The 115,343-nt window shown below is 25.2% G+C and carries 122 protein-coding genes, 2 pseudogenes and 2 CRISPR repeat arrays (2 of these 126 cut by a window edge); of the genes and pseudogenes, 68 read left to right on the forward strand and 56 right to left on the reverse strand.

The features are described 5' to 3' along the window. The 5 genes from DEFDS_RS11310 to DEFDS_RS11330 all read left to right on the forward strand — a co-directional run. On the forward strand, window positions 1-784 hold the 3' end of the coding sequence (locus DEFDS_RS11310; RefSeq protein ID WP_013008912.1) for a hypothetical protein. It extends 1,574 nt beyond the left edge of the window; the window shows 784 of its 2,358 coding nt (coding positions 1,575-2,358); its start codon lies beyond the left edge, outside the window; it ends in the stop codon at window positions 782-784. Window positions 785-804: 20 nt separating this feature from the next. Continuing rightward, window positions 805-3,291 (forward strand): hypothetical protein, encoded by a 2,487-nt coding sequence (locus tag DEFDS_RS11315; RefSeq protein WP_013008913.1) that lies wholly within the window; start codon window positions 805-807, stop codon window positions 3,289-3,291. A gap of 136 nt (window positions 3,292-3,427) precedes the next feature. Further along, on the forward strand, window positions 3,428-3,877 hold the full coding sequence (locus tag DEFDS_RS12770; protein WP_050742541.1) for a DUF4402 domain-containing protein: 450 nt from the start codon (window positions 3,428-3,430) through the stop codon (window positions 3,875-3,877). Between the two features lie 116 nt (window positions 3,878-3,993). Further along, window positions 3,994-4,362 (forward strand): hypothetical protein, encoded by a 369-nt coding sequence (locus DEFDS_RS11325; protein ID WP_013008914.1) that lies wholly within the window; start codon window positions 3,994-3,996, stop codon window positions 4,360-4,362. A 38-nt stretch (window positions 4,363-4,400) separates the two neighbouring features. Beyond that, entirely contained in the window at window positions 4,401-4,754 is a 354-nt protein-coding gene (locus DEFDS_RS11330; RefSeq protein WP_013008915.1) for a hypothetical protein, read from the forward strand. On the opposite strand, the gene tnpA (DEFDS_RS11335) is transcribed toward DEFDS_RS11330, so the two are convergent. Next, a complete protein-coding gene (tnpA, locus tag DEFDS_RS11335; protein ID WP_013008875.1) occupies window positions 4,751-5,176 on the reverse strand; it encodes an IS200/IS605 family transposase in 426 nt (141 codons plus the stop codon). The genes DEFDS_RS11330 and tnpA (DEFDS_RS11335) overlap by 4 nt on opposite strands. Before the next feature lie 22 nt (window positions 5,177-5,198). Here tnpA (DEFDS_RS11335) and DEFDS_RS11340 point away from each other — a divergent pair, with 22 nt between their 5' ends. The 5 genes from DEFDS_RS11340 to DEFDS_RS11360 all read left to right on the forward strand — a co-directional run bounded on the left by DEFDS_RS11340 (window position 5,199) and on the right by DEFDS_RS11360 (window position 11,607). Further along, the gene (locus DEFDS_RS11340; protein ID WP_013008876.1) at window positions 5,199-6,530 is read left to right on the forward strand and encodes an RNA-guided endonuclease InsQ/TnpB family protein; all 1,332 of its coding nucleotides are present in this window, start codon (window positions 5,199-5,201) and stop codon (window positions 6,528-6,530) included. Between the two features lie 40 nt (window positions 6,531-6,570). Further along, window positions 6,571-7,101, forward strand: coding sequence for a hypothetical protein (locus DEFDS_RS11345; protein ID WP_013008916.1), 531 nt, complete (start codon window positions 6,571-6,573; stop codon window positions 7,099-7,101). 17 nt (window positions 7,102-7,118) lie between these two features. Then, window positions 7,119-9,980, forward strand: a complete 2,862-nt coding sequence (locus DEFDS_RS11350; protein WP_013008917.1) for a hypothetical protein — start codon at window positions 7,119-7,121, stop codon at window positions 9,978-9,980. Window positions 9,981-10,132: 152 nt separating this feature from the next. Continuing rightward, complete coding sequence (locus DEFDS_RS11355) at window positions 10,133-10,582, forward strand: hypothetical protein (protein ID WP_013008918.1); 450 nt, start codon at window positions 10,133-10,135, stop codon at window positions 10,580-10,582. Continuing rightward, on the forward strand, window positions 10,576-11,607 hold the full coding sequence (locus DEFDS_RS11360) for a type IV pilus twitching motility protein PilT (RefSeq protein ID WP_013008919.1): 1,032 nt from the start codon (window positions 10,576-10,578) through the stop codon (window positions 11,605-11,607). The genes DEFDS_RS11355 and DEFDS_RS11360 overlap by 7 nt, the downstream gene beginning before the upstream one ends. On the opposite strand, the gene DEFDS_RS11365 is transcribed toward DEFDS_RS11360, so the two are convergent. Continuing rightward, window positions 11,604-12,173: a hypothetical protein gene (locus DEFDS_RS11365; RefSeq protein ID WP_013008920.1), complete on the reverse strand. Its 570-nt coding sequence runs from the start codon at window positions 12,171-12,173 to the stop codon at window positions 11,604-11,606. The genes DEFDS_RS11360 and DEFDS_RS11365 overlap by 4 nt on opposite strands. A 263-nt stretch (window positions 12,174-12,436) precedes the next feature. After that, window positions 12,437-12,901 (reverse strand): dUTP diphosphatase, encoded by a 465-nt coding sequence (gene dut / locus DEFDS_RS11370; protein ID WP_231841052.1) that lies wholly within the window; start codon window positions 12,899-12,901, stop codon window positions 12,437-12,439. A gap of 484 nt (window positions 12,902-13,385) precedes the next feature. Between dut and DEFDS_RS11375 the strand changes: the two genes are divergently transcribed. The 4 genes and pseudogenes from DEFDS_RS11375 to DEFDS_RS13420 all read left to right on the forward strand — a co-directional run. Next, complete coding sequence (locus DEFDS_RS11375; protein WP_013008922.1) at window positions 13,386-14,258, forward strand: DsbA family protein; 873 nt, start codon at window positions 13,386-13,388, stop codon at window positions 14,256-14,258. Window positions 14,259-14,429: 171 nt separating this feature from the next. Further along, complete coding sequence (locus DEFDS_RS12775; RefSeq protein WP_013008923.1) at window positions 14,430-15,929, forward strand: PhoH family protein; 1,500 nt, start codon at window positions 14,430-14,432, stop codon at window positions 15,927-15,929. 370 nt (window positions 15,930-16,299) lie between these two features. Further along, window positions 16,300-17,001 (forward strand): annotated as a pseudogene (locus tag DEFDS_RS13415) (methyl-accepting chemotaxis protein); the annotation flags it as partial. A gap of 195 nt (window positions 17,002-17,196) precedes the next feature. Further along, a pseudogene (locus tag DEFDS_RS13420) lies at window positions 17,197-17,580 on the forward strand (bacteriohemerythrin); the annotation flags it as partial. Between the two features lie 6 nt (window positions 17,581-17,586). On the opposite strand, the gene DEFDS_RS11390 reads toward DEFDS_RS13420, so the two are convergent. After that, window positions 17,587-17,925 carry a hypothetical protein gene (locus tag DEFDS_RS11390; RefSeq protein WP_013008925.1) on the reverse strand — a complete coding sequence of 113 codons (339 nt, stop codon included), beginning with the start codon at window positions 17,923-17,925 and terminating at the stop codon, window positions 17,587-17,589. Window positions 17,926-17,981: 56 nt separating this feature from the next. Then, window positions 17,982-18,212, reverse strand: a complete 231-nt coding sequence (locus tag DEFDS_RS11395) for a hypothetical protein (RefSeq protein ID WP_013008926.1) — start codon at window positions 18,210-18,212, stop codon at window positions 17,982-17,984. Window positions 18,213-18,490: 278 nt separating this feature from the next. Between DEFDS_RS11395 and DEFDS_RS11400 the strand changes: the two genes are divergently transcribed. Together DEFDS_RS11400 and DEFDS_RS11405 are read left to right on the forward strand one after the other, a co-directional pair. Further along, the gene (locus DEFDS_RS11400) at window positions 18,491-19,456 is read left to right on the forward strand and encodes a tyrosine-type recombinase/integrase (RefSeq protein ID WP_013008927.1); all 966 of its coding nucleotides are present in this window, start codon (window positions 18,491-18,493) and stop codon (window positions 19,454-19,456) included. A gap of 21 nt (window positions 19,457-19,477) precedes the next feature. Continuing rightward, window positions 19,478-20,149, forward strand: coding sequence for a hypothetical protein (locus DEFDS_RS11405; RefSeq protein ID WP_013008928.1), 672 nt, complete (start codon window positions 19,478-19,480; stop codon window positions 20,147-20,149). A 125-nt stretch (window positions 20,150-20,274) separates the two neighbouring features. Next, a CRISPR array of direct repeats spans window positions 20,275-20,704; the repeat unit is 30 nt; unit sequence GTTTCAACTCCTGATAGGTACAATATAAAC. A gap of 232 nt (window positions 20,705-20,936) precedes the next feature. Here DEFDS_RS11405 and DEFDS_RS11410 read toward each other — a convergent pair. From DEFDS_RS11410 to cas6, 5 genes are read right to left on the reverse strand one after another with little or no spacing between them, the layout of a single operon-like run. Then, window positions 20,937-23,342: a CRISPR-associated helicase/endonuclease Cas3 gene (locus DEFDS_RS11410; RefSeq protein ID WP_013008929.1), complete on the reverse strand. Its 2,406-nt coding sequence runs from the start codon at window positions 23,340-23,342 to the stop codon at window positions 20,937-20,939. Between the two features lie 21 nt (window positions 23,343-23,363). Beyond that, a complete protein-coding gene (gene cas5b, locus DEFDS_RS11415; protein WP_013008930.1) occupies window positions 23,364-24,059 on the reverse strand; it encodes a type I-B CRISPR-associated protein Cas5b in 696 nt (231 codons plus the stop codon). A gap of 12 nt (window positions 24,060-24,071) precedes the next feature. Beyond that, entirely contained in the window at window positions 24,072-24,980 is a 909-nt protein-coding gene (gene cas7b, locus DEFDS_RS11420) for a type I-B CRISPR-associated protein Cas7/Csh2 (protein WP_013008931.1), read from the reverse strand. A gap of 31 nt (window positions 24,981-25,011) precedes the next feature. Continuing rightward, entirely contained in the window at window positions 25,012-26,898 is a 1,887-nt protein-coding gene (locus DEFDS_RS11425) for a TIGR02556 family CRISPR-associated protein (protein WP_013008932.1), read from the reverse strand. Between the two features lie 39 nt (window positions 26,899-26,937). Beyond that, window positions 26,938-27,708, reverse strand: a complete 771-nt coding sequence (cas6, locus tag DEFDS_RS11430; protein ID WP_013008933.1) for a CRISPR-associated endoribonuclease Cas6 — start codon at window positions 27,706-27,708, stop codon at window positions 26,938-26,940. Between the two features lie 246 nt (window positions 27,709-27,954). Next, a CRISPR array of direct repeats spans window positions 27,955-28,716; the repeat unit is 30 nt; unit sequence GTTTCAACTCCTGATAGGTACAATATAAAC. Between the two features lie 459 nt (window positions 28,717-29,175). On the opposite strand from cas6, the gene DEFDS_RS12780 reads away from it, so the two are divergent. The 6 genes from DEFDS_RS12780 to DEFDS_RS11460 all read left to right on the forward strand — a co-directional run bounded on the left by DEFDS_RS12780 (window position 29,176) and on the right by DEFDS_RS11460 (window position 32,516). Then, complete coding sequence (locus tag DEFDS_RS12780; RefSeq protein WP_153801540.1) at window positions 29,176-30,075, forward strand: nucleotidyl transferase AbiEii/AbiGii toxin family protein; 900 nt, start codon at window positions 29,176-29,178, stop codon at window positions 30,073-30,075. 1 nt (window position 30,076) lies between these two features. Further along, window positions 30,077-30,415 (forward strand): hypothetical protein, encoded by a 339-nt coding sequence (locus tag DEFDS_RS11440; RefSeq protein WP_013008935.1) that lies wholly within the window; start codon window positions 30,077-30,079, stop codon window positions 30,413-30,415. Window positions 30,416-30,524: 109 nt separating this feature from the next. Then, entirely contained in the window at window positions 30,525-30,869 is a 345-nt protein-coding gene (locus DEFDS_RS11445; RefSeq protein ID WP_013008936.1) for a hypothetical protein, read from the forward strand. Window positions 30,870-30,906: 37 nt separating this feature from the next. Then, window positions 30,907-31,227, forward strand: coding sequence for a hypothetical protein (locus DEFDS_RS11450; protein ID WP_013008937.1), 321 nt, complete (start codon window positions 30,907-30,909; stop codon window positions 31,225-31,227). A 58-nt stretch (window positions 31,228-31,285) separates the two neighbouring features. Further along, window positions 31,286-31,762, forward strand: a complete 477-nt coding sequence (locus DEFDS_RS11455; RefSeq protein ID WP_013008938.1) for a hypothetical protein — start codon at window positions 31,286-31,288, stop codon at window positions 31,760-31,762. 145 nt (window positions 31,763-31,907) lie between these two features. Then, complete coding sequence (locus DEFDS_RS11460; RefSeq protein WP_013008939.1) at window positions 31,908-32,516, forward strand: hypothetical protein; 609 nt, start codon at window positions 31,908-31,910, stop codon at window positions 32,514-32,516. Window positions 32,517-32,687: 171 nt separating this feature from the next. Here DEFDS_RS11460 and DEFDS_RS11465 read toward each other — a convergent pair whose 3' ends face one another. Further along, window positions 32,688-33,740, reverse strand: a complete 1,053-nt coding sequence (locus DEFDS_RS11465) for a hypothetical protein (RefSeq protein WP_013008940.1) — start codon at window positions 33,738-33,740, stop codon at window positions 32,688-32,690. Window positions 33,741-33,777: 37 nt separating this feature from the next. Continuing rightward, on the reverse strand, window positions 33,778-34,374 hold the full coding sequence (locus DEFDS_RS11470) for a hypothetical protein (RefSeq protein ID WP_013008941.1): 597 nt from the start codon (window positions 34,372-34,374) through the stop codon (window positions 33,778-33,780). Window positions 34,375-34,542: 168 nt separating this feature from the next. Between DEFDS_RS11470 and DEFDS_RS11475 the strand changes: the two genes are divergently transcribed. Beyond that, window positions 34,543-36,450: a hypothetical protein gene (locus DEFDS_RS11475; RefSeq protein WP_013008942.1), complete on the forward strand. Its 1,908-nt coding sequence runs from the start codon at window positions 34,543-34,545 to the stop codon at window positions 36,448-36,450. 168 nt (window positions 36,451-36,618) lie between these two features. Further along, complete coding sequence (locus DEFDS_RS11480; RefSeq protein WP_013008943.1) at window positions 36,619-37,422, forward strand: hypothetical protein; 804 nt, start codon at window positions 36,619-36,621, stop codon at window positions 37,420-37,422. Here DEFDS_RS11480 and tnpA (DEFDS_RS11485) read toward each other — a convergent pair. Beyond that, complete coding sequence (gene tnpA / locus DEFDS_RS11485; RefSeq protein ID WP_013008875.1) at window positions 37,419-37,844, reverse strand: IS200/IS605 family transposase; 426 nt, start codon at window positions 37,842-37,844, stop codon at window positions 37,419-37,421. The two genes, DEFDS_RS11480 and tnpA (DEFDS_RS11485), sit on opposite strands and share 4 nt — an antisense overlap. Before the next feature lie 22 nt (window positions 37,845-37,866). Between tnpA (DEFDS_RS11485) and DEFDS_RS11490 the strand changes: the two genes are divergently transcribed. Further along, the gene (locus DEFDS_RS11490; RefSeq protein WP_013008876.1) at window positions 37,867-39,198 is read left to right on the forward strand and encodes an RNA-guided endonuclease InsQ/TnpB family protein; all 1,332 of its coding nucleotides are present in this window, start codon (window positions 37,867-37,869) and stop codon (window positions 39,196-39,198) included. A gap of 218 nt (window positions 39,199-39,416) precedes the next feature. Continuing rightward, window positions 39,417-44,759: a hypothetical protein gene (locus tag DEFDS_RS11495; protein WP_041224019.1), complete on the forward strand. Its 5,343-nt coding sequence runs from the start codon at window positions 39,417-39,419 to the stop codon at window positions 44,757-44,759. On the opposite strand, the gene tnpA (DEFDS_RS11500) is transcribed toward DEFDS_RS11495, so the two are convergent. Further along, window positions 44,756-45,181 (reverse strand): IS200/IS605 family transposase, encoded by a 426-nt coding sequence (gene tnpA, locus DEFDS_RS11500; protein ID WP_013008875.1) that lies wholly within the window; start codon window positions 45,179-45,181, stop codon window positions 44,756-44,758. The genes DEFDS_RS11495 and tnpA (DEFDS_RS11500) overlap by 4 nt on opposite strands. A 22-nt stretch (window positions 45,182-45,203) precedes the next feature. Between tnpA (DEFDS_RS11500) and DEFDS_RS11505 the strand changes: the two genes are divergently transcribed. Together DEFDS_RS11505 and DEFDS_RS11510 are read left to right on the forward strand one after the other, a co-directional pair. Next, window positions 45,204-46,535 (forward strand): RNA-guided endonuclease InsQ/TnpB family protein, encoded by a 1,332-nt coding sequence (locus DEFDS_RS11505; RefSeq protein WP_013008876.1) that lies wholly within the window; start codon window positions 45,204-45,206, stop codon window positions 46,533-46,535. Between the two features lie 577 nt (window positions 46,536-47,112). Next, entirely contained in the window at window positions 47,113-48,702 is a 1,590-nt protein-coding gene (locus DEFDS_RS11510) for a hypothetical protein (RefSeq protein WP_041224020.1), read from the forward strand. Window positions 48,703-48,793: 91 nt separating this feature from the next. Here DEFDS_RS11510 and DEFDS_RS13355 read toward each other — a convergent pair whose 3' ends face one another. The 3 genes from DEFDS_RS13355 to DEFDS_RS11520 all read right to left on the reverse strand — a co-directional run bounded on the left by DEFDS_RS13355 (window position 48,794) and on the right by DEFDS_RS11520 (window position 51,883). After that, window positions 48,794-48,928, reverse strand: a complete 135-nt coding sequence (locus tag DEFDS_RS13355) for a hypothetical protein (protein ID WP_269446365.1) — start codon at window positions 48,926-48,928, stop codon at window positions 48,794-48,796. A 142-nt stretch (window positions 48,929-49,070) separates the two neighbouring features. Then, a complete protein-coding gene (locus tag DEFDS_RS11515; protein WP_161595895.1) occupies window positions 49,071-50,357 on the reverse strand; it encodes a hypothetical protein in 1,287 nt (428 codons plus the stop codon). A gap of 32 nt (window positions 50,358-50,389) precedes the next feature. After that, window positions 50,390-51,883 (reverse strand): hypothetical protein, encoded by a 1,494-nt coding sequence (locus DEFDS_RS11520; protein ID WP_013008945.1) that lies wholly within the window; start codon window positions 51,881-51,883, stop codon window positions 50,390-50,392. A 244-nt stretch (window positions 51,884-52,127) separates the two neighbouring features. On the opposite strand from DEFDS_RS11520, the gene DEFDS_RS11525 reads away from it, so the two are divergent. Continuing rightward, a complete protein-coding gene (locus DEFDS_RS11525; protein WP_013008946.1) occupies window positions 52,128-52,661 on the forward strand; it encodes a hypothetical protein in 534 nt (177 codons plus the stop codon). Between the two features lie 7 nt (window positions 52,662-52,668). Here DEFDS_RS11525 and DEFDS_RS11530 read toward each other — a convergent pair whose 3' ends face one another. The 3 genes from DEFDS_RS11530 to DEFDS_RS11540 all read right to left on the reverse strand — a co-directional run bounded on the left by DEFDS_RS11530 (window position 52,669) and on the right by DEFDS_RS11540 (window position 54,813). Then, window positions 52,669-53,280, reverse strand: coding sequence for a hypothetical protein (locus DEFDS_RS11530; RefSeq protein WP_013008947.1), 612 nt, complete (start codon window positions 53,278-53,280; stop codon window positions 52,669-52,671). Between the two features lie 308 nt (window positions 53,281-53,588). Further along, on the reverse strand, window positions 53,589-54,344 hold the full coding sequence (locus DEFDS_RS11535; protein ID WP_013008948.1) for a hypothetical protein: 756 nt from the start codon (window positions 54,342-54,344) through the stop codon (window positions 53,589-53,591). Window positions 54,345-54,468: 124 nt separating this feature from the next. Further along, window positions 54,469-54,813, reverse strand: a complete 345-nt coding sequence (locus DEFDS_RS11540) for a hypothetical protein (protein WP_153801541.1) — start codon at window positions 54,811-54,813, stop codon at window positions 54,469-54,471. A 352-nt stretch (window positions 54,814-55,165) separates the two neighbouring features. Between DEFDS_RS11540 and DEFDS_RS11545 the strand changes: the two genes are divergently transcribed. Genes DEFDS_RS11545 through DEFDS_RS11555 form a run of 4 tightly spaced genes read left to right on the forward strand, consistent with a single transcriptional unit; the run spans window position 55,166 to window position 57,113 of the window. After that, window positions 55,166-55,921 carry a hypothetical protein gene (locus tag DEFDS_RS11545; protein ID WP_013008949.1) on the forward strand — a complete coding sequence of 252 codons (756 nt, stop codon included), beginning with the start codon at window positions 55,166-55,168 and terminating at the stop codon, window positions 55,919-55,921. Window positions 55,922-55,945: 24 nt separating this feature from the next. Beyond that, window positions 55,946-56,647 carry a metallophosphoesterase family protein gene (locus tag DEFDS_RS11550; RefSeq protein WP_013008950.1) on the forward strand — a complete coding sequence of 234 codons (702 nt, stop codon included), beginning with the start codon at window positions 55,946-55,948 and terminating at the stop codon, window positions 56,645-56,647. Between the two features lie 51 nt (window positions 56,648-56,698). Continuing rightward, entirely contained in the window at window positions 56,699-56,857 is a 159-nt protein-coding gene (locus DEFDS_RS13015; protein ID WP_161595896.1) for a hypothetical protein, read from the forward strand. Then, complete coding sequence (locus DEFDS_RS11555; RefSeq protein ID WP_013008951.1) at window positions 56,844-57,113, forward strand: hypothetical protein; 270 nt, start codon at window positions 56,844-56,846, stop codon at window positions 57,111-57,113. The genes DEFDS_RS13015 and DEFDS_RS11555 overlap by 14 nt, the downstream gene beginning before the upstream one ends. Here DEFDS_RS11555 and tnpA (DEFDS_RS11560) read toward each other — a convergent pair. Further along, complete coding sequence (gene tnpA, locus DEFDS_RS11560) at window positions 57,110-57,535, reverse strand: IS200/IS605 family transposase (protein ID WP_013008875.1); 426 nt, start codon at window positions 57,533-57,535, stop codon at window positions 57,110-57,112. The genes DEFDS_RS11555 and tnpA (DEFDS_RS11560) overlap by 4 nt on opposite strands. A gap of 22 nt (window positions 57,536-57,557) precedes the next feature. On the opposite strand from tnpA (DEFDS_RS11560), the gene DEFDS_RS11565 reads away from it, so the two are divergent. The 4 genes from DEFDS_RS11565 to DEFDS_RS11580 all read left to right on the forward strand — a co-directional run bounded on the left by DEFDS_RS11565 (window position 57,558) and on the right by DEFDS_RS11580 (window position 60,710). Further along, window positions 57,558-58,889 carry an RNA-guided endonuclease InsQ/TnpB family protein gene (locus DEFDS_RS11565; RefSeq protein WP_013008876.1) on the forward strand — a complete coding sequence of 444 codons (1,332 nt, stop codon included), beginning with the start codon at window positions 57,558-57,560 and terminating at the stop codon, window positions 58,887-58,889. Window positions 58,890-58,926: 37 nt separating this feature from the next. Next, window positions 58,927-59,490, forward strand: coding sequence for a hypothetical protein (locus tag DEFDS_RS11570; protein ID WP_013008952.1), 564 nt, complete (start codon window positions 58,927-58,929; stop codon window positions 59,488-59,490). 144 nt (window positions 59,491-59,634) lie between these two features. Then, a complete protein-coding gene (locus tag DEFDS_RS11575) occupies window positions 59,635-59,910 on the forward strand; it encodes a hypothetical protein (RefSeq protein ID WP_013008953.1) in 276 nt (91 codons plus the stop codon). Window positions 59,911-59,942: 32 nt separating this feature from the next. Next, window positions 59,943-60,710, forward strand: coding sequence for a sigma-70 family RNA polymerase sigma factor (locus tag DEFDS_RS11580; protein ID WP_013008954.1), 768 nt, complete (start codon window positions 59,943-59,945; stop codon window positions 60,708-60,710). A 176-nt stretch (window positions 60,711-60,886) separates the two neighbouring features. Here the strand turns inward: DEFDS_RS11580 and tnpA (DEFDS_RS11585) are convergent, their stop codons facing one another. Beyond that, on the reverse strand, window positions 60,887-61,312 hold the full coding sequence (tnpA, locus tag DEFDS_RS11585) for an IS200/IS605 family transposase (RefSeq protein ID WP_013008875.1): 426 nt from the start codon (window positions 61,310-61,312) through the stop codon (window positions 60,887-60,889). A gap of 22 nt (window positions 61,313-61,334) precedes the next feature. On the opposite strand from tnpA (DEFDS_RS11585), the gene DEFDS_RS11590 reads away from it, so the two are divergent. The 7 genes from DEFDS_RS11590 to DEFDS_RS13020 all read left to right on the forward strand — a co-directional run bounded on the left by DEFDS_RS11590 (window position 61,335) and on the right by DEFDS_RS13020 (window position 68,346). Further along, window positions 61,335-62,666, forward strand: coding sequence for an RNA-guided endonuclease InsQ/TnpB family protein (locus tag DEFDS_RS11590; RefSeq protein WP_013008876.1), 1,332 nt, complete (start codon window positions 61,335-61,337; stop codon window positions 62,664-62,666). A 133-nt stretch (window positions 62,667-62,799) separates the two neighbouring features. After that, window positions 62,800-63,339: a thermonuclease family protein gene (locus DEFDS_RS11595; protein ID WP_013008955.1), complete on the forward strand. Its 540-nt coding sequence runs from the start codon at window positions 62,800-62,802 to the stop codon at window positions 63,337-63,339. A gap of 128 nt (window positions 63,340-63,467) precedes the next feature. Continuing rightward, on the forward strand, window positions 63,468-66,011 hold the full coding sequence (locus DEFDS_RS11600) for an ATP-binding protein (protein ID WP_013008956.1): 2,544 nt from the start codon (window positions 63,468-63,470) through the stop codon (window positions 66,009-66,011). 27 nt (window positions 66,012-66,038) lie between these two features. Continuing rightward, window positions 66,039-66,335: a hypothetical protein gene (locus DEFDS_RS11605; RefSeq protein ID WP_013008957.1), complete on the forward strand. Its 297-nt coding sequence runs from the start codon at window positions 66,039-66,041 to the stop codon at window positions 66,333-66,335. A 24-nt stretch (window positions 66,336-66,359) separates the two neighbouring features. Then, window positions 66,360-67,436 carry a hypothetical protein gene (locus DEFDS_RS11610; RefSeq protein ID WP_013008958.1) on the forward strand — a complete coding sequence of 359 codons (1,077 nt, stop codon included), beginning with the start codon at window positions 66,360-66,362 and terminating at the stop codon, window positions 67,434-67,436. Between the two features lie 42 nt (window positions 67,437-67,478). Next, window positions 67,479-68,123: a hypothetical protein gene (locus tag DEFDS_RS11615; RefSeq protein WP_041224022.1), complete on the forward strand. Its 645-nt coding sequence runs from the start codon at window positions 67,479-67,481 to the stop codon at window positions 68,121-68,123. 49 nt (window positions 68,124-68,172) lie between these two features. Then, a complete protein-coding gene (locus DEFDS_RS13020; RefSeq protein WP_153801543.1) occupies window positions 68,173-68,346 on the forward strand; it encodes a hypothetical protein in 174 nt (57 codons plus the stop codon). On the opposite strand, the gene tnpA (DEFDS_RS11620) is transcribed toward DEFDS_RS13020, so the two are convergent. Next, window positions 68,339-68,764 carry an IS200/IS605 family transposase gene (gene tnpA / locus DEFDS_RS11620; protein ID WP_013008875.1) on the reverse strand — a complete coding sequence of 142 codons (426 nt, stop codon included), beginning with the start codon at window positions 68,762-68,764 and terminating at the stop codon, window positions 68,339-68,341. The two genes, DEFDS_RS13020 and tnpA (DEFDS_RS11620), sit on opposite strands and share 8 nt — an antisense overlap. A gap of 22 nt (window positions 68,765-68,786) precedes the next feature. On the opposite strand from tnpA (DEFDS_RS11620), the gene DEFDS_RS11625 reads away from it, so the two are divergent. After that, entirely contained in the window at window positions 68,787-70,118 is a 1,332-nt protein-coding gene (locus DEFDS_RS11625; RefSeq protein ID WP_013008876.1) for an RNA-guided endonuclease InsQ/TnpB family protein, read from the forward strand. Between the two features lie 107 nt (window positions 70,119-70,225). Then, window positions 70,226-71,959, forward strand: a complete 1,734-nt coding sequence (locus tag DEFDS_RS11630; RefSeq protein ID WP_041224023.1) for a hypothetical protein — start codon at window positions 70,226-70,228, stop codon at window positions 71,957-71,959. Between the two features lie 7 nt (window positions 71,960-71,966). Here DEFDS_RS11630 and DEFDS_RS11635 read toward each other — a convergent pair whose 3' ends face one another. The 7 genes from DEFDS_RS11635 to DEFDS_RS11665 form a co-directional block, all read right to left on the reverse strand. Next, window positions 71,967-72,812, reverse strand: a complete 846-nt coding sequence (locus DEFDS_RS11635) for a pneumococcal-type histidine triad protein (RefSeq protein WP_013008959.1) — start codon at window positions 72,810-72,812, stop codon at window positions 71,967-71,969. 24 nt (window positions 72,813-72,836) lie between these two features. Continuing rightward, window positions 72,837-73,091 (reverse strand): hypothetical protein, encoded by a 255-nt coding sequence (locus DEFDS_RS11640; protein ID WP_041224024.1) that lies wholly within the window; start codon window positions 73,089-73,091, stop codon window positions 72,837-72,839. An 8-nt stretch (window positions 73,092-73,099) separates the two neighbouring features. Then, window positions 73,100-73,849, reverse strand: coding sequence for a hypothetical protein (locus tag DEFDS_RS11645; RefSeq protein ID WP_013008960.1), 750 nt, complete (start codon window positions 73,847-73,849; stop codon window positions 73,100-73,102). A gap of 19 nt (window positions 73,850-73,868) precedes the next feature. Then, window positions 73,869-74,762, reverse strand: a complete 894-nt coding sequence (locus DEFDS_RS11650; RefSeq protein ID WP_013008961.1) for a hypothetical protein — start codon at window positions 74,760-74,762, stop codon at window positions 73,869-73,871. A gap of 166 nt (window positions 74,763-74,928) precedes the next feature. Next, complete coding sequence (locus DEFDS_RS13275; RefSeq protein WP_013008962.1) at window positions 74,929-76,443, reverse strand: hypothetical protein; 1,515 nt, start codon at window positions 76,441-76,443, stop codon at window positions 74,929-74,931. A gap of 124 nt (window positions 76,444-76,567) precedes the next feature. Beyond that, window positions 76,568-77,464, reverse strand: coding sequence for a hypothetical protein (locus DEFDS_RS11660; RefSeq protein WP_013008963.1), 897 nt, complete (start codon window positions 77,462-77,464; stop codon window positions 76,568-76,570). Window positions 77,465-77,532: 68 nt separating this feature from the next. After that, on the reverse strand, window positions 77,533-78,105 hold the full coding sequence (locus DEFDS_RS11665) for a hypothetical protein (protein ID WP_013008964.1): 573 nt from the start codon (window positions 78,103-78,105) through the stop codon (window positions 77,533-77,535). A 378-nt stretch (window positions 78,106-78,483) separates the two neighbouring features. Between DEFDS_RS11665 and DEFDS_RS11670 the strand changes: the two genes are divergently transcribed. After that, complete coding sequence (locus tag DEFDS_RS11670; protein WP_013008965.1) at window positions 78,484-78,804, forward strand: hypothetical protein; 321 nt, start codon at window positions 78,484-78,486, stop codon at window positions 78,802-78,804. 124 nt (window positions 78,805-78,928) lie between these two features. Here DEFDS_RS11670 and DEFDS_RS11675 read toward each other — a convergent pair whose 3' ends face one another. Further along, window positions 78,929-79,270: a hypothetical protein gene (locus DEFDS_RS11675; protein ID WP_013008966.1), complete on the reverse strand. Its 342-nt coding sequence runs from the start codon at window positions 79,268-79,270 to the stop codon at window positions 78,929-78,931. Between the two features lie 464 nt (window positions 79,271-79,734). Here DEFDS_RS11675 and DEFDS_RS11680 point away from each other — a divergent pair, with 464 nt between their 5' ends. From DEFDS_RS11680 to DEFDS_RS11695, 4 genes are all read left to right on the forward strand, one after another. Then, window positions 79,735-80,010, forward strand: coding sequence for a hypothetical protein (locus DEFDS_RS11680; RefSeq protein WP_013008967.1), 276 nt, complete (start codon window positions 79,735-79,737; stop codon window positions 80,008-80,010). Between the two features lie 31 nt (window positions 80,011-80,041). Then, on the forward strand, window positions 80,042-81,589 hold the full coding sequence (locus DEFDS_RS11685; protein ID WP_013008968.1) for a radical SAM protein: 1,548 nt from the start codon (window positions 80,042-80,044) through the stop codon (window positions 81,587-81,589). Between the two features lie 249 nt (window positions 81,590-81,838). Next, window positions 81,839-82,153, forward strand: coding sequence for a hypothetical protein (locus DEFDS_RS11690; protein ID WP_041224025.1), 315 nt, complete (start codon window positions 81,839-81,841; stop codon window positions 82,151-82,153). Window positions 82,154-82,171: 18 nt separating this feature from the next. Continuing rightward, a complete protein-coding gene (locus DEFDS_RS11695) occupies window positions 82,172-82,462 on the forward strand; it encodes a hypothetical protein (RefSeq protein WP_013008969.1) in 291 nt (96 codons plus the stop codon). A 162-nt stretch (window positions 82,463-82,624) separates the two neighbouring features. Here the strand turns inward: DEFDS_RS11695 and DEFDS_RS13425 are convergent, their stop codons facing one another. Together DEFDS_RS13425 and DEFDS_RS11700 are read right to left on the reverse strand one after the other, a co-directional pair. After that, window positions 82,625-83,269, reverse strand: coding sequence for a YpsA SLOG family protein (locus DEFDS_RS13425; protein WP_084742575.1), 645 nt, complete (start codon window positions 83,267-83,269; stop codon window positions 82,625-82,627). 15 nt (window positions 83,270-83,284) lie between these two features. Beyond that, complete coding sequence (locus DEFDS_RS11700) at window positions 83,285-83,533, reverse strand: hypothetical protein (protein ID WP_041224026.1); 249 nt, start codon at window positions 83,531-83,533, stop codon at window positions 83,285-83,287. 28 nt (window positions 83,534-83,561) lie between these two features. Between DEFDS_RS11700 and DEFDS_RS11705 the strand changes: the two genes are divergently transcribed. After that, window positions 83,562-84,773 (forward strand): IS256 family transposase, encoded by a 1,212-nt coding sequence (locus DEFDS_RS11705; protein WP_013007001.1) that lies wholly within the window; start codon window positions 83,562-83,564, stop codon window positions 84,771-84,773. Here the strand turns inward: DEFDS_RS11705 and DEFDS_RS11710 are convergent. Together DEFDS_RS11710 and DEFDS_RS11715 are read right to left on the reverse strand one after the other, a co-directional pair. Then, window positions 84,741-85,094 (reverse strand): hypothetical protein, encoded by a 354-nt coding sequence (locus DEFDS_RS11710; RefSeq protein ID WP_041224027.1) that lies wholly within the window; start codon window positions 85,092-85,094, stop codon window positions 84,741-84,743. The genes DEFDS_RS11705 and DEFDS_RS11710 overlap by 33 nt on opposite strands. 10 nt (window positions 85,095-85,104) lie before the next feature. Continuing rightward, a complete protein-coding gene (locus DEFDS_RS11715) occupies window positions 85,105-85,512 on the reverse strand; it encodes a hypothetical protein (RefSeq protein ID WP_013008970.1) in 408 nt (135 codons plus the stop codon). 222 nt (window positions 85,513-85,734) lie between these two features. Here DEFDS_RS11715 and DEFDS_RS11720 point away from each other — a divergent pair, with 222 nt between their 5' ends. The 4 genes from DEFDS_RS11720 (at window position 85,735) to DEFDS_RS11735 (ending at window position 87,999) form a co-directional block, all read left to right on the forward strand. Continuing rightward, entirely contained in the window at window positions 85,735-86,394 is a 660-nt protein-coding gene (locus tag DEFDS_RS11720) for a hypothetical protein (protein ID WP_013008971.1), read from the forward strand. A gap of 68 nt (window positions 86,395-86,462) precedes the next feature. Beyond that, window positions 86,463-87,140 (forward strand): hypothetical protein, encoded by a 678-nt coding sequence (locus tag DEFDS_RS11725; RefSeq protein WP_013008972.1) that lies wholly within the window; start codon window positions 86,463-86,465, stop codon window positions 87,138-87,140. A 38-nt stretch (window positions 87,141-87,178) separates the two neighbouring features. After that, the gene (locus tag DEFDS_RS11730; RefSeq protein ID WP_013008973.1) at window positions 87,179-87,550 is read left to right on the forward strand and encodes a type II toxin-antitoxin system HicB family antitoxin; all 372 of its coding nucleotides are present in this window, start codon (window positions 87,179-87,181) and stop codon (window positions 87,548-87,550) included. A gap of 56 nt (window positions 87,551-87,606) precedes the next feature. Further along, window positions 87,607-87,999 (forward strand): hypothetical protein, encoded by a 393-nt coding sequence (locus DEFDS_RS11735; protein ID WP_013008974.1) that lies wholly within the window; start codon window positions 87,607-87,609, stop codon window positions 87,997-87,999. On the opposite strand, the gene tnpA (DEFDS_RS11740) is transcribed toward DEFDS_RS11735, so the two are convergent. Beyond that, complete coding sequence (gene tnpA, locus DEFDS_RS11740; protein ID WP_013008875.1) at window positions 87,996-88,421, reverse strand: IS200/IS605 family transposase; 426 nt, start codon at window positions 88,419-88,421, stop codon at window positions 87,996-87,998. The genes DEFDS_RS11735 and tnpA (DEFDS_RS11740) overlap by 4 nt on opposite strands. Before the next feature lie 22 nt (window positions 88,422-88,443). Here tnpA (DEFDS_RS11740) and DEFDS_RS11745 point away from each other — a divergent pair, with 22 nt between their 5' ends. The 10 genes from DEFDS_RS11745 (at window position 88,444) to DEFDS_RS11790 (ending at window position 96,461) form a co-directional block, all read left to right on the forward strand. Further along, window positions 88,444-89,775, forward strand: coding sequence for an RNA-guided endonuclease InsQ/TnpB family protein (locus DEFDS_RS11745; protein ID WP_013008876.1), 1,332 nt, complete (start codon window positions 88,444-88,446; stop codon window positions 89,773-89,775). 160 nt (window positions 89,776-89,935) lie between these two features. Next, entirely contained in the window at window positions 89,936-91,384 is a 1,449-nt protein-coding gene (locus tag DEFDS_RS12785) for an RtcB family protein (protein WP_013008975.1), read from the forward strand. 76 nt (window positions 91,385-91,460) lie between these two features. Further along, complete coding sequence (locus DEFDS_RS11755; RefSeq protein ID WP_041224028.1) at window positions 91,461-91,652, forward strand: hypothetical protein; 192 nt, start codon at window positions 91,461-91,463, stop codon at window positions 91,650-91,652. Between the two features lie 155 nt (window positions 91,653-91,807). Then, on the forward strand, window positions 91,808-92,053 hold the full coding sequence (locus tag DEFDS_RS11760; protein ID WP_041224029.1) for a hypothetical protein: 246 nt from the start codon (window positions 91,808-91,810) through the stop codon (window positions 92,051-92,053). 9 nt (window positions 92,054-92,062) lie between these two features. Next, window positions 92,063-92,740, forward strand: a complete 678-nt coding sequence (locus DEFDS_RS11765) for a hypothetical protein (protein WP_013008976.1) — start codon at window positions 92,063-92,065, stop codon at window positions 92,738-92,740. Window positions 92,741-92,910: 170 nt separating this feature from the next. After that, window positions 92,911-93,936 carry a hypothetical protein gene (locus DEFDS_RS11770; RefSeq protein ID WP_013008977.1) on the forward strand — a complete coding sequence of 342 codons (1,026 nt, stop codon included), beginning with the start codon at window positions 92,911-92,913 and terminating at the stop codon, window positions 93,934-93,936. A gap of 20 nt (window positions 93,937-93,956) precedes the next feature. After that, entirely contained in the window at window positions 93,957-94,973 is a 1,017-nt protein-coding gene (locus DEFDS_RS12790) for a DNA polymerase beta superfamily protein (RefSeq protein WP_013008978.1), read from the forward strand. A 37-nt stretch (window positions 94,974-95,010) separates the two neighbouring features. After that, the gene (locus tag DEFDS_RS11780) at window positions 95,011-95,364 is read left to right on the forward strand and encodes a hypothetical protein (protein WP_013008979.1); all 354 of its coding nucleotides are present in this window, start codon (window positions 95,011-95,013) and stop codon (window positions 95,362-95,364) included. 10 nt (window positions 95,365-95,374) lie between these two features. Further along, a complete protein-coding gene (locus tag DEFDS_RS11785) occupies window positions 95,375-95,959 on the forward strand; it encodes a hypothetical protein (protein WP_013008980.1) in 585 nt (194 codons plus the stop codon). 163 nt (window positions 95,960-96,122) lie between these two features. Then, window positions 96,123-96,461 carry a hypothetical protein gene (locus tag DEFDS_RS11790; RefSeq protein ID WP_041224031.1) on the forward strand — a complete coding sequence of 113 codons (339 nt, stop codon included), beginning with the start codon at window positions 96,123-96,125 and terminating at the stop codon, window positions 96,459-96,461. A 127-nt stretch (window positions 96,462-96,588) separates the two neighbouring features. Here the strand turns inward: DEFDS_RS11790 and DEFDS_RS11795 are convergent, their stop codons facing one another. From DEFDS_RS11795 to tnpA (DEFDS_RS11840), 10 genes are all read right to left on the reverse strand, one after another. Further along, window positions 96,589-96,831, reverse strand: a complete 243-nt coding sequence (locus DEFDS_RS11795; RefSeq protein ID WP_013008981.1) for a helix-turn-helix domain-containing protein — start codon at window positions 96,829-96,831, stop codon at window positions 96,589-96,591. A 10-nt stretch (window positions 96,832-96,841) separates the two neighbouring features. Next, entirely contained in the window at window positions 96,842-98,119 is a 1,278-nt protein-coding gene (locus DEFDS_RS11800; RefSeq protein WP_013008982.1) for a type II toxin-antitoxin system HipA family toxin, read from the reverse strand. 344 nt (window positions 98,120-98,463) lie between these two features. Next, window positions 98,464-98,931 carry a hypothetical protein gene (locus DEFDS_RS11805; RefSeq protein ID WP_013008983.1) on the reverse strand — a complete coding sequence of 156 codons (468 nt, stop codon included), beginning with the start codon at window positions 98,929-98,931 and terminating at the stop codon, window positions 98,464-98,466. 39 nt (window positions 98,932-98,970) lie between these two features. Continuing rightward, window positions 98,971-99,282: a hypothetical protein gene (locus tag DEFDS_RS11810; RefSeq protein ID WP_153801544.1), complete on the reverse strand. Its 312-nt coding sequence runs from the start codon at window positions 99,280-99,282 to the stop codon at window positions 98,971-98,973. Between the two features lie 63 nt (window positions 99,283-99,345). Continuing rightward, window positions 99,346-100,281, reverse strand: coding sequence for an ankyrin repeat domain-containing protein (locus DEFDS_RS11815; RefSeq protein WP_013008985.1), 936 nt, complete (start codon window positions 100,279-100,281; stop codon window positions 99,346-99,348). 62 nt (window positions 100,282-100,343) lie between these two features. After that, window positions 100,344-101,156: a hypothetical protein gene (locus DEFDS_RS11820; protein WP_013008986.1), complete on the reverse strand. Its 813-nt coding sequence runs from the start codon at window positions 101,154-101,156 to the stop codon at window positions 100,344-100,346. Between the two features lie 19 nt (window positions 101,157-101,175). Beyond that, window positions 101,176-101,991 carry a hypothetical protein gene (locus tag DEFDS_RS11825; protein WP_013008987.1) on the reverse strand — a complete coding sequence of 272 codons (816 nt, stop codon included), beginning with the start codon at window positions 101,989-101,991 and terminating at the stop codon, window positions 101,176-101,178. A gap of 282 nt (window positions 101,992-102,273) precedes the next feature. Beyond that, complete coding sequence (locus DEFDS_RS11830; RefSeq protein ID WP_013008988.1) at window positions 102,274-103,668, reverse strand: DNA double-strand break repair nuclease NurA; 1,395 nt, start codon at window positions 103,666-103,668, stop codon at window positions 102,274-102,276. A 61-nt stretch (window positions 103,669-103,729) separates the two neighbouring features. Further along, complete coding sequence (locus DEFDS_RS11835; protein ID WP_050742542.1) at window positions 103,730-104,353, reverse strand: ATP-binding protein; 624 nt, start codon at window positions 104,351-104,353, stop codon at window positions 103,730-103,732. A 6-nt stretch (window positions 104,354-104,359) separates the two neighbouring features. Continuing rightward, window positions 104,360-104,785, reverse strand: coding sequence for an IS200/IS605 family transposase (gene tnpA, locus DEFDS_RS11840; protein ID WP_013008875.1), 426 nt, complete (start codon window positions 104,783-104,785; stop codon window positions 104,360-104,362). 22 nt (window positions 104,786-104,807) lie between these two features. Between tnpA (DEFDS_RS11840) and DEFDS_RS11845 the strand changes: the two genes are divergently transcribed. Then, window positions 104,808-106,139 (forward strand): RNA-guided endonuclease InsQ/TnpB family protein, encoded by a 1,332-nt coding sequence (locus DEFDS_RS11845; RefSeq protein ID WP_013008876.1) that lies wholly within the window; start codon window positions 104,808-104,810, stop codon window positions 106,137-106,139. Here DEFDS_RS11845 and DEFDS_RS11850 read toward each other — a convergent pair. The 6 genes from DEFDS_RS11850 to tnpA (DEFDS_RS11875) all read right to left on the reverse strand — a co-directional run bounded on the left by DEFDS_RS11850 (window position 106,116) and on the right by tnpA (DEFDS_RS11875) (window position 111,430). Further along, entirely contained in the window at window positions 106,116-107,528 is a 1,413-nt protein-coding gene (locus tag DEFDS_RS11850) for a helicase HerA domain-containing protein (RefSeq protein WP_050742543.1), read from the reverse strand. The two genes, DEFDS_RS11845 and DEFDS_RS11850, sit on opposite strands and share 24 nt — an antisense overlap. A 4-nt stretch (window positions 107,529-107,532) precedes the next feature. After that, the gene (locus DEFDS_RS11855) at window positions 107,533-108,747 is read right to left on the reverse strand and encodes a DNA methyltransferase (RefSeq protein ID WP_013008989.1); all 1,215 of its coding nucleotides are present in this window, start codon (window positions 108,745-108,747) and stop codon (window positions 107,533-107,535) included. A gap of 137 nt (window positions 108,748-108,884) precedes the next feature. After that, on the reverse strand, window positions 108,885-109,685 hold the full coding sequence (locus DEFDS_RS11860; RefSeq protein WP_013008990.1) for a hypothetical protein: 801 nt from the start codon (window positions 109,683-109,685) through the stop codon (window positions 108,885-108,887). A 180-nt stretch (window positions 109,686-109,865) separates the two neighbouring features. Then, window positions 109,866-110,180, reverse strand: a complete 315-nt coding sequence (locus tag DEFDS_RS11865) for a hypothetical protein (RefSeq protein WP_041224032.1) — start codon at window positions 110,178-110,180, stop codon at window positions 109,866-109,868. Window positions 110,181-110,212: 32 nt separating this feature from the next. Next, window positions 110,213-110,677: a chemotaxis protein CheX gene (locus tag DEFDS_RS11870; RefSeq protein ID WP_013008991.1), complete on the reverse strand. Its 465-nt coding sequence runs from the start codon at window positions 110,675-110,677 to the stop codon at window positions 110,213-110,215. A gap of 327 nt (window positions 110,678-111,004) precedes the next feature. Continuing rightward, complete coding sequence (tnpA, locus tag DEFDS_RS11875) at window positions 111,005-111,430, reverse strand: IS200/IS605 family transposase (protein ID WP_013008875.1); 426 nt, start codon at window positions 111,428-111,430, stop codon at window positions 111,005-111,007. Window positions 111,431-111,452: 22 nt separating this feature from the next. Between tnpA (DEFDS_RS11875) and DEFDS_RS11880 the strand changes: the two genes are divergently transcribed. Then, window positions 111,453-112,784, forward strand: a complete 1,332-nt coding sequence (locus DEFDS_RS11880; RefSeq protein WP_013008876.1) for an RNA-guided endonuclease InsQ/TnpB family protein — start codon at window positions 111,453-111,455, stop codon at window positions 112,782-112,784. Here DEFDS_RS11880 and DEFDS_RS13075 read toward each other — a convergent pair. The 4 genes from DEFDS_RS13075 to DEFDS_RS11900 form a co-directional block, all read right to left on the reverse strand. After that, window positions 112,761-113,444, reverse strand: a complete 684-nt coding sequence (locus DEFDS_RS13075) for a hypothetical protein (protein ID WP_013008992.1) — start codon at window positions 113,442-113,444, stop codon at window positions 112,761-112,763. The two genes, DEFDS_RS11880 and DEFDS_RS13075, sit on opposite strands and share 24 nt — an antisense overlap. A gap of 173 nt (window positions 113,445-113,617) precedes the next feature. Then, entirely contained in the window at window positions 113,618-114,340 is a 723-nt protein-coding gene (locus tag DEFDS_RS11890; RefSeq protein ID WP_013008993.1) for a hypothetical protein, read from the reverse strand. Between the two features lie 222 nt (window positions 114,341-114,562). Further along, a complete protein-coding gene (locus tag DEFDS_RS13280; RefSeq protein ID WP_013008994.1) occupies window positions 114,563-114,877 on the reverse strand; it encodes a hypothetical protein in 315 nt (104 codons plus the stop codon). Window positions 114,878-114,885: 8 nt separating this feature from the next. Beyond that, window positions 114,886-115,343 carry the 3' portion of a hypothetical protein gene (locus DEFDS_RS11900; protein WP_013008995.1) on the reverse strand. It continues 316 nt past the right edge of the window, so only the last 458 of its 774 coding nucleotides appear in the window; the start codon falls outside the window, past its right edge — the gene reads right to left on this strand; the stop codon is at window positions 114,886-114,888.

The following is a 115,343-nucleotide window of genomic DNA, read 5'->3' on the forward strand; positions in this document are numbered from 1 at the left end:
ATATTATCATGATAATGCTTTAACTCTCAAATCTGAAGAGTATTTTGATGATATTATTAATTCCGGAAGTATTTTTAAAGTAATGAAATTATTAGATAGTGACGGATTATCATTAAAAGGTACAGCAGCACTTATATTTAGGGCTTTAGCATGGTTTTTATCATGGGCTATTTTGATATTTTCATACTTAGGTTTACTTTATTTTTTAGTTATTAGAGCAATAAATTTTTTGGTGTATGTAGTATTGTGGTTTATGTACTTTTTTAAAGCTTTTATATTATCAGATATTAGAATTTTAAAATCACTAATTATAGATTGGATTACTTTTAGAGCTTATGATGTTGCATTAGTAGTAGGTATAGCATTTTCTTATGCTTTTCAGATTTTGTTGTATACTTTAATAAGTTATGGTCAATATTTATTAACAAGTAATAGTGCACGTAGTGTAATGGTAAATTTAGTTTTAGCTTTATGTGTATTCTTGAATCTTCAGATAATGAGATTTGTATATCAAAATATTGGACGTATAGTTGCTCAGTCTGACAATGTATTTGCTGATAGTTTAAAGAGGGTAATTGATACTGGTGTTGCAGGTGTAGGTGCTGTTACCAGCGTATTAGGTGGTGTAATTGGATTAAGTCAGACACTTGGTGGTTTATTTGGTAGAGAAAGTGTAGTAGGGAAAACAGTAAGTAAAACATCTGAAGTATCTCAACAGAACATAGCTAGTAATCCTAATGTAAAAGAACAAGTTAACACGAAAGATAAACTTAAACGAGATTAATAAAATTAGAGGTATTAAAAATGTTATCATTTGAGTTTACTATTCCAATACATATTTATGACAACTGGTTTGGATTTTTATATACATTTAGTTTAGCTCTTTGTGAGACTATTTATAAATATTTAACTGGTGGTTATAGTGCAATTACTATAGCTACAATATCATTTTTTTTAGCGTTTTTAAATCCTTATCTTAGGTATATTACAAACTTTAGTGTTGTTTTTGGTAAAGATGCTGTTGGTATAAAAGAGTATGTAGATACAGTAATTAAACGTGATTTTTACATGAAAATATTTATTTCAGGTATTTTACTTGCATTATTATTAGCACCTGTAAAAATACAATTAGTTACAAATAATTCATTATTAGTGCCGAAAGAAGTATTTCAAAAATATATTCAAAGTTTGGATATTAACGAATTTGATAAATATATAGATACAAGCGATAATGAGTTTCAGTTACCTGTAATAATAGGTCTAGCTGTTTCAATTGTAGACACTGCCTTTAAAGCAGTAACTGGAACGCTTACAAGTTTAACAGGAACAACTGATTTTACTAATTTAAATGTTGATATTATACAGAAATTTATGGATAGCTGGGATTTGAAAGATGCTGAGGATTCTATCCCTAACAAGATGGTATCGCATTTGTACACATTAAAAGTGGATCCACCGAAATCTTATGTAGTTGATGTTAAGGCAAATGAAGATGTAAACAATTTAGATTACAGTTTAGCACTTTATTCAATTGTATTAAAATCATTGTATGGAATGGAGTATAAAGGTTCTATTGATTATTTATCATCTACAGATAATAAATTATATTTAGAATTTATTAATAACTTAATGAGAATTTTTAGTGGTAAAGAAAAGAAGTTTAATTCGTATTTAAATTCAGGTGATCCAAATATAGATATTAAAATTAAATATAATACTGCTAATAATATGTTTAATGAGGGTTATCAAACAGTTAGTTCGCTTGAAAATTTCTTATTAACACACCCAGAAGTAACAAAAGCTTTAACGCTTATGTTAAGTTGGTATAAAGTTAAATACAGTACTCTAGGTATATCATATAATTGGGCTTTAGCGAGTCAAAAAAAGATATATGATTTTAATAATTTAAAAGCAGTGATTAAGACTTTTGATAAAGATCTGGATAATAAAAAATTGCACCGAATTGTAGAGTTTATTTTTACCAGCAGTTCATCACCATATCAAAAATTACAAGATTTATTAGAAGACGGTGATAAAATACCAGTAAATACATTTACCGATAGTGCAACTGCATATGAATATTACAATACATTGGAAAAAGTATTAAAATATCAAAGAGATGAATTACAAGATGTTTTAGTTATAATGGATAATTACAGACGTTTATATCTTGGTATTATGTATGCATTAGATAATAATATTGATATGTTGGATAATTTAATTAATACTACTAAAGATAGTACAGTAAAAGAAGTTTTAAAATATATTAAAACTAATAAAAATTTAGCAAAACTGGTACGATCTGAAGAAAGTAATTACATTAAGCGTGTAGCATTATTTTATACAAATTTGTATACTAAAGTAAATGGTTTTTTAAATTCTATTAATTTTAATTTAAGTAATATAGAATCAGTAAAATCATTGTACGAAAAAATTTTAGCTGAAGCTAATGCAGAAGGAGTAGATGTTAAAACAGTATTAAAAGACAGAAAAGAAGATTTTGTATTGTTTAGATTATTAAATATACCAGTTAATACTGTTAACGAAGAAGTCAAAGAACCTGGTATTAAAGATAAATTTCTTAGTAAGGCTGGTTTAATAACAAAAGAAGGGTTTATATATGCTTTAGTTGTTTTATTTTTCTATATTTTTTGTATTTTTACTATATTTCTTTTTATAATGTATTTAATTCAAAGATTTATAGCTTTTGTATTATATTTTATATTATCACCACTTTATTTTATTAAAGCTATAGTGACACAAACTTTTAATCAAACTTTAACTGCTTATTTTGCAAGCTGGATAAATTTTCGAGCTTTTGATTTTGGTTTATTAATTGGCTTCATATTCTTAAAATTAGTAATAAAAATAGTTAATACATTTTCATTATATTTGGTTTATATATATCAGTCTAATTTGTTAGGAATAAAATTAGCATTTATGTCTATACTTGTATTAAGTATGTTTATATGTATTCAGGTTATGAAATTTATTTATTTGAAGATAACAAGGATAGTTAATAACAAATTTGATGTAGTAGCTGAGAGTCTCGCTAAAGTGAGTGACATGGCACTTGGACAAGCAATGGCATTAGCTAGTGCAGGTGTTGGTTTAGCTAAAACTGCATCCAGTCTTGGTTTTAAAGGTTTAGGTGGTTTAATTAATACAGTAGCTCCTGGAGTTGGTTCTATAGTATCAAAAGCTGGTTCTGCTGCTTCAGGTGCAGCTGGTGAAGTAGGTAAACAGGCAGTAGATGCTGCACAGAAATTAAATAATGAAAATAATAATTAATATTAGTATATAATTTTATATAAATTTTATATAAAATTTATAAATTAATATTTTTTTTTAAAAAAAATAAAAAAATTTGTTATATAATAATTACAGACACACATTAATATATAATAATAATATGGAGGTATGACCAATGAAGAAATTTGCAAAAGTACTTACTTTAGCTATGGTAATGTCTGTTTTAGCAACTGCGGCATTTGCTGCATCAGCTACTGGTACTGCAACACTTGATGTTATTCAAGCTCTTACTATTACCAAAAATCAAGATTTGAATCTTGGGCAAGTAGTTCAAGGTGATGCTACTGGTGCAACTGTAGCCACAACTGACGCTAATGCTGCTAGTTTTACTGTAACTGGACAAGCTAATGCTGCACTATCTGTAACAGTAGATTCTTCAGTTACTCTTGATGATGGTTCAGGTAATACTATTAATGTTTCTTTAACAAATGATGCTACATCACCAGCACTTGATGCAACTGGTTCATACACTTTTCATGTAGGTGGTTCTACTGGTCCAATTGCTTCTTCACAACCAGTTGGAACATATACTGGTACATTTAATGTTACTGTAGATTATCAATAATATAATAATTATAAACTATTATAATCTTTATTAGCCCTGCAAAATGCAGGGTTATTTTTTTAATATTTTTTGGTATATATTTTTAAAAATTGAGAATAATTTGTTATATATAAAATATGATTAAAAAAATATTAAAACAATTATTATTAATATTATTAGTAGTTGTTATACAGCGTAGTTTATATTATAGAGTTCTTGTAGGAACAAGTTTTGATATTAGTCCTGCAAGTGCTGATTCTTTTCTTATTCATGTATATGATGGTACTCCAAATGGAACAGTTTATATTGATATACCTAAATTTGTAAGATTTTATTCAAATGGAAAACCTATAGTTTTTTGTAATACAATATCATCTGTAGATACAAGTACTAACTTAGATTCTAAAGGGGAGTTGTTTTTTACGGTTGGATTATCATGTAAATTTGTAGATAAAACTTTTTCTGGTATTTTAAGTAGTAACTTAACTGTAGATGTAACTGAATAAATATACACAAATATAAAAAACAAAGGAGGTATTTTAAAATGTTTAAACATGTAAAATTTAACACAATTAAAATTAGTAGAAAAAATATTTTAAGTTTTTTATTAATGTTTTTATTTTTTGTTTTCTTAGATAATAGTTTTGCTTTTGCATTTGTACGTGTTTATCCTCAATTGATTACTTTTGATTTAGACAAAAAGCAGACTACTTTTGCTGTAACATTAGAAAATGCAGGAAGTACAAATGAAACATATAAACTGTATATTGGTTTTTCTTATATAAATGATGAAGGTAAAGTTGTAGAAATAAAAGAAATAAGTAAAGTAGATAAATATGATCTGTCACTTAAGAAATCTCTTTTATCCCTCCACCACCCACAAGACACATTCTTTTAGGTAGGTGATGTAGTGGGTGTCTTCTGGGTTTCAATATATTGTTTGATAACCTCAAGCGGAGCTCCACCACAGGAACCTGCAAAATAGCTTGGAGACCATAAAGCGTTTTTCCAGTAATACTGCCTTAATTCAGGATGGATTTGTTTTAGCTTTCTGGAAGAAACACCTTTTAGCGAATTTACCAGTTTTGAGACTGCCACCTTTGGCGGATAGTTTACAAGCAAATGGACATGGTCGCTTTCTCCATTTAATTCTATCAGTTCTGCCTCAAAATCTTGACAGACTTTGGCGAAGATTTCCTTTAAGGTTTCTAAGTGTTTCTTTTGAAATACGCTCTTTCTGTATTTAGTTACAAAGACCAAATGCACATGCAGAAGAAAAACACAATGCCTACCAGTTCTAATTTTACTTGACTTTTCCATAGACCAATACTATAATATAACAATGATTACATGTCAAGCCTTTAAATTTAAACTCAAGACCAATGAAGAGTTAGAAAACAAGTTCGCCCAATTTGCCGGCTCTTGTAGGTTTGTATGGAATAAAGCTATTGCTTTAATAAAACAAAAGCTTGATATAAAAAAGGTAGATAAAATCATCAATATCCACTTGCCACAATATTACAAAAATACTGCTACTATACCTACCTATAACGAAATGGCGGGAATGCTTAAATTATGGAAACAATCCGAAGAATACGCTTTCTTAAAAGAAGCACATTCTCAAATTCTACAACAAACCTTAAAGGATTTATACAAAGCCATAGACAGTGCTTTTACCAAAGGCAATGGTATATCTTTTCCAGACTTCAGGAAGAAAGGTAAATCGCCAGACAGCTTTAGATATCCTCAAGGCTTTAAGATAAATAACAATAGAATATTTTTACCTAAAATAGGATGGGTTAGGTTTTATAAATCAAGAAACATAGTTGGCAAACCAAAGAATGTAACAGTTAAAAGATACGCCGATGGCTGGTATATAAGCGTAGTTACCGAAAAAGACACATCAATTAAAGAAAATCTATCCAACCCCGTGGGTATAGATGTAGGTGTAAAAAAGATAATCACACTATCCAACGGTTGTTACTTCGAGCCTCTTGATTTAAGTAAATATGAGAAAAAACTAATCAAACTCCAAAGGCAACTCTCGAGAAAACAACACCCTACCAAAAAAGGAGATAAGACACCGTTTTCTAATAATTACAAAAAACACCAAAGAAAAATAGCAAAGATGTGGCTTAAGATAGCAAATGTGAGAAACGATTACCTACATAAAATAACAACAGCCATAGCCAAAAAACACGGCTTTGTGGCTGTAGAGAATTTAAAGGTTAAGAACCTAACCAAATCTGCAAAAGGCACAAAAGACAGCCCCGGACGTAATGTAAAAGCTAAATCAGGCTTAAACAGAAGCATTCTTTCTCGAGCGTGGGGTAGGTTCTTTGAACTGCTTGAGTATAAACTCCAGAGAAATGGGGGGAAACTGGTTAGAGTTGACGCTAAAAACACCTCTATAACCTGTCCTCTATGTGATTACACTAATAAGGAAAACCGCAAAAACCAAGCGGTATTTGTATGCAAAAAGTGTGGTTTTACGTCTAATGCTGATTTGGTAGGTGCGATAAATGTTTTAATGAGAGCGATGAGGAAGGAAAACCTTATAACCCTACCGCAGGGCTTGCGGGAAGTCACGCCTGTGGAGTATGCCAGAGAGTATACGCTGAAGCAGGAACCAGCGGGAAACCGTGAGGGATTACCGCTTCCATCGATAGCGTAGATGGGAATCCTCTTCCTTTAGGGAGAGGAGGAAGTCAATTATGCCAAGACGATTAACATTAAAACCTGGGCAAAGACAAGTAGTACGTTTTAAGCTTTTACCAAACAAATTGTTGCCAGCTAAACAAAGAGAATATAAGGCAAGATTATATATAGAAACTATTGAAGCTTATAATTCTGTAACTGGCAACGTTACAGATAAGGGAGTTATTCAGACTGTTTTAAGAATTAAGAAAAAAGTAGGGTTACCAATTAGAGTATTAAAAGGAAATTTAAAATATCAGTGTAGTATCGAATATGATCAAAACAATAAGATAATTTTGATTAAAAATACAGGATTAAAGACTTTAAGGGGAAGTTTATTAATAGTAGGGAAAAAAGGAAATCAGGAAAATTCTTTAGTATCACTATCCTATTTTGCTGCTGATAGAATAAAGAAAATATCATTAAATGAATTGCTAAAAGATAATCAGTTTTATGATGAATATGATATAGTTGTAAAAACTTCTGATAGTACAAGAGATGAACAACCTAATAGACTTATATGTAGTAAAAATATAAAAGTAAAATAATGATTATATAATATATAATGAGGTTTTTTGTTAATAAACCTCGCACTATAATTATAATTTATATAATATTATATATACTTAGTTGTATTACATTTGCATTTGCTGAAGAAAATGTAAAACAGTTACATTACATTATTTCTGATATAAATGAGTATCAGGAATTTTATATACCATTAAAAGTTAATGGTAATACATTGCAGGATGATTTTATCGTCCTGCTTTCTCCTGATGGACAAAAAGTTTTAATACCTTTTCAAAATCTTACTAAATTATTAAAGTTTGGTTTATACTTACATCGTGTAAACGATAATTTATACATTTTACAGGGTTATTTTTTAAATAAGGATTATTTTTTAAATTTAAAAACAACTAAAATATATAAATATAAAAATGTATTTTCTGTTTTGAAATTTCAAGGATATTTAGTAAATGACAGACAAAATAAAACTGTAAATATAACAACATATTTAGCTATTTATAATAATAAATATTATATTAGTTGTAATTATTTATCTAAATTATTTAACAATATTATTGAAGTTAATTATGATCCAATAAATATGGAATTAATATTAAAAACAGATGTAAAATTAAATTCACAAATTTTGGAAGAAAGAAAAAAGAAGAGAGAAAAATATGAAAATTACACAAAACAGCTACAGAATCAACAAACAAAAGATATTGTTTCGGTAAAGAACCAACCTTTATTGGTTAGTGAATATAATGTTAAATTGATTCCATATGCAATGGATAATACTAAAAATTATATTGATTCAATAGAGTTAGATAATACTTTAAATTATAATAAAATAGTTTTCCAAGATTATTTAAACTACAATTCTCAAGACGGCATTAATATAAATTATTTATCTTTAAATTATAATTTAAAGAAATCTAACGTTGAAAATATACAATTTGAATATTTAAAGCCTTATTTAATAAGCGATGTACAATATTTAAATAAATTATTTGGTAATTATATAATTGATAAAATAATGCAAAATACAATAGATATGAACAATACTTCTTATAATAGTGATGTTTCTAAATCGATAGTAGTAGAAGTTAATAATTACAAGATAGATTATGATGATGTATATAGTACCATGGATATTAATAATTTTTTACAAAAAGAAAATATTTTTAGTAAATACAAATTAAATAATGTTTTTCATTATAGTATAGATGATTTCGAATTTTATAAAAACAAAGATCTGTTGTTTAATGGTAATGTTAAGAATATAAAAAATGAATTAAATAATGTAGATTTACATTATGGAATGAATGCATTTAAGATGTCCTATTTTTCTTATATTTTAGGAGAATATACAGATACATATATTATAAATGTAGATAATAATTACCCTAAAAAAGAACAGTTATTATATAAATTAAGATCTGAAATAGTAGGAGAAAATAATTATAGGTTAATTGATTTTGCTTATGGTTTAGGAAATTTTGATTATATAAAATATAGCAGTTTTAACTTAAAAAACAACATCTATGATATAGATTATCAATCAATTAGCTATAATAGAAATTATTATTTTTCGAAATTATATAAGCAATTTAATTTAGATATAAATTTATTTAAGTTAGGGGATGAGCAATTTTTAAAAACAAATTTTCAATTAATTGATTTAAATGGTAATCAAAACACTTTGACTTTTACAAAATCTTTGAAAAACAATATATATGGATTAACTTTAAAAAGGTTGATGCAATTTAATAAGTTATCAAGTCGTATTACAATTGATTGGGTAAAAAATATAAATAGTACATATTTAGATGTTAATTATAAACTAAACTATAATTTAGGTTATAAAGTTAATATAACTTGGGAAAATAGTTATAAAAAACAAAAATATACTGATTCTAATTTTTTATTAAATTCTTATAATACTAAGTTATCTTTTTATTATAATCTAACTAAATCTATTCGTTTAAAGTATGCAATGGAATATAACTATAATGATTTGAAATATGAAGATAATTTACTAAAAACAACTGTAACAGGTCATGTTTTAGAGATTAAATCTAAACTTTCTAATAAATGGGAATTAACAGCTGAAGCGGGAGTATCTTCTGATAATAGCAAACAGTTTATGTTTTTATTAACTTATAAAGATGACAAATACACTCATACAGTGCAGACTTCATCTATTCATTCAAGTTATAAAAATGAAACAGAGATGAATTATACAATAAATGGAGCTGTTTTTACAACATATTCAAATGTTGATAAAAAAATATTAAATTACTTCTATAAAACTAATACTACAGGGATATTATTGATTAAGCCATTTATTGATATAAATGGTAATGATAAATATGATAAAAATGAAGATACTGTGGTACAGAATTTAAAATTTAAAATTGATAATAATGTTATCAGAGTAGATACTTTTGATGTAAAAAATGGTTATTATGTTATTTATAATGTACCTTATGGTAAAAGACATTATTTATCAATTGATGAAAAAAGTATTGAGGACCCATATATATCTCCAGTAAATAAATTTTATAGTTTTAAATTAGATAAACAAGACTTAAATATAATTTTTATACCTTTTGTTTATTATGGAGAAATTTTTGGTTATGTGGATTCAATAATAGCACATGCTACTAACAACTGTTTTGTAGAATTGCGTAATTCAAAAACAGGTAAAATTCATAGATCAGAAATCTTTGAAGATTTTTCTTATTATTTTCAAAAAGTTCCTTTAGGGGGATATTTATTACAGTTAGTTTGTCAAAAAGAGGGTAAAGATAAAATATATGATAGGTTAAATGTTAAGCTTTTTTATGATAAAAAGCTAAATTTTGTTAACACATCGGTAGATTTGACAAATAGGTTATTACATTATAACAAACAATAAATTCTATTATTTACTTAAATAATCCATAAAATTATATAAAAAATAAAATAAAACATAAGTAATAAGATATTAAAATTAAAATTAAATTAATAATTTGTTATATTATTATTAAATAAATACAACAATAAAAAATAATAAAAGGGGGAGAAAATATGAGTGTTTTAACTGAAATTGTTAAGTTAAATATTGAAGATATAGAAAAAAATATAGAAACTAATAAAAAACAAGCTACTGATATAATAGATAAACAAAGAGGATTATTTAATCAAATAGAAAGATTCTTATATTCAACAGGGAGTGTTAATTGTCCTAAAACTAAAAGTATTGTTGATTTTAATGAATGTCTTAATTGTCAATATAATCAAGACTACGGTTTAATGAAAAAGACTCGAGAAAATTCAAATAATCATTTTTGGGTAAAGTGTGCTTATGAGGATGAATATATAGTTAAAGAGGAAATTGAAAATATTTTATCAGCTATTGATACTTTTAAAAATGATATTGATATGCTTGAATTTTTAAGCAGGCAATTAAATAGATATGCTTTAAAATTAAAGAAGTATCTTACAGAAAAAAATAATAGAGGTGTTAATTTATGTTAATCCAACAGCAAAAAAGCAATTTAATAAAGCAACAAATTGTTAATTTATTAAATCAGAAACCTAGTATTACAGATTTTATATTATCAGAAAATTCATTACATATTGTCGAAAACAACAATGTTATACCTATTCAACAGAATATAGACCAAAATATTAAGGAATGTTTAATAGATTTTTTCTTGGAATTAGCAAATAATTATATTAGTTCTTATGAGCATGAAATAAAATCAGAAATAAAATTAAAAAATTACCTTAAAAGAATTAGTTCTTTAAATTTTTCTTTTGGGTTGGACAATTATAGATTCAGAGGAAATTTATTTGTTGCAAGCAATATAATACATTGTGTATTACGTATTATATCAAGTGATATTAAATCATTTGAAGAATTGGGTTTTAATCGTACTCAAATGATTAGTTTGTTAAATTCAAAATCGCATGGTTTAATATTAATATCAGGTGTAACAGGTAGTGGTAAATCTACTACTGCAGCAAGTATATTAGACTATTATAACAAGACACGAAAGTATCATATAATTACCATTGAGGATCCTGTAGAATATAAGCTTGTAGAAAAACAATCTAAAATTACGCAACGTGAAGTTGGAAGTGATACAGTTAATTTTAAACAAGCATTAAAGGATAGTTTGAGACAGAAACCACATGTATTATTTATTGGTGAGGTACGTGATTTAGAAGTAGCTGAAATACTCTTACATGCAACATTAACAGGACATTTAGTAATTACTACAATACATGCTTCATCGGTTATACAGTCTATTAACCGTTTTATAGGTTTATTCCCTGCAAGTCAGGAAGAAGTTATTAAAAGGACTTTTGCTCATGTGTTATTAGGTTGTATTAATCAACGTTTAGAATATGTTCCTACAAGCAATAAGATGCAGTTAAAATATGAAATGCTTATAGTAGATGATACTGCTCGTGTAATTATTCAGCAGGATAAAAGGATGTATGGTCAACTAAAAGATGTTATGAGAAGGCAAGGGAGCCCTATATTAGAATATTAATCTATTTTGTTTATAATATTAAGAATGTTATTTTTTATAATGGTTTTATGATGTTTAATTATTTTTTCTAAATAATCTATTAATTGAGTGTCATTAAAGACTTTTGATGAACTTTTTTTATTTAAATTATTGAGTCGTATTACATTATAAAGTCCATCTTTTTTTTGTTCTATACTTATAAAATAAATATCAATTTTGTTATTATTTAAATTAGCATATAACATTATCCATATTTTATTATGGTGATAGTTTGTTTTAATAGTGGTAATTTTATTTGTTTCTACATATTTTTTAATTAACATTAGGATATAATATAATTTAGTATCCATTAATTTTAGTTGTTTTTCATAATATTCTACTTGGTTACTAACTGCGTCATATTCACTTCTATATTTTTGCAGTTGGCTTTTTAATTCATCAATTTTTCTATTAATATTTATTATTTTGCCTTTTAGTTCATTTTCTAATGATAAAGATTTTTCTAATTTTGTGCTTATTTCTTCATATTTTTCTTCATATTGCTTTTCTAAATTTTTTTCGACTTTTTTATAATATTTTAGCAACATAATATAACTCCTTAATTATTTTTTAGGTTTATTATATAAAATATTTAATTATAATTCTATTTGCATGTCTTTAGTGTTTTCTTTTGTTAAAAAAACTATAGATTTTACTCCAAATAAATCTTCTATATGCATATTTAAGTAATTTTCGACATCTTGAGGTGTCTTAAATAAATCCTTGTCAAAATCACTTAGTGTTATTGTTAAGTCTACATTAGCTTTTATTATTCATATTATTTTACCTTTAATATTATTTTATATGTTTATTATTTAACACCTGTACTACCAAAACCACCATCTCCTCTATCTGTATCATCCAATTCATCAGTTTCAATGAAATTAACTTGTTCTATTTTACAAATAACTCCTTGTGCAATACGAGTGCCTTTTTCAATAGTGATAGGTTTATCTTCTGTATTCCATACTAAAATACAGATTTCTCCTCTATAGTCTGCATCTACTGTTCCCGGTGTGTTAGCAACTCTAAGTGGAGTTTTAAGTGATAAACCGGAACGAGGGCGTATTTGCAGTTCATAGCCAATAGGTAAAGCTATTTGTAACCCTGTTTTTATAAGTTTAGTTTCTTTTGGTTGGATTACAATTTCTTCTACTGTATAAAAATCAAAACCGCTAGAACCATTTGTTGCATATTGTGGAATTTGCGCATCTGGATGTATTTTTTTTATCCTAACATTATAAACAGGACATTCAGTAACTTTTTGATAATTTATACCTACGTCATAAGTATTTACTTGTGACTTAAGTTTACAATATACTTTATGGTTAGTTAATATTTCTGCTTGTGCACAGTTTACACAATAATAATAAGGTATTTTCATATTATAACTCCTTTATATTTATTGAATTTATAATATATTATATAATATATTATAAGTAATGTCAACTATTATTTTATTTTAATATATTTATATATACTGATTAAAAATTAATCGCATGATTTTTAGATAATAATAATTTTGCATTTTTTTGTGTTGAGATATTGTGGATTATTTATGTGGATAAAATTACATTGATATATAATTAAAAATAAAGTATAATATTTGAATATAGATTGATTATATTAATTAATTAGTTTATATATAAAAAATTAAAATAGGTAAATTTACTTGTTATATATTAAATATATTAAAAAAATACGTAGTAATAAGTAATAAATTAATAAATAATAAAACGTAAATGAAAGGAGTTATATCTATGAAAAAAAACATATTAAAGATTATTAATTTTGTCATGTTATTATTATTTGTTTTAACGTCGATTAGTATGGCATCAGGCAATAGTTATAGTAATACAATAAGTCAAAAATTAAAAAAAATTATAGAGAGTAAAGACAACAATATAGAAGTTACAGTAGAAAAGAGTATTCCATCTAAAGAAATAGCTGGTTTTGCTTATGTATTATTAAAAATACATCCAAAGGGTAATAAAGAACTTTCACAGGAGCTTTTTGTTCTTAGTAACGGTAAATATATTATTCCAGCTTTAATTGATATTGATAAAGATTTAAATATGTTGGATTTAGTGAAAATTGATATAAATAAAATTCAATTTAATCCTGATAAAAACAAGTTGGAGTTAGGTAATGCGGATGCAAAAGTAAAAATTGTTATGTTTAGTGATTTCGAATGCCCATTTTGTAGACAGGCATTTCCTTTTATTAAAAATTTAGCGCAAAAATATAATAAACAGGTTGCTGTTTATCATTATAATTTTCCACTTAATTTTCATAAACATGCGAGAAATTTAGCAATAGTATATGAAGCAGGTAAGGAGTTAGGATTAAATTTAGCTGATGTACTATACTCTATGAAATTAGATAATATTAAATCTATAGATGATATATTAAATAATTTAAAAGATAAAATTCCAGCACCTAAATATGGTAAATTAAAAGATTTAGTTAAAAAATCTAATAAATATAATAAAATAATTGAAAGTGATATGAAAGTAGGAAGTGATTTAGGTGTAAAGGGAACTCCATTTTTTATAATAAATGGTTCTATTATTAGTGGTTTTAATCCTAATTTAATAAAAATAGCAGTTGATAAGTATGTTAAAAGTAAATAAAATTATAAGTAATTTTATAAAACCAAAAATATTACTAAATAATATATTATATAACATTAATAAGCTACTATATGTTATTTTATATAGATCTTATTTTTATATTAAATATAAAAGTTGAGTATAAAAATATATAATGAAAACATAATATGATAAAATAAAGGAGAAAACTATATGCAAGCAAAATTATATGTATTGGATACTAACATATTGCTTTATGATCCAGACTCTTTAAACGGTTTTGAAGAGCATGTAGTTTGTATACCTTCTGTAGTATTAGAAGAATTAGATAAATTTAAGAAAGACAATAATATTAGAGGTTTAAATGCAAGAAAAGTAATTCGTAAACTAGATACATGGATAAATAAAGAACATTATAATATTATTATTAAAAATACTAATTTTGATATACATATTATTTCGACAAGAAATGATCTAAATTCCATAGTTTTTATAATTAATTTTATTACTAAAACTAAAGAGGGTGCAAAAACTTTATTGTTAGATGAAAATAAAAACGATGATAAAATTATAATAGATGTACAAAATATAGAAAAGTATAAAGAAAAAATATTTAATGTATTATCGGACAAATATAATTTTGATTTAAAAATTAAAAATATGATTTTTGTATCTAAAGATTTACATTTACGTATTAAAGCTAAGTTATTTGATATACTAACAGAAGATTATAGAAAACATAAACTTGTGAAATTACCTAGTTTTAATGGTTTGTATTTAACAGTACCTTCAGAAATTATTAATCAAATATATAGTAAAGGAGAGTATTTTTTTGAAGAAACACATGGAAAATATATTTTTGAAAATAATTATACTGGTTATTCATTAAAAAAATTTTTAGAAGAAACAGGATTTAGTTCTAATTATGAAAATATAGATGCTGATACAACTATTAATTATAATGATTATTTTTTAATTAGAAGCAACGAAAATGAAAAACATTCAGTATTAGTTCGTTTTGTAGGAGATAAATTATTAAAAGTAGAAAATATAAATGAAGTTTTTGGAATATATCCTAAGAATCATAAACAGAAATTTTTCATTGATGCATTATTAAATGATACTATTGATGTTGTATTTGGAATTGGTGTTGCAGGTTCTGGTAAGACTTTATTAAGTATTGCAGCAGGATTATATTTAACTCTTGAACAAAAAAAATACAATAAAATAATAGTTACACGTCCTGTTATTCCTTTTGGTCGTGATATAGGTTTTTTACCAGGATCAGCTGAAGAAAAAGTACATCCTTATATGTTACCTATTTTTGATAATATTGATTTTATTTTTAAAGATGAAGAAAAAGTAAACGTAACCTCTAAAGATTATCTAATGCAGTCTGATTTAATATCAATTATGCCATTACCTTTTATTCGTGGTAGAAGCTTCAATAACAGCTTTATAATAGTGGATGAAGCTCAAAATTTAACTCCTTTGGAAGTGAAAACTATTTTAACAAGAGTAGGGGAAAATTCAAAGATAGTTCTTACAGGTGATATTTTTCAAATAGATGTTCCTTATATTGATGAACGTGATAATGGTTTAATAGTAGCAGCAGAATCTTTTAGGGAAAATAATATTAAAAACAGTGCAGTTATATTTTTTGATCACTGTGAAAGAAGTATTGTAGCAGATATAGCAAGTCAAATATTATGATAGCAAAAGTAATGCAGCAATATAGTAGAAAAGATAAAGGTTATTTTGGGGGTTTACTATGAAAATTAATTTAAAAATTAAAATTAGTTTAGGTATATTATTTGTAGGTATATTAGGTGGTATTATTGGATTGTTTAATATATATGGAATATCAAATAATATTAGTTTATCTTTATTAATTAAGTTGGATTTATTTTTAATGTTTTTAGGAACTGTTTCTGCAGTTGCTATTATTATCTATTTAAACAGTTATATTTTTAAAAATTTAAATGTTTTAAAAAGAAATATAGCAAATATAAGTCAAGGTATACTTGAATTTGAAAATATGAATAATAAATCTAAAGATGAATTATCTGAAACAGTAAGTAACATGTATAAATCTTGTATTAAAATTTCTGATATATTAAAAGAATTTTTTAAAACTTCCTTAGAACTTAAGTCAGCATCTGAAGATTTAGCAAATGCAAGTGATGAAGCTCATAAAAATCTTACTGAATTAAACGATGAAGTTCAATCAATTTCTACAGCTGCAGAAGAATTAAACTCTACAAGTAAAAACATTTATGACAATAGTGTAGAAATAGTTGAAAGTATTACTAACTCTGAAAGTAAATTAAATGATTCTATTAATATTATAAGTGAAAATAAAGAGCAGGTAGAAAAGGTAGCAGAAACATCATCATTAGTTGTAGAAAAAGTAACAGAATTTAGAAAGTTATCAGAAGAAATTAGCAGGATAGTATCAACTATTAATGAGATCGCTGATCAGACTAACTTGTTAGCTTTAAACGCAGCTATAGAAGCTGCTAGAGCTGGTGAACACGGGAGAGGATTCGCAGTTGTTGCTGATGAAGTTAGAAAACTTGCGAATAAAACAACTGATTCTACTAAATTAATAGAAGAAGCTATTAAATCTATTCAGCAGGAAGCAGATGATATTTCAAATGTAGTAATGAAAGAACAAGAAGAAGTCAAAAATAGTGTAACAAAAGTAAATGAAAGTATTGAATCTATTAACTTAGTTAAAGAAAGTTTTAATGATGTTAAGCTTAGAGTTGAAAGTATTACAAATGCGATTAATGAAGAATCTCTTGCAATAGAGGATATTACAAGAAATATAACAAATGTATCTTACAAACTAAATGAAATTAAAAATATTGTTGATAAAACCCAACAATCAAGTGGTGAACTTTTAGAGATATCAGTACAATTAATGGAAAATATTAGTTTCTTTAAAATAGATTATAAAGGTAAATTTATTGAGTGGTCAGATAAACTTTCTGTAGGGATTGATAAGTTTGATGAACAGCACAAGAATTTGGTAAGATTAGTAAATGAAATATATGATGCTGTAAATGCTGATAAATCAGCAGTGGTCTTAGAAAAGATTTTAAATGAGCTTGTTGAATACACTGTATATCATTTTAACTCTGAAGAGGAAGCATTCAAACGATTTGAATATCCAGAATATGAGAAACATAGAGAAATACATGAAGATTTAAAGGAACAGGTAGGTGAATTCTTAGAGAGATATAAAAAGGGTGATACTGCAATAGGATTTAATTTACTGAATTTCCTTAAAAAGTGGTTAGTTAATCATATTATGGGAGAAGATAAAAAGTATGGTGCTTTTTTGAAAGGAAAAATATAAATAATTTTATGTTATTATTGAGTGGTTGTTAATTAAACTTGAATTAGTTGATAGATTATAGGTCTTATTAGTTATATAACGATAGAAACTTAATATATATTTTATATATTTATATTTACCTTGTGAATTTTGAAGACAACTCAGGAAATTTTCATATTTCATATATTTTGAAAAGTAAGTATTCCATAATTCAAATTCTGTAATTTTTTGAATATTTAAATAAGAATATATCATTTTAGTAACTTCTTGTGATAATATTATTAGCCTGTCATCATCTTTAGGTGGTAATGTTTCTATTTTTGTTAATTCTAATATTGTTATTAATTCTTTGTCTGTGTTAAGCATATAAGCGACCTATAACTAACCTTAATGCTTATATCAATTATTAATAGTGGTTATTATTATAATTCTTTTAATTGATTTTGTATCTCTTCACTATTGAAATAATGATTTACAGCTTTATTTATAATATAGCTAATGGTATTTTTGTCAAATTTATTGTCTACATTATCATCAAGAATGGAAGCTATGATTTTTATTTGTTTAAGTGATTTTTTAGTTAAGTCAATACGTTTGTTAACAAATTCAGTTGTATTATTTTTGTTTGTTATGTTATTTTTTAATTCGCTCATAAAATACTCCTTTCTTTTAATTTGTTTTAAATTAATACTTATAATAACTGAAATATAATTTATGTCAATAATTAAACTATATCAAAATATATAACAATAATATCATACATACCAAAAGGGTAAATTGAGGGGTATTTTAAGATAAGTTTTAGATTAAAATGTATTATATTATCATACATACTAATAAGTATGATTGACAAAAGTAAAATTTATAGTGTATAATTTGGAAGAGCAGGGAGAAACCCTTTAAAAGTGCTAAAAAGTATAGGTGGTATATTATGGAATTAGAGCCATTAATAAAGGATAACTTAGTTAATGACTTAATTAGATGGAAAAAGCTATTTATAGAAGATTTACGAGTGAGAAATTACTCAAATAATACTATTGAATTGTATTCAAAGGAAATTGATTATTTTATTGAGTATAGTAGGGGTTATGTTGATGAAATGGATATTAATGATATTAATAGACCATATATACAAGGTAGTTTGGCTTATAGAGAAGAAATATCAATTAAAGACAGTATAAGTTCTAATACTAAACAAATATACATAAAAGCATTAAAGCAGTTCTTTATTTTTATAACTGAAAATAATAGAGAGTATAAAGACTATACTACTATATTTAGAAAAATTAAAATAGTAACACAAACAAAAGAGAAGGAATACTTAACCGAACAGGAGATTAGTAAGTTATTAAACTATTTAGAGGTATTAAAGAGCAGAAGGGAGAGTATTGTTACATTTCGTAATGTATTTTTAATAAAGTTATTATTATATTCAGGATTACGTATATCAGAGGCTTTACAGCTTAAATTTACAGATTTTGAAGAAATTGCAATTAATAATACATATTACTATCAAATTAAAGTAAAAGGTAAAGGACAAACGGAATCTTACGCATATGTACCAAAAGAGCTCATAGAAGATGAGTATTTATATTTAAGTGAATCTTACAGTAATAAACATAATAATATTTTTATTACTCGTAATGGATCCATTTTAAAACGACAAGATGCTTATAAAATAATTACTAATATTTACAAAAAAGCAGGTATAAACAAAACTGGTATACATCTATTAAGACATACATTTGCTATGAAGTTAGTAAATGCTGGAGTAGATTTGTTACACATAAAAGAGTTGCTAAGACATAAAAATGTAAATAGTACTCTTGTATATGCAAAAAGTACACAACAGATGGTAGATGAAAGTTTTAAAAAGAGTATATTGAATAAAGATTAATATATAAAGGGGGGTTTAATTATGAAAAATATTAATAGTGATATAACACAACAAGATATTATTGATAATTTTCAAAATTTATATGCTAATTTTTTACAAAAAATAGATAATTTAATTCAAGATAATTTGGATAATATAACATCTAATACAATAAATCATCTGTATTATTTACAGTTTAATTTATTAAAAAATTTTAAAGGAAACTCTAGTGGTTTTACCGGATTGTCAGAATTTTTAATTGTAAGATTTATTATTCATTATATAACTAAAAAATATAATCAAAATTTTAAATTGCTACCAATTACAAAAGACATTAAGTATTGGCAAAGTCAAAATTTCAAAATAAATGTACAACAGACAATTAAATTACCTAAACCAGTTAAAGTTGGTAATAAAAAACAAAATAAAATACAACCTGATATAATAATAAAAAAAGAGAATAAAATTATAAGTTATATTGAAATTAAAATTTATTTAAAGGATTTTAAAATACTAGAGGATTTAATTAAAAAATATGAAGTATTATTAGAAAATAACAAAAATAATTATAAATTATTATTTATATTATTTAATGGAAATGATAATATTATGGAAAAACTAGATAAATATAAATTACAAAATACATGGTTTAATTATATTGTACTAAATAAATCTAACAAGAAATTCATTGATGCAGTTAATAAAATAGTTTGAAAATTTAAAATTTTCTATATTCTGGAATTTAGAATGTTATAATAAACCAAAAATATTAAATTAATTCCTAATAGGTACAATACAAACAGAACACCTAAAATAATTACCACAACTATAACTTCTGTGTTTCAACTCCTAATAGGTACAATATAAACAAAAATCACCATTACATCATTTATTGCTTTTGTAATGTTTCAACTCCTGATAGGTACAATATAAACACTGATTATTTTGAGATATGGTGGGATGCAGATAAATTGTTTCAACTCCTGATAGGTACAATATAAACAAAGTTTAATAAAAAGGAAAGATGTGTCGGATATAAGTTTCAACTCCTGATAGGTACAATATAAACTGAAATGATGTATTTGATGAAAGTGATACAACGTGGTTTCAACTCCTGATAGGTACAATATAAACGTGCTTAGTAATACTAATACACAAATATTTTTGAAAACGTTTCAACTCCTGATAGGTACAATATAAACAGCTCAACAAAAATAGCATAACTACTAGCTGTAAGCGGTTTCAACTCCTGATAGGTACAATATAAACCCTTATCTCTAAAAATATTCAATTTTCAAACAACTTGTTGTTGTCTCTATATTATTATTATATCAAAAAGTACAAAAAATTTCAAAATTTTTACATAATTTTCAGTCGATTTCTAATCATGCAAAAATCCCTGGAGATCGACAATTACTTTATATTATTAATAAAATGTCTGTTTTTAGTTATTTTTTTACTTACTCTTATACTTGTTTTTTCATTAAAACATTGAGATCGACTAAAGTGCAATATATAAATTACTATCAGTTTTGAATCCTGTTTCATAGTCATAATAATCATCTAAATTATCTATAGGTACATAGTAAAAATTATTTTCAATTGGTGGAATATTCATATTGTCTTTTATAGGTACTGATATAATGTATTCGAAAAAATCTTTTTTTATATTGTTAAATAATCTTTTTCTTTCCAAATAATCTTTTATATTACTTATTTTAATATATTCTTTCCAAATTGTTACAGCTGTATCATCTAATTGAATAAAAACATCAATTCTGGGGTAATTATTGTTTATAAGTTTAAAATCTTCTACAGAAGTAATTTTATTATTATCTTTTTCATAAGTAAATTTTAATTCGCTTAATATTTTTAATAATTCCAGTGAGTCACTATTAGATTTAATTTCATTAACTTTTTGAAAATACTTATTTGTTAATTGAATAAATTCTGGCTCTGTAAAAAACTCTTTATCTAATATTTGTTCTGTTGCTGTCAATAAAAGTGTATCGTAAATATAAGAGCCATATAATCTACCTTGATGATTTTCATTATAAAGCTTTAGAATATTAAATATACCTGTTGTTTTCTCACCATTTCTATTACATCTTCCAGCTGACTGTATTAAACTATCCAGAGGTGCAAAGTCTCTGTAAACTACATCAAAATCAATATCAACTCCAGCTTCCACAAGTTGTGTGGATACTACTATTCTTTTATCATTGTTTTTTATTTGCTGGATCCTTTTTAATCTTTCTTTTGGTGTAATATGTGTAGATAAAAATAATATATCATTTTTATATTCTTTTTTTAATAACTCATATAATCTTTTAGCAGAATTAACAGTATTCATTATAAATAAGTAAGTTTTATTTTTTTCAATATTTAAACTATAATAAAATTCATCTACAGTTTTTAAATCTTTATTTATGTTAACTACATACCTATCTAATTTATCAAAATAATTATTACTTGCTAATTCGATATATTGTTTTTTATCAAAAATCATTGGTTGAGTAGCAGTAGTTAATATTACATAAAAATTAAATTTTTCAGCCATTTTGTTTAATACTTCTTTTAATAATAACCAATATTTTTGAGGAATAGATTGGATTTCATCTAAAATTACTATAGAATTAGTTAGCTTGTGAAATTTTCGAAGCATTTTATTTTTATTCCCAATAAGAGAATAAAAAAACTGTAAAAATGTTGTTGTAATTATTTGTCCATTCCAACCTTCAATCAATAATTTAGATGTATCATATTCGAATTCGTCGTTTTGATATGTATATGTCATATCAGTTAGATAATGATGTTTTATTAAAATAGAATTATCAACTTTAATATTATTAGTCTCTAAAACAGATTTAATAACATTATAGTTTTGCTCAATTACAGATAAAAAGGGTAAACAATATATAATCTTTGGAATAACATTTTTTTCTTCTTTTATCTTATTAGACAGTTTAAGAGCTAATTTAAATGAAAGTAATGTTTTACCTAAACCAGTGGGTAGTGTTAATGTGTAAATTTTGTTGTTTATATCTATATCTTTAGTTGTAATTTCCTGAAAAGCTTGTTGTCTTAATTTTACAATATCGGTTTTTTTAAATTTTAAAGTGTTAATAAAATTATCAATTATTTCTGATGATAAATTATCTCTTTTAAATAATATATTTTTATCTGCTTTTATTCCTGCATCTGATTTATCAGCATCAATTAATATTGAATATAATAAACTAACAATAATATAATAGTCAATATTAATAGGTTTTGAATTAATTCTACTTTTTAATAAAATATTAGTTTTGTTTAATCCATTTACTGTAGTTCTAATATTTTTTATAAACTTGTTAATTTGTCTAATTAATAAAATTATATTATTAAAATTAATTTCATTTAAATTGAATTTAATTAAATCTTTATTGTTTATTTTAGTATTTTCTATAAATTGATAAAACTGATCTTGATTTATTTTTAATAAGTTTAGTTGTGTTGTTAATAGTTCAATCTGATTTTCATCTAATAAAGTTATTTGATAAACATCTACCAAATTAGAATGATGTAATCTAGGTATAACAAACGATAAAAATAATAAAAAATCATTATTTTGATTTATTGATTTTAGATATCTATCAGTTAAATATAAACTGATGCAAGCACCAAATAACGAATGTGTAGTTTCAGGTTTATTTTTTAGTTCACTATTTCCTTTAATATATTCTTGAAAAGCTGTAGTGGCTTTACCTACATCATGTGCAAATGAAATTATTGTAAGAATATTTTTTAAAATATTATCATTTAGTTTTGTATTATCATAAAAATTATTAACTAACTTAATAACATTACTAATATGGTCTTCCAGTTGTTTATCAGGATGAGACAATAATCCAGACTTGGTAGCCACTTAATAACCTCACTATATTATTTATATAAAAGAAATTATATCACCATTGTCAAGTTTATAACACTCTTTAAATTCTCCTTCTAAAGCAGCACCATTTAATTCCATTAATATTTCTTTATATAACTTAACTTGTCTGTCTGTAGACATATCCACAGGTAATGTTTCTTTAAAGTATTTTTTACCTGATACTGCTTTTATATTTTCTATATTTTCTAGAGGTATTATAGTTTTTATTGTATCTGTATGATTTATATGTTCAGCTTTAAATACACCAATATATTTATAATTTGCTATCAAATTAGCAGTTCCTAGTGATACAGTATAATATAACAATTTATTTTGTATTTTATTAATTAAATTAGTAAATATTTCATTATTATTTATATGTATAAATAACCTAAAAGATGGATTTTTAAGATATTCTACTTGTATAGGAGTTCTATCTTTTAAGTACCATAAATCATTTATTTCTTTTGCTAATACGTAATTAGTACTCATTCTTACTTTTGTAATAGGTTTTAAAATTTGAATACCTAATTTAGTAGTACTATAGTTAAAAATTTCTAAATGTTTGTATCCTTTTGTTCCTAATATAGCACCTAACATACCGTAAACAGCAGTCGGTGTAGGACAAGAGAAGGTAAGGGGAGAGGAAGTTGTATAAAACTTCCTATAATGTGCATAATCTCCCCATATATCAAATACTAGTACTTTCATAACCTTATTCCTTTAAAATTCAATTTTTTCAAATTTAACTTCATCTGATGCTAAAGGCTTATTTAGTTTTAGCTTTCTATCAACTTTAAATGTAACTTTTTCTATTTTATCTGCATATTCTTCTAATACATCAATAAGTTCATCTACGTTTAAAACAAAATCTTCTGTACTTCTAATCTCTTCATCTTCTAATTCTGATTCAATTTTTACATATTTATGTAGTTCACCAATATGAGTGCATACTCCTTCTTTAAATATTACTTCTATTAGTAGTCTTGGTAATTGTTCAGTTTTCGATCGTGTAATTAAGTTTTTAGTACCTTCCCACATGGCTTTTTTAAAGTATTCAACATCTTCATCTGTGAGTTTAGTATCTACAGCTGCTTGTTCATTTAATATAGCGTGAAATGCGATTAAAGAATATGGAAGAACCCAGTCTTCTCTAAAAGTTTTTTGTTCTTTATTTTCACCAGATGCAAAAGCACCAGTACCTTTAATATGCATTAGTTTTACCTTATGTAATGACTGTCCTATATTAAATTGAATAGGACCAGTAAATGTTATAGATTTTCCAGAGTTACTCTTTTTTTCAAGTGGTATAGTTGCTCCAAATAATCTAATATCAATGCACTCTGCTAAAATTTTTTCTGGGTTTTTTCCAAAATTTGCTGCCCTGTCTTTAGCTTCTTGTAGTTTACCATTTTTATTAAAAATTTCTCTAATAAAAATTTCTTTGTTTTCATAATTTAGTAAATAATCTCTAATAGTTCTTTTAAGTCTTACATCAGTTACAATGTTAATTTGGGTTTCTTCGTCTATTCTTGGCCTGTTTTCGTCATTAGGATCACCATTAGGGTTAGCATATTTTACGTCATACAAGAATAAATATTCTCTGCGGTTTTTTACAATATTTTCTGACATATTATCTTACCTCCTTGTTATTATTTTTATTTTATTCATTTTTATTAGTATTTTCTTCAGTATTATTTTCATTATTGTTATTTTGAATTTGTTTTTGTTCTTCTGCTATTTGTTTTGCTATTTCGATTACATCATTATAGTAGCTTGTTCCAGCAAAAAGATAATAATTTATTTCATCTACAGTCATATGGAATTTATTTTCTTTTAATAAATAATTAGAAATTTCTTTTGCTAATATTCTTACAAAAGGATAATAAGCATCGTATTCTCTATACTTAACTAATGTATTTGTAAATAAAGATTGAATGTCTTTTTCAGTTAGCTTACCACCTTTTAATTGTTTTATAAATGGAGAATTAGTTCTTTTACCTTTTTGTATTTCTATTAATTTTTCTACAAGAGCTCCTAACAAGAATATACCTCTTCTTGCTGGAGTGTTTAGTTTTTTACCTATTTTTTCAAATATTTCATTAAATTTAGAATTTTCTTGCATTGGTTTTACCTCCTTGTTTAATATTTCTAATTCTTCTAAAAATCTTACATTCATAATGGCACTTAATATTGTTTTTTTGAGTTTGTTTTTATTACGTGAATTATCTTTGAAAAGTTTTTCTCTAATACCATCCATTTGAAGACGTATAAATAGATTAAAATCAAGGTGTCCACCTTTAAATATTTTATTAGTTATATCAAAAAATAACTTATTATCATTTTTTACAAATTCATATATATAACTCAAATTATAATCTATATTAAATAATTTATCTATTTTCTCTTTGGCATTAAAAATAGTTTTAAGTCTAGATGGATATACATCTTCTACTAATAATACAATTCTTTCAGCTGAATTATCTTTCTTTAAAAAGAGAAAATAAAAGCTAATAGCATCTTTATATGTACTTATAATATCTAAGATTTCACTTTTGTTATTTGTTATATACTTTCTATTTTCGTTTGATATATTTTGTTGTTTTTTATCTACTGCTAACAAATTATTAATTTCATCTAATATAGTATTATCCTTATTCAGTATAATTTTAGGTATTAATATATAATTACTACCATAAAAACTATATTTAAAATTATTTTCAACTGTTTTTCTTCCTATAATTGCTTTGATAAAGCATTCTAAACAGATAGGGAAGTTTTTCCATGCTTTATCTTTGTCAAACCCACCTGCGACATAAACAACTTTATCTGTAGTATAAAATCTAAAAATTTCAGAGGTGGAAAATACTTGTTTATGAGTTCTACATATACTACATGTAGAAAATGTTTTTTGAAAATTATTTGTAACTTTAAGTATATAATCTTCTACTAAAATTCTTTTAAAGTTTGGTTTATCAATTTCAAACAAATATTTTCCATTAATTTTTATAGTAAAAATAGCTTTTTCTCGACTGGATTTTTTTGGGTTTATTATTTGTGTTAGTTTAATTAAATCATTTAATATTGTGTTTTTATGTTTTTCTACTTCATTGAACATTTGAGCAATTTCGTTAATATGTAAGTGATTTTTAAACCACTGTTCAAGTTTATTCAATTTTGTATTTGCATTTTTATCTAGAAAAGCTGGGCTATAGTTAGTACCTCTAGAAGAACCTCTTTTATATAAATATAAGTAACTATTTTCTTTTTGAAAATCTTTTTCAATTATATTAGGTGATATTAATTCATAATTATTATCAAACTCTAAACACCATTCTCTTATAATATAAGAGTCATTACTCAAGTCATCTGTTAAAGTATCAGTAAATATATTTATTTTTTCGTCAGATAATGATTTTATATCAGATAATGATTTTATATCACATAATTCTGCTATACTTATTTTACTAGATAATATTTTAGAATCATATAATCCTGTAATGTAATCATTATAGACTAATTCACCTAAATCTTTTAAAGCTGTAATCATTTAACACCTCGTTATTTTAATAATTTAATATCAAATATATTAATTATTCTTAATAATACTAAACATACCAAAACCTTGGGAGTTTTTTGCTCCCAAACCAACATCATAAATTGTTTTTAAAATTTCTGGTTCTGTTTCTATCTCAAATATACCATCATATGCTTCTATAATAAAATCTTTATTTATTTTTGGTTTTTTAATATATTTAGTTATTATTTTTTTATATTTAATATTTTTCATATTAAAATCAAAATCATTTATAATAGTATTTGTTAATAATGCATATTTCTTTTTGATATTATTTTTTACTAATACATTAAAATCAATATCGTTTGGATTATAATAGTGATATTTTTTATTTTCTAATGTTCTATATACAGTAATAGGGGAAAGAGTGTTAATTAAACATTTATTAGTAATTTCAGGTTGTGGTAATACTTCTATACTTTCTATATAAACAGTATTATCGCCTAATTTTAAATTATCTGATAATAAAAAATTATTATTCCAATTATTAATAAAATTATTAATTCCTGATGCTATATATAATGTTACAGGTGTTTTAAATTTAATATATTTATCTGTTTTTTTATTATCTTGTATAGTAATTATTTGAAAATAAGAACTATATAAATTAGAAAATGTAAATAGTTTAAATTGACGCTTATAATAAAAGAAACCTATATTATGAAGAAAGTCTGAAAGAGGTTTCGGAAGATTATTATATAAAAATCCTTGTATAATATGTTTATGATTTATAGGTAATAATATAAAATTTTTATTTGAATTAATTTCTATTTTCATTCTCATATTAATTATTATACTATAAAAAAATATTAATGTCAAATAATTTTTATATTATTATATTAAATTTGACAATATAAGTAATGTTTTTGGTTTTAATATATTAAATATATTAATTTTATTTATTATTACATGACTATTAATTATATTGATTTGTTTTTTAAATAATAATTAGTTTTTTTTAACCTTATCTCCTAATAGATACAATACAAACAGAACACCTAAAATAATTACCACAACTATAACTTCTGTGTTTCAACTCCTGATAGGTACAATATAAACAAATATGGTAAACTAAAAGTTGATGATTACGTATATAGTTTCAACTCCTGATAGGTACAATATAAACGATATTCTTTGCAGTATACACCTTTATATTTAAACCGTTTCAACTCCTGATAGGTACAATATAAACTTGATAAATCAGTTGGACCAGAAATTAATTTCATTAGGTTTCAACTCCTGATAGGTACAATATAAACCTCATCCAATTCCTAAGTGTGAATTTGCTAACCTTGTTTCAACTCCTGATAGGTACAATATAAACTAGAAACAAATTTTTTGGAGCATGCTGCAAGAGGTGTGTTTCAACTCCTGATAGGTACAATATAAACTTGCACAAGCATATCCTTGCGCATGTACCAAGCCTCTTTGTTTCAACTCCTGATAGGTACAATATAAACTGCTTTTGCTGTTGTTTTTGTTGCTGTTGTTTTAGTTTCAACTCCTGATAGGTACAATATAAACTAACTATTGATGATATATTCTGTTTTGTTGTGCCTGTGTTTCAACTCCTGATAGGTACAATATAAACTTATATTTTTGTATAAATTATATGTATATGCATATTGTTTCAACTCCTGATAGGTACAATATAAACGCTTCAGCAATTCCATACTTATCACTTATTTTTATTGGTTTCAACTCCTGATAGGTACAATATAAACTGTATTTTTCAAAGTTTTTATCTTTTGTAACAAATTCGTTTCAACTCCTGATAGGTACAATATAAACCCTTATCTCTAAAAATATTCAATTTTCAAACAACTTGTTGTTGTCTCTATATTATTATTATATCAAAAAGTATAAAAAATTTCAAAATTTTTACATAATTTTCGTCGATCTCTAATCATGCAAAAATTCCTGGGGATCGACAATTATTTGGTATTTATAACAAAATAATCTATTTTATATATTTTTTAGAGTATTTTGTCTATCATTTAATAGTAAAAAAATAGAGGTCGACGAAAATAAAAAAAAGTAATTATGAATTATTGTTTTTTAATTATTTTTTATTATTATATTTATTATATATGGGGGTGAGTACTGGGAATCAGGAGAACCCTTATTATCTCTATATACCTTTTTTGTCCATGATTACTTATTTAATACATAATTTGGGTTCTCCTGATTTATAATCTAATTTATAATTTATTTATTATTTATTTTGATAAATTATGTTATAATATAATCATGAAAAGAAATGCAAAATCAAAATCAAGAGGTAAAAATATGGAATACAAAAAATTTAGTAATAATATAACGTCTACTAATATTACTGATGATAATTTTGATTGGGAACATTTATTAAATGTTGCCTGTAAATTTCATAAAATATTTCCAGATGGGATATTAATTGGTGGTTCTGTTGCGTCAATTTATGCAATGCATAGAGTATCATTTGATATTGATTTTGTATTTAATGATTTAAAGGAAAAATTTGAAAAGTTTATTGATATTTTAGAAAAAGGGGAAATAGAAGTTGATAATGTAAAAGAAGAATGGGAGTGGGAATTGGCTCGAATGGCAAAAGGAAAAGTAATTTTAGGTAATTTTGATGGTGTAGAAACAGGTTTAAGACAGTTAATGAGAACAAAACCGTTAGAAACAACTTTATATGAAGTAAAACCAGGTAAATTCATAAAAATACCTACCATAGAAGAAACTTTAAGAACTAAAGCTTGGATGATTTTGTCAAGAAATGCTACAAGAGATTATTTAGATTTTTGTGCTTTAGCAAAACAATTGTATAGTGAAGATCCAGCAAGATTAATTAAAGCTATGGAATCTTTTGATGATTATTATATAGATATGTATGATAAATTAAAAAAGCGTAAACCTGAGAATAAAAAATCACCATTATTACAATTACTAAAACAATTAGCGGAACCAAAACCATTTGATTTAAATAAAATAGATTTAAAAAAATATAAAGGAATTGTTAAACCATGGACTGAATGGAAGAACATAAAAAAAATATCCCAGGATGCAGCTGTTGTATTAACAGAAGCTTTAACAGGTATTGAACCTACTTTTAAAAAAGAAATTGAGACTAAAGTAAAAAGAGATAATGATAATTTAATGGAGTTATAGTATGAGTAATAAAAATTATGAAAATACAAAATTTACTTATAGAAACATAGATAAAATAGACGATATGCCAGAAACTATAGAAGAAGTAGTATCTATATTTGAAAGAGGAAATGATAATCAGATAATAAAATTATTAGCTTTGTGTCAGAAAGAACCTTTTTCAGAAATAGCTAATTTAGTTTTAGATGTATGTGATTATATGGAAGACAATCCAGAACATGCAGTATATGGTTTACCTACTTTATTTAAAAAAACTATTTTATATTATAGAAATGAATCGAAGTTAGAATCTGATTTAGATAAACCATTTGATAATAGTTTAGATGATCTTAATATATAAAATAATTAACAATATTTTTAAAATATTAAATTATTTGTAAAAATTAAGTTGACATTTTATTAAAATTACAGTATAATATTTATATATTAAATTAAAAGGAGATGTTAATATGAGAAAACTGTTTTTAGTATTAACAAGTTTTATAATATTAGCCATGGTAATTGGTTGTAGTGGATCTTCGATTACAATGGATGATTTAAAAATGTTATATCCGTTTTTTAGAGATACGAAACTACAGTGTAGTTTAGATGGTAATGAAGTAAAATGCTTTGATAAGAGAGATAAAAGTAATGTCGTTTTTTATTTGAATGAAAAAAATATTATAACAAAAGTAGTATTAAAACTTAAAAAGGGAGCTGATGTAACAATTACAGAAAAAGGTAAAATTTTAAAACTTATAGATGAAGCTAATAGTGATTATTACAGACGCAAAAATACAAGAAGATTATTTTAGAACAATATAAAAAATAAAAAAAGAGCAGAGGTGATTTATGAGTCATGTACCAGAAAAAAATAATGTAAAAATGGATTATCCTTTGTTATTTAGTGCTGCGGAATTTTTAATTGGTCTTACTGGAGCTTTTGGTGCTATCTTTGTTATTATGTCTTTAATTCCTGCAATAAGATATGGTTTAAATTTTTATGCTTTATTATCAGCTATATTATCACTTTTAGGTATTATTTTAGGTATGGGTATTGGTTTTGCATTTATGAGAATGGTAGCAGCATCTATAGATACCAGGAATTATTTATATGATATTTATTTAGAATTGAAAAACTTGGATAAAAAGACAGAAACAAAACAAGAATAATATAACAAAAATAATATTAATATTAATTAAAAAAAATAAATATAGAAAGGAGATATTTATGAAAAAATTATTGGTTATTTTTGGGCTAACTACTTTCTTACTTGTAAATAACTTATTCAGTGTTAGTTATGCTACAGAAAATAAAACTAAAACTTCAGAAAAGCCTTACTATATTATATTTGATAAAAATTTTATAGAACATTCTCTTAAAGGATTAACTGGATGTAAAATACTAAAAGTGGGAAAAGGTGATGTATCTAGTTACGGCATTACAGATTTTGAATATATGTCATCTACTGTTGATAGGAAAAAAGGTTTACCTGTTAAGCTATATAAATTTATAACAAACAGTCTTGAAATTGAAAAGAAATATGTACAAAAAAGAGGTTATAATGCATTAATCGTTCAAGATGTTGAATACGTTTATGGATTTGATACTAATGATTCTATGTCTATTATTAATGGTAAAGTAGGCTCAAGATCTCTTGCAGTAGCTGTAGTTTATGTAGATGCTTTGATTAAGTGTAGAAATTAATATCAAGATTTAATATATAAAATATAAAAAATATTTTTACTATACAAAAAAGGGTAGAATTATCTACCCTTTTTTTTATTTATTCAAATAATTATCAAATAGCTTATTTAGAAATTAAATTAAGTATAATGAATTTGCTTTTGAAATGAGTAACTTTTATATTGAAGTATATGAAGATAATGAACTTATAAAAATTATAGATTTTCATTTACCCAGTAATCCTTACTCATATTCATATTCTAAAAAGAAAATATTAAATAAAATAAAAAATACAAAAGCTAATTATAACTTTTATCTTGATGTTTGTAGTATAGCTGAAATATTTTTTACACCACCTAATTTATTGAAAAATAGTGAATATATACTAGCAACTGAATCTTTTACAGAAGGTTCTTTTACTACTGTATTAGATGATGATAAATTTGACTCTAAAAAACTATTAATTGTAATGGTTACTTTAGAAAGATGGTCTATAGATGGTTTTATATGGAAAGTATTTTATGGAGAAGATGCTAAAGTTTTTGGTAAAAAGTTAGAAGAATTAATGTGTAAATATGATACGGATTTAGAAACAGAGAAAACAAATTTACAACTTTTCGAAGAAGATTATATTAAAACAGGTAAATACCAGGAATTACTTAAACAATATAATATAAAAGAAATAAATCTTAATAAGATAAATATTAATAAAAAACCTAATAAAGAAAAAACACAAAATTTATCCCTCCACCACCCACAAGACACATTCTTTTAGGTAGGTGATGTAGTGGGTGTCTTCTGGGTTTCAATATATTGTTTGATAACCTCAAGCGGAGCTCCACCACTAGGGAGAGGAGGAAGTCAATAAAATAATAAATATATAAATAAAATTAATTTAATTATTTAATCTTAAAAATAAAAAACCCCTCATCAAGAGGGGTATATTTTACATACTTAAGTCTCTATCAGGTTTTGGTGCAAAGAATGATGTAGGGTCATTAAATTTAAGATCATCTTTTTGATCCATGGAGAATCTTTGTCTAACTGTTTTGTAAAAATTCAAAGCAGTTAATGTAACAGTATCTAATTTATTTAGATTCTTTGGATTATTTAAATCAAAATCTGGGTCTTTCTGAGCGAGTCTGGATACTTTATCAAGCTCTTTTTCTAAATCAATTCCTACAGATTTAAAGGCATCAATATAAAGATTATAAAGTTGAGAATTTTGTTCTATAAATTTATTATTCTCCTGTCTATATTCCATAATATCTTTGTTAAATAAATCCATTAATAAGTATTGTTTAATTTCATCATCTACATTTAAATTTAGTATTTCATTAACTAATTTTTCTTCGTTTTGGCTGCCATCTAAAATTTGTAAGTTATTTTTAATAAATGCTGATCCTAAAATCATGATTGGTGTCATTCCGTCAAAGAAATTTATAAGGTTACCTATAAGATTTGATAATGATTCTTCAGTATGAAGAAGATTGTTAAAAACTACGTTTTTAATCATGTTCCCTTTATCGATATTTAAATAATTTTCAAATGTATCAATTCCTAAATCAGTTATCGCTTCTTCTAAATAATATTTAAAATCATGTTGGTTTTCTTTGTAAATATCTTGGACTTGTTCATAGGATTTCATATAATTTTTAATAAAAGCGTCTTTTTCTTTAGGTGTCAAATGATTTAATAGATCTTCAAGTCTATATTCAATAAAATAATTATTAAGAGCTAATAATTTAATAAATTTTAATTTATCATCTTTAGTGTTTAAATCTAATTTTGCTAAATCCCTTAAACTTTGCTGGAAATAATTTAATATTTTTTCTGCTATAGCTTTATTAAAGTTTAAATGATTTTTATTATTAAACAAAAGATTTTTCATTTGTTTTAAATCAATTGGTTCTAAGTTTACCATATCTGTATCAGTTAAATTATCAATTTCTTTTATGTATTGAGTAGATACATTTAATGGTTTTAATACTTTGGCCATAAAAAACCTCCATGTATTTTTATATTTTTAGTTATTTTCATAATGATAAATCCTGATTATAAGATGTATCAATTTGTTTTAAATTAATATTATTAGTTTCTGGTGTAATTTCGAATACATAGTTATCAATTACCTGTTTAATTTCATCCATTACTTGTATGAGTTTCTCACTTGTTAAATCGGATGATCTGTACAATATGGAATAGTTCAATGTTTTTTTGTCCAAAGTAGTTTCAATCGCAATAACCAACTTGGATGTGAATTTATCATTGATTTCATCATATACGTAATAGAATGTATTTAACAATCTTTTATTTATATCATATTTAGGTACACTATTTTCCTCATACATTAATTTAAATGTATCTATTAAAGTTTTATATTTGTTAGGATTATTATCAATTGGAGTTATATATTCTAATGTTACAAGGTATTCCCCTGGAATTTTTTTATTTATTTTTTGTAACTGTCTAAGTTTGTTTAATGCTTTTTGTTGAAGTTTTTGTAATTGACTTATATAAATGTTATTGTCTTTTGTTTGTTCAGTTTCATTTTGAAAATATAATAATTCATCATTTGTTGTGATATATAAATTTTTAATATTTTTCTTTTTTTCTTTGTCTATTACTTTCATATAATAACTCCTTTCTTTATTATTATAATATTATTGTTTTTCTATTAAATATATAACATAAAAAATAAATTTAAAATTTGTTAAAAAATCTGTAATATTTTTTTATTTAGAATTGTGTAAAAAATTTGTTATACTATATATTAGTAGAATAGTCTGGAGGAAAGTTTTATGTTTGAAAATTTTAAAGATAATTATAATATTAAACAGAATAAAAAATTTCAAAAAAATTATAACAATACATATAATAATGAACTAAATAAAATATATTCAAATTTTATAACTTCATTAATAAAAACATTTGACCAGAATGCAAAAGAATCTCAAACAGTTTTCAGAAATTTCGATATTAAAGTTCCTATGGCTAACATAAAAGGTAAGAGATTTATACAAACTGCTGCAGATAAAAATAACAATTTTAAAATGGTTTTTATTGATTATGTCTGGAATGATTTTGTTAAAAGAGCTGATATTGATAGTATAAGTAAAGCTATAATATCTTCAGTGAAAAATATAATTAGTAGTGATAAATATAATAATGTATTTGCTCTCTGGAAACAGGTTAATAATCTTTTATCAGATCCTTTAAAATATATGGTACAAAATAAAAACGAAGAAATAAAGGTAAGAAATATATTAGTAAGTAGGATTATAAAAACAATTAATGATTTTATAAACAATAATACTGACCGTTTATTTAATAAATTCAGTGAAATACACAGTAAAGAACAGAATATGATACAAAAAAATGCAACCAGTATAAAAGCTAATATAAGAAAACATCTCACTTCAATGTTTAAAAATAGTATGATGGGAATGTCTACTGAAAGTTTTATAGGTATAAAAACAGCTGTAAATTATATTTATACTACCAGTATATTAAATACTAAAGAAAATATTAGTCAAAATGATATTTTAACAAAATATCCTTTATTATTTAAAATATATAAAAATCTTGATAAACTAAAAAATAATCCAGATTCTTATAAGATGCTATTTAATGTTATTTATGAAAACCAACCAGATGTTTTAAATGTTATAAATAATCAAATAAATAATATAGAAAAACAATTCGAATCTTTTAATAATCCTTATTATATGTATTACAAAAAATATATATCATTTCTTAAAGCTTATTTTACATATCAACATAATGTTTTAAAAATATGCAAAAATTATGTTAATAATAAAATAGACAGAGAAACTTTAAATAAATTATTAAATAAAATTAAAGTAAATTTTGAAACTGAAAAATTTACTTTGCAGGATTTTTATACAAAAGTACTTAAAATGAATACTATAAATCCAACTATAGTAAATAGTCTTGCTCACATATTAGAAACATTTTTTGTACATCAACCAGTAATACCTGAGTTTTTAGCTTATGAATATAAACATTTAATAGATTTTTTTGAACCAGTTTTACCTTCAGAATCAAAACTTTTTATGAAGCAAGATCCTTTATCTAATTTTCTAGATAAAGTATTAGGTGAAGATAAACCTACAAAACAAGATTCTGATAATGAAATTAAAGAGCGAGGAAAAATAATAGATGCTCTATTGGATTTAGTAAAAGATAACAATATTCCTATTAATGATAAAGAAATTGAAGAAGAGATGAAAAAGTATGGTTTAGATACATCAGATCCTGAAAAAATAATAGAATTCAAAAAAGAATTATTAAGTAAAAATATTATACCTACACTGGAACAAACTAATTATCAAATTTTTAGTATGATTCAAGATATAAAATCTTTAATTAGTAGTACTATATATGCTAATTATGTTACTCTTACAGATTTAAACAAATTTAAGAACTTAAATGATTTTTATGAGATAGATATTGAAAGAAGATTTTTAAATCTTAATTACAAATATCCTTTAGTTGATATAAATGAAATAATAGAAAAAGAAACTACTAATGAAAAAAAGACAAGTACATTATATTTAGATAAATTTATTACTTTAAGTTGTTATTTAAATTATATTTCTAAACTGATATTAAAAGAACTAAATAAACAAAAACCTGAAGTTTCTAAAGATTTAGGTTATAATGCAGAAATGAATTTAAATTATTAATTATATTTTTATAAAATTTACAGTTTTTGATTTTTTTTGTTATATACAACATATGAATGTTTATAAAAGTTATAGGATTGGTAAGATTATTACTAAAATGATTTTATTAAGAAATAATTTATTAAGAAGTAAATTAAGAAGTGAATTAAAAAGTAAGGAGTAATTTATATGAGTCAAAAATATAAATACTCAGATATAACATTAAAGCTGATGGTTTTAATTTATTATTTGTTTAGTTTGTTGTATGTTTTTATTAATATTGATTTAAAGTATATATTAGATACAAAAGTTATAGGTTTTGTCTTAATCAATTTATTTTTATTTAATCAAATAGTTATTAAAAAATCCTTTAATAAAACGTATCGTGATGTAGTTTATGGTTTTTTAAATACTTTAATACTAACTATTTTTGCAATGATGTTTTTTGCGATGTGTCTAAAGTTTTTTATACATATAGTTTATTTAAAGTATGTTTTATTCAATTTTTTATTATTACAAATGATATTAATTGTAAGTTATTATTTAATTATAAATAAGTCTTATATAAAAGGTTATTTAACTTTTATTTTTCTTTTTTCTATATTTATTATATACACGTTGAATCAAATCTATAACTATGATAATGTTATATATCTTAGTTTATTTTTAAGTACAATAATACTTATAGTAAGTATTAATTTAATTGGATACAAATATTTAAGATTTTATTTAATACATAAAAACCGTTTAATGTATCAAATATTATTTTATTATAATCAACTAATGAATGGTAAGCAAGCTACTCAAACTACTAATGAATTGTGGAAAGATATTTTTATATTTTCTTATAAAAAACATATCGAAAACAAATATTATATTTATTTAGATAACTTAGTTAAGAATAATATATATTTTTATATAGATCTGTTATCTCATTCTATTACTTTTATAAAATATTTATCCCTCCACCACCCACAAGACACATTCTTTTAGGTAGGTGATGTAGTGGGTGTCTTCTGGGTTTCAATATATTGTTTGATAACCTCAAGCGGAGCTCCACCACAGGAACCTGCAAAATAGCTTGGAGACCATAAAGCGTTTTTCCAGTAATACTGCCTTAATTCAGGATGGATTTGTTTTAGCTTTCTGGAAGAAACACCTTTTAGCGAATTTACCAGTTTTGAGACTGCCACCTTTGGCGGATAGTTTACAAGCAAATGGACATGGTCGCTTTCTCCATTTAATTCTATCAGTTCTGCCTCAAAATCTTGACAGACTTTGGCGAAGATTTCCTTTAAGGTTTCTAAGTGTTTCTTTTGAAATACGCTCTTTCTGTATTTAGTTACAAAGACCAAATGCACATGCAGAAGAAAAACACAATGCCTACCAGTTCTAATTTTACTTGACTTTTCCATAGACCAATACTATAATATAACAATGATTACATGTCAAGCCTTTAAATTTAAACTCAAGACCAATGAAGAGTTAGAAAACAAGTTCGCCCAATTTGCCGGCTCTTGTAGGTTTGTATGGAATAAAGCTATTGCTTTAATAAAACAAAAGCTTGATATAAAAAAGGTAGATAAAATCATCAATATCCACTTGCCACAATATTACAAAAATACTGCTACTATACCTACCTATAACGAAATGGCGGGAATGCTTAAATTATGGAAACAATCCGAAGAATACGCTTTCTTAAAAGAAGCACATTCTCAAATTCTACAACAAACCTTAAAGGATTTATACAAAGCCATAGACAGTGCTTTTACCAAAGGCAATGGTATATCTTTTCCAGACTTCAGGAAGAAAGGTAAATCGCCAGACAGCTTTAGATATCCTCAAGGCTTTAAGATAAATAACAATAGAATATTTTTACCTAAAATAGGATGGGTTAGGTTTTATAAATCAAGAAACATAGTTGGCAAACCAAAGAATGTAACAGTTAAAAGATACGCCGATGGCTGGTATATAAGCGTAGTTACCGAAAAAGACACATCAATTAAAGAAAATCTATCCAACCCCGTGGGTATAGATGTAGGTGTAAAAAAGATAATCACACTATCCAACGGTTGTTACTTCGAGCCTCTTGATTTAAGTAAATATGAGAAAAAACTAATCAAACTCCAAAGGCAACTCTCGAGAAAACAACACCCTACCAAAAAAGGAGATAAGACACCGTTTTCTAATAATTACAAAAAACACCAAAGAAAAATAGCAAAGATGTGGCTTAAGATAGCAAATGTGAGAAACGATTACCTACATAAAATAACAACAGCCATAGCCAAAAAACACGGCTTTGTGGCTGTAGAGAATTTAAAGGTTAAGAACCTAACCAAATCTGCAAAAGGCACAAAAGACAGCCCCGGACGTAATGTAAAAGCTAAATCAGGCTTAAACAGAAGCATTCTTTCTCGAGCGTGGGGTAGGTTCTTTGAACTGCTTGAGTATAAACTCCAGAGAAATGGGGGGAAACTGGTTAGAGTTGACGCTAAAAACACCTCTATAACCTGTCCTCTATGTGATTACACTAATAAGGAAAACCGCAAAAACCAAGCGGTATTTGTATGCAAAAAGTGTGGTTTTACGTCTAATGCTGATTTGGTAGGTGCGATAAATGTTTTAATGAGAGCGATGAGGAAGGAAAACCTTATAACCCTACCGCAGGGCTTGCGGGAAGTCACGCCTGTGGAGTATGCCAGAGAGTATACGCTGAAGCAGGAACCAGCGGGAAACCGTGAGGGATTACCGCTTCCATCGATAGCGTAGATGGGAATCCTCTTCCTTTAGGGAGAGGAGGAAGTCAATTGCTCGACTTGTATTCTGGTATAAGTTTAGTTAGTAACACTAGTAATACTGATAAAAGATTTTAAATCATTTAAATAAATCAATTTTGTTATATTAATAATGTAAATACAGTACATGTAATTAATTTATAAAATTAACATGTAAAAATATATATATAAAATAAGTAAAGAGGTAATAGCATGAGTATAAAACTCATAAATCCTAAAAAAACCAATTTATTTTTAAAATATATTAATCAGAAGAATAAATTTATATCTGAATATCATTATGGTAACATAGCGGATATACTTAAAAGAAATGTTCAATTATTTGGGTATCGTAGAGCATATGAGAATGAAGTATACGGGATTTTAGGAAATGTTGTAGAATTTTTAAAAAAGTATAACTTTCATTTTATTACAAAATATGAGGTAGATAGCAAACAGATAAATATATCTAATATTAAATCAAAATTTTATAAATTAAATGATAATAATTATTATATATATTATGATATTAAAGACAAAAGTTTTTTTAATTTAAATCACAATTTTAAATGGTTATTTTTACAAAATAATATAATATTTAAAGACACTGTTTATTATAAAATAATTCAAGAATATTATCAGCAAAAAAGAAATTTATATAGAGAATATCAGAAAACTTATAACATATATAAAAGTATGTATTATAATACTAAAAGTTTAGATGAAATTTATGATTATTTTCCTATGTCTTATTTAATTCATGTAAATATAGATAAGGATAAATCTTCGGTTTATTATTTAAACAATTTTAAATCTAAATTTATAATTCCTTCGATGAGTTTATTGGATAATAGTTCCACATATGACATTTCAACTTTTTTTATTCACAATGAAATAATAAAAAAATTAATAGAGCAAAGGAAAAATAAGATCTGGGAAGATGTTGATTTTATAATGTTACCTTTTGAAGACTATGCTAGAAGATATATAGATTCAAATGCTATTACTTATATAAGAGATATAGTTTTTAAAAAAGGAGAAAACAATCAGAACAACCAAAACGACCAAACAGAAAAAAGTAAAGAATTAAGAAGCAGTGAATCAAACGACATAAAATCAACTCAATTAACTATTGAAAACATATCACATAATAAGTTGTCTGATAAATTATTGCAGAAATTTATTTTAAGGAATTATTCTTTAGACATTTTTACTGACAAATTAAATTTTTACAAAGATAGTTTTTTATCTGATGTAAATAAGAAAATAAATACTGTTGTTTTACATGATCCAGCAAATAATGATATTAATGTGTTGCAGGATGCTGGTTATAATATAATTGAAACTAACAATAAAAAACTTCCTATTTTAATTAATATAGATAGCGTTGCACAAGATCGTTTATTTGTAATGCATAATATAATAAAAACTTCGTTAAATTTTATATTTAAAGATTATATAGTGTATCCAAAATCAAAAGATGATTTCTTTTATAATGAAGATATTAAAGCTGCCTTTAACAAGCTTAGCGAAAAATTTCCTGAATTTAATGGTAAAATTGATAAATTATTTTTTACATATTATTATATTAAGACAACACAACAGAAATTGTTAGAAGACATAGAGTGCTATGTTGATAAAGACTTATTATATAATGAACAATATAATTTATATTTAGAAAACGTTCCTAAGAATATTTTATTTTTAGATGAAGATATTCAATTAGATGAAGTAAATTTATTGATTAGTGATGTTCATTTATATAATAGTCTAAAAAAAGATTTAAGAAATGAAACTAAAGAAATTATTTTAAGAAAATTAATATCTATACAGGACCTTTTTTTAAATTATCATGAAGAAATATTAAAATATTTTGAAAAAAAGTGGCCTCGTACAGATTTTGATAATGATAGTAAGTATAGCTTATTAGGTTCATTATCTTATTGGAATAAAAATGAGTTACAGTCATTATTAGATACTGTTAAAGCAAATTACTTGGATAGATTTGATTTTGATAAATTAAAAAATGCCTATATAGGTTATAATATAGTAACTTCTTATTTATTTAAGTATGGGTATATAATAAGTCAAAATAATAAATATTTAGAGGAGCAAATAAAAAGATATATAACTGATTTATTAGATGTAAGTTTTGATTTATATAAATATATATTAAGCGAAAAAATAAAAAAATCTAAGTTTAACTCAAAATTAGACGAAAAAATAGGTGATTTAAAAGAGACTATTATAAATAAAATAGTTAATAACATAGTTATTTCGTTAGATAATTATAGCGTAATTAGTTTACATAATCATTATCATTTATTCTCTATGTTATTAAATAAGGATTTTGAATCTTTTGTGGATACCATAGTAGAACTTCCAGAATTTAAGAATAAGATTGAAAATTTTGTTAACAAGACTTTAGATATTATAAATAAAAGTGATAATTATTTAAAATCAAGGCATAAAAATTATTTTGAAGAGATAGAACAAATTTTAAAAGGTGAATCTAATGAGAATTTAGAATCAAAGATAATAAATTTATTCTATAATTATAAAGAAAAATCTGTGTTAAAAGAAGTGCATGACCAAAGAAACGATTTATTTGATAGTAATTTAGATTTAGCTTATAAATATTATAATACAGAAAAAGGAAAACTTGATTATTTAAATAGTTTAATTAAAATAACCAAAACCTATTCATATAGTTTAGATAACCCAAGTAAAATAACAAAATTAAATAAATACAAAGACTTTTTTAAGAATTTATCTATGTCTTTAAAAGATTCATATTTGTTTGATATAGTTAAAGTTGAAAAAGAGAAAAAAGATATTGAGAGTCTGAGAAAAACTTTACAAAATGAATTTATACCAGAATTTTTTGATATAATTAGTAATTTACATATATTTAAGAGTTTAAATAAATATGTAAGTTTTGGTGATTTAAAAGATCTCTTATTTAGATTAGCAAAAAATGATAGGGATGCGGTTTATTTGTTATATGAGTATTTAACTACATCTAAAGAATTAACTATTTTTATGTCATTGTTATTAAGTAAAAAAGGACAGTATAATAGTTATTTAACTCCGGAAGAAATTATTTTGTTGTTAAACCCATCAGTAAAAAATTATTTAGAAGAATTAAAACAATTAAAAGATGAAAAAATGAATCTTATTTATGATAAATTAATATTAAATAAAGATTCAAATACAAATAACATATTAATATATTTACCTTCTGTAGAGAAATATACTTTTACAAAGGATTTATCATTTGGAAATGATATTGATATTGAAGAAGCTTTTAGAAATAATGATATTGAAATCTCAAAAACTTATATTGGTAACAATATAAGTTTATCATCTGAAATTGGTGAATCTATTACTAGTTTAGATATAGAGAAACTACAGCGAGTTAATTTTAAAGCGGGCCAAAAAAATGTATTTTTTATTTATGATGATACTGTAACTGAAATTGATACTTATAAGGATAAATACATATTAGAAAAAACAAACAAAGAATTTATTCTTTCAACTTATATACATTTTAAAAATGATAATGTTATTTATGAAATAAAGTTCAAAGGCAATAAAGTTAAAAAATTAATTTTAGAAAGTATAAATTATGACGAGTTTTTGCCTGTTTCATATAAAGAAAATAATATAAAACTTTATAGTAATATTTATAATTTTGTAAAAAAATATATTGAAATTCAAGCTACAAAGCATGGTTTTCAACCTTATCAATTTCAGATTGAGGATATTACAGATACTATAATGTACTATTTTTATAATAGAGAAACTAAGTCCAGTATTTATAATATGCATTTTAATGCTCAAGATATGGGTTTGGGTAAAACATTTATATCAACACATAGTATTTTGTTAAGTTATTTTAAATATATTTATAATAAGCAACCGCAATTATTTAATAAACTTAAAAACCATTTATTAGATGACAATGAAATTACAAATCTTGTACGTACTTATTTAAGTGATAAAAAATTAAATTCTACATCAATACTTGTTTATGGTGATAACAAGATTGCTAATACATGGAAAAACTATGCTAAAAATCAAGGATACAAATTTATAGAAGTAAATGAACAAAATTTAGATGATGTACTATATAATCTGGATAGAAATGAAAAAACATTATATTTGATGTTGCAGGAAAAAAACAAAGAAATAAAAAGACCTGGTAATACTGTAAAGAAAAGAGCTACAATTAAGGTTAAGAATGTAACACTTAATAATATATCAGGTATTAAGTTTAATTTTAATTCAGTGAATAACAATACTGATAATGTATATAAGATGCTATTGAGTTTATCTAATTATATTTTACCAAATGCAAAAACAATGAAATTATTTTTTAAATATAATAAGGAAATCTTTCAAGCTTTACAAAGTAGCTATGATAAAGATGTATTTTTATATCAAAATTTATGTGTAGCAATAGGTAATAATATAAAAAAATATTTAGGAATAGATGTATTTAATACTTTAAAACTTAACGAAATATTATCAAAAGAAAATTCGGATACTGTTAAAACAGAAGAGATTTACAGCAAGATATTTATAGGGTTGTTTTATTTATATAACTTATATCTGTTTCAGCATTTATTATTATCTGAAAATCATGTTAATCAAATAAATATAAAAATGAATAATTTAAACATATTAAATACTTTTGCAGATGATAATATTAAATTTTATAATGTGGGTTTTATTTTAAATTCTTATATTGATATAGTAAGAAATTCAAGTTTAAAAGAGCATAGTTTATTTTCATATATAATAAATAATTCAAAACAAAATGACGTAAATGCTCTGTCATTGATTAATACTTTACAAAATCAAAACTTAGTGTCGAACCAAAATAATATTGAAAGTTTAGTTACACATATAGAAAAATTTAATAATTTGAAAGATATTGTTATTAAGAAGAAAACACCTGTCATTTATAAGAGTTTAAATTACACTTACATTAATCATTCAAAATTATCAAAAGAAAAACTTGTTGATAAGATTAATGAAAAATTATTAAAAAATAATTATACAATATTTAAAACTAAAACAAATGATGAATTAGAAACTGATAATTCTATATTAAATGCGGATTCTACATATACTATAGCAGACGAAAAAAATAGTATAAATTATATAATTAAGAAGATATTAACTACACCTACTTATTTTAAAAATCTTATGAATTTGTTAACTACTTCAAATAATAGATTATATGATACTATAATAAGTAATAAAAGTTATGCAAGAACTAAAACATTAAGTAATTTACCTACATTTGCATCATCTATTGTTAATAATTTAATTTATATACCTACATTAACATTAATATTAGATAGATTTAATAATACTTATGATTCTAACGAAAATAAAATTAACTTAAATTTTGATAAAATTGATTATGATAAACAAGAAGTTGCAAGAATAATGGATCAAATATATTATTTAGTACATTTGACTACATTTAATACTGTATCAAATTCTACTTTATCCCTCCACCACCCACAAGACACATTCTTTTAGGTAGGTGATGTAGTGGGTGTCTTCTGGGTTTCAATATATTGTTTGATAACCTCAAGCGGAGCTCCACCACAGGAACCTGCAAAATAGCTTGGAGACCATAAAGCGTTTTTCCAGTAATACTGCCTTAATTCAGGATGGATTTGTTTTAGCTTTCTGGAAGAAACACCTTTTAGCGAATTTACCAGTTTTGAGACTGCCACCTTTGGCGGATAGTTTACAAGCAAATGGACATGGTCGCTTTCTCCATTTAATTCTATCAGTTCTGCCTCAAAATCTTGACAGACTTTGGCGAAGATTTCCTTTAAGGTTTCTAAGTGTTTCTTTTGAAATACGCTCTTTCTGTATTTAGTTACAAAGACCAAATGCACATGCAGAAGAAAAACACAATGCCTACCAGTTCTAATTTTACTTGACTTTTCCATAGACCAATACTATAATATAACAATGATTACATGTCAAGCCTTTAAATTTAAACTCAAGACCAATGAAGAGTTAGAAAACAAGTTCGCCCAATTTGCCGGCTCTTGTAGGTTTGTATGGAATAAAGCTATTGCTTTAATAAAACAAAAGCTTGATATAAAAAAGGTAGATAAAATCATCAATATCCACTTGCCACAATATTACAAAAATACTGCTACTATACCTACCTATAACGAAATGGCGGGAATGCTTAAATTATGGAAACAATCCGAAGAATACGCTTTCTTAAAAGAAGCACATTCTCAAATTCTACAACAAACCTTAAAGGATTTATACAAAGCCATAGACAGTGCTTTTACCAAAGGCAATGGTATATCTTTTCCAGACTTCAGGAAGAAAGGTAAATCGCCAGACAGCTTTAGATATCCTCAAGGCTTTAAGATAAATAACAATAGAATATTTTTACCTAAAATAGGATGGGTTAGGTTTTATAAATCAAGAAACATAGTTGGCAAACCAAAGAATGTAACAGTTAAAAGATACGCCGATGGCTGGTATATAAGCGTAGTTACCGAAAAAGACACATCAATTAAAGAAAATCTATCCAACCCCGTGGGTATAGATGTAGGTGTAAAAAAGATAATCACACTATCCAACGGTTGTTACTTCGAGCCTCTTGATTTAAGTAAATATGAGAAAAAACTAATCAAACTCCAAAGGCAACTCTCGAGAAAACAACACCCTACCAAAAAAGGAGATAAGACACCGTTTTCTAATAATTACAAAAAACACCAAAGAAAAATAGCAAAGATGTGGCTTAAGATAGCAAATGTGAGAAACGATTACCTACATAAAATAACAACAGCCATAGCCAAAAAACACGGCTTTGTGGCTGTAGAGAATTTAAAGGTTAAGAACCTAACCAAATCTGCAAAAGGCACAAAAGACAGCCCCGGACGTAATGTAAAAGCTAAATCAGGCTTAAACAGAAGCATTCTTTCTCGAGCGTGGGGTAGGTTCTTTGAACTGCTTGAGTATAAACTCCAGAGAAATGGGGGGAAACTGGTTAGAGTTGACGCTAAAAACACCTCTATAACCTGTCCTCTATGTGATTACACTAATAAGGAAAACCGCAAAAACCAAGCGGTATTTGTATGCAAAAAGTGTGGTTTTACGTCTAATGCTGATTTGGTAGGTGCGATAAATGTTTTAATGAGAGCGATGAGGAAGGAAAACCTTATAACCCTACCGCAGGGCTTGCGGGAAGTCACGCCTGTGGAGTATGCCAGAGAGTATACGCTGAAGCAGGAACCAGCGGGAAACCGTGAGGGATTACCGCTTCCATCGATAGCGTAGATGGGAATCCTCTTCCTTTAGGGAGAGGAGGAAGTCAACTAGATTATTCGATAACCTTAGTTATTATAATTTAATTTATAAACATGACTATTATAAACTAATAAAGTTATTACATAGTAATTTAAACAATACTCTTTTAAAAGACATATCTAATGAAAATTATGTTCAGGATTTAATAAATAAAATAAATAATGATACTATAGAAACATTATACAATACAATTTTTGAATCAGTTTTAATAAAAGATGATTTATCCATTAAGCGATTCTGCAAAAAAATAAATACTTTATTAGCTAATCCTTATTATTCTCAATCAAGATTAAAGAATGTAAATAATGTTTATGATAAGTATGTAGAAAACAAAGAAGAGGATATTCAAGAAGAAATTTTTATTACTAACAGAGAAAACTTTCTAAATTGTGATATAAAAATAAATGAGAATGTTCAGATATGTCCTGATTGTGGTTTCGAGATTAAAAATCCAGATACTGAAAAATGTCCAAACTGTAATACAATATTAGAATATTTTATACATTATACTAGTTGTGATTGTCCTTCATGTAACGAGCCAGTACCTATGTCAGTATTGAATAAGGAAATTCCTTATTGTTCTAACTGTGGCGAACCTTTGTTTGTATTAGGTGATAATATATATCACAGAATTAATGAATCTGGATTATATGAAGTAATTAAACTTGACAACGAGGTGAAAACATTAAGTACTTACAGTTTAAATAATTCATATTATAAAATTAAAAAGAATTTTCTTAAAAAATTAAAAGAAGTAGCTTATAACAATTTTAAAAGTGACAGAGAAAAACTGGTCCTTATTATAGATGAATTTCATGAGTATATAAACAACTTACAGTCAGCAAAAAGCGAATTATTATCATCAATTGTATCATTTGCTAAAAAGTATATGACAGTTATAGGAGCTACTGGTACCATTAACGATGGTAGATTAAGTACGTTTTACAGTATGTTATATTTAACTGATCCATATGTTAGCAATACAACTACATTAACAGATTTTGAATCTAAATATGGTAAATCTGTTAATGCATATGAAATTAAATCATCTAAATTATTAGATTATGTTAAAGACATTAATAGTAGATTAGCTAATAACACAATTAGTTTATCTGAAAAACAAACTGCATTATTGGAAAGTTTAAAGAATACAGATAAGAAAGCTATTGAAAGAATAATTAATTCAGATAAAGGTTATGGTGATAATATTGTTGAATTGATAAAACAAAAGCTTCCACCTGTACATTTAAGAAGACATGAAGATGTATCAGAAATTAATTTAACTGAAAAATATTATATACCTAAGCCTCAAGAATATTCTATAGATTATACTTCTCAGGATATGAAAGAGGCATTAAATAAGTTTTTATCTATAGCATTAAACAGTAATGTTGAAATAAACAAATTAATAAACTCATTTTTTGAGTTGTTAAGTGTAGTTTCATACAAAAGTATGGTGGAATGGAAGTATGAACATTATGTAAAACCTACAATACAAGAAGCTTTATCAAATAAAGAAAAAATTATAGTAACTTCTGGATATCAAAAAACACAAGAATATTTAATAGAGAAAATACAGCAAGATTTTGGTAATATAGCTGAAATTGGTGTTTATACAGCAAGCACTAAAAAACAAGCTGAAAAAACAGGTTTATTAGATGCAGTAGTAAATGGTGATACCAATAAAGTAAAACAACCTGATATCTTTATAGCTTCAGCAAATATGATAACAACAAGTTTAAATGCTCGTGCTTATTCAAAAATGATTATTACTGAACCGTTTACTTATGATATTAAAGTAATGTCGCAATTAAAAGCAAGAATTAGACGTTTGGATAGTCATTGTAAAAATCCTATTGTATATATTTGTGCTGCTGATATAGAAACAAATGTATTAAAGATTTTAAATGCAAAGAATAGTGAAATGGAAGGCAGTATTATTAGTTTATTGAAACATAAAGAAACTGATCCATTTGCAGTTGTTAAACAGGTAATTGAAGCTAAAGAAAGTATTTATGATACACTTAATACTTTAACAGGACAAAATTCTCCAACACAAACACAACAAAGCAGTAATAATAATACAAATAATAATGCTAGTGATGATTATTCTTTAACAGATACTATGAAACTGTGAAATGAAACTATAAAAAAAATAGCTTAGAATTAAATTAGATTATAGATAAAGATAAAGTGTATTTAAAAGTAAAATATTATGAAAAATAAATTTACTGGTTTACTAGTTTGTTTTTGTTTCTAATTTTGACTCTTACTTTTGCTTCTTGTTTATCCTTTTTGTATAAAATATATTGTGTTATAGTAATTAATATTAATAAAACAGTTAAAAGTAATTCATGTTTCATTAATAAAAACCTCCTTATTAATCTTGTTTATTTTTATTAATACATATTATTAATATATAAATTTACTAATATATAATTTAATATTAAGATATTTTTTTATCAAGAAAGAATTTAGTTAATTTGTATCTTTAAATTAGAGAAATCACATATCTAAATCATCAAATAACAAGTTTGGTTTATTATCTATTTCCATGTTTTCGTCTTTTTCAATATTTTCATTAATATTTTCTTCATTAATTATTTCTGATTGTTCTTCTTCATTTTCATAAAGGGTAGGGAAGTCTATATCATCTTGAACTAGGATACTATTCTCTTTTAATTCTAATGATATATAATCTATAAGATTTTCATTATCATTTGAAATATCTGATTTTGGTTGATTATAATCAGATCCTAATTTTTCTTTAAATAGAATATTACTTAATTTATCATAATATCCCTGGCGTTTTTGTTTTAATATTTCAATATAAATAGTTTTAAAATAATTATGTAGTAACGCATAATCTTTATTTTTAATTATATAAAATAAAGTATCAAAATCTTGATTAAAACAGGTTTTAGTTTGTTCTGTATTTATATCATGAGTAAGTGTATTTACAGGTATTAATTTATTAACAATACGTTTAAATTCTGAGTTATTATATATATTTTTTACTACTTGAAATTCAATAGGGTATAATGTTAAGTAATCTAAATTTGTTAGTCCATTATCTACTAATACATCATAATACTTATGAGATTTAATAAATTGGGTTATATCATTAAAAAAATAATTTAAAATGTCATATTGTAATTCAATAATTACATTAGGATTTATAGAATAAACAATACTTCTATAATCAAATTTTTTATTTTTATTTTTTTGTGTTTGTTCTATTGAATCTAGTATATGTTGATTGAAAGTATCTATATTTATACCTTCTAATGTAATTATGTAAGGTAATTTTTGGTAAAATGTTAGTTTGTCTTGCATATTAACATAAGGATATAAATTTAAACTTTGTATATCTTTGTCTTTTTCATCCATAAGAATGAGATTTAATGAAGAATTATGCATTAACTTAGGGTTACTTAAGCTTAATAAATTAACATACCTGTTTTGATACAAAACAGGTACACTTAATGATTGCTTATAAGTAAATTTTTCAGTTTTAGCTTTATAATCTAAATCTTTTAAATAATCTAAAAAAATATTTTGTACAGCTTTATTAATTTTTTTATTTTCTGCTGAAGTTAAGTTTTTTTTATCAAATACCCATTTAAGTAAATTAAAACTAGGTAATTTAATATTATTAAAATAAATAAAACCATATTGTGATTGATTATATTTAAATTCTGAAATATGGCAGTTGAATTGCACAATATTTGTTTGATTAATATCATTCTGATCATTCTGATTAGTCGTTTTATTCATATATACACCTTCCATACATTTTATTTATCAATATTATTTATCATAATCTAAATTATAGAATTAATATCTAAACCATTTTTATTATCATCTACATCTATAATATCTAAAGTAGTTAATTCTTTATTTTTATTAGTTTGTTGTTGATTTTCATTTTCTGATACTAAAATATTAGTAATAGTTTCTTCTATAATTGGATCTAATAGTTCATCTTCTTTAGTGTTTGTTTGATCTATATATATAGATGATTCTATTTCTTGTAATTCAGTTTCTTCATCTACACCATTACTTAAATCTATTAGTTCAATTTCTACAGGTTCGGTTTTAATTAAATTAGTATCTTGAGTATTCTCCATTGGCTGTTCAATAACAGTATTGGTTGTATTATCAACTGTTGTTGTATCAGTTACTGTATCTACTGTATCAGTTGTTGTATCAGCAGTATGTTCAACATCTTTCTCATATATTTGTTTATATTCTTTTATAAAACTATCAATAATATCGATATTATACTGGTTTTTTGTAAGTAAGGTATATAAGAGCTGGTTAGATATATCAGCTGATTTATAAGGTTCACAAGTTGTTATTGAAAATGTAATAAGTTCAGCAATATTTAATAAATAACTAATAATATTACCTGAAATATTAAACTTTTTAGAAAATTTATGTATAGTAGGATTGATTTGATCATGAAGCTTTTGAATTATAAAGTTGAATATAGTGCTACGAGCATCTTCTAATGAAATATTTATTGTATCTCTTTTATTTTTATTAATTTCCTTTTCAATAGTATGTAGGAGTGAATATAAAGGACTTAAATTAATAAGAGTTCCTTTATCTACAATTTGTTTATTTTGCTTAATTGAATACGATATTTCAAGATCATTACTTATTTTGTTTTTATTACTTTTAGATTTAAAATTATTTATATATAAATAAATATTTAAACTGTTATTTTTATCTATAGGTTCATTAATTACATCTATTAAGCTAAACATTTTACCAACTAGGAAATTGTATAATAAAGTTGATTTAGTTTTATTTATTAAATATTCAGGATCGTTTAGTCTAAAAAGTGCATATTGATATAATAATTGGGGTATATCTTTTAATTTAAAGCAGTATTTATTTAATTGTTGATAGAGTAATTTTAATAATAATTTATAATCTCTAATTATAGTATAAGTAGTATTAGTTTTTTTATCATGAATTTTTAATACTATTTTAGTTATGTTTTTTCTATACGGTGTAGATTTATCTATAATATAAGATACATTTGCTAGTTTTAGACTAAAATTAGAATCTTCAATTATAGTTAATTCTTGGCCTTTGTTAACATTTTCAATTGTATCTCCCAGCAATAGATTTTTAAGTGTATAGGTTAATTTTATTAATTGATTTGTGGTTAGTTTATATGAATTTAAGTATTGATCTGCATCATTATAAACAGCTAATTTAGTTGGATATGTATTTAAACTATTTTTTTCTCTATTATAAGAAATAGTACCACTAAAGATTTTCATTTTAGTTATTACTTCGCCCATGGATATACCTCCAAATATAATAATACATCCAAATATAATAGCTTTTCTGTAATATATATAACAGATTTTATTTAATTATTTGGGTTAAAATATTTGATATAATATTTAAGTAAATATTTAATTAATAAAATATTTGACAAATTAGTTATTTTATAATATAATAAATTAATAAAGTTAAATTAATAAAATAAAAAACAAGATAAAAAATAATATATTAAAAAAATAAAATATAAGGATTTAGCTTATGCATTATATTATATGTATTGATCCGGATACAAAAGAAAGTGCTTATTCAAGAATTTTAATTGATAATAAGCAAAAAATTAACATTGAAGTTGGCGTTTATGATTCCCAAAAAAAAGAATTTTGGTTAAAACTAGTAGAAAATTCTTATACTAATTTACCTCCTATTATTGTAGTGGAAAACCAATATATTAATATTAGAAAAGGCAATCATAAAGATATTATTGGTTTATTAAAAACAGCATTTAGGTTTGAATTTTGGTTTACAGATATTTTAAATTTAAAGATTCACACTGTGTTTCCATCTTCATGGCAAAATTTTATATTGAATGAATATGGTTATAATTTAAGAACATATAAGAAGAATAAAATAAATAAACAAAAGCTTTTTGAAGAAACAGCCTTAAAATTCTATCGATCAATAAATAATAATAACGAATTAGTTAATTTTAATAAAAATAACTTAAATGATATTATAGCGGCATTATGTATTACTTATTATGTAATTAAACAGCCTTTTTTATTTTATAATTAATAAAAAATTATAAAGTTATATCATAGTAAGAAACATTTTGTGTATTTTCAGTAATAGGTTTACAATTTATATTTAAATGGTTAATTATATCATTTACGCTTAATCTGTTTAACCTGTTTTGTATATCAGTATATAAATACTCTGTTAAGATAAAATCTATAATTTTAGACTTAATTGTACCAGGTAAGTTTTGAATTATTTCTTTTAATTTTTCTTTTTCAGGTACATTAGAAAAATATTGAGAATAATTATTAAAAATAAATTGAGTAAATTCAGGGAAATTGTTGAACAGAGAGAACCAATACTTGGATAGTTCTTTTTCTAATACTATATTAGATGTTTTATATTTATCTTTAAAACTAATAACTGTAAACAGATGTTTTGTATATGGATATACTACTTGTGTACCATTATTATATGGAACCCTAATAGGATCTATTGAATAGGTTTCAGGATTAATTACAAGTCTAGTTTTGAAACCTTCTATACCTAATCCTACAGCATTTACAATTTCATCTAAGCTATATGATTCTAGCAATTGTTGTAGTTTGTTTGTATCAACTTCAATAATTTTATAATTATTATTAAAATTGGAGTAAACTTTATAACGTTTTATCATTACTCCTCCTAATACGTAATTTTTATAATACATATCAATAATATATATAATATATTTAATTTTAAATGTCTATATTTTTTTAAAGATATTATAAATAATTTTATAATTTTTGTTAAGTTATTTTATTGTATTTTACAGATAACAAAAGATATTTCAATATAACGAATATTATCTATGATAACAGGTATCAAGAATAGTATTAAAAATTAAGGTAGAATAAAGGAACAGTAAAACATCTTCGTTTATTCAAGTTCATTATGTTATTACATCAAAAAACGAAGATGCTTTACTGTTATTAAATAAGTTTTTTACTTATTAGGATATTTACCGTAAAATTTATTAATTTGATTAATTGTACACTTATTATTTAAATCTAAAATATATAAAGCATAATCTAACTTATTTTTAGAAGAAGGAAGAGTATCTGTTCTTGCTGTATTAAATACATTCTTATATTGTTCAAAAATTGATTCAAAATCATTTGCTTTCATTTTTAACACTTGTTCAAATTTACTAGCTATATATTTTTTTGCCTGTTGATCATTAAGGTTTTTTATTTTTGTTTCATAACCATAGTTCAAGATCAATGCAGAATATGTACAAACAAGAACAGCATTTCCTAATAAGCCGTCAACCTGTTTTTTAAATATCGTTTTGGCAACAGTAGGAATACAGGAAAAATTGTTAGTTGTTAAAGAATTTTCTGCTAATTCAAATTTGTTTAGCATCTTCTTTATGAAAGTATTTTGTCCATAATTGTAAGCTGTTATAAAGAATTTTTCTAAAGCTAATCCAATATTTCCAAGATTATTTTTTTGCAGATGGTTCATAATTATATTGTGCCCATACATATATGGTTTTGATTCTTCAGCATCCATATAACCAAAAATATAATCTTTTGTATGTAACTGACATATATTAATAGTTGCTAACATTTCATTTTTTGTTAATGGTACATTCGAAAGATTTTCAGCATGTAAATTTAAGATAAAAACAAAAAAAACAAAAAAAATGACTAAAAAAAATTTAACTAACTTAGTAATACCTTTAAAAAGATTTTTCATAAATCACCTCATTAGTATTTTTAACCGAACCCAATATATTATATGATAAATTTAACTAAATGTCAATTTAATATAGCGATTTATATTAAGTTTACTTGGATGTTTGATAGTTTTTTGTTTTTTTTTAAATATTTTTTGTAACTATACATTTAGTAATACAAAGAGATGTTATATTGTTTCCATATTTTTCTTGAAATATTTTAAATAAATAATTTCTTACTTCTTTTAAATGATAATGTAACAAATGATGTTTTAGATAATCATTTGTTATAACAAGATCCATAAGAAATAATTTCAATTTATTTTTTTGATTTTGTAGTTGGTTTACTAGTTCATAATTTTGTATATATAGAGCTAAAGAGATAATGGCTTGTAATTCTTGATCGTTTATTTTTACATTTTTTATATTCACTATAAAAGAATTTGTTATATTATTATTATTGTTTATTGTTGTTGTTTTATTTTTCATATATTTGGCAGAATTAGTAAATATATTACAGGAAAATTTTTTTATACTTAAATAACTGAATATAAGAAAAAATATTAATAGAAATATAAATATTATAAATATAATTATTTTTTTATTTATATTAAACTTGTGCATATTTAATTATATAACCAATTTATTTAAATAATTAAAAAATATTTGTTAAATTTTTATTTTATTTAAAGTTGTAAAATTTATTTGATATATTATAAGTGTTGAAATTTAAAATTTGAAAATTCATCAATAATGATTAAATAGTGATTGCTTTGTTGACATTAGTAGTAAATTATAATATAATATATAAAAATTAAAATATTGCAAAATGAGGTTTAATATGGATTTTTCAACGAACATAAAAATTATCAAAGATTATGATATAATTTTTTTATTACATATGCCTAAAGATTATTTAAACATACTCTATAATTTGACTACAAAACCTTTTATAGAAGAATCTTTATTTAAAATTACAAACGATAATAATAAATTATTTAAATTAATTTCATATAATATGTTTAGTAAGTTAGCTAATAGAACAGTTATAGGATTACTAGAACCTATAGTTAAATATAAAGTACTATTGTATGGTTTGTTAGTAGAATTATTTTCTCTAAAATTAGATTACAAAGAATCAACATTAAATATGGAAAAAATATTAATTTATAAAACATTAAATTATTTTTTATATAGATTAAAACAAGAAAAACAGGAAAAAATACAATATCAATTATTAAATTTTTTAGATGTAAGATTTAACGATAGAAACGTTAATCTAAATCAAATAGTTCAAAATAATTCCGATATTTTAGATTCTTTTATTGTGTTAGTAACTAATACAATCATGAAAAAGTTTTTTTGTAAGGGTATGTTTATTAAACCTTTTTTTAGGTATTCATATAAACAATATATACAATTAAATAATTTATCAGATATTTTTATGTATTATTATGATGATCTTTTTAATAAGTATATAACATACCGTTATGAACATGCTATATTGTTTGGTTCGATATGGTTTATAATTTACTTAAGAAGATTATCTAATTATTATACTAAATCAAATATTAGTAGTGATGTAAATTATATATAGATAATATATTAGTGAGGGTAGGGTATGATAGCAATTATAGGTGATACTCATGGAAAACTTGAATACAATAAAGTCTTAGATGTTTATGAAACAAAAAAACCTGAAATAATTATAGTATTAGGTGATTTTGGATTACCATTTTATAATGATAAAGAAGAAAATAAAATATTGGATGAATTAGAAAAACTACCTATAGAAATATGTTACATAGATGGTAATCATGAAAATTTTGACATAGTTAATAATTTACCTGAAACCCATAAATATGAAAATAAAGTTGGACAACTAAGAAAAAATATCTTTCATCTTAAAAGAGGTAATATTTATAAAATAAAAGATTATAAAATTTTTGCTTTTGGTGGTGGTTCTTCTATTGACAAAAGTATTAGAACACCTGGTATAGATTGGTGGTTTGAAGAATTACCAACCATGAATGAAGTTAGGTATGCTACTAAAAACTTGAAAAAAACAAAATTTAATGTAGACATTATATTAACTCATACAGCTCCATACAAAATTTTTTTGGAACTATGTAATAAATTGAATCCAGCTCCTTATAAATATTACGATGTAGATGGAGTTGAATTTATGAAAAGTTTGCAAGTAATTTATGATTTAACGCATTTTAAATATTGGTTTTGTGGGCATTATCATGTTGATACAGAAGTACAAAAATGTAAATTTGTATATAATAAACCCGTATTTTTAAGTTATAATCAATTATAAATATAATATATAAAATATATACAATATAAGGATATATATAATATGGATACAATGAGCATAAAAGTTTTATTTGTAATGTTTATTTTTCTTTATTTAATTATATTACTTTCAGTTATAATATTAAAAGAAATAAACATAAACAATAATGACTATATCAAATCATTAGAAAACATTAAAGAAAAAGAAGAGGTGGGTTATGAAAACTTTTAATTTAAAAATTGCAGCTTTAGGTCAACAATGTGCAGGTAAAACTACAGCTATTTCCTATATACAACATTATTTATTAATGAAATTTTATAAAATATTTACTACCGATGATGTTTTGATAATTAAATTTGCTGATACGCTTTATGATTTACAACATTATTTTTCTGGTTCTAATTTAGCTAAAATTGAGAAGGCTATAAAAACTAAAAAACTTTCAGACGATTTATCCCTCCACCACCCACAAGACACATTCTTTTAGGTAGGTGATGTAGTGGGTGTCTTCTGGGTTTCAATATATTGTTTGATAACCTCAAGCGGAGCTCCACCACAGGAACCTGCAAAATAGCTTGGAGACCATAAAGCGTTTTTCCAGTAATACTGCCTTAATTCAGGATGGATTTGTTTTAGCTTTCTGGAAGAAACACCTTTTAGCGAATTTACCAGTTTTGAGACTGCCACCTTTGGCGGATAGTTTACAAGCAAATGGACATGGTCGCTTTCTCCATTTAATTCTATCAGTTCTGCCTCAAAATCTTGACAGACTTTGGCGAAGATTTCCTTTAAGGTTTCTAAGTGTTTCTTTTGAAATACGCTCTTTCTGTATTTAGTTACAAAGACCAAATGCACATGCAGAAGAAAAACACAATGCCTACCAGTTCTAATTTTACTTGACTTTTCCATAGACCAATACTATAATATAACAATGATTACATGTCAAGCCTTTAAATTTAAACTCAAGACCAATGAAGAGTTAGAAAACAAGTTCGCCCAATTTGCCGGCTCTTGTAGGTTTGTATGGAATAAAGCTATTGCTTTAATAAAACAAAAGCTTGATATAAAAAAGGTAGATAAAATCATCAATATCCACTTGCCACAATATTACAAAAATACTGCTACTATACCTACCTATAACGAAATGGCGGGAATGCTTAAATTATGGAAACAATCCGAAGAATACGCTTTCTTAAAAGAAGCACATTCTCAAATTCTACAACAAACCTTAAAGGATTTATACAAAGCCATAGACAGTGCTTTTACCAAAGGCAATGGTATATCTTTTCCAGACTTCAGGAAGAAAGGTAAATCGCCAGACAGCTTTAGATATCCTCAAGGCTTTAAGATAAATAACAATAGAATATTTTTACCTAAAATAGGATGGGTTAGGTTTTATAAATCAAGAAACATAGTTGGCAAACCAAAGAATGTAACAGTTAAAAGATACGCCGATGGCTGGTATATAAGCGTAGTTACCGAAAAAGACACATCAATTAAAGAAAATCTATCCAACCCCGTGGGTATAGATGTAGGTGTAAAAAAGATAATCACACTATCCAACGGTTGTTACTTCGAGCCTCTTGATTTAAGTAAATATGAGAAAAAACTAATCAAACTCCAAAGGCAACTCTCGAGAAAACAACACCCTACCAAAAAAGGAGATAAGACACCGTTTTCTAATAATTACAAAAAACACCAAAGAAAAATAGCAAAGATGTGGCTTAAGATAGCAAATGTGAGAAACGATTACCTACATAAAATAACAACAGCCATAGCCAAAAAACACGGCTTTGTGGCTGTAGAGAATTTAAAGGTTAAGAACCTAACCAAATCTGCAAAAGGCACAAAAGACAGCCCCGGACGTAATGTAAAAGCTAAATCAGGCTTAAACAGAAGCATTCTTTCTCGAGCGTGGGGTAGGTTCTTTGAACTGCTTGAGTATAAACTCCAGAGAAATGGGGGGAAACTGGTTAGAGTTGACGCTAAAAACACCTCTATAACCTGTCCTCTATGTGATTACACTAATAAGGAAAACCGCAAAAACCAAGCGGTATTTGTATGCAAAAAGTGTGGTTTTACGTCTAATGCTGATTTGGTAGGTGCGATAAATGTTTTAATGAGAGCGATGAGGAAGGAAAACCTTATAACCCTACCGCAGGGCTTGCGGGAAGTCACGCCTGTGGAGTATGCCAGAGAGTATACGCTGAAGCAGGAACCAGCGGGAAACCGTGAGGGATTACCGCTTCCATCGATAGCGTAGATGGGAATCCTCTTCCTTTAGGGAGAGGAGGAAGTCAATGTTAGAATTATTTGGGACATTATTACCTGGGGGATTAGATTTATCTACCAGAGATATGTTACATGTTTTAGAACAATTATATAATAATAGAGATAAGCAATTACCTGAAGATAAAAAAGATAGATTATTTCTTCAATTTGCTGGTGAATTCTTAAAAGAAATTTTTGGTCAATATTATTTTGTTGATATCTTTAGTTTAAAAGTAAAAAACTTTGAGAAAGCACAAACTCGCCTTGGTCGTCCATCTGTAATTTTATGTGATGATATTAGACGTATATATGAATATAAACAAGCATTAAGGTTGGGTTTTGATATTTACGGTATAGAAGCTGATGAAGAGATAAGACGTAAGAGAGCTGAAAGTAATGGTATTGTTTTCAATCCTAATCATCCGTCCGAAATGGATATTCAGGGTATTATGGAAAATTTGCCTAATGAGAAAATATTATTGAATAACACAAATGATATGGATTTATTTATTGGGGAAATACATACTAAAGTAATAGATTTGTTAACATTAAATAAGAATTTAGAAATGCAGCATAATGTATTTACAATATAATAAATATAGTACTGTTAATTATGAGAAAAAATAATTATTTACGTAATAATTATTTTAAATATTATAATTATCAATAATTTATTAAAAAATTACTTTAAAATTACTGTATATTAGATGAAAACGATAAAAAGGAGGTTATAAATATTGTTTGATATTATTAAAGATAAATTAATACTTATTTATAAAAATAATGATATAACTATAGATGGGATATGTTTATACACTATCACAGTAGCTTCTGAAATTTTCGTAAAAGGAAACGATAAAGAAGAAAAAATTGCTGGGTTAAAGCATTGCAAAGAGATTGCAGAAGCAGTATTACAATTTGAAAAAAATAACGATAATTTAACTAAACATAAAGAAGTATTAACTGCAACAATAAGAAAGATTGATAGCTTAATTAAAAGAACAAGATCATAAATTTTTTAATACTAAATTGGAGATACAACATAATGCATCAACAATATAATTTTATTAATTTTAGTAAAAAAAATAAATACTTATATAATAATAAGTTTTACAATAAAGAAGATTTAACAAAAGAATTTTTACCTAAAATAGATATCTGGGTCAAAAAAGCTTATTCTAAATTACCAGATCATATTGATATAGATGAAGTATATTCTGCAGCTTGTTATGGATTTGTTGAGGCTTTAAATAGATATGATCCATCGCAAAATATTGATTTTAAATATTTTGTCGAAAAAAGAGTTAAAGGTGCTATTTTAGATGTCTTACGTAGATTAGATCTTTTATCTAGAACGAAAAGAACCAAATTAAAAGATTTAGAAAATAAAATACAAACATTATCGAAAGAACTTGGAAGACAACCAACTCCTGAAGAAATTGCTGAAAAATATGGTATTGATACAGAAGAAATTTATAATTTATTAGAACTTTCAGATAAAACTCATATTATAAGCTTGAATACTTTGCTTGATAAAGATGATAATGAAGGTCATTCATTAATTGATTTTATTAAATCAGATTTATTAACTCCTGAAGAACAGGTAAGTAAACAAGAACTTATAGATATATTACAAAAAGAAATTGAAAATTTAAAAGAAAAAGAGCGATTAGTAATTACTTTATATTACTATGAAGAACTCACTATGAAGGAAATTGGAGAAATATTAGGTGTAACTGAAGCTCGTGTATGTCAAATACATAATAAAGTTGTTGAACAGTTAAAAGAAAAAATTTTAAAAATGATAAAATAAATATTTATAAACATATTTTATGACATATTAGTGGTATTTAATGCTAGTAAAGTTAGTTGACAAAGTTATGTTATTTTAATATAATATATAGTATATAAATCATAGAAAATAACAAGAAGGAGTGTGTTTATGAGAAGAAAATCTTTATCCCTCCACCACCCACAAGACACATTCTTTTAGGTAGGTGATGTAGTGGGTGTCTTCTGGGTTTCAATATATTGTTTGATAACCTCAAGCGGAGCTCCACCACAGGAACCTGCAAAATAGCTTGGAGACCATAAAGCGTTTTTCCAGTAATACTGCCTTAATTCAGGATGGATTTGTTTTAGCTTTCTGGAAGAAACACCTTTTAGCGAATTTACCAGTTTTGAGACTGCCACCTTTGGCGGATAGTTTACAAGCAAATGGACATGGTCGCTTTCTCCATTTAATTCTATCAGTTCTGCCTCAAAATCTTGACAGACTTTGGCGAAGATTTCCTTTAAGGTTTCTAAGTGTTTCTTTTGAAATACGCTCTTTCTGTATTTAGTTACAAAGACCAAATGCACATGCAGAAGAAAAACACAATGCCTACCAGTTCTAATTTTACTTGACTTTTCCATAGACCAATACTATAATATAACAATGATTACATGTCAAGCCTTTAAATTTAAACTCAAGACCAATGAAGAGTTAGAAAACAAGTTCGCCCAATTTGCCGGCTCTTGTAGGTTTGTATGGAATAAAGCTATTGCTTTAATAAAACAAAAGCTTGATATAAAAAAGGTAGATAAAATCATCAATATCCACTTGCCACAATATTACAAAAATACTGCTACTATACCTACCTATAACGAAATGGCGGGAATGCTTAAATTATGGAAACAATCCGAAGAATACGCTTTCTTAAAAGAAGCACATTCTCAAATTCTACAACAAACCTTAAAGGATTTATACAAAGCCATAGACAGTGCTTTTACCAAAGGCAATGGTATATCTTTTCCAGACTTCAGGAAGAAAGGTAAATCGCCAGACAGCTTTAGATATCCTCAAGGCTTTAAGATAAATAACAATAGAATATTTTTACCTAAAATAGGATGGGTTAGGTTTTATAAATCAAGAAACATAGTTGGCAAACCAAAGAATGTAACAGTTAAAAGATACGCCGATGGCTGGTATATAAGCGTAGTTACCGAAAAAGACACATCAATTAAAGAAAATCTATCCAACCCCGTGGGTATAGATGTAGGTGTAAAAAAGATAATCACACTATCCAACGGTTGTTACTTCGAGCCTCTTGATTTAAGTAAATATGAGAAAAAACTAATCAAACTCCAAAGGCAACTCTCGAGAAAACAACACCCTACCAAAAAAGGAGATAAGACACCGTTTTCTAATAATTACAAAAAACACCAAAGAAAAATAGCAAAGATGTGGCTTAAGATAGCAAATGTGAGAAACGATTACCTACATAAAATAACAACAGCCATAGCCAAAAAACACGGCTTTGTGGCTGTAGAGAATTTAAAGGTTAAGAACCTAACCAAATCTGCAAAAGGCACAAAAGACAGCCCCGGACGTAATGTAAAAGCTAAATCAGGCTTAAACAGAAGCATTCTTTCTCGAGCGTGGGGTAGGTTCTTTGAACTGCTTGAGTATAAACTCCAGAGAAATGGGGGGAAACTGGTTAGAGTTGACGCTAAAAACACCTCTATAACCTGTCCTCTATGTGATTACACTAATAAGGAAAACCGCAAAAACCAAGCGGTATTTGTATGCAAAAAGTGTGGTTTTACGTCTAATGCTGATTTGGTAGGTGCGATAAATGTTTTAATGAGAGCGATGAGGAAGGAAAACCTTATAACCCTACCGCAGGGCTTGCGGGAAGTCACGCCTGTGGAGTATGCCAGAGAGTATACGCTGAAGCAGGAACCAGCGGGAAACCGTGAGGGATTACCGCTTCCATCGATAGCGTAGATGGGAATCCTCTTCCTTTAGGGAGAGGAGGAAGTCAATATTATAATAATTACTTTCAATTATTAAGAAATCATTTAGATGAAAAATATACTAATAAAAATGCTAATATAACATACTTATATAGAGGTTTAAGATGCAAAAATTGTTATCTTCGAAGTTAAAATTAATATATTTTGTTTTATTTTTACTAATATCGTTTAATTTATATGCTGGTGAATTAGCTCGTATAATCAAAATTTCCGATGGTGATACTTTCATTGTATTAAATCAAAATAACCAAAAAATTAAATTAAGGCTTATGTGGATAGATACACCTGAAAAATATTCATCTAAAAAACTAAATAAAGATGTTATTAAATGTAATACTACTAAAAAAGAAATGATTAAATTAGGTAAACTAGCTACAAGTTATGCTAAAAAATACTTTGCTGATAGTAAAAATGTTGAAGTAGATTATTATGGTAAGGGTTATTATAATAGAAGATTAGCTGTTGTGTATAAAAAAGGTTATGATCAACCTTATAATTTTGAAATCATTAGAAATGGGTATGCTTGTATTTATAAAAAAGCTAAATATCCTAAAGTATTAGATAAATATTTAAAAGAAGCTAAAAAATATAGGCGTGGGTTATGGGCTATTAATCCAGAATTAATGAGTTGTTTGTGTAAATAACTACACAATTATTTTAAATAAAAATAAATAAATATGGTTTTTCATAAAATAAAAAAATTCTTTTTTGTTATATTAATAATAGAGTAATTTAATATTAATATGTAAATCATTAAAAGAAGAGGTAGTAAATGAAATTATCAGATTTTATGAATAATCAGAATACTTCTTATTATCATGTTAATAGAATAAGTAGACAAATGAGTTTTTTATTATCTTATGTTTTTTATAAAGCTTATAAGTCATATACAGGTACAGATGTAAAATTAAATCATAGATTAGCAAAATATGGTGAATATTTTGAAGGATTGTTAAGGGACCAGGGTGATGAGTCTAATTTTGCTATAGAAGATATAGAAAATATTATTTTTAAACGTTTTGATATTAATAGTAAAATAATTAAAAATCCTATTACTAATCAAAAAGTGAGTTTAAAAGAGTTACTATTTGCAGGAGATAATACATCTGAACGTCTTGAAGATATAAAAAACAATGATATTAATATTTATTATATTCCTTTTAGTGTAACAAATAAATTAGGTTATCGTTCAAGACTTCCTTTACCATACAATTTTTTTACTAAAGCGTATTTTATTTTTTCATTAAACAAATATTTTAATTTAGACGAGTTATTAATAACTTTATTTAATGTAGATGATGAAAAAACTGGACAAGAATTAATAAAAATTCACACAAGTATAGATGTTATTAAAAGTGTAATGGATAAAGTAGGTTTGGATTATTATAACCCTGAAAGTATAAATAATAGAGCTAATTGGGAAAACTTTGCTTTACAATTGAAACAATTAAACAATGAAACTTTACAAACTATTGAGGATGGTATTAACTTACTTACTGAAAGGCTGGTATCTTTTTTTGAAAATACTGAATCTTTAGAGCATAAAAAGGCATTATTTGCTTATTTAAAAGAAGGAGTATTCCCAGCTGTTTATAATTTATTAGATATAAATCAAAATATATCTACTGAAGTAGATTCTATAGTGCTTCAAGAATTAAAATTCAATTTACTACAGAGAAAAAAAGAGAGGGAAGTTCCATTTACACAAACAAATTTTTATAAATATTATTCCATATATAATGTGAACACTCCATTTACTATTTTGTTAAGTGCTGAAGCTGGTGTTGGGAAAACTACGATGGTAAATGAGATGTCTCGTAAGACAAGTATTCCAAAAAGCCAAATTGATGCAGCAAGTGGTAATTTCCTTGAAACAGCATCTTACGAAGATAAAGGTACTGGATATGTACATTTTATTAAAACCTATGTGCCTCAATTGTATCCTGATACAAAAGGAACATTAGTATTTTTAGATGAAATAGATAAAGCTATAAAGGACAAACCTGAAATTGTTGCTCCGTTATTTGCTTATCTAACCAGTGAAAGAACTATTAATGAAATACCTGTAGTAATATTAGCAGGGCAGTATTTTGAAGGTGAAGATGAATCTTATTGTACAGTTGAAGACTTTGTGAAAAATACTGATCTAACTTTAAGAGATGAAAAATTTAAAAAGGTTAAAGTATTAGGTTCTGCAGAGGATATAAGATTTTCCAGCAGTAGTGCTAAAGATAGAATTGGTAATACATTAAATACATTATTATCAAGGATGTTTATTATAATTCCTGATATGACAAGAGATGATAAATACATTAGTAATAAAAGACCTAAATTAGCTGTAATGCATACAAGACAGTATAACTTATTACAGGTATTTGTAGATACATTAGTTAATTATTATTTAGATTATTATAATGTAGATAGAACAAATAAGCAGAATTTAGAAAATATATATACAAAAGTATTTGACCAGGTAAGAGCTTTTTGTAAGTCAATGTTTCAACATTATATAAATTTCGATAGAAGCATTATAGATTTTCCTGAAGATTATAAAACTATATCAGATATAATTGAAGAAAGACTTGATTTTATGAAAGAGTATTTACTGACTTCAAAATTTGAAAAGTTAGATGTAACTGAAAAGAAAGCAGTTAAAAAAGCTATAAATAAAGATGAAGATATTTTATATTACTTAAAATATAGATTTTTAGACACACCTGATGCTTTTAGACAATTAAGTTCTTTAGAAACACTAGAGTTATTTAATATTATAGATAATTATATTGAAAAATTATCAGCTTTTAGTTTTCAAAAAGATTCCAAAGCTTGGGCTGAATATTATTTTTCAAGTATAATAACTATGGCTTATTTATTAAGTTATTTGAATTTTAGCAAGCAAAAACATGATATTCAGCAGGTACAAAACATTCAAGAAAATATTAAGAATAGTTTAAGTGCATTACAATTTCAAAATGCTTATTTAGAGCCTGTACAAAGGAAGATTGTGCAAATGTCAACATTCTTACTGCGCAATTTTACTTCGAAGAGCTATTCTCAAGTATCATTTATAGATGAAAGAAAAATTAAAAAAGCTGTAAGTACAGTTATAAAAAGTTTAAAAGAGCAAAACCTTGATAGTGAAATATTAGATAAATTTGAAAATAGAATAAATGAACTTGTAGAATTAGTCAAAGAGAAAGAGCAAGAGTATAAAGAATCTTTAGAAAATGTAGAGAAAGAACCTGATTCTGATGCTACCAGTAGTTATACTGAACAGAATAGTAATACAGTAGTTTCAGATGAACCTAATATATAATTTTGAAAATAATATGTGAGGTGGTCTATGAGTATAAAATGTGAAAATTGCAATAATAATTTGGAGTTTTACGTAACCTCATCTTTTGATGTTGTAAGTAGTGATATTTTAGTGACTGCATTGAAAGAAAACGACTTTAGTGATTTATATATAAAATCAAATAACGAACCTGATACATTACATGTTTTATGTAATTGTAGTAATCCTATATTACCTGAACTTATTGAAGAAGAATTATTATATTATTTTGATATTAAATATGAAAAGAATAACACAGATATAGAAGCTAATTATAACAATGTACACAACGATTTAAAGTTATAAATTTGTATAAAAGGAGGTATATTCATGGCAAATTTATGTGACCATGTAGAAAAAATAGCACATTTCCTTAGAGAAGAGCATTACTGGGAAAGTGAGGAAATAGAGAAATTTGCTAAAGAAATGAAATTAGAAGATAAAAACCCATTTGTACTTGAATTAGATGAAGAATCTAGAAAAAATTTAAAAGAAAACTATGGTATTGAATTAACTAAAGTAGGATTATCAGAGTTAATTGGGTTGGCATTCAAAAAGCTCATTAGAGAGGACAAGGATACTGTTTTCTTTAACACTTTTGCTTTGGGTAACCTTATAGCTTTATTGGAAGATAAATATCCTCACAAATTTGAAGAAGTATTTACATCATATGCAGAAACAGTTGACGGCGAATCATATCCTTATTTGTCAGTTGCTCAAATGGCTGTTGAGGAACCAATGATATTTTCATGGTTTCCTGATTCAGAAAAACAAATGCATGCTTACGAAATGTTAATGGATTATCAATATGAAAGTACACTTCATGATACTTATGGTAAGTATTTAGCTATTCATTTTGGTGTACCTGAAAATGCAACAGGATTAGACCAAAAAGAATTCACTAAAGTAAAAAAAGCATTTAAAGATCAAGCAACTAGGACAACTTTTAACTTTTTTGTAGCTTTAATGGAAGAAGCAATGAATTTAGATATGGATAGGGTAGTAGAAATAAAAGAAGGTATAGGTAAGTTGGAAAGTATTCCACAAGAAGAGTTAGTGGAGAAATATTCAAAAATAATAGACATGTATTTCCAAAATTTTGAGCAGTTATTTATGAATTATTATTCTCAAGCAGCAGCTGAAATTAGTACACATTTTAAAAATTCTCGTGAAGTTCAAGCTGAATTATTGAAAGTATTAAGTAAAGTAATGAAAGAAGGAATGAATAAAGTATTCAAATTCTATGAAGAACAGTTACCTACATTTATGTTAAATGAAAAAGAGAAATTTAAAATGGGATTAATTCAATCAACTATTCCTGTAGCTGAAGAAAAAATTACTAAATATTTTAATCAGTTAGAACAAACTATTAATCAAAAATTAGAAGAATTAGGTATGAATATGTAAATAAATATGTATATTGTATAAAGATAAGTTTGAGGTGTTAATATGTATACAAGTGAAATAATAAAACCTGATGCAATATATAAAGGATTTTTTAATTCAATGGTTTTTTCAAAAAATTCAATACAAAGTTATTTTAATAAGTTAGGCTACTTGCATACTACAAGTAGCCTTTTTTATTATTATAGTGTATTAGCTAATTTAAATAATTATTCTATATTAGAAGACTTAATTAAAAAAAATAAGCAAAAATTAAAGATTAATTACAAAGATATTATTTATGATTTTTTTAGATCTAATAATTTTGATACTAGTTTATTAAATTCTTCATATGCTAAAAAATATTTTGACTTAATAGAAGCTATTTTACATCTACCAATGTCTGTTCTTACTAAATTATTTTTTGATACAGGTAAAATTTTAGGTTTATATGGTTTAAATATTGTAAATAATGTTCCTTTTGATTTATATAAAATTAACTACAGTTTAAAAGAAGAAGAAATATTAACTTTATTAAATTCAATTAGTTCTAAATATTTTGAATTATTTGATATTATTGTAAGCAATACTATAATATCCACACAGCAGTTATATAAATCTTATGAAACTTTATTACGTTATCTTATTCCTTGTTTTATTTATTTATATAAGAGTTATGAAAATGAGTTGTTAAGAGAAAATTTTGAATAAAAATTATTAAATTTTATAAATTATAAATTTTATGGTTTGAGGTAAATTAATGTTTAATACAGCAAATATTAAGTATCATACAGATTATACAAGGAATGCTATAAACAAAAGATTATTGAATATTTTAAGTGAAAATATTCCTTCTTATGTAGCAGAATTTTATTCAAAATTATTTTCAGATGTTTATCCCTCCACCACCCACAAGACACATTCTTTTAGGTAGGTGATGTAGTGGGTGTCTTCTGGGTTTCAATATATTGTTTGATAACCTCAAGCGGAGCTCCACCACAGGAACCTGCAAAATAGCTTGGAGACCATAAAGCGTTTTTCCAGTAATACTGCCTTAATTCAGGATGGATTTGTTTTAGCTTTCTGGAAGAAACACCTTTTAGCGAATTTACCAGTTTTGAGACTGCCACCTTTGGCGGATAGTTTACAAGCAAATGGACATGGTCGCTTTCTCCATTTAATTCTATCAGTTCTGCCTCAAAATCTTGACAGACTTTGGCGAAGATTTCCTTTAAGGTTTCTAAGTGTTTCTTTTGAAATACGCTCTTTCTGTATTTAGTTACAAAGACCAAATGCACATGCAGAAGAAAAACACAATGCCTACCAGTTCTAATTTTACTTGACTTTTCCATAGACCAATACTATAATATAACAATGATTACATGTCAAGCCTTTAAATTTAAACTCAAGACCAATGAAGAGTTAGAAAACAAGTTCGCCCAATTTGCCGGCTCTTGTAGGTTTGTATGGAATAAAGCTATTGCTTTAATAAAACAAAAGCTTGATATAAAAAAGGTAGATAAAATCATCAATATCCACTTGCCACAATATTACAAAAATACTGCTACTATACCTACCTATAACGAAATGGCGGGAATGCTTAAATTATGGAAACAATCCGAAGAATACGCTTTCTTAAAAGAAGCACATTCTCAAATTCTACAACAAACCTTAAAGGATTTATACAAAGCCATAGACAGTGCTTTTACCAAAGGCAATGGTATATCTTTTCCAGACTTCAGGAAGAAAGGTAAATCGCCAGACAGCTTTAGATATCCTCAAGGCTTTAAGATAAATAACAATAGAATATTTTTACCTAAAATAGGATGGGTTAGGTTTTATAAATCAAGAAACATAGTTGGCAAACCAAAGAATGTAACAGTTAAAAGATACGCCGATGGCTGGTATATAAGCGTAGTTACCGAAAAAGACACATCAATTAAAGAAAATCTATCCAACCCCGTGGGTATAGATGTAGGTGTAAAAAAGATAATCACACTATCCAACGGTTGTTACTTCGAGCCTCTTGATTTAAGTAAATATGAGAAAAAACTAATCAAACTCCAAAGGCAACTCTCGAGAAAACAACACCCTACCAAAAAAGGAGATAAGACACCGTTTTCTAATAATTACAAAAAACACCAAAGAAAAATAGCAAAGATGTGGCTTAAGATAGCAAATGTGAGAAACGATTACCTACATAAAATAACAACAGCCATAGCCAAAAAACACGGCTTTGTGGCTGTAGAGAATTTAAAGGTTAAGAACCTAACCAAATCTGCAAAAGGCACAAAAGACAGCCCCGGACGTAATGTAAAAGCTAAATCAGGCTTAAACAGAAGCATTCTTTCTCGAGCGTGGGGTAGGTTCTTTGAACTGCTTGAGTATAAACTCCAGAGAAATGGGGGGAAACTGGTTAGAGTTGACGCTAAAAACACCTCTATAACCTGTCCTCTATGTGATTACACTAATAAGGAAAACCGCAAAAACCAAGCGGTATTTGTATGCAAAAAGTGTGGTTTTACGTCTAATGCTGATTTGGTAGGTGCGATAAATGTTTTAATGAGAGCGATGAGGAAGGAAAACCTTATAACCCTACCGCAGGGCTTGCGGGAAGTCACGCCTGTGGAGTATGCCAGAGAGTATACGCTGAAGCAGGAACCAGCGGGAAACCGTGAGGGATTACCGCTTCCATCGATAGCGTAGATGGGAATCCTCTTCCTTTAGGGAGAGGAGGAAGTCAATCGAAGATAAAAGTAATTCCTTTTACTGTAGATTCCAATATTGATGATTCAAATGATCCTGTTGCATATGTGTCTTATGATTATCAAGGTAAATTTTTAGGGTTATATTACAATACAGGTATTCTCAATGAAAATGATCCTGAAACAATAAAAAAATTAATATGGCATGAATTATTGCATTTATTACGTAATGATTTAGATTTTGAAAATATTTTAAAAAGAGCTAAATTAAAAGAAGTACCTGAATTAGATAATGTAATACATTCATCAATATTTTATAAAATATCCAATCAAATATTAAATTTAATACAAGATGCATTTATTAATGAGGATATTGGGTTTGATGGATTAACATATAAAGGGAAAAAAATTAAATCTATTAAATTTGATAATGTAATAAATGCATTAGAAAAAATGTTAGATACTAAACTACCCGGAATGAAAAAATTATTTTATGTATCTAACACAGTGGAAATATATAGAAGTATAATTTTAACAATAATTGATAAATTATTAGAAATGAAAAAACAACAAGAGGAATTTGAAAAGAAATTAGAGGAATTTTTAAATCAACTATCTGAAAGTTTAGAAGATTTTTATAATCAACATGGCACCAATGGTGGCCAACCAGATTATTCTCCATCTGCACCTAATGATTCTGGTTTAACATCATCAGTATCAGATTTAGTTCAAGATATCTTAAATATTAAAAAGAAAGATATTGTAGAAAAGATTAAACAGCAGCAAAAACAACAACCAAATCAACAAGCTGGGCAAAAGCATTCAGGAAAACCAGGAGAATGTGAAAATAAACAGTCTACTAACCAACAACAAAATAATCAAAATAATAATCAAAATAATAGTTCTAATAAAGAACATGTTCCAGGGAAAAAGGCGATTGAAGATGCTCGTGCTGAAGCTATGAGTAAAAAAAATCAGTATAATGTAAAAGATTTAAATGAATTAAAACAATTATTAGATAAAATAGCTGAACGCTTAAATAAACAACAAGATGCTGGATTAGGGGAAGGAGATAGTTTTATATTGAACTTACCAGAAAATGATGAAATAACAAGTGTAGATGAGCATTTATATAGGAATTATTTTTATCATGTTCCAAAAACAGGGAAAGGTAATACTAAGGCTAAAATTTATGAAGATGATTTAGATGTTTCCAAAATTTCTACAAAGAAAACAAGACATTATGGTGTAGTTAATGAACGACATAAGAAACAGTTTGCTCATCCGTTATTTATTGTAGACACATCAGGTTCTTTTGTAAAATATGTACCATTTTTTATAGATTTATTAAATCGTTTAGAAAGTTTATGTAAAACTGAATTTACTGTTGTATCATTTTCAGGTAAAGCTGGATTAGTAGGTAAAAGGTTTAATCATGATACAGGACAATATGAGTATGTTTTTACTGATTATAATGGCGGTACAGAAGTTAAACCTATTGTAGAATTCTTACAAAATGAATATTTAAAACGAAAAAATCCAATAAGTTTTAATCAAATTACAATAATATCAGATTTTGACTTTGCAGATGAAAACACCCCAGAATTTATGTCTGACTTAATACGTACTGTTAAAAGAATAAATAAAAAATATGGTTATACAAATAATTTTAAGTTACTTGTTATTACAAATAATCAAACTCAAGTTAAAAAATATTTAGATGATTTTAATCTTGAATTGGAAGATGTAGATAAACTTTTTAATATGTGGAAAAAAGAAAACAATATGAATAATACTAATAATCAAAATATGAATAACCAAAATCAAAATATGGATATGTAGTTATAAATCAACAGATAGATGAAATTAATATATAATTTTTAATTAATTGATTTAAATTTTTATAAAAATTGATTTCATCATATTTTTTATTATGTATATTGTATAGTGAATCGTATATATTTTTAGTTACCAATTTAGTATACATTGTAGTAGTTTTATCTTCAAAATTTTGTAAAATAAGACTATATACATTTTGATTTCTAAAAACATAATTAGTCGAAAGAAGTAGTATTTTTTTATTTTTTACAGCGAATTTATTTTTAGTTTGTGCATGAGCAACTGACCAATTATCATTATTTTTTAGTTTTAATATATCAGAGTTTGTAAAAATATAACCATCTATTACCATTTCATGAGCAACAGTATGTCCTTTTTTATCAGCTATAGATAAGATTTCTTTATCAGTAAAACAGTATCCACGAGAAACCAAAATATGAGCAACTGAAGTACCTTCATTATTTGTAAGTTTTAGTACTTCAGGATCTGTTATTAAATCACCTTTTTTTGCTTGAATATGAGCTACTGTATTACCGTTATTATCAGCCAGTTTTAATATTTTGAATTCATTAAACAAATAACCTTTTTCAGCCATAATATGAGCTACAGTAATACCTAAATTATTTTTTAATTTAAGAATCTTATAATCTATAAATACATGTCCTTCGTTAGCCATATAATGAGCAACTGACCAACCTTTATTATTTTTTAATTTTAATATTTTAAAATTTCTTGAAATATAACCTTCATCAACAAGTTTATGTGCTAATGTATTTCCAGTATTTTTATTTATAATTTTTTTTAATTTATTAAATTCATATTCATTTTCCATTATTTTTTGAAGTTTAATACTCATTAATGTTACCTTTTTTATTATTTATTATAACATAATTTTTAAAATTTGAAGTAATTTTTTATATTTAAACATATAACCAGTTGTGTATAATATAACATGAGCTACTGTTCGACCTCTTTTATTAGCTAATTTTAATATTTCTTTATCATTAATTATCCAACTCCATGTTGCTTGTACATGAGCTATAGTCCAACCTTTGTCATTAGCTAATTTCAGTATTGTTTTATCTTCAAAAACTTGACTGTTTTTTACCTGTTTTAATGCGTTTTCGTATGTCATAATATATTTCAACAAATATTAGTTGTTAATAGATGTTTTTTAATTTCCAAATTTAGCTTTTTATAAAACTCAATTAATTTAATATAATTAGGAGCAATAAAATAATTTTTTAAAGGCGCTTTTAATTTTTCTAATTTATAAATATAATTATTGTCTGTTAAATTTTTATTAATTAATTTAATACCTGATATGACATTAAAGTTTTTGTTATTAGTATCTTGTAAATGATGTAATATCACATAAAATTCAGATATTTTAAGTTTATTATAATCTTTATATTTAATTATATATCTAGTTTTATATTTTAATAATAAAAATTTCTTATACTTAGGTATATATTTATAGTTAGGATCTACTGCTATAAAAGCTGCTAATTTTATTTTATTAAGTTTGTCATAATAATCTATTACACCCTCGAAATTTAAAATATTAAAATCTAAAGGTAACCATTCTTTAATTGATTTATTTTTAGCTATTATACCAACTACACTTTTACCTTGAGTATTAACTAATTTTAATATGTTTTTATCATTAGTAATCCAGCCGTGTTCTGCTTGCTTATGTGCTACTGTCCAACCAGTTTCATTTGCTAGTTCTAAGATTTCTTTATCTTCTGTGATCCAACCATTCCATGCTTGTTCATGAGCTATTGTCCAGCCAGTTTCATTAGCTAATTTAAGTATTTTTTTATCTTTAAAAAAGGAACCTTGTCTTACTTTTTCTAAAGCTTCTTCGTATGTCATAATATATCTATTCATAATATACCTATTACATACATTAACAAATATTAGCTGTTAATAAATATTTTTTAATCTCAAAATCTAATTTTTTATAAAATTTAATTAATTTAATATAATTAATATCTATATAATTATTTGAATTAAGACCTGCTCCAAAATTTAAAATGTCTAAACTATTATTATATTTTACAATATTATTAAAATAATTATCATTTGAAATTAATTTATTTATTAATTTTATACTACTAATCTTATCTGATTCATCACTTATTTTAGTTCGTAAGTTCTCTACTCCTACATAAATATCTATAGAACAAGCTACATCATAATCTAAATCTTTTAATAATTCATTATATTTAAGTTCAAGTAATTTTTTATATTTAAGTGAGTAACCAGTTGCAGATGCTATAATATGGGCTACTGTTTGACCATATTTATGAGTTAACTGTAAAATTTCTTTATCATTAGTTATCCAACCTTGTTTGGCTTGTTCATGGGCTACTGTCCAATTATCTTTGTTAGCTAATTTTAATATATCTTTGTCTTCTACAAACCAATACCAATTATCAGAATTACTTGCTTGTATATGAGCTACTGTGTTACCATTGTTATCTGTTAATTTTAGAATTTCTTTATCGTCAGTTACCCATCCCTGTTTGGTTTGTTCATGAGCCACTGTCCAACCAGTATTATCTGCTAATTTTAAAATATCTTCGTCTTCAGTTGTCCAGCCTTCGTTTGCTTGCTCATGTGCTACAGTCCAACCATTTTTAGCAGCTAGTTTTAATATTTCTTTGTCTTCAGTTATCCAGTCATAAGAAGCTTGTTCATGAGCTACTGTCCAACCATGTTTATTTGCCAATTTCAAAATATTCTTATCTTCAAAAAAGTGTCCTTGTTTTACTTTTTCTAAAGCTTTTTTATAATTCATAATATTTTTCCATCTATCAATATTATTTAATAATTTAATAATAATTATTTTTAATTTTTGATAACTTTATATAAATTATATAACATAAGATAAAACATTAAAATATATATAAATATAATAATTAATAACTTAAAAAAAATAAATTTAGTTTAAGCATTCTTAAAATTTAACAAATATTATTTAATAAAAACATTAATTTTATATTATCATTCAGTAGTTTATAAAATTTAATTTGCTTAAGTAATATCTTGCCTCGTTTAGATGAATGTAAATTTCTATTTATTAATGTAGTAGGTTTTTTAAATAGTTTTAAATAAACTAATGCTTCTACATTAGGATCTATTTTTGAAGAATTTTTATTAATTAAATAATCAGTAAAAGTAGAATTAAAAATAGATTTATAATTACATATTTTTTTTGACTTAATTAAAAAATTATTTTTAAGTGCTAATTCATTACAAATATATGAGTTTCTACCTCTAGGAAGTTTTAATAAATCATAATCAATACATACAAGCTTTGTCTTTGTATAATTTTTTATTATTGTATATAAAACACTGTCTTGTTCATAATCAATTAACTTTAAAATTTCTTTATCATAAGTAATCCAACCATTTTTTGCTTGTGTATGTGCTACTGTTAAACCTTTTTTATCTGCTAATTTTAAGATTTCTTTGTCTTCAGTTATCCAACCATTACGTGCTTGTTCATGAGCTACGGTCCAGCCTTTTTTATCAGCTAATTTTAAAATTTTCTTATCTTCAGTTGTCCATTTATTACGTGCTTGTTCATGAGCTACGGTCCAGCCTTTTTCATCTGCTAGTTTCAAAATCTCCTTGTCTTCAGTTGTCCAACCATTACGTGCTTGTTCATGAGCTACTGTCCAACCATGTTTAGTTGCTAATTTTAATATTTCTTTATCATTTGTAGTCCAACCGTAATAAGCTTGTTCATGGGCTACTGTTCGACCATTATTATCAGCTAATTTTAAGATTTCTTTATCATTAGTTATCCAGCCTTTTTTTGCTTGTATATGTGCTACTGTAAAACCATCTTCGTTAGCTAATTTTAAGATTTCTTTGTCTTCAGTTATCCAACCATTACGTGCTTGTTCATGAGCTACGGTCCAGCCTTTTTTATCAGCTAATTTTAAAATTTTCTTATCTTCAGTTGTCCATTTATTACGTGCTTGTTCATGAGCTACGGTCCAGCCTTTTTCATCTGCTAGTTTCAAAATCTCCTTGTCTTCAGTTGTCCAACCATTACGTGCTTGTTCATGAGCTACTGTCCAACCATGTTTAGTTGCTAATTTTAATATTTCTTTATCATTTGTAGTCCAACCGTAATAAGCTTGTTCATGGGCTACTGTTCGACCATTATTATCAGCTAATTTTAAGATTTCTTTATCATTAGTTATCCAGCCTTTTTTTGCTTGTATATGTGCTACTGTAAAACCATCTTCGTTAGCTAATTTTAAAATATCTTTATCTTCAGTTGTCCAACCACGTGATGCTTGTTCATGAGCTATGGTCCATTTATTATCATACTTAGTTAATTTTAATATTTGTAGACTATAAAAATAATAACCGTTAAATATTAATACGTATACATCAGAAAAAGTAATTTTTTCACCTGAATTAAGTTTTTCTAATATTAATTTGTATTTTTCTTCATATGTCATAGTATACCTCTAAGTTATAATATATCTTAAATCATAATACAATTTAACAAATATTTTTATCTACTTTTATATATAACAAATATAAACAAATATAATTAGTTAAAAATAAATAAAATATATTTAATTAACACATATTAATAAGTTTTATATTTTTCTTTATTAAAATATTCAGTGTTTTATAAAAATTATTATACTTTCTCATTTTTTCTGTTTTAAATTTATTAAATTTTTTAGGTACAGTTTTATAAATATCTTTAATTAATTTTGCTTCTATAATCATTTCTCTAGTATCAAAAGATAAAGATAAACTATGAGAATTTAGAATTATAATACCAAATTTTAAAAACCATGCAGGTAAATCTTCTTGTTGTTTTTGTAATAAAATTTTTTTTAATAAAATTTTTTTGTATTTAAATGTATAACCACTACTATATATCATAACATGAGCAATAGATACATTATTTTCATTTGTAGATATATTCCATACATTAGGTTGGGTAAAAATATATTTATTACGAGCTAAAGAATGCATAACTGTCCAGCCATCATTATCAGCTAAATTTAAGATATCAGAGTTTAAAAACATAACATCTTTATTATTATTTGCAATAATATGAGCTACGGTAAGTCCTTTATTGTTTTTAAGTTTCAAAAGCTCTTCATCTTTCGTTATCCAACCATGTTCTGCTTGAATATGTGCTACAGTGTGATTGTTATTATCTTTTAGTTTAAGTATATTTTTATCGTTAAATTTAATTCCACATTTTACTAATTCATGAGCAACTGTCCAACCGTTGTTATCCGCTAAACTTAATATTTCAAAATCCTTAAAATCAGTAAATCCATATTCAACCATATAGTGTGCCACAGTTTTACCATTATAATCTTTTAATTTAAGTATATTTTTGTTAAAAGTAATCCAGCCTTCATCAGCTAATTGATGCGCTAAGGTATATAACCCATTAAAAGATTCTTTCAGTTCTTTAATCTTGTATTTTTTCTCCATTATCTGTTTTTTCATATCTTGCTCCTATTTTGTTTCTATATTTGTTCCTATAGTGTGTTTTAGTGTGTTTAGTATTATTTTTATTAGCATATATAATTATTTAAACTAATATAAAATTTTAACATTTGATCTAATTTATTATAAAAATCAGCCTGAAATCTTATTTTTTCTGTATAATACATTAAACTTGTTGGATGTGTAATTTTGGAAATTAAATTATTTGTGTTTTTAAGTAATTTGACAGCAAATAAACCATCAGTTGCCAGGTTGTTTAAATTAGGTTTTTTGTAATAGTTACAAAATACATATATTTTGTCATTATTTTTTAATAATAAAATTTTCTTCCATTTAAAAGGATACGCATTTCGAAAATAATTTGCTTTTGCTAATATGTGTGCTACTGTTTCACCATATTTGTTTCGTAGTTTAAGTATTTCAATATCGTTAGTATTCCAGTTTCTTTCTGCCATTTTATGTGCCTCTGACCAACCAATATCATTGGATAATTTTAGTATTTCTTTAGCATTTGTTACCCAATCATTTACTGTTTGTTCGTGGGCTATTGTCCAGCCATATTCATTTGACAATTTTAATATATCTGGATCATTAAAAATATGTCCTTTTCTGACTAATTCTACAATTTTTAAATATTTCATACTTTTATTTTACCTCATGTTAGTTATATTAGTTAAATTCTAAAATAAATGTTAACATAAGTTATTAATATTTCATATATTTTTTATTGTTGCCAAAATATGTGCTACACTCTAGCCGTTATTATCAGCTAATTTTAATATGTTTTTATCTTTAAAAAGCCCCCTTGTTCTGCCATTTTATGAGCTATTGTCCAGCCAGTTTTATTTTTCGGTGATAATATATTCCTAAGAGACATTATAAAATTAACCTCTAATGTATGTATTAAGTTTACATATTTAATTATAACAGATAAATAAAACATAAATAAATTTAAAAATTAGTGTTTGCAATTTAAAGTTTCTGATGTATTAAAAATTGAAAAAAGTAAAGGAATTTATATGAATTATAATAATATATTTTTTAATAAAGAAATTAATGAAGAGATTGATAAAAAAATAAACATATTAATAAATGATATCATTAAATTGTTACAATTATATCAATTTTATCCTGTATATAAGAATAAATATATCTATAACGACGAAAACAATGATAAGTTTATGGCAATATCTATACTTTTACAAAATAAACAATTAAGAATAGAAATTAACAAAAACAATAAAACCGATGTTATCAATATTCCATTTCATCAACTTGTTTATCCATATGTAATTCTCCATGATTTAATACAAAATTTCCAAGATCATCTTACAAAATAAAAACCTATATTGCTGTAAATCATATAATATTAAATAAGAATAGTGTTATTAAAATAACAATTTTTTTTTATTTCATATTTTTCTTAAAATTAAATTTTATATAATTTTATTTATAAATATTAAATTAACTATTGTTATTAGTTGTTATTTTTATATTAGTATCAACTGCTAATAATTTAATAAATAAATCAATTATTAAAGGATCTTTAATAATTTCATTTCCGTAAATTGTACTTAATTGAATTTTGTTTATACTTTGAGAATTATTATCTTTATAAAATTTAATAAAAACTTTTACTTTTTCTTGATTACAGTCAATCTCAGAAAGTTGACTTATACACTTATATAAATTAGGTTTACTTATAATATTAATTGCAAATTGAGGATAGTAGATAACTTGTTCAGCAAAACTTATAGATGTTAACATGAAATTAAGAATAGCAACTAATAACATGATATTTCGCATAATTCACCCCTATTTTTTTAATATACTTATTATTTAACTTTTAATTATTAAATTATTATTTTTTATATATAACAAAAAATAAATAAAAATTAAAAATTTAAATTTAAAAATAACAATTTTTATTAATTAATTTTAGCTTATTTTTAAAATAAACCATATATTTGTTATAACTTATACAGATGAATGTTTAAATAAAGTTTGAAAAAAAAGTTTGAGGTGAAATTATGATTTATACATAACTAAAATTACAGATGAGGATAAATATAAAATTGAACAGTTTCAAAAGGATTTCGAAATAGACAAAGATTTAAATAATGAAATTAATTATACGTTTGAAGAAGTTTATCAATATGAAAGAGAGATTTTTAAGTTATAATTTATATAGTTTTATAATTAAAATAGTTTGACATATGCATAAAATTATTGTATAATATATTAATAAAACAAGAAGGATGTCGAATATTATGTATACAAAAATAAATAATAATATTCAGTTATTATATAAAACAATAGAAAAAGTAAATGAGTTAGAGTCAACAATTATAACAGATATAATTAATATTTTAGATAATATAATAGGAAATAAAGATATTTCATACATTATAACATTTACAGATAATAAATTTGAAATAGAGCTAAAAAATAATAAATCAGCTTATAGTGATTTCTTTTATATAGATGAAAAAGGATTAGATTTAAACAAATTGAAAAAAGTTATTAATAAAATATTAAATAAATAAGAATAAATTAATATAAAACAGGAGATTTTACATGAAACTTATTAATTATCAAATAGGAAACAATACTAATTCTTCTTCATCTCACTGCTTAGTTTATGTAAAAAAACCTAAAGATGTAAAAGAAGATGTTAGAAGTGTCTATGATTATGGTGGGTATACATATGGTTGGAACTGGTTCGTATTAACCAGTAAAAATGAGAAAATTAAATATGTACTTTCCAATTTACGATATTTTTTGGGAAACCTGAAGAAAAAAGCATTAGACCATATGATTAAAGAATATGGTTTTAACGATAAAAAATTTATTAAGTCTTACCTTGAACAAAAAGATATCTCTTTTGACCATGCATCTGTAATAGTTGTGGAAGGGCAGGAAAATTTAGACAATAACAGTAAGTTTAAAATATTTCAGGTACTGGCCAAGCTATTTCTTGATGATTACACTGTGGTTGTAGGTGGTAATGATGATTATTGCGATGAAGATGATTATTGTGATGAAAATGTTATTAATAGTTTAACTAAAGAAAAATCTAATATTAAATTTGATTATAGTTTTAGTAAGTTAAAAGTATTAATAAATAAATATCATATAACTATTATGATTGGTAATAAATATCGTTTTACATACTCTGATTTTAATAGTATTGAAGATTTAATAAAGGCATATATTAATGATGGTGAACTACCAATACCATCTCTGATTGACTTAAAGATAACAAATAAATGTAGTAACAACTGTCCTATGTGTTATCAAAATTCAACAAAAGAAGGTAACCACTCATTTGTTGATCTAACAGATTTTATTAAAAAACTCGCTGATATAGGTGTTATGGAGATTGCAGTGGGTGGTGGTAATCCTATTGAACATCCATTTATATGGCATATGTTATACCATGGCAGTCATTATATTAAAATTAATCTTACATTAAAAGCTATTGATTTTAAAAAGTATGTACATTATGCAAAAGAAAATAACCTACTCTTTTATGCTCGTCATCCTATTGGTTTTGGTGTATCTATAACCGATTACAAAGATATTGATTTAGTATTTAATGCTCTAAATACAGTAGACGAATATGACATGGAAGTATTTGAGGATAATATTAACTTTCATTTTATAGCTGAATTACATAATGAAAATACTTTTATTGATATGGTTGAAAAAATATCTAAAAAAGCAAGAGAAAAAGGGTTAGGTAATATTAATATTTTACTATTAGGATTTAAAGAAATAGGAAGAGGTAAAAACTTTAAAAAACATAAATGGAATCATGCGAATATATTAAAACAACTTAAAAAAATGGTAGATAATGACACTATTACTTTATTTAATTGCGATACTTTATATGCTAGACAAGTTGGTAAAGAAACTCTACAAACTGTTTTTGGAAATAATATATTACAACAATTTTATACAGTGGAAGGGTTATTTAGTAAATATATTGATTTAGTAGATTTTAAAATTGCTCCAAGTTCTTATGAACAAGACAAAGGAAGTCAAGAATGGGGATTATTTAGTAAATTTAGTAAACTTGAAAAACTACTAAAAGATACAAGATTTATTAGTGATAAAAATTAATTAATAATTATTTTTTAAATAATATTATATTTATGTTATATTATATAAATATTAATAATAATTATTGAGTGGGAGACACCCACAAAGTGGGAAAGGGGAGACACCCCTAAGTAAAGTAAAAAAAGTAAGAGCAGGGGGGCTTAAGCTCCCCTAGTATTGAATATGTAGTAATTTTGTGCTTTAATATTTAAAAATAGAAAGAAAGGAAGGTGTTTAAAATGAAAAAAGTATTTTCCACATTTTTTTTTAATGTTTTTTTTATCTAATTTAAGTATAGCAGCGGAATGCTGGACTAAACTTCCAGAAAAAGAACGTGCAGTAAAAAAATCTGCAATTCGTATGCTTCATTATTGTACGTTGGGAAAAATCCAGGATACAAAAGCTTGTAATAAGAGAAAAAAATTAGTAATAAGAAATGTTTCACGTGCTGGAGTTCCTGCTTTAACTAAATATTACGCTGAGAAGTGTTATGATGTATGCATGAATCCAGACTTATTTGTTAATGTTATGATTGAAGTTATAGATTTGGATTTTGGTGAAAAGTTTAATATTAAATTTAAATAAAAAAGGAGGTTTGTATTAATGGATAAAAAGATTACTATAACTAATATTATAAGATTATTTTTTCTTGTAGGACTTATAGGATTATTTATATATTTAATATTTTATTTAATATTTTATTTAATTCCTTATAAAATATTCGCTCCTTTAATACCTCTTGCTATTGAAAATCCTGTAATATATATGCTTTTTTATATAGCTCTTATACTTTTTTGCATGATAACAAATGAATTAATAAAGTTAGCAGATCGAGAGAAAAAAAGACAAGAAGAGATACAAGAAAAAATGAATAAAGAAGAGATAAACAATTAAATAACAGTAATTATGTTCAGTAAATTTTTTATATTTTGTATTAATTATTCTTTATTTTTCATTATAATGTTTTTTATAATAAGATGCTATAAAAGTTTTTTGTCTGATTTAAAACAGTATAAAAAAGATGCTAAAAAAGATGAAAAATTTAGAAAGTGTAATTTATAATTCAAAGTTGTTATTTGTATTATAAACAGGTTTTATCTTCTTATTTATTTTATCTATAAATATTTCAAAAAATTTATTTATATTATTTAATACTTTATTGTAATTATATAGTTTTTGAAGTCGATTACCTGCTATATTAATAACTATACTTTTATTTTTATTAATTTTATTGTTAGTATAGTCAGCTAATTCATTAGCAATTGTTATTAAATCATCTGTATTTTTTTCTGATATTTTATCTAAAAGAAAAACTTTTTTATTTTTATTTTTACATTGCTTATAAGTGAATAATGTACCACCATTTAATTGATCTGCAAAAATAAGAGTAATATCGCTGTAGGTTAAATTTAATACAGTTCTTTTGTTATAACTTATATTTTTTAATTTAACAATGCTAGTATATTTTGAGAAATTATCTATTGTAATTTCACCAGCTTGATTTTTATATGTCGTAAAACCAGATAATGAAATTCTTTTACTACATTTAACTCTTAAATTATCTATGATTTTTAAACCTTCATAATCTATTCCAGTTTGAAATCCTGAAATAAAACCGATATCATAATTTAAATAATCTTTAATAAATATAATATCATATTTATTTATATTTTTGTTAACATTTTTATATATTAAATTTATATTAACATCTTCATATTAACTGTTAAACCATGATATAAAAAATAAAATACCTTTTATATCGTGTATATTTAATCCACCATTACCAATACCAGGAAATGGAAGGTATATTTTACCTTTAATATTTTTTGTTTTTATTAAATTAAATAGTTCTAATAATGAATTAGTAATTAAATCAATTGTTGATTTACTTAAAAAGGTAGTGTATAAGAATTTTGTGTAAGGATTGCAAAAGAGGTATACCTCCTGTAATCTACTTAACCCCATAAAAAAGAAAAAGGAGGAGGTATACCCCATGAATAATTATAATTTAGCTGAATTATTTGAAAAAAGAAAGGATATTAGAGAAATTTTTATGGAATTTATGTCAAAACAGTTTGTTAATTTTTTAGAAAAGCTTGGAGAAATAGAAAGAGAGGTCCACTGTTCATTAAATGCTGATAGTAAGAATGGATATTATACACGCAATTTTAATACAATTTTTGGTAAAGTAGAAGGGGTAAAAATACCAAGGACACGAAAGATAAAATTTCAGCCATCATTTTTAGAGCCATATAAACGTACAACGTTTGAATTAGATGATATAGTGATATCAATGTATCAGGGAGGTTGTTCAACCAGGGATATAGTGCGAACATTAGAGAATTTACTTGGTCAGAAGTATTCTCCAAAGTGGGTGAGCAAGATAACTGATGATATTTTGGAAGAGTTGGAAAAATATCACAACAGAAGATTTGAACAATGGTATCCGATTTTGTTTATAGATGGCACATATTTAAAATTGAAAAGGGGTACGGTATCAAGTGAGGTTATATACACAGTTATGGGAATTGATGAGGATGGTCATAAAGAGATTCTTGCATTTTACACATTTGGTGGTAGTGGAGAAAGTGCATTAAACTGGAAGGAATTGCTATATGAGCTTAGGGAGAGAGGGTTACAGGAGCCAATATTAGTTGTAGCAGATGGTTTAAAAGGTATCAAAGAAGCAGTACTTGAGGTTTATCCTAAAGCAGATTTTCAGACTTGCGTAGTTCACAAAGTGCGGAGCTCATTATCCAAGGTACGCAAGCGGGATGAGAGTGCTGTAACTGAAGATATGAAAAACATATACATGCAAGAGAATGAAGAGGAATTTTTAAGGAATTTTGAGATATTTCGCAGGAACTGGTCATATAAATATCCAGAGATGGTTGCATCATGGGAAAGGGATTTGCCAGAGTTGATGACTTATTTGAAATATCCAGCTCTAATGAGACCATATATTTACACTACAAATCCTTTGGAGAGGTTTCATAAGGAGGTTAAAAGACGATCTAAGGTAATTGAAGTATTTAATGATAAGAAAGCGTTAGAAAAGGTAGTATTTTTAGTGATATTGGAGATGAATGGTAGTTATAGAACCCGTAAGATGAAACATTGGAACTATTTTTTAATAGTATTGAAGAATAAGAGAGTTGAGAAATATGGTAGATTACAGGAGGATAAAAATCTTACACAAAATTAGTTGCACTATGCTTAAAAAACCAGGGTAATATTTAGATTCAAACTTTGGTTGTTTTATTAAATCTTTTTTGTTAGTGCAGTAAACAGGTTTAGTAGGAAAGCTTATTATGCGTTCATATATAATTCCAGTTTTATGTCCATTTTCCTTTATATGATTACTTAAATGAGTATCTAAACCAGGTATATAATCATTCATAACTTTTGCAACACCTGCACCCATAACAGCACGTCCATCTTTTTTTACAAAACCATTAGTAGGTATACACACATAATTACCTTTTTTATAAACTTCGATAATATCTGTTTGAATAATATTTATCATAATTATAAACCTAAATTCTATTATCTAATATTTTTATATTATAATATTTTTGTTTATCATTATGTGTTTCTTTTATTTTATTAAAAACAGTATCTCTAAACATTTGTAAAAATACATCTTCGTTCATTTGATATTTTTCTATATCTTCATAAATATATCTTAATAATATTTTCTTATCTTGATTATTTAAAAGATATTTAATACTTCGTGTTGAATGACATTGATTACAATTTCTTAAATCTAATATTTCATATACATGCTCATTACAAATCATAAGGTTTTGATCAGCTGGTAAAGTAGTATTTTCTATAAAATCTATAACATCATAAAAAATAAACCCACAAGAACATTGTTTAGGAAATTGTTTATTAATAGATTTAATTATTTTATCTATAAATACAAAATATTGAAATTTCATTAATTATTCCTTAAAAATATTTTATCTTTTAAATGTTTTTATTTTAATATTTTTTAAAAGAACTTTAAAATTAGTTATATTATTATATAACAAATATTTTACTTTATTTAAAATAAAATATCATATAATTTTTAATAAAAGCTAATTGACATTTTATATAAAATTTTATATAATAATTATATAAAGTTGGAAATATATAAAATAAGTGATAGGAGTGAGAAAATGAGTAATTATATTTTCTATTGTCCTGAATGTGGTAATAGTTTAAAAATTGAGAGAACACCTTACTATCATAATGAATCGGAAATATATTTAAAATGTGAAATATGTGGTTATAAAACAGATAAAAAATATTGTTTTGGTGGTTCTCCAGAAGGTAATGCAACAAAATTATGTGATGCTGTTGGTATTAAATATGAAAGAATAGGGGGTTTATCTTTAAAAGAAGCAATAAATAAAGCAGAAGAAGATAGTTTACCTATAAAAAGAGCGAGATGGGACTTTTCTATTTATATTGAAGGTGATAAATTTTATCGTGTTAATACAAATGATGAATATTTACTTGATTATAAAGATGTGACAGCTGTTGATTGGATGGTATTAAAAGATTCTGACGAATGGTATAAATTGATAGATTGGGATAAAATTGATGGTATTGCTGTTTATATAAAGGATAAAAATAAAGTTAATAATTATATTAGTATTCAAAATAAATATAATATAAATTTTATTGTTTCATATGTTATTGATCAGGATATTTTTATAGATATAGATGGTATGACATATCCAAGAAAAGATTATAAGATAGTTCCAATAAAAAAGGATGGTAAAATGGTGTTAATTAAACTCTATGATTGTAAAGAGAATTTATTAACAAAATAGCGAAATAATAACTATATGTAATATTATTATTTATAGTATTATTAGTAGCAGATATAAAGGAGTATAAAATGTTAATTAACTCCAATTTTAAAGATTATTATGATAATTTAAATGTTTATGGTGTAGATAAGCAAATTGTTTTTAATAGGTATCAAGAGAAAATTTATGTTCAAAACTTATTCAAAATTGATAATTTTCCATTAAGTATGTTAAGTTGTGGACGTTATTTTTCTTTTGCTGTTTTATCTTTTTGTAAACAGGTATATGTTTGTTTAATAATGGATAAATCAGATGAAAAAGATAAGAAATGTTTTTATTCGTCAAATGAAATAAGGAAGTATATTACAGAAAATTTTGAATATAGAAGAGCTAAATGTATATTAGAAGAGTTTGAAGGTAAAGGCTCTTATCATAAGTATGTCATGAAAAATTCAATTTTTAAATATATTGATGATAAATTAATTACATATAATAAGTTAAAAAGCGAATTATTAGGGTATAATTTTAACCTTGATGACTATCCTATTGTTGCTGTACAAACTCAATCAATTATAGTTAATCCTATTATTAGAACATATAATTTTCAAAAGATTAAATCACCTTATGATGCTAGGATGGAAATAGAGCAATGGGTATTAAATAATAATCTAACAATGAAAGAACCTGAAAAAATTGATGATAGTATTTTAAGAGATATGAAGGGTTTTGATAAAATAAGTTTCAGGAAGAGAAAACAGAAAAAATAATTATTAATATAAAAATAGTAAAAAAAGGAGTAAAAGTTGTGTTTGATGACAGAGTAAAAATAGGTGTTAAAATAAAAGATGGACAGGTTATAGGAGAAGAAGCTGGACATAAACAGTTTATAGAGAGTATGAAAAAGATAGTTAATTTTAAAGATAATAAAGACAATAAAAATAATAAAAATAGAAAAAGTCTAGAATATTATCTTAATTTAAAATATAAAATAATTATCGAAAAAATAGATGAAGAAGATGGTGGTGGATTTGATGCATACATAAAGGAGTTAGGAAAGTATACATGTTGTGCGTGTGGTGAAACAGTTGAAGAGGCTTACAATTCATTAATTGAATTTAAAAATGAGCTGATAAAAAAATGGTATGAAGAAGGTAAAGAAATTCCAGAACCAGAATAAAAAATTAAAAAAGTAGTACAAGAAATAATATATAAAAATAATAGAGGTAATTAATAATGAATGATTATAACTATTATTTAAAACAAATTCGACAAATAATTAAAAAAGAAATTAAGTCAAGTAATAATGAGATTAAAGATAGGTTAGAACGTTTAAAGTCAAGTAATAATGAGATTAAAGATAGGTTAGAACGTTTAGAGTTAAGAATGAATCGTTTAGAGTCAAGTAATAATGAGATTAAAGATAGGTTAGAACGTTTAGAGTTAAGAATGAATCGTTTAGAGTCAAGTAATAATGAGATTAAAGATAGGTTAGAACGTTTAGAGTTAAGAATGAATCGATTAGAGTCAAGCAATAATGAGATTAAAGAGAAGATTAGTCATTTAGAATCAAACAATGAATTTTTGAAAATTTTATCCCTCCACCACCCACAAGACACATTCTTTTAGGTAGGTGATGTAGTGGGTGTCTTCTGGGTTTCAATATATTGTTTGATAACCTCAAGCGGAGCTCCACCACAGGAACCTGCAAAATAGCTTGGAGACCATAAAGCGTTTTTCCAGTAATACTGCCTTAATTCAGGATGGATTTGTTTTAGCTTTCTGGAAGAAACACCTTTTAGCGAATTTACCAGTTTTGAGACTGCCACCTTTGGCGGATAGTTTACAAGCAAATGGACATGGTCGCTTTCTCCATTTAATTCTATCAGTTCTGCCTCAAAATCTTGACAGACTTTGGCGAAGATTTCCTTTAAGGTTTCTAAGTGTTTCTTTTGAAATACGCTCTTTCTGTATTTAGTTACAAAGACCAAATGCACATGCAGAAGAAAAACACAATGCCTACCAGTTCTAATTTTACTTGACTTTTCCATAGACCAATACTATAATATAACAATGATTACATGTCAAGCCTTTAAATTTAAACTCAAGACCAATGAAGAGTTAGAAAACAAGTTCGCCCAATTTGCCGGCTCTTGTAGGTTTGTATGGAATAAAGCTATTGCTTTAATAAAACAAAAGCTTGATATAAAAAAGGTAGATAAAATCATCAATATCCACTTGCCACAATATTACAAAAATACTGCTACTATACCTACCTATAACGAAATGGCGGGAATGCTTAAATTATGGAAACAATCCGAAGAATACGCTTTCTTAAAAGAAGCACATTCTCAAATTCTACAACAAACCTTAAAGGATTTATACAAAGCCATAGACAGTGCTTTTACCAAAGGCAATGGTATATCTTTTCCAGACTTCAGGAAGAAAGGTAAATCGCCAGACAGCTTTAGATATCCTCAAGGCTTTAAGATAAATAACAATAGAATATTTTTACCTAAAATAGGATGGGTTAGGTTTTATAAATCAAGAAACATAGTTGGCAAACCAAAGAATGTAACAGTTAAAAGATACGCCGATGGCTGGTATATAAGCGTAGTTACCGAAAAAGACACATCAATTAAAGAAAATCTATCCAACCCCGTGGGTATAGATGTAGGTGTAAAAAAGATAATCACACTATCCAACGGTTGTTACTTCGAGCCTCTTGATTTAAGTAAATATGAGAAAAAACTAATCAAACTCCAAAGGCAACTCTCGAGAAAACAACACCCTACCAAAAAAGGAGATAAGACACCGTTTTCTAATAATTACAAAAAACACCAAAGAAAAATAGCAAAGATGTGGCTTAAGATAGCAAATGTGAGAAACGATTACCTACATAAAATAACAACAGCCATAGCCAAAAAACACGGCTTTGTGGCTGTAGAGAATTTAAAGGTTAAGAACCTAACCAAATCTGCAAAAGGCACAAAAGACAGCCCCGGACGTAATGTAAAAGCTAAATCAGGCTTAAACAGAAGCATTCTTTCTCGAGCGTGGGGTAGGTTCTTTGAACTGCTTGAGTATAAACTCCAGAGAAATGGGGGGAAACTGGTTAGAGTTGACGCTAAAAACACCTCTATAACCTGTCCTCTATGTGATTACACTAATAAGGAAAACCGCAAAAACCAAGCGGTATTTGTATGCAAAAAGTGTGGTTTTACGTCTAATGCTGATTTGGTAGGTGCGATAAATGTTTTAATGAGAGCGATGAGGAAGGAAAACCTTATAACCCTACCGCAGGGCTTGCGGGAAGTCACGCCTGTGGAGTATGCCAGAGAGTATACGCTGAAGCAGGAACCAGCGGGAAACCGTGAGGGATTACCGCTTCCATCGATAGCGTAGATGGGAATCCTCTTCCTTTAGGGAGAGGAGGAAGTCAATATCTGACAATTATAGTTTCTCAAGAAGTAATTATAATATTTCAACAGTATCAGATGGAATGGGATTTAATATGTTTCCTGCAAAAACTGTTTTTAAACTTTAATTTTTTATAAGATAAATTATGATAAAAGGAAAATATACTGATGCTATTATTTTTACTAATGAAATAGAAAATGAAGCATTATCTCAAATATATAGTATTGTAAATCATCCAGTATTTACTGGACCAGTAAGAATAATGCCTGATGTTCATGCAGGTGCTGGGTGTGTGATAGGTTTTACTGCACCTTTAACTAATAAAATTATACCATCTATTATAGGATATGATATTGGATGTGGTGTTAGTACATGTATATTAGGTAAAATTAAAAAGGAAGAATTTTTGGATAACTGGGTAATTATTGATAAGAAATTAAGGGAAATTATACCTCTTGGACAAAATACACATGAAAAGTCTTCTATAATAAAAGAAAATAAAAAATTTTTTGAAGATATTTTTAAATCGCAGAAGCAATATTATTTAAATAAAATAAGTAATGTATTTAATAAAATATTTAAAAATGAAAAATTAAATATAAAATTAGAAAAATATTTTTCATTGGACTATATATTTAAAGAATTACCTGCTAAAATAGGATTACCTGGTGGTTATATTTTTTCAGCATTAGGAACTCTTGGTGGAGGTAATCATTTTATAGAAGTAGAAGTTAATGAAAGTGATGATTTATTTGTTACAATACATACAGGATCAAGAAATTTAGGCAAGAAAATAGCAGAATATTGGCAAAAAAAAGCTATTGCATCTTGTAGAACTGGTAATAAAGATAGGTTTAAAAAAGAAATAGAATTATTAAAAATGAAATATAAAGGAAAAGATCTGGAAAATGCAATTAATGATTTGAAGGTTAAATATAAAAATAACAATTTTTCTCAAGAGTTATCTTATTTAAGTAGTCCTTCTGATGTGGCAGGCTATTTAATAGATATGTTTATCGCACAGATATTTGCTACATATAATAGGTATTGTATCTATAATTTTGTAGAGCAAATTATTTCATATATTTTAAAGAAGGATAATAATCTTTTACTTGATGATTTAGTTTTAAATAGTTTTGAAAGTGTACATAATTATGTTGATTTTGATGATCTAATTATTCGTAAAGGTGCAATAAAAACACCTATAGGAAAGGAAATTATAATACCTTTAAATATGAAAGATGGAGTAATAATTGCAAAAGTAAAAAATGAACCTATAAAATTAATAGAGCGTAATTTTTCAGCTCCTCATGGTGCTGGTAGAAAAATGTCACGTTCAAAAGCAAAACAATCTATAAATCTTAATGATTTTAGAAAGTCTATGGTAGGTATAGCATCATCAAGTGTGAATGAAACAACATTAGATGAATCACCTATGGCTTATAAAGATAAAGATAACATTATAACTTATCTAAATAACATAGCAGATATTGTTTATATTTTAAAACCAATATATGTTTTAAAAGACAGTATTCCTACATATATATGTAATAATGAAATTGAAACTAAAAATATAATGGATAATATTATGTAAAATGTTTTATTTTTAGAACACATAGTGAAAAAATAAATAAAATAAACTAATTAAATAATAGTATGAGGTTATCCATATGAAGTTAGGAGATATTTTTAGAAAAAAATATAAAAAGGATCCATGTAATTTAACATTAGAGGAAATCAATAAGATAGCAGTAAGTAAAAGATTTAACTCTTATAAAAGAGTTAAAAATAAAAATTCTATTTTCAAATTGAATTATTATAATATTGATAAATTGTTTGATAAAAGATTGAATTCAGACTGACTTTTTTATATATTCAATACTCAGTATTAAGGCCTTATTTAAAATATAGGGATTTTTTTGATATTTGGTTTACAACTAAGTCATTAATCAAAAATGTAGATTTAAAAGATAAAAATATATTAAAGGGAATTAAATTTAATAAAAATGTTTTTAATTTGGATAAAGATATTTATAAAGAAAGATTTAGTTATATTATTAAAGAAATAAAGGAAAATAAAGTAAATATGTTAGAATCTACGAAAAATGAACTTAAAAAATTTTTACCTGATGATTTTTATATAACATTAGAAAAACAAAATGGTTTTGAAGATATATTAAATACTGTTTATTCTATATTGATAAATTATATAGAACAAGATATTGATAGTATAGTTGAATATACTGATAATATGGATATGTAGGAGAATATTATGCCTTCTTATAAAACATTACAAATTTTAAATGATTTACCTGAGGTATTTACTGTTAATGAGTTTTGTTTATATTATGGTAAAAAACAGTATAAAACTATGTTGTCATGTTTAAATAAGAAGGGAATAATTAAGAAGGCAGGTGTTAAAAGTAATATTTATTATAATATGATTAAGATAAAAGAAGTTACTACGGAACATATTAAAAAAGCATTAAAGAAATTATATCCTTTTGGATTATTTAGTGGATTGTATATTTTATATAAAAATGGTTTTACATCGCAAATACCTTATACTTTATCATATATTTTACCTTCAGCTACAAAACCTTATATATATAGAAAAATTAATAGTGCTGATATTTTATATCGTCCTAAAAAATATTTTTTTTATTTAAAAAGTAAATCTATTGATGATGAAATCAAACCTTCTTATGTAATAGCAGATATGGTTATTTTTTCGGATTATGGATACAATTTAACATATACGGACATTGATATGTTGGATACAGATGAATTGAATGAATTAATAAGAGAACTTCATCAGATTGAAAAAAATATGAAAAAAGAATTTAAAAATAATAAAAAAATAATGAATAATATTGATAAATTGGTAAAAATCATAGATGAACTTGAAGAAGAAAATAATGATTCTTATACTATAAATATTGATATATAGTTTTGTATATATTATTAAAAAATTAGGTATGGTATACAGAAATGTATACTAAATCTCTATTTTAGAAAAATAAACTTATTCATTTTGTATTTTGTTTGACAAATTTTTGATTTTATATTATAATATTTAAATAAAGCAAAATAATATAAAATATAAGAGATTATATAAAGATGAGTAATAGTGTGTCAAAAATAAGTAAAATAAGTTTTGTTTCTAATTTACAAAACAGTATAAAACAGAGATTTGTAAAAGATTTTAGTCTTCCTATAACAATTTTTAATAATGATTTATTTTATTATTACTGCATTACATTAAACGATTTTCTTGATATAGAAAACAAGGCAAAATTATTATATAATTTTATAAAGAACAATGAAGATGTATTAGAAAATAAGGAAAAATTTTTTGAAATTTCAAGTAAATTTAATACAGATGTTATTGAATATATAAAAGGTAAGGAAAGTTTTAATAAATTTTTACAGTTTGATATGAATAAATTTAAAGTTCATAATTATAAGAATTCCAATATTTATCATTCTGATAATGATTCTAAATATTATTTTACAGTGGATTTAATTAAAGGTAATTTTCAAGCGTTTAAATATTTTGATCCTAATATTGTTGATAATATGAATGATTATGAAAATTTTATTAAACAATTTACTAAATATGATTATTTTGTACAGTCAAAATATATAAGACAGGTTATTTTTGGACATCTAAATACTAAAAGACAGCAGACAATAATGAAATATATAATGATGGAAATTTATAAGAAAATTGAAAAATATTTGGATAATATTTTTGAATTAGAATGTTTAAATAATGATGAATTAATATTTAATATAAAAGTACCAGTATTTAATAATAAATATAAAAAGAAAATTATTTTTTTATTAAAAGAATTAAAAAAACTACCTTTTAATTTAAAAGTAAATATTTTTAAATTAAAACATCTTAAACCTGAAAATATGTATGTAAAAGAATATATTAATAGATTTTTATTATATACATGGAAAGATGATATAATTGAAGAGTATCTTGATAATTATAAAAAGATTGAGTTTAAGTGTGTTCCTAATAATGTATTTATGCAGGTTTTTAAATATTATTTTAATATGGAATTAGATGATAGGGATTTATACTTTTATTATGATAAAAGATTAGCTAAATGGCTTAAACCTTTGTTTGAATAAAGCAAAAATGAGGTATATTTATGGAGCAATTTATTGATAATATTGTAAATAATATTGAGAGTAGGGGACATAAATTAATATTTTTAACACAGGTGGGTTCTCATTTATATGGAACAAACACTCTAAATTCGGATAGAGATTATGTAGGTATTTTTATACCGTCTGATGACTATGTGTTAGGATTATCCAGAATAGAAGAGATAGATTTGTCTATTAAGGACAAAGATGAAACTGGAAAAAATACTGAGAATGCTGTTGATGTAAAAGTTTATGAATTGAGAAAATTTTTAAAACTTGCTATGGAAAATAATCCAAACATTTTAGAAATCTTATTTTCAAATAAACTTGAATATTTAACAGATGAAGGTAAAATATTAGTGGATAATAAAAAGATTTTTCCATATTTAGGATTATATGATAAATATATGGGTTATAGTATTAGTCAAAGGAAAAAAATGGTAATTAAAAAATCTAATTATTTTGATTTGCATCAATTTAAAGGTGATTTAGAAAAGTTATTTAGTATAAGTGAGGACAACAAAAAACTTACGTTAGCTGAATTACCTTATATCAAAGGTTTTCAGGTTTATCGAAAAAATTTTAAAAATGAAAACTTTATAGTAGGTGATTTAACATTTCACAAGTCAAGATTTCTTAAAAAAGTATATCAAATGGTTGTAGAAAGGTTAAATAAGGTAGGCAATAGGGAAAGGTTAATTCTTAAATATGGTTATGATACAAAATTTTCAATGCATTATCATCGTTTACTGTATGAAGGTATAAGGTTGTTAAGAACAGGAGAACTGGTATTTCCTCTGCCAGAAAGAGAGGAATTATTAAAAATTAGAAATGGAGAGTATCCTATTGAATATGTGCTAGAAAAAGGGATAGAATTAGAAGATGAAATGAGAAAAGCAAAAGAAACCAGTGAATTACCTAAAAAATCAAGATTTGAAAAAATCAATGAATTATGTAAAAATCTCCTTAAAAATAATATTAATAAAAGAATGGATAATATTGCTACCATAAAATTTTAATAATTTAAAACTAATTATAAATAAAGGAGAAAATATTATGAACAAGAGGGAAATTTTAAAAAACACACTTACCGCTCTTGATAACTTTTCTACTCTTACACAGGATATTATAGATAGAGGAAGGCATATTTTGAAATTATATTATACAGAAATTTCTACACTTATTGATTGTATTGACTGTGCCAACATAACAGTTGATTTGCAGTTTGTTAATAATAAGCCATATCTTCGTTTTTATATAATGGACGATCCTTTTGGATGTATTGTATTAAATGGTTTCTTTGTGTCTATTACAGAGCATTATTTTGAAGACACTTTTATAAAAAGATTTGGTGAACTGATTAAGGAAGAACTAAAGAAAAAACAGAAAGAAAATATGTTTGAATGTTAGGGGTTGAATAATGAATAAACAGGATTTAAAGAATTCTTTAAAAAGAGTGATAGATCAGATGGTATCCGAGTATAACAGGGAAAGATATCATCTGTTATCTGATGTGTTAAACATGTTAATAGATAAAGGGTTTGACACAAACAAGCTTGATGATCCTAAAGTATTTCGCTTAAATCTTATGGTTAATCTTGATTTTATTATAGAAAAATTATCTGAGGAGATTTTAAAGAAGAAATTTAATACGGATACTGTGCCTGATCTGGCTGTTTTTATGTTCAAAGAATATGCGTTTGTAGAAAAGCATTTATATAGGTTGTTTGAAGTCTGTGAAGGGGCAACCTGTTGTGTAGATAAAGCAAGAACGGTGTATGAAAGAATTTTAGAATATATCATGACCGGTAATTTTAAAGATTTCGATTATAGCGAAGAATACACATATATGTACCCAAAGATGATTTTAAAGGATAAGCAGGAGATTCTGGACTATATAGTAGCACTACGCAGTCTTTATAATGGGAATCCTGTTCCATATTTAAAATTCATGGAACAGCTTAATATAACAAAAATTACAACACAAAAAGATGTAAAAAACTAAAAAAATAACAAGGATTGAAATTGTATGTAATAAAAATTTAAAAAAAGATAAGGTTTACATTGTTGATGGTAGGGATACTATTACATATTTATTTTTTATCAAAGAAGGTAGCAATTCTTCTATATCTTTAGGCAATCTTCCTGGCATCTTAATACACAAAAAATTGGAAGTTAAAGGTTTAGAAAAAGAAGAGAATGCATACTTTTACAATAAAAATAAAACATTATGGTTATTTAATAACGAATCTAATTGTAGGAATAAAATAAGAATAAAAAGTAGTATTAAATATGTTCAAGATATCCAAACAGATGTATTTTATAGTAACGTGTTTAATATTCATATAAATAATGTTATTAAAAATGTTATAGATAATGCAGAAGAAAAAATAAAAATTTTATGTAATGATATTTTAAATGAAACTAATAATAGTTTAATAAACTTTGATAATATAAACAATTATTATAAAAATAATGGTCCACGTCCAGGTGGTTTAGGTAATTAAATAATAATATTATTTTTTATTGATTAATTTCTAAAAATATTATATAATAGTAGTTTTATATTCTTAACATAAGATAACTTATCGGACGTTATAGATTATTTACTTTTACTATCAATAAGTTATATTTCTAAAAATCTAATTCCTCTCCTAAAGGTGGAAGTAAAGTATTTTTAGGCACAACTTTTAACTCATACCCTAATATATCAAGAACAACAAATAAAGTTCGAATTGATACTAATGCTAATTTACCTTGTTCTAGTTTTGATAAAGTTTGTCTTGAAATTCCAGCTTGTTTAGCTAAATCTGCCTGGGTTATTTTCTTTTCTTTTCTTTTTGCTTTTATAAACTGACCCAATTCGTAAGGTTTCATTTTTTATCTCCTAAAGTTTAGGATCTATATTATATAAACTGATAGTAGGCTTTTGTGATTGTATTTGTCTACTCCAGAAATCTATCATTCTATTACCTATTTCCTCAAAATGTTCATTGTCTTTTATATAAACTAAAAGTTTCTTTATTGTATTATTAACACTGTTTTTGCATTCCTCATATAGTTCTAAAGATTCCTTTTTACTTAAATTGCAATACTTAATACCAAAATTAATTAATGCATCATAATTATCCCAAACTTTCCTTCCTTCTAATGTAAGTGCTGGTTGATCATTTTTTATATAAGCTATAGTACTTACAATATCATATGCAGGAGCCAATCTTATGTTAGTTAAATCATAGTCATATAAAACACCAAAATTCTTTAAGTGAGCATCTCCGTTACCTAATAAATAATTTAATATAATTAACTTATAAAATATTTTAAATTCATCTGTATTGTTACCGAGTATATTCTGAAATAATTTTGCTATACGTTCATAACTACCTTTATATTTATTTTCTCTAGTATACCCAAAAATACCTAAAACTTCTTCAAACCCTGTATATTTATCTGTAAACTTTTTTACTATTAGAAATTTTTTATTTTTAGATAACTCAATTTCAGGTATAGGTATTCCAGCATCTTTAACAGTTTGCATACAAAAATATTCATTTTCTGCAAGATAAGGATATTCATTACCCCATGTCTTTACAATGTAGTCTGTTAAATGTATTGTATTTTTTCCATCTATTGCTTCATGTTTACCGTTACTGTCATCTTCAACCGTAATTACAGTTTTAGGTTGTACTCCAGAAATAGCATTTTTTTCTAAAAAATTTTCCAGTAAATATTTAAAAGTATCAAAAGTATCGTATGTTTTTATATAATCTAAATCAACAGGATCAAAATATTTTACAGGTTTTTTATCTTTATCAAACTCTACCCTACCCGTTATGTTTTTAGCCAACATTTTTAAAATATAAAAATCATTTATGTACGGACTTAAATTATAATTTTTCACTAATATTGATTTAAATATTTCATATAAATAACCTTCCGGTATAAACATATCAAAATAAGGCAATAATTGTTTATCTTGTGTATATATTTTTTGAGTTATAGGCATTCTTATTGAAATTGCATATTTGTTATCAGTTATATCAGTATTGTATTCATATACATGTAAATAGTGATCTTTTTTTAAAACACCTACAAATACTGGTTCATTTTTATCTTTATCATTTATAAAAACTTTTAATAAATTATTGTTTAGTAAAGTATTCATAATTTATCCTTAATTCATCAAAATATAAATTTACAAAATTTATCATTTTGTTTTTATTATATACTTATATAATTTAATTGTCAATATCAGTTTACATTTTAAAAATATTTACTTATATGTAAAACAATATTAACATTTTTATTTAAAAATTATCAATATAATTAGGCATCAGGCCATTCAATTACAAACATATTAACACCCCCCCTATTTCCATTTGTTTAAATTTAAGCATCTGGCCATCCAAATAATATAAACATAGTTCTCCTCATTAATTTATAATTCTTAAATAGTTATTATAATAATATATCAAAAATAAGATTAATATTTAAAAATTAATTCCATTATTACAAGGTTAAATTATTGAAATTATAACTAGCAGTAGACTCTAATGCATCTATTAAATAATTTCTTATTTCTTCCAATATATCCTTAATATTCAGAAGTATTTTCGCATCATAATTATAACTACCATTGGAAGTTCTAATTATTATAGTATCCACATCAGGTTTATTTAAATTAGATAATATATAATCAATTTTATGTAAACTATTTTGTGAAGGATTATTTATAGCAGATATAACAAATCTTTCTAATAATTTTAACTGTCTCCTATAATCATATCTAAATGGTGATAAAGTCAGATTTTTATCCAAATTACCTTTATTTATTATAAAGCAATCAGAATTATCTATATATGTTATATCCGAATTACCCATGTTATTTATCAAATCAGCAAAATACTTTTTAATTTCTTTTATTATATTTTTCTTATGTTCTACAAATTGTTTTAAATTATTATTTAAATTTTGCATAATTAAATCTCCTAAAAATTATTATTTATAAATTATTTGTTATTTTAAAATCCTATCTATTTTATTTATATATGTATCTATTAGTGTTTGATACTGAGTATATTTATTTTTAAATTTAATTAATTCTTCTTTTATTTTCAAAGTTTCTTCTAAAATTTCAAAATTTAATTCTAACTCAGGAAGGAAATTTATATACTCATCTAAAATATCTAAGCAAAAATTTAAATGATTCTCAGCCATAAAAATAATACTATTATTTTTATTATTATCTTTATCCTGAGATTTTTTTACTGTTTCATCAAATTCATTTAAAAAGTCTTTAATAGTTTGATATGTTTCTAACACCATCATACCCTTTTTATTTATAAAAATTTATATATATTATATAATATTTTAACATATATGTCAATTATATTAACATATATCTTGTTTTAGTAAATATTTTTTAATTTCATTATTTAAAGTAGTAAAGAACTCGAATTTTTTTAAAACAACACTATCATCTGATAACTTTAATTTATCTTTTAAATCTAATCTTATTTTGGTTAATTTAATATTATCATAATTTCTAACTTTTGCTAGTTGTGTTGTAAATGTCAAATTATATAATGAAGTGATATAATCATAAGTATTAATTTGTGAAAAATCTAATTCACCAAAAAATTTACCGTTGCATTCTATATCAGCAAGTTTTTTTATTCCTTTAAAAAAGGTATAACCATAATATGTAAACCAATGTCCTATTGTTATATCATAGTCATCTTGAACATTTAATAGTTTATAATCTATAAGTTTGTTCTCATCTAAAATATAACCATTTGTTGCTAATATACTAGCAACTGTTATACCGTTTTTAGTTTTTAGTTTCCAAATCTCAGGTTCAGTAAATAAATACCCGTTTTCAGCCATAATGTGAGCTACTGTCCAACCATTTTTATTAGCCCATTTCCACATATCCCTATTTCTAAACATAAAACCTTGATTAGCTAAAATATGAGCTACTGTTATATCATCATTATCTTTTAATCTAAGTAAATCCATATCAGTTATTTTATGTCCTTGTAAAGCTATATTGTGGGCTACTGTCCAACCATAATTATCAGCCAATTTTAAAATTTCTTTATCTTCTATAAGTTCACCATATTCTGTTAATATATGAGCTACTGTTTCACCATCTTTGTTTCTTAATTTTAAAATCTCTTTATTTTTAGTTGTTTTACCTTGTTTAGCTAACAAATGAGCTTGAGTATTACCTTTTTTATCAACAATTGTTTTTAATTGTTCAATACTGTAAATATCTTCCATTAAATTAGTTGTTTGCTTATTATCTTTTTTTTCTGAATTATTCATACTTATAACCCTACCCTTTATATTTTTTATATTAAAATATAAATTAAATTTATACTTTATAACTAAATAAATATATCAGGATTTATTTCAGTATTAAATTTATTATTATTTTTTTGATTCTCAGTTGTTAAAATTTCATTTTTTAATTTATTAATATATATATATAAATTTCGTAAATTTCTTTTTAATAATTGTTCATCTCCAAAATTAAGTTTATCAAATTCTTGTTCTATAAGAACTCTGTATTTGCTCACTTTATACCCTATTTCTTCTTCATTATAACCAGCATTACTCAGTACATCTTCATAAATATTCAAATAAGAATTAAATAACTCCATTACTCTTTCTGTTGTTTCTATATACTCTAAAATATTAAATATAGTATAAAACTGTTCAAAATTATTAATAATATCAATATCATATATACAATCAAAATAAATATCATTTATAATTTCTCCATCTTTAACTTCAAGTTTACCTAAAAATCCTTCCCCTGGTTCATGATAATACAATTCCATATGTAAGCTATAACGTTTAGATACTTCAATAATCCAAGGAATCGGTGGGGACCAAGCAGTTGAAACAAATATAGAATCTGTATCTAACATATAACTGACTTCATCAGAACCTTCAGTTAAAGTGTTCCATTTTGTACCCCAATTTTCAACTGCCCAATCTAATAAATTATCCCAGCCATATTTTTTTATTATTTCTTCCCTATTAAATTTATCAGGGTTTTCTGTAAATTCCTCTAATTCTTTTGGTATTGGAAGTACATCTTCAAATCCTTTTTCCATTGCTCCATTCATAAATTTATCAATATCTTCTCTTTTTCCATCTTTTACTTTTATTATATTATTACACCAATTAGGCATATTACCCCCCCCTATTCTATTATATTATTAAATTATCTATATTCAGTGTTTGATTATTGTTTAATTTAGATTCTATCATTTTAATATTATTACATAATTTAATAAAATTAATATAAAATTCTTGTAAATCTTTTTTAGTAAATAAATCACCATTTTTTGTATATAACTTATGTAATTCGAAATATAATATTTCATACTTTTTAATTTCAATATCTATTTCGCTAGATGATTTCCCTACTTGACTTAACAAATTCTTATAATAATTATTAAGATAATAATCAAACAATTCTTCTATTTCCTGTAAAGAATTTGTTTTGCTATAAATATTAATAACATCTACAAAATTTGAAAAAGATTTTAAATTATCTAAATCATAAATATTTTCAATCTGGAAATCTTTTAAAATCATACCGTTTTCTACTTGAAATTGTCCTACATGAAAGTTGCTATCTTCATAATAATATAGCTGTAATCCTAACTGATATTTTATTGATGCTGTAATTACCCATGGTATAGGTGGATTATTTGTTGTGCTAAATAAAATACTATTGGATCCTTCTAAATAAATTACAGTATCATACTCATCTAATAAAAAATTAAAACTTGTTCCCCAATTTCTTCGCTTCCATTCTTCTACATCTATAGTCTCATATTTTTTTATTAATTTTTGTTTATATTTATCTGATATGTTGGGTTTTGATTTTATACTGTATAACTCGTTTGGTATTGGTGCTACATCCTCAAAACCTATTTTTTTAGCATTCTCAAAAAAATTTTTAACATTTTCTTTTTTCCCTGTCACTATATCTAATCTATTAATATATTCGATAGACATAATTACTACCTTATGTTTATAGTTTTATTATGTTAACTTTATTATAATATTATAACAAAATTTAATTATTTAATAGAAGAAAAATAAAATAATACTTATTTTGTTCTACTATTTTATATAAGTCTTCAAGATTTGTAATTTGAATTTCTGTAACAGCTCAGCTCCCTATTTTTCAAAAGTACTTGTTGCCATCTTATACCCCTCTCTTAATAAAAATAATAACTAAAAAATTAAAAAAATCTATTAAAAATTGTTTTTTTTACTACTTATCACTTGTATTTTCTATTTCGCTTTTAAATGTTCCTTTGTAAATAATTTTAATAATTGAGAACTCGGTTTTTCAGATAACGATACTGCTTTATTAATAAGAGCTATAGGTAAAAATGAATTATCATATAAATCACATTTTATGTCAATTAAAGTTTGTATAATATTTTTTATATTAATAAAATCATTAGGATTAGGTTTATTCCCAAAATACTCCTCATAGTCTTTAGGTTCTCCGTGTTTATATAAATAAGGTAAGGGAATATCGAACACAAAAGATAACTTTTCATCATGCTTATATAACATCTTTCTACCAAAATATGTTTTATATCCAAATAAAGAATCTGTTTCTCCTGTAATATATTTTTTCATATAATAAATATCAGGAATCAATAAAGTAGAATTTGATAATTTATATTCTATTTGTTTTAAATGTTCTACAAATAAACCAGACTTGTCCAAACCTACAAAATTTACATAAGATTGATTATCATCTAAAGACAGTTTATTTAAAAATTTTATAAAAGGTCTTATTTTTTTAAATTGAAAATCATCTAATCTACTAAATAATGCTAAAGGCCCATCTTTAATCAATAAAATATTAGGTAATAAACTTTTATCTTTAATATAAATAATCTTATAAATAGTAAATAATAATATTACTTCAAATATACTCATTACATAAGATACAATTCCACTAGCTCCACTATAATCATCTACCAACGTATGTAATTCAAAAATATCTGTAATATAATTTATAGTTTTACATACCGGACATTCAATTTTATTGTTAACTTCATCAGTGTACGTATTTTTTTTCTCAAATTTTATTCTATTATTGCAGTTATCATTTACACATGTAATTTCGAAAATACCATTACCAGTATCATATTCTTCAAAAACTAACCATTTTAAGGTATCTAAAAATTTAAATTCTCCTATATTAGCATTTACAAAGATATCATAATATATAGTTTCCCTAATAGTATCTTTTAAATTTTTGCTTTGAAATTTAATATTATTGACTGGTAATACAAAATTATAATTACCAAAATGTTTTACTTGGTGAAATTCATCAGGATCTATAATTTGTTCTTTTTCAAAAGATTTAATTTTTTCTAAATCAATTTCAATATATCCAACATTATAAAAAGCAATTTTGGTAGATGGAAATTTAGTATTTAACTCTACAATTTGATATCCACCATCTACTGCAATTATATATTTAATTTTATTTTCTATTTGTGAAAATATATTCTTTTTATTAAATTTTATTCCTGTTAAATCAATTTGTGTAATCATTTCTGTATTATTAGATATAAAACATTTACGTAGATATTCTTTAACTTTTTCATTTTTAATTATATTTTGATGGTTAATTTTAGAAGATTTTTCTTTTATATAACTCATTTGTATACTCCTGTTTAACTATCATTATATAAACACTTTTTCGAATTATCTTATATTATTATTACATTTCGAATTTTTTAATTTGAACAGGAATAATGAAGTTATTTGAGTATGTTTTAACTCTTGCATAACCTATATCACTGTTTCTTAATATACTTTTACTAAAATCTTCGAAATCATAATATTTTTCTAAAACTCTAATCTCATCTTTATTGTTTAGATGGGATATAAACCAATTCTGCGTATTTTTTAAAATACTAGGTGATATTGAACTTACTTCCTGCGTTGAATAACTAATTCCTATATTTAATTTAGCGCCTTCTTTTGCTAATCGATTATAAATGTTTTTTAAATCTTTATCATCTTTTGGAAAAATATTATGAGCTTCTTCAAAATACATTTGAATATACTCTGGTTTTTCATCATTGGTAAATATATGCATCGAATGCATAAATATATACTCGCATAAACGTGTTATATATGTTTTCTGTATCGTTTCGTTAACTGTAGATAAATCAATTAAAACTATTTGGCCCTGTCTTAATAATTTATCAATACTCTTTTTGAAATCACCTTGTGAAGTTGAATTATGTAACTTAACATATTTAGCTAATTTTTTATTATAAGTAGTTAATAATTGGTATAATACATCATAATCTTTATCCCTCCACCACCCACAAGACACATTCTTTTAGGTAGGTGATGTAGTGGGTGTCTTCTGGGTTTCAATATATTGTTTGATAACCTCAAGCGGAGCTCCACCACAGGAACCTGCAAAATAGCTTGGAGACCATAAAGCGTTTTTCCAGTAATACTGCCTTAATTCAGGATGGATTTGTTTTAGCTTTCTGGAAGAAACACCTTTTAGCGAATTTACCAGTTTTGAGACTGCCACCTTTGGCGGATAGTTTACAAGCAAATGGACATGGTCGCTTTCTCCATTTAATTCTATCAGTTCTGCCTCAAAATCTTGACAGACTTTGGCGAAGATTTCCTTTAAGGTTTCTAAGTGTTTCTTTTGAAATACGCTCTTTCTGTATTTAGTTACAAAGACCAAATGCACATGCAGAAGAAAAACACAATGCCTACCAGTTCTAATTTTACTTGACTTTTCCATAGACCAATACTATAATATAACAATGATTACATGTCAAGCCTTTAAATTTAAACTCAAGACCAATGAAGAGTTAGAAAACAAGTTCGCCCAATTTGCCGGCTCTTGTAGGTTTGTATGGAATAAAGCTATTGCTTTAATAAAACAAAAGCTTGATATAAAAAAGGTAGATAAAATCATCAATATCCACTTGCCACAATATTACAAAAATACTGCTACTATACCTACCTATAACGAAATGGCGGGAATGCTTAAATTATGGAAACAATCCGAAGAATACGCTTTCTTAAAAGAAGCACATTCTCAAATTCTACAACAAACCTTAAAGGATTTATACAAAGCCATAGACAGTGCTTTTACCAAAGGCAATGGTATATCTTTTCCAGACTTCAGGAAGAAAGGTAAATCGCCAGACAGCTTTAGATATCCTCAAGGCTTTAAGATAAATAACAATAGAATATTTTTACCTAAAATAGGATGGGTTAGGTTTTATAAATCAAGAAACATAGTTGGCAAACCAAAGAATGTAACAGTTAAAAGATACGCCGATGGCTGGTATATAAGCGTAGTTACCGAAAAAGACACATCAATTAAAGAAAATCTATCCAACCCCGTGGGTATAGATGTAGGTGTAAAAAAGATAATCACACTATCCAACGGTTGTTACTTCGAGCCTCTTGATTTAAGTAAATATGAGAAAAAACTAATCAAACTCCAAAGGCAACTCTCGAGAAAACAACACCCTACCAAAAAAGGAGATAAGACACCGTTTTCTAATAATTACAAAAAACACCAAAGAAAAATAGCAAAGATGTGGCTTAAGATAGCAAATGTGAGAAACGATTACCTACATAAAATAACAACAGCCATAGCCAAAAAACACGGCTTTGTGGCTGTAGAGAATTTAAAGGTTAAGAACCTAACCAAATCTGCAAAAGGCACAAAAGACAGCCCCGGACGTAATGTAAAAGCTAAATCAGGCTTAAACAGAAGCATTCTTTCTCGAGCGTGGGGTAGGTTCTTTGAACTGCTTGAGTATAAACTCCAGAGAAATGGGGGGAAACTGGTTAGAGTTGACGCTAAAAACACCTCTATAACCTGTCCTCTATGTGATTACACTAATAAGGAAAACCGCAAAAACCAAGCGGTATTTGTATGCAAAAAGTGTGGTTTTACGTCTAATGCTGATTTGGTAGGTGCGATAAATGTTTTAATGAGAGCGATGAGGAAGGAAAACCTTATAACCCTACCGCAGGGCTTGCGGGAAGTCACGCCTGTGGAGTATGCCAGAGAGTATACGCTGAAGCAGGAACCAGCGGGAAACCGTGAGGGATTACCGCTTCCATCGATAGCGTAGATGGGAATCCTCTTCCTTTAGGGAGAGGAGGAAGTCAACCCATACATTTTTACCCGTAGATTTAGATTTAGCATTTTTTAGTATATCTTTATTTGATATAAACCAATTTTTAGCATCCTCTATAGTTAAACTTCCTCCAGGAATAGAAGCTCCATCTACTCCATTAAATCTTAATATATATTTATTTGTAGGTAGTTCAAAACCAGCTTCATAAAGAACACACTTATATAAAGCTATTTTTCTCAACCTTTGATTTTTATAAAATTGCTTTAAAGCCTGTGTTTCCGCTTCTTCTTCCTTATTAGTATCAAATAAATTTATATTTGCAAAAGAATGTATATACTGTGGAACACCATCCTCATTCAATAATTCCTCTATTAATAAATTAAAAGAATCTTGTAAGGTTGTATCATCAAAAAAATTATACTGCAACAACTTTACATCTGAATATTTTTCTGCTTTTTTTCTAGATATAGTAAAGCGTACAACATTATCTTTGAATTTTTCATATATAGAACCTTCATCCTGCTTATTTGAAAAAGTATATTCTCCATTAATATCAAATACTATTTGTCCAATTAAAGGTTTATAATTAGCATTATCAGGCTGTAACTTATTTAATATATTATACTCATTAAATTTTTGATTTAATTTCATTATAGCACTTATTATAATTTTAATCGTATTGGATTTACCAGTTCTCGTCATACCAAAAAAAGCCGTACGCCTTGCTATAATATCATTAGTAGTAATTACTACAGGAACTCTATATTCATCAGAATCAATTGTATAAGAATTACTAGATGAATATCTTAAATATCCAATTTCTTCTTCAGATAATGAATCATCATGTAATAAATTATTTTTTGAATTAACTATTAATTTTAATATCTCACCTTTTGGTTTATATACTTTATATAAATGTGGTCCTAAAAAATTTTCTAAATCAGTTCCAAAAGTAAATTCATCATTTTCGTTAAAAAAAATTGTACCTAAAATTCTACATTCTAATCCTGAATATTCATAATATAATTTTGTATAAGAATCCGGAGTAATATCCGATCTAGATTTAGGAAGTTCCATATAATTTTGAACAATTGTTTCTATAATTTCAGATGATTGTGGTATTTTTGTAGGTCCAATTACTCTTAATAAAATACCTTCTAATTTCGAATTATGAATATTATTATTATATATTGCTACAAGAAAACTTCCGTGAGGAACACCTTTAACATTTAATTTCCAACTGTCATTTGTTAAAATTTTTGCAGTATTGTAATCTATCTCAAATATTCTCCCAATAAAGTTTTCATCTTTTGTAATTTCAGTAAAAAATTTCATCTCATTTGTAGTTATTTCTCTTTTAGCTAGTTTGTTAATTAATCCCATAAACTCACTCCTTCTTCAATATTATAATTCTATCAATTCTTGTTGCATTCCCTCTTTTACTTCCCCAAATTTTAGTTACTTTTTTTTGTTTATCATCGTTTTCTATATTATCTTCTAAAATATCAACTAATTTTAAATTACAATTACCTATTTTTTGTATATTATTCCAAGTTTCATTAGCAAGATTAATTACTTTGCTTCCAATCTTCACATCACCCATAACAACAAAAGCATAACCACCCTTTCTTAAAATATATTCCCAACTATTAAATAATTTAAACATATATTTTGAATATTCTTGTAAATTCATATTATCTTTTAAATTCTGGTTTTGTAATCTCTGATATAAAGTAACTCTATTATCAACTTGTTCAGTATTTTCATTTAATAACCATAGTCTAATCCAATTATATTTACCATAATTTATTACTTTTAAATAAGGTGGTGATGTTATTATTAATTGAACACTATTATTACCAAATTTTCTTTTAACTAATTTTGTTGCCTCAATAGCATCTGTATTGAAAACTTCACCTTGTTTATATTTATCCAAGGATTGATACTCAATATACTTTTCTTTAATAGTGAATAATTTATCTATTCTGTCTTTTAACAAAGCAAACACATTTTGTTTTGGTGGTTGTAAGTTATGTTTTTCAATAAAATTTTTAACATAATTCGGTGACATACTAAAAGTATTTGGCATACTTACACTACAGTAAATAGATGAATTATCTTTTTTTGCTTTCCCATGTAAAATTCCTGTCAATACTGCTAATATAAATATATCAATTTTATCCGATTTTTGTAAATTTTTTTTAAGATATTCCAGTTGAGGCAATGTAGTTTCATTGTCAAATAACATTTTAATTTCATCAGGTATATGTGTTATATCAATATTAGTATAGTTGTTTTCTAACTCAAATATCCTTTTCATAATAGATTCTTTCCTAGGTAAATCAGATTTAGCTTTACTTAATATATATGCTAATGGATTTAAATCATTTCCTATACCTATTCTCCCTAATCTACATGCTTCAAAAGTTGCTGTTCCTCGTCCACAAAATGGGTCATAAACAATATCACCTTCTTTACTGAAATTTTTAATAATAACATATGGTAATGTAGGTGGGAACATTGCTAGATATGTAGTCATTTGATGCATCTTTGAAAAAACTCTACCACTAATACTTTTATAATCATAAACAAGCGTATTCATTTTAATCTCTATATTTTTATTTTATATAATATATTATAACATAATTTTTATAAATTGTCAATTTTTTTTACTTTTCTATATTCTAAATAATATATAACAAATTTATATTTATATTTCTTTTAAAAAATATATTTTTGTCAACATATATTTATACTAATTATTGCAGCTTTAATTACATTATTAAGTGTGAAATAAAAATGTTGTATTTTTTTAAAATGCTCGTTTGTAAAAGTATTTACTAAAGATAAAGTAGAATTTTCAGAGTTTACTGATTTTTCATCAAACATTATTATTTTCTTAGATAATTTAAGTTCTATAGTAGTATCTACATCTTTGTTAATCTCAACAACATCAAGATTTGTATCTTCAGTTGATACTAATCTCATAATTGGAAAACTATTAAACCTGAAATAAACATAAGAAACCTTTACTTTAAATGATTTTTCATAAGAAGGTATTGGGTAATCTAGTATCTTTTTATACTTACATATAAATCCCCTTTTCATCATATGATGTGCAACATAACCTTCAACATTGTGTTTTAAAAACCATAATGTTGTATCTGTAATCATATAATCTTTTTTTACCATTACATGTGCTACACTTAATCCATTATTATCCGATAATGAAAGTATCTCTTTATCTGTAAAAATAACCCCCCTGCTAGCTAAAATATGAGCTACTGTTAATCCAGTTTTATCTGCTAATCGTAAAATCTCTTTATCTTCTGTAGTCCAACCATTAATTGCTTGTTCATGAGCTACTGACCATCCTTTTTTATCAGCTAATTTTAAAATTTCTTTATCATCTGTGGTCCAATATCTATTTGCTTGAATATGTGCTATTGTCCAACCAAAGCTATCTGATATTTTTAAAACCTCTTTATCTTCAAAAAAATGTCCTTGTTTAATTTCTTTATAAGCTTCTTCATATGTCATTAATATACCTCATCAAGCATTTTCAAAAAAAATTCAAATTCTATTTATTTTAAATCTCTTTTATATGTTAGATTAAAGTGTTTATCATATTATATTAGTATATGCTCTATTATATTTTATAACTTAAATATATCAGATTATTTAAAAATAAATAAAATAAAACAAAATAAATAATTTCAATTAACAAATAAAATAGTTATCCATTAATAATAATAATTTTTTATGTAATTTAGAATAAAAATTAATTTGTTTACTAATTATACTATCTCTATGATATTTATAAACTAACTTCTTAGGCTCTTTTATTAATTTAGTTACTGTTATTGATCTTCTATCAAAATTATCTTGTAAAATATAATATAAAGTAACAGGTTTATTTAAATTGATATAGAAGTTATCTTGTATTGATAATAATTTCTTGCTTTTAAATACAAACCCTTCTGTTATTAAATTGAATAAAACATTATTATCTAATTTATTTATTTTATTAAACATATTTATTATTTATTATTTAATAAACTTAAATATTAAACTTCTTTTAAAGACACTTCAATTACAAACATTTCATTCAATACAGTAAAGTATATCACCACACATGGTATAGTACTAGGTCTGCTTATCTTATGATTTTTACCTGTAACAACATTAGGTATTGAAATTTTAAACTTTAAACCTTTATCCGTAAAAATTTTTTTAGCTCCACCGGCTATCATATTAACAATTTCACCTACTGCATCAACTACATCATCATCTGCTTGCAATTTCTGAATTCCCATAAATTTTGAAACAACTTTTAAAGCTAACGATTCTGGAAAACTTATGACTACAGAACCAATAGCTTGACCAGACAACCCTATTATACCTGAAATATCATAAGTTGCTATATCAGACTTTTTCATTTCTAAAGATTTTCGTTGTGGAGTTACACCAATCATAGTTTTAAAAACAGATATTGTGGATTCAATAAAAGGATTAATATGTTCAGCTTTCATTTTATATAATCACTCCTTTTATTTTATTCAATTTTAGTTTATTTAAATTACTTTTTTCAAATATTATTTTAATCATTAATAATATAACAAAAAAAAATCCAATTTTTAAAATTGTTATGTAAAGCAGGAGACTTCCTTGATTATCTATTGCCAAGGAGGATGATAAATATATTTTTCAGTCTCCTGCTTTTCTAATTTAATACTAAAATAATATCTATATCTTAATAGTCAATGTACGCTTTTAATTCTCTAAATATATTAATTATTTTCAGAATAATCATACTCCTTTAATATTTTATCCCTCCACCACCCACAAGACACATTCTTTTAGGTAGGTGATGTAGTGGGTGTCTTCTGGGTTTCAATATATTGTTTGATAACCTCAAGCGGAGCTCCACCACAGGAACCTGCAAAATAGCTTGGAGACCATAAAGCGTTTTTCCAGTAATACTGCCTTAATTCAGGATGGATTTGTTTTAGCTTTCTGGAAGAAACACCTTTTAGCGAATTTACCAGTTTTGAGACTGCCACCTTTGGCGGATAGTTTACAAGCAAATGGACATGGTCGCTTTCTCCATTTAATTCTATCAGTTCTGCCTCAAAATCTTGACAGACTTTGGCGAAGATTTCCTTTAAGGTTTCTAAGTGTTTCTTTTGAAATACGCTCTTTCTGTATTTAGTTACAAAGACCAAATGCACATGCAGAAGAAAAACACAATGCCTACCAGTTCTAATTTTACTTGACTTTTCCATAGACCAATACTATAATATAACAATGATTACATGTCAAGCCTTTAAATTTAAACTCAAGACCAATGAAGAGTTAGAAAACAAGTTCGCCCAATTTGCCGGCTCTTGTAGGTTTGTATGGAATAAAGCTATTGCTTTAATAAAACAAAAGCTTGATATAAAAAAGGTAGATAAAATCATCAATATCCACTTGCCACAATATTACAAAAATACTGCTACTATACCTACCTATAACGAAATGGCGGGAATGCTTAAATTATGGAAACAATCCGAAGAATACGCTTTCTTAAAAGAAGCACATTCTCAAATTCTACAACAAACCTTAAAGGATTTATACAAAGCCATAGACAGTGCTTTTACCAAAGGCAATGGTATATCTTTTCCAGACTTCAGGAAGAAAGGTAAATCGCCAGACAGCTTTAGATATCCTCAAGGCTTTAAGATAAATAACAATAGAATATTTTTACCTAAAATAGGATGGGTTAGGTTTTATAAATCAAGAAACATAGTTGGCAAACCAAAGAATGTAACAGTTAAAAGATACGCCGATGGCTGGTATATAAGCGTAGTTACCGAAAAAGACACATCAATTAAAGAAAATCTATCCAACCCCGTGGGTATAGATGTAGGTGTAAAAAAGATAATCACACTATCCAACGGTTGTTACTTCGAGCCTCTTGATTTAAGTAAATATGAGAAAAAACTAATCAAACTCCAAAGGCAACTCTCGAGAAAACAACACCCTACCAAAAAAGGAGATAAGACACCGTTTTCTAATAATTACAAAAAACACCAAAGAAAAATAGCAAAGATGTGGCTTAAGATAGCAAATGTGAGAAACGATTACCTACATAAAATAACAACAGCCATAGCCAAAAAACACGGCTTTGTGGCTGTAGAGAATTTAAAGGTTAAGAACCTAACCAAATCTGCAAAAGGCACAAAAGACAGCCCCGGACGTAATGTAAAAGCTAAATCAGGCTTAAACAGAAGCATTCTTTCTCGAGCGTGGGGTAGGTTCTTTGAACTGCTTGAGTATAAACTCCAGAGAAATGGGGGGAAACTGGTTAGAGTTGACGCTAAAAACACCTCTATAACCTGTCCTCTATGTGATTACACTAATAAGGAAAACCGCAAAAACCAAGCGGTATTTGTATGCAAAAAGTGTGGTTTTACGTCTAATGCTGATTTGGTAGGTGCGATAAATGTTTTAATGAGAGCGATGAGGAAGGAAAACCTTATAACCCTACCGCAGGGCTTGCGGGAAGTCACGCCTGTGGAGTATGCCAGAGAGTATACGCTGAAGCAGGAACCAGCGGGAAACCGTGAGGGATTACCGCTTCCATCGATAGCGTAGATGGGAATCCTCTTCCTTTAGGGAGAGGAGGAAGTCAATTAAACTATGAATATTAGATTCAATCTGTTTAATAATATCTTGCTTCATGCGTTTATCTTTTTCAATATTTTCATCTAATTTAATATTATTCAAATAATTAATATATTCTTGATATTGATTTATTGTTATTAAAGCGTATTTCTTTAACAATTCTTCATTATTAAGTGCATTATATATATTAACTAAATTATAACAATATTTGTGTAAATATTCAATTTTCGTCATAGGACAAAAAACAGATAACAAATAAACTATTAATTCATTAATTGCTCTTAATTTTTCGTAATCATTCATATCGTCAGAGTATGATAAATAAATATCCAATAATTCTATTAATAAATGAGTTAAGGCTTCATATTTAACATAAAGATACATTTCTTCAGGTAAAGCATCAATTTCCATTAGCTCATCTGTAGTTTGAAAAGATTCCTCTTTTAGTTCATCAAATATTTTTATAATTTCATCAAAAATATCGTTTGCAGTATTATTAATAATGTTCTCAAACAAATCAATAAAACTTTTTTCATCTTCACTTCTTTGTCTATGAGATTCGAGTAAATCAAGATATTCTTTTGGTAATAGATTGAAATTATTATTAATATTATTGCTCTTTCTTTTCATATATGTATAACTCCTTTTTTGAATTTGATAGTGAGTATATCAAAAAAATATGTTACTTTTTAAAAATACTATCTAATAATTGATACCCTTTATTCAGTTAATGAAACTAATATTTTTCATCTTTCCAGTTCATCCCTTTTGATTTTTATAAGACTTAAACTATATTACAAATTTCATAAAAACATTTCTTCGTTAATAGTATAACATTTAATAATATTTTGAAATCTGCTATTAATATAATTTTTATAAGTAGAATCCTTTATAACATAATTTATTATATCATAAAATTTTCTATTATTAAACTCTGATAAATCATAATCATTGTCATTTAAAAGTCTTATTTTATTTTTATATTCATATAAAAACACATCGAATAATGCTCGTTCTATTGTAGCTTTATATAATTGAAATTCATATTTCCCTACCCTATACTTATGTAAATTAATACCTGTAGTAAAATTGTTTGATAACTTAACTATATTAAAATTAAAAAATTTATTTTTTATTTGATACGTATGATTAATATCAGCTACAAGATTCTTATAATCAATAGGTTTAACTGTAATAACCTGCTCCTCAAATAAAATATCATCCAATGAAACGTAACTAAATAACCTATCAGACTTTAATATTTCTGATACAATTATATATTCAAAATATCCTGTTCCTAAACAAGCCTTATAAATATCAGTTAAAGGACACATATACAACTTTCTTTTTGGTGATATTAATACATTTTCTTCATTTAAATGGTTTAAATAGATTTGAAACAAGTTTCTTGTATTTTCATTATCATTTTTTTTAACTACATTCAAAAATAAATGATATAAATAATCATCCTTATATATTAACTTATCATCTGTGATTATTCTATACTTAAACAAATTATATTTCATTTTGTATAAACACCTCTATTAATCTATATTAATTTTATCATTTTATATTATTAACATATATTAGTAATTAAAATATTATTTTTTATATGGTTATTTAATTTTTTATAAAACTTAATTAAATTTAAATAATTAGTATCTATACAGTTTAATGTATTATAAAGATCATTTAAACTCATATTATATTTTTCAATTAATTTTATCTGATTCATCACTTATTTTAGTTCATAAGTTCTCTATACCTACATAAATATCAATAGCATATTTATACGAAAGATATTTATACCCTGATTTTTTATAATTCATTTGAAGTAATTTTTTATATTTAGGTGTATAACCACTATTTCGAGCCATTACATGAGCTACTGTTTCGTTCCAAATGTTAGCTAATTTTAAAACTTCTTTATCATTTGTTATCCAACCTTTTTTTGCTTGTATATGTGCTACTGTCCAACCATTTTTATTAGCTAATTTTAAGATTTCTTTATCTTCAAAAAAATGACCTTCTTTTATTTGTCTTAATGCCTTTTTGTATGTCATAATACACATCAACAAATATTATTTATTAATAAGTATTTTTTAATTTCAAAATCTAATTTTTTGTAAAACTCAATTTCTTTATTTATTTTTTCTACTTTAAAATATTGGTTACCAAAACGATTTTTTATTAAATTTTCAGGATGTTTTAATAATTTAGTTATATTAACAGTATCTACTGGATAAATATAATTTTCATAATCAAGTTTATGTCTAAAAAACTCTTCAGTTAAAAAATAAGACATATATACACTTGTAGAATAATAATTTAAAAGATTGTTTGTACCTAATAAAGTTAATATTTTTTTATATTTTATTTTATATTTATGATGAAACACTAATTCATGAGCTACAGTCCAGTTGTTTTCATCTTTTAATTTCAATACCTCTGATATATGATCTATAGACATTATAATCCATCCCTGTCTTGATTGTCCATGAGCTAATACCCGACCAAATCTGCTTATTT

Origin of the sequence: Deferribacter desulfuricans SSM1 (assembly GCF_000010985.1) — a bacterium.
Classification (GTDB): Bacteria; Chrysiogenota; Deferribacteres; order Deferribacterales; family Deferribacteraceae; genus Deferribacter; species Deferribacter desulfuricans.

Excerpts from the sequence above, each read along its gene's own strand:
- DEFDS_RS11315 (WP_013008913.1), top strand. The coding sequence starts at position 805 with ATGTTATCATTTGAGTTTACTATTCCAATACATATTTATGACAACTGG.
- DEFDS_RS12770 (WP_050742541.1), top strand. The coding sequence starts at position 3,428 with ATGAAGAAATTTGCAAAAGTACTTACTTTAGCTATGGTAATGTCTGTT.
- DEFDS_RS11325 (WP_013008914.1), top strand. The coding sequence starts at position 3,994 with ATGATTAAAAAAATATTAAAACAATTATTATTAATATTATTAGTAGTT.
- DEFDS_RS11330 (WP_013008915.1), top strand. The coding sequence starts at position 4,401 with ATGTTTAAACATGTAAAATTTAACACAATTAAAATTAGTAGAAAAAAT.
- tnpA (WP_013008875.1), bottom strand. The coding sequence starts at position 5,176 with ATGGAAAAGTCAAGTAAAATTAGAACTGGTAGGCATTGTGTTTTTCTT.
- DEFDS_RS11340 (WP_013008876.1), top strand. The coding sequence starts at position 5,199 with ATGATTACATGTCAAGCCTTTAAATTTAAACTCAAGACCAATGAAGAG.
- DEFDS_RS11345 (WP_013008916.1), top strand. The coding sequence starts at position 6,571 with ATGCCAAGACGATTAACATTAAAACCTGGGCAAAGACAAGTAGTACGT.
- DEFDS_RS11350 (WP_013008917.1), top strand. The coding sequence starts at position 7,119 with ATGAGGTTTTTTGTTAATAAACCTCGCACTATAATTATAATTTATATA.
- DEFDS_RS11355 (WP_013008918.1), top strand. The coding sequence starts at position 10,133 with ATGAGTGTTTTAACTGAAATTGTTAAGTTAAATATTGAAGATATAGAA.
- DEFDS_RS11360 (WP_013008919.1), top strand. The coding sequence starts at position 10,576 with ATGTTAATCCAACAGCAAAAAAGCAATTTAATAAAGCAACAAATTGTT.
- DEFDS_RS11365 (WP_013008920.1), bottom strand. The coding sequence starts at position 12,173 with ATGTTGCTAAAATATTATAAAAAAGTCGAAAAAAATTTAGAAAAGCAA.
- DEFDS_RS11375 (WP_013008922.1), top strand. The coding sequence starts at position 13,386 with ATGAAAAAAAACATATTAAAGATTATTAATTTTGTCATGTTATTATTA.
- DEFDS_RS12775 (WP_013008923.1), top strand. The coding sequence starts at position 14,430 with ATGCAAGCAAAATTATATGTATTGGATACTAACATATTGCTTTATGAT.
- DEFDS_RS11390 (WP_013008925.1), bottom strand. The coding sequence starts at position 17,925 with ATGCTTAACACAGACAAAGAATTAATAACAATATTAGAATTAACAAAA.
- DEFDS_RS11395 (WP_013008926.1), bottom strand. The coding sequence starts at position 18,212 with ATGAGCGAATTAAAAAATAACATAACAAACAAAAATAATACAACTGAA.
- DEFDS_RS11400 (WP_013008927.1), top strand. The coding sequence starts at position 18,491 with ATGGAATTAGAGCCATTAATAAAGGATAACTTAGTTAATGACTTAATT.
- DEFDS_RS11405 (WP_013008928.1), top strand. The coding sequence starts at position 19,478 with ATGAAAAATATTAATAGTGATATAACACAACAAGATATTATTGATAAT.
- cas5b (WP_013008930.1), bottom strand. The coding sequence starts at position 24,059 with ATGAAAGTACTAGTATTTGATATATGGGGAGATTATGCACATTATAGG.
- cas7b (WP_013008931.1), bottom strand. The coding sequence starts at position 24,980 with ATGTCAGAAAATATTGTAAAAAACCGCAGAGAATATTTATTCTTGTAT.
- DEFDS_RS11425 (WP_013008932.1), bottom strand. The coding sequence starts at position 26,898 with ATGATTACAGCTTTAAAAGATTTAGGTGAATTAGTCTATAATGATTAC.
- cas6 (WP_013008933.1), bottom strand. The coding sequence starts at position 27,708 with ATGAGAATGAAAATAGAAATTAATTCAAATAAAAATTTTATATTATTA.
- DEFDS_RS12780 (WP_153801540.1), top strand. The coding sequence starts at position 29,176 with ATGAAAAGAAATGCAAAATCAAAATCAAGAGGTAAAAATATGGAATAC.
- DEFDS_RS11440 (WP_013008935.1), top strand. The coding sequence starts at position 30,077 with ATGAGTAATAAAAATTATGAAAATACAAAATTTACTTATAGAAACATA.
- DEFDS_RS11445 (WP_013008936.1), top strand. The coding sequence starts at position 30,525 with ATGAGAAAACTGTTTTTAGTATTAACAAGTTTTATAATATTAGCCATG.
- DEFDS_RS11450 (WP_013008937.1), top strand. The coding sequence starts at position 30,907 with ATGAGTCATGTACCAGAAAAAAATAATGTAAAAATGGATTATCCTTTG.
- DEFDS_RS11455 (WP_013008938.1), top strand. The coding sequence starts at position 31,286 with ATGAAAAAATTATTGGTTATTTTTGGGCTAACTACTTTCTTACTTGTA.
- DEFDS_RS11460 (WP_013008939.1), top strand. The coding sequence starts at position 31,908 with ATGAGTAACTTTTATATTGAAGTATATGAAGATAATGAACTTATAAAA.
- DEFDS_RS11465 (WP_013008940.1), bottom strand. The coding sequence starts at position 33,740 with ATGGCCAAAGTATTAAAACCATTAAATGTATCTACTCAATACATAAAA.
- DEFDS_RS11470 (WP_013008941.1), bottom strand. The coding sequence starts at position 34,374 with ATGAAAGTAATAGACAAAGAAAAAAAGAAAAATATTAAAAATTTATAT.
- DEFDS_RS11475 (WP_013008942.1), top strand. The coding sequence starts at position 34,543 with ATGTTTGAAAATTTTAAAGATAATTATAATATTAAACAGAATAAAAAA.
- DEFDS_RS11480 (WP_013008943.1), top strand. The coding sequence starts at position 36,619 with ATGAGTCAAAAATATAAATACTCAGATATAACATTAAAGCTGATGGTT.
- tnpA (WP_013008875.1), bottom strand. The coding sequence starts at position 37,844 with ATGGAAAAGTCAAGTAAAATTAGAACTGGTAGGCATTGTGTTTTTCTT.
- DEFDS_RS11490 (WP_013008876.1), top strand. The coding sequence starts at position 37,867 with ATGATTACATGTCAAGCCTTTAAATTTAAACTCAAGACCAATGAAGAG.
- DEFDS_RS11495 (WP_041224019.1), top strand. The coding sequence starts at position 39,417 with ATGAGTATAAAACTCATAAATCCTAAAAAAACCAATTTATTTTTAAAA.
- tnpA (WP_013008875.1), bottom strand. The coding sequence starts at position 45,181 with ATGGAAAAGTCAAGTAAAATTAGAACTGGTAGGCATTGTGTTTTTCTT.
- DEFDS_RS11505 (WP_013008876.1), top strand. The coding sequence starts at position 45,204 with ATGATTACATGTCAAGCCTTTAAATTTAAACTCAAGACCAATGAAGAG.
- DEFDS_RS11510 (WP_041224020.1), top strand. The coding sequence starts at position 47,113 with ATGTCAGTATTGAATAAGGAAATTCCTTATTGTTCTAACTGTGGCGAA.
- DEFDS_RS13355 (WP_269446365.1), bottom strand. The coding sequence starts at position 48,928 with ATGAAACATGAATTACTTTTAACTGTTTTATTAATATTAATTACTATA.
- DEFDS_RS11515 (WP_161595895.1), bottom strand. The coding sequence starts at position 50,357 with ATGGAAGGTGTATATATGAATAAAACGACTAATCAGAATGATCAGAAT.
- DEFDS_RS11520 (WP_013008945.1), bottom strand. The coding sequence starts at position 51,883 with ATGGGCGAAGTAATAACTAAAATGAAAATCTTTAGTGGTACTATTTCT.
- DEFDS_RS11525 (WP_013008946.1), top strand. The coding sequence starts at position 52,128 with ATGCATTATATTATATGTATTGATCCGGATACAAAAGAAAGTGCTTAT.
- DEFDS_RS11530 (WP_013008947.1), bottom strand. The coding sequence starts at position 53,280 with ATGATAAAACGTTATAAAGTTTACTCCAATTTTAATAATAATTATAAA.
- DEFDS_RS11535 (WP_013008948.1), bottom strand. The coding sequence starts at position 54,344 with ATGAAAAATCTTTTTAAAGGTATTACTAAGTTAGTTAAATTTTTTTTA.
- DEFDS_RS11540 (WP_153801541.1), bottom strand. The coding sequence starts at position 54,813 with ATGAAAAATAAAACAACAACAATAAACAATAATAATAATATAACAAAT.
- DEFDS_RS11545 (WP_013008949.1), top strand. The coding sequence starts at position 55,166 with ATGGATTTTTCAACGAACATAAAAATTATCAAAGATTATGATATAATT.
- DEFDS_RS11550 (WP_013008950.1), top strand. The coding sequence starts at position 55,946 with ATGATAGCAATTATAGGTGATACTCATGGAAAACTTGAATACAATAAA.
- DEFDS_RS13015 (WP_161595896.1), top strand. The coding sequence starts at position 56,699 with ATGAGCATAAAAGTTTTATTTGTAATGTTTATTTTTCTTTATTTAATT.
- DEFDS_RS11555 (WP_013008951.1), top strand. The coding sequence starts at position 56,844 with ATGAAAACTTTTAATTTAAAAATTGCAGCTTTAGGTCAACAATGTGCA.
- tnpA (WP_013008875.1), bottom strand. The coding sequence starts at position 57,535 with ATGGAAAAGTCAAGTAAAATTAGAACTGGTAGGCATTGTGTTTTTCTT.
- DEFDS_RS11565 (WP_013008876.1), top strand. The coding sequence starts at position 57,558 with ATGATTACATGTCAAGCCTTTAAATTTAAACTCAAGACCAATGAAGAG.
- DEFDS_RS11570 (WP_013008952.1), top strand. The coding sequence starts at position 58,927 with ATGTTAGAATTATTTGGGACATTATTACCTGGGGGATTAGATTTATCT.
- DEFDS_RS11580 (WP_013008954.1), top strand. The coding sequence starts at position 59,943 with ATGCATCAACAATATAATTTTATTAATTTTAGTAAAAAAAATAAATAC.
- tnpA (WP_013008875.1), bottom strand. The coding sequence starts at position 61,312 with ATGGAAAAGTCAAGTAAAATTAGAACTGGTAGGCATTGTGTTTTTCTT.
- DEFDS_RS11590 (WP_013008876.1), top strand. The coding sequence starts at position 61,335 with ATGATTACATGTCAAGCCTTTAAATTTAAACTCAAGACCAATGAAGAG.
- DEFDS_RS11595 (WP_013008955.1), top strand. The coding sequence starts at position 62,800 with ATGCAAAAATTGTTATCTTCGAAGTTAAAATTAATATATTTTGTTTTA.
- DEFDS_RS11600 (WP_013008956.1), top strand. The coding sequence starts at position 63,468 with ATGAAATTATCAGATTTTATGAATAATCAGAATACTTCTTATTATCAT.
- DEFDS_RS11605 (WP_013008957.1), top strand. The coding sequence starts at position 66,039 with ATGAGTATAAAATGTGAAAATTGCAATAATAATTTGGAGTTTTACGTA.
- DEFDS_RS11610 (WP_013008958.1), top strand. The coding sequence starts at position 66,360 with ATGGCAAATTTATGTGACCATGTAGAAAAAATAGCACATTTCCTTAGA.
- DEFDS_RS11615 (WP_041224022.1), top strand. The coding sequence starts at position 67,479 with ATGTATACAAGTGAAATAATAAAACCTGATGCAATATATAAAGGATTT.
- DEFDS_RS13020 (WP_153801543.1), top strand. The coding sequence starts at position 68,173 with ATGTTTAATACAGCAAATATTAAGTATCATACAGATTATACAAGGAAT.
- tnpA (WP_013008875.1), bottom strand. The coding sequence starts at position 68,764 with ATGGAAAAGTCAAGTAAAATTAGAACTGGTAGGCATTGTGTTTTTCTT.
- DEFDS_RS11625 (WP_013008876.1), top strand. The coding sequence starts at position 68,787 with ATGATTACATGTCAAGCCTTTAAATTTAAACTCAAGACCAATGAAGAG.
- DEFDS_RS11635 (WP_013008959.1), bottom strand. The coding sequence starts at position 72,812 with ATGAGTATTAAACTTCAAAAAATAATGGAAAATGAATATGAATTTAAT.
- DEFDS_RS11640 (WP_041224024.1), bottom strand. The coding sequence starts at position 73,091 with ATGACATACGAAAACGCATTAAAACAGGTAAAAAACAGTCAAGTTTTT.
- DEFDS_RS11645 (WP_013008960.1), bottom strand. The coding sequence starts at position 73,849 with ATGAATAGATATATTATGACATACGAAGAAGCTTTAGAAAAAGTAAGA.
- DEFDS_RS11650 (WP_013008961.1), bottom strand. The coding sequence starts at position 74,762 with ATGAATTATAAAAAAGCTTTAGAAAAAGTAAAACAAGGACACTTTTTT.
- DEFDS_RS13275 (WP_013008962.1), bottom strand. The coding sequence starts at position 76,443 with ATGACATATGAAGAAAAATACAAATTAATATTAGAAAAACTTAATTCA.
- DEFDS_RS11660 (WP_013008963.1), bottom strand. The coding sequence starts at position 77,464 with ATGAAAAAACAGATAATGGAGAAAAAATACAAGATTAAAGAACTGAAA.
- DEFDS_RS11665 (WP_013008964.1), bottom strand. The coding sequence starts at position 78,105 with ATGAAATATTTAAAAATTGTAGAATTAGTCAGAAAAGGACATATTTTT.
- DEFDS_RS11670 (WP_013008965.1), top strand. The coding sequence starts at position 78,484 with ATGAATTATAATAATATATTTTTTAATAAAGAAATTAATGAAGAGATT.
- DEFDS_RS11675 (WP_013008966.1), bottom strand. The coding sequence starts at position 79,270 with ATGCGAAATATCATGTTATTAGTTGCTATTCTTAATTTCATGTTAACA.
- DEFDS_RS11680 (WP_013008967.1), top strand. The coding sequence starts at position 79,735 with ATGTATACAAAAATAAATAATAATATTCAGTTATTATATAAAACAATA.
- DEFDS_RS11685 (WP_013008968.1), top strand. The coding sequence starts at position 80,042 with ATGAAACTTATTAATTATCAAATAGGAAACAATACTAATTCTTCTTCA.
- DEFDS_RS11690 (WP_041224025.1), top strand. The coding sequence starts at position 81,839 with ATGTTTTTTTTATCTAATTTAAGTATAGCAGCGGAATGCTGGACTAAA.
- DEFDS_RS11695 (WP_013008969.1), top strand. The coding sequence starts at position 82,172 with ATGGATAAAAAGATTACTATAACTAATATTATAAGATTATTTTTTCTT.
- DEFDS_RS11700 (WP_041224026.1), bottom strand. The coding sequence starts at position 83,533 with ATGGGGTTAAGTAGATTACAGGAGGTATACCTCTTTTGCAATCCTTAC.
- DEFDS_RS11705 (WP_013007001.1), top strand. The coding sequence starts at position 83,562 with ATGAATAATTATAATTTAGCTGAATTATTTGAAAAAAGAAAGGATATT.
- DEFDS_RS11710 (WP_041224027.1), bottom strand. The coding sequence starts at position 85,094 with ATGATAAATATTATTCAAACAGATATTATCGAAGTTTATAAAAAAGGT.
- DEFDS_RS11715 (WP_013008970.1), bottom strand. The coding sequence starts at position 85,512 with ATGAAATTTCAATATTTTGTATTTATAGATAAAATAATTAAATCTATT.
- DEFDS_RS11720 (WP_013008971.1), top strand. The coding sequence starts at position 85,735 with ATGAGTAATTATATTTTCTATTGTCCTGAATGTGGTAATAGTTTAAAA.
- DEFDS_RS11725 (WP_013008972.1), top strand. The coding sequence starts at position 86,463 with ATGTTAATTAACTCCAATTTTAAAGATTATTATGATAATTTAAATGTT.
- DEFDS_RS11735 (WP_013008974.1), top strand. The coding sequence starts at position 87,607 with ATGAATGATTATAACTATTATTTAAAACAAATTCGACAAATAATTAAA.
- tnpA (WP_013008875.1), bottom strand. The coding sequence starts at position 88,421 with ATGGAAAAGTCAAGTAAAATTAGAACTGGTAGGCATTGTGTTTTTCTT.
- DEFDS_RS11745 (WP_013008876.1), top strand. The coding sequence starts at position 88,444 with ATGATTACATGTCAAGCCTTTAAATTTAAACTCAAGACCAATGAAGAG.
- DEFDS_RS12785 (WP_013008975.1), top strand. The coding sequence starts at position 89,936 with ATGATAAAAGGAAAATATACTGATGCTATTATTTTTACTAATGAAATA.
- DEFDS_RS11755 (WP_041224028.1), top strand. The coding sequence starts at position 91,461 with ATGAAGTTAGGAGATATTTTTAGAAAAAAATATAAAAAGGATCCATGT.
- DEFDS_RS11765 (WP_013008976.1), top strand. The coding sequence starts at position 92,063 with ATGCCTTCTTATAAAACATTACAAATTTTAAATGATTTACCTGAGGTA.
- DEFDS_RS11770 (WP_013008977.1), top strand. The coding sequence starts at position 92,911 with ATGAGTAATAGTGTGTCAAAAATAAGTAAAATAAGTTTTGTTTCTAAT.
- DEFDS_RS12790 (WP_013008978.1), top strand. The coding sequence starts at position 93,957 with ATGGAGCAATTTATTGATAATATTGTAAATAATATTGAGAGTAGGGGA.
- DEFDS_RS11780 (WP_013008979.1), top strand. The coding sequence starts at position 95,011 with ATGAACAAGAGGGAAATTTTAAAAAACACACTTACCGCTCTTGATAAC.
- DEFDS_RS11785 (WP_013008980.1), top strand. The coding sequence starts at position 95,375 with ATGAATAAACAGGATTTAAAGAATTCTTTAAAAAGAGTGATAGATCAG.
- DEFDS_RS11795 (WP_013008981.1), bottom strand. The coding sequence starts at position 96,831 with ATGAAACCTTACGAATTGGGTCAGTTTATAAAAGCAAAAAGAAAAGAA.
- DEFDS_RS11800 (WP_013008982.1), bottom strand. The coding sequence starts at position 98,119 with ATGAATACTTTACTAAACAATAATTTATTAAAAGTTTTTATAAATGAT.
- DEFDS_RS11805 (WP_013008983.1), bottom strand. The coding sequence starts at position 98,931 with ATGCAAAATTTAAATAATAATTTAAAACAATTTGTAGAACATAAGAAA.
- DEFDS_RS11810 (WP_153801544.1), bottom strand. The coding sequence starts at position 99,282 with ATGATGGTGTTAGAAACATATCAAACTATTAAAGACTTTTTAAATGAA.
- DEFDS_RS11815 (WP_013008985.1), bottom strand. The coding sequence starts at position 100,281 with ATGAATAATTCAGAAAAAAAAGATAATAAGCAAACAACTAATTTAATG.
- DEFDS_RS11820 (WP_013008986.1), bottom strand. The coding sequence starts at position 101,156 with ATGCCTAATTGGTGTAATAATATAATAAAAGTAAAAGATGGAAAAAGA.
- DEFDS_RS11825 (WP_013008987.1), bottom strand. The coding sequence starts at position 101,991 with ATGTCTATCGAATATATTAATAGATTAGATATAGTGACAGGGAAAAAA.
- DEFDS_RS11830 (WP_013008988.1), bottom strand. The coding sequence starts at position 103,668 with ATGAGTTATATAAAAGAAAAATCTTCTAAAATTAACCATCAAAATATA.
- tnpA (WP_013008875.1), bottom strand. The coding sequence starts at position 104,785 with ATGGAAAAGTCAAGTAAAATTAGAACTGGTAGGCATTGTGTTTTTCTT.
- DEFDS_RS11845 (WP_013008876.1), top strand. The coding sequence starts at position 104,808 with ATGATTACATGTCAAGCCTTTAAATTTAAACTCAAGACCAATGAAGAG.
- DEFDS_RS11850 (WP_050742543.1), bottom strand. The coding sequence starts at position 107,528 with ATGGGATTAATTAACAAACTAGCTAAAAGAGAAATAACTACAAATGAG.
- DEFDS_RS11855 (WP_013008989.1), bottom strand. The coding sequence starts at position 108,747 with ATGAATACGCTTGTTTATGATTATAAAAGTATTAGTGGTAGAGTTTTT.
- DEFDS_RS11860 (WP_013008990.1), bottom strand. The coding sequence starts at position 109,685 with ATGACATATGAAGAAGCTTATAAAGAAATTAAACAAGGACATTTTTTT.
- DEFDS_RS11865 (WP_041224032.1), bottom strand. The coding sequence starts at position 110,180 with ATGTTTAATAAAATAAATAAATTAGATAATAATGTTTTATTCAATTTA.
- DEFDS_RS11870 (WP_013008991.1), bottom strand. The coding sequence starts at position 110,677 with ATGAAAGCTGAACATATTAATCCTTTTATTGAATCCACAATATCTGTT.
- tnpA (WP_013008875.1), bottom strand. The coding sequence starts at position 111,430 with ATGGAAAAGTCAAGTAAAATTAGAACTGGTAGGCATTGTGTTTTTCTT.
- DEFDS_RS11880 (WP_013008876.1), top strand. The coding sequence starts at position 111,453 with ATGATTACATGTCAAGCCTTTAAATTTAAACTCAAGACCAATGAAGAG.
- DEFDS_RS13075 (WP_013008992.1), bottom strand. The coding sequence starts at position 113,444 with ATGAAAAGAAAGAGCAATAATATTAATAATAATTTCAATCTATTACCA.
- DEFDS_RS11890 (WP_013008993.1), bottom strand. The coding sequence starts at position 114,340 with ATGAAATATAATTTGTTTAAGTATAGAATAATCACAGATGATAAGTTA.
- DEFDS_RS13280 (WP_013008994.1), bottom strand. The coding sequence starts at position 114,877 with ATGACATACAAAAAGGCATTAAGACAAATAAAAGAAGGTCATTTTTTT.